General features: G+C 63.7%; 85 protein-coding genes, 1 tRNA gene, 3 pseudogenes and 1 riboswitch (1 of these 90 only partly in view). Of the genes and pseudogenes, 40 read left to right on the forward strand and 49 right to left on the reverse strand.

The window, feature by feature from the left end; genetic code table 11:
- A protein-coding gene (locus tag ACFDTG_RS00990) for a 3-hydroxyacyl-CoA dehydrogenase NAD-binding domain-containing protein (protein WP_375289212.1) crosses the window boundary here: on the reverse strand, positions 1–378 show its 5' end (the start). 1,659 nt of this gene lie to the left of the window's left edge; only the first 378 of its 2,037 coding nucleotides appear in the window; the start codon lies at positions 376–378; its stop codon lies off the left edge, out of view.
- A 396-nt stretch (positions 379–774) separates the two neighbouring features.
- Here ACFDTG_RS00990 and ACFDTG_RS00995 point away from each other — a divergent pair, with 396 nt between their 5' ends.
- From ACFDTG_RS00995 to ACFDTG_RS01005, 3 genes are read left to right on the forward strand one after another with little or no spacing between them, the layout of a single operon-like run.
- Positions 775–1,953, forward strand: coding sequence for an acetyl-CoA C-acyltransferase (locus ACFDTG_RS00995; RefSeq protein ID WP_375289298.1), 1,179 nt, complete (start codon positions 775–777; stop codon positions 1,951–1,953).
- Positions 1,953–3,704 carry a class I adenylate-forming enzyme family protein gene (locus ACFDTG_RS01000; RefSeq protein ID WP_375289213.1) on the forward strand — a complete coding sequence of 584 codons (1,752 nt, stop codon included), beginning with the start codon at positions 1,953–1,955 and terminating at the stop codon, positions 3,702–3,704. The genes ACFDTG_RS00995 and ACFDTG_RS01000 overlap by 1 nt, the downstream gene beginning before the upstream one ends.
- A 48-nt stretch (positions 3,705–3,752) precedes the next feature.
- Positions 3,753–5,000 (forward strand): TetR/AcrR family transcriptional regulator, encoded by a 1,248-nt coding sequence (locus ACFDTG_RS01005; RefSeq protein ID WP_375289214.1) that lies wholly within the window; start codon positions 3,753–3,755, stop codon positions 4,998–5,000.
- 3 nt (positions 5,001–5,003) lie between these two features.
- Here ACFDTG_RS01005 and ACFDTG_RS01010 read toward each other — a convergent pair whose 3' ends face one another.
- The 7 genes from ACFDTG_RS01010 to ACFDTG_RS01040 all read right to left on the reverse strand — a co-directional run bounded on the left by ACFDTG_RS01010 (position 5,004) and on the right by ACFDTG_RS01040 (position 14,944).
- On the reverse strand, positions 5,004–6,290 hold the full coding sequence (locus tag ACFDTG_RS01010; RefSeq protein ID WP_375289215.1) for an MFS transporter: 1,287 nt from the start codon (positions 6,288–6,290) through the stop codon (positions 5,004–5,006).
- Between the two features lie 31 nt (positions 6,291–6,321).
- Positions 6,322–7,392, reverse strand: a complete 1,071-nt coding sequence (locus tag ACFDTG_RS01015; protein ID WP_375289216.1) for an acyl-CoA dehydrogenase family protein — start codon at positions 7,390–7,392, stop codon at positions 6,322–6,324.
- Positions 7,393–7,411: 19 nt separating this feature from the next.
- Positions 7,412–8,617 (reverse strand): acyl-CoA dehydrogenase family protein, encoded by a 1,206-nt coding sequence (locus ACFDTG_RS01020; protein ID WP_375289299.1) that lies wholly within the window; start codon positions 8,615–8,617, stop codon positions 7,412–7,414.
- Between the two features lie 49 nt (positions 8,618–8,666).
- On the reverse strand, positions 8,667–10,142 hold the full coding sequence (locus ACFDTG_RS01025; RefSeq protein ID WP_375289217.1) for an MFS transporter: 1,476 nt from the start codon (positions 10,140–10,142) through the stop codon (positions 8,667–8,669).
- A 12-nt stretch (positions 10,143–10,154) separates the two neighbouring features.
- Positions 10,155–11,690, reverse strand: coding sequence for an MFS transporter (locus ACFDTG_RS01030; RefSeq protein ID WP_375289218.1), 1,536 nt, complete (start codon positions 11,688–11,690; stop codon positions 10,155–10,157).
- A gap of 4 nt (positions 11,691–11,694) precedes the next feature.
- The gene (locus tag ACFDTG_RS01035; protein ID WP_375289219.1) at positions 11,695–12,990 is read right to left on the reverse strand and encodes an acyl-CoA dehydrogenase family protein; all 1,296 of its coding nucleotides are present in this window, start codon (positions 12,988–12,990) and stop codon (positions 11,695–11,697) included.
- Between the two features lie 430 nt (positions 12,991–13,420).
- Complete coding sequence (locus tag ACFDTG_RS01040) at positions 13,421–14,944, reverse strand: alanine/glycine:cation symporter family protein (RefSeq protein WP_375289220.1); 1,524 nt, start codon at positions 14,942–14,944, stop codon at positions 13,421–13,423.
- 289 nt (positions 14,945–15,233) lie between these two features.
- Between ACFDTG_RS01040 and secE the strand changes: the two genes are divergently transcribed.
- Positions 15,234–15,440 (forward strand): preprotein translocase subunit SecE, encoded by a 207-nt coding sequence (gene secE, locus ACFDTG_RS01045; protein WP_375289221.1) that lies wholly within the window; start codon positions 15,234–15,236, stop codon positions 15,438–15,440.
- Positions 15,441–15,462: 22 nt separating this feature from the next.
- Positions 15,463–15,999 carry a transcription termination/antitermination protein NusG gene (gene nusG / locus ACFDTG_RS01050; RefSeq protein ID WP_375289222.1) on the forward strand — a complete coding sequence of 179 codons (537 nt, stop codon included), beginning with the start codon at positions 15,463–15,465 and terminating at the stop codon, positions 15,997–15,999.
- A 6-nt stretch (positions 16,000–16,005) separates the two neighbouring features.
- On the opposite strand, the gene ACFDTG_RS01055 is transcribed toward nusG, so the two are convergent.
- Positions 16,006–17,058: a retroviral-like aspartic protease family protein gene (locus ACFDTG_RS01055; protein ID WP_375289223.1), complete on the reverse strand. Its 1,053-nt coding sequence runs from the start codon at positions 17,056–17,058 to the stop codon at positions 16,006–16,008.
- A gap of 485 nt (positions 17,059–17,543) precedes the next feature.
- On the opposite strand from ACFDTG_RS01055, the gene rplK reads away from it, so the two are divergent.
- The 6 genes and pseudogenes from rplK to ACFDTG_RS01085 all read left to right on the forward strand — a co-directional run bounded on the left by rplK (position 17,544) and on the right by ACFDTG_RS01085 (position 22,663).
- Complete coding sequence (gene rplK / locus ACFDTG_RS01060) at positions 17,544–17,975, forward strand: 50S ribosomal protein L11 (RefSeq protein WP_375289224.1); 432 nt, start codon at positions 17,544–17,546, stop codon at positions 17,973–17,975.
- A gap of 4 nt (positions 17,976–17,979) precedes the next feature.
- On the forward strand, positions 17,980–18,672 hold the full coding sequence (gene rplA, locus ACFDTG_RS01065) for a 50S ribosomal protein L1 (protein WP_375289225.1): 693 nt from the start codon (positions 17,980–17,982) through the stop codon (positions 18,670–18,672).
- 252 nt (positions 18,673–18,924) lie between these two features.
- A pseudogene (locus ACFDTG_RS01070) lies at positions 18,925–19,959 on the forward strand (NF038122 family metalloprotease); the annotation flags it as partial.
- Positions 19,960–20,040: 81 nt separating this feature from the next.
- A pseudogene (locus ACFDTG_RS01075) lies at positions 20,041–20,145 on the forward strand (PEPxxWA-CTERM sorting domain-containing protein); the annotation flags it as partial.
- A 198-nt stretch (positions 20,146–20,343) separates the two neighbouring features.
- The gene (locus tag ACFDTG_RS01080) at positions 20,344–21,843 is read left to right on the forward strand and encodes a CoA-acylating methylmalonate-semialdehyde dehydrogenase (RefSeq protein ID WP_375289226.1); all 1,500 of its coding nucleotides are present in this window, start codon (positions 20,344–20,346) and stop codon (positions 21,841–21,843) included.
- A 10-nt stretch (positions 21,844–21,853) separates the two neighbouring features.
- The gene (locus ACFDTG_RS01085; protein ID WP_375289227.1) at positions 21,854–22,663 is read left to right on the forward strand and encodes a MaoC family dehydratase N-terminal domain-containing protein; all 810 of its coding nucleotides are present in this window, start codon (positions 21,854–21,856) and stop codon (positions 22,661–22,663) included.
- Between the two features lie 22 nt (positions 22,664–22,685).
- On the opposite strand, the gene ACFDTG_RS01090 is transcribed toward ACFDTG_RS01085, so the two are convergent.
- Complete coding sequence (locus tag ACFDTG_RS01090) at positions 22,686–23,558, reverse strand: crotonase/enoyl-CoA hydratase family protein (protein ID WP_375289228.1); 873 nt, start codon at positions 23,556–23,558, stop codon at positions 22,686–22,688.
- A gap of 220 nt (positions 23,559–23,778) precedes the next feature.
- On the opposite strand from ACFDTG_RS01090, the gene acs reads away from it, so the two are divergent.
- Positions 23,779–25,728 (forward strand): acetate--CoA ligase, encoded by a 1,950-nt coding sequence (gene acs / locus ACFDTG_RS01095; RefSeq protein WP_375289229.1) that lies wholly within the window; start codon positions 23,779–23,781, stop codon positions 25,726–25,728.
- 26 nt (positions 25,729–25,754) lie between these two features.
- Positions 25,755–26,579: an inositol monophosphatase family protein gene (locus ACFDTG_RS01100; RefSeq protein WP_375289230.1), complete on the forward strand. Its 825-nt coding sequence runs from the start codon at positions 25,755–25,757 to the stop codon at positions 26,577–26,579.
- 14 nt (positions 26,580–26,593) lie between these two features.
- Here the strand turns inward: ACFDTG_RS01100 and kdsA are convergent, their stop codons facing one another.
- From kdsA to ACFDTG_RS01120, 4 genes are read right to left on the reverse strand one after another with little or no spacing between them, the layout of a single operon-like run.
- On the reverse strand, positions 26,594–27,439 hold the full coding sequence (gene kdsA / locus ACFDTG_RS01105) for a 3-deoxy-8-phosphooctulonate synthase (protein WP_375289231.1): 846 nt from the start codon (positions 27,437–27,439) through the stop codon (positions 26,594–26,596).
- Positions 27,424–28,734, reverse strand: a complete 1,311-nt coding sequence (locus ACFDTG_RS01110; protein WP_375289232.1) for a cytidylyltransferase domain-containing protein — start codon at positions 28,732–28,734, stop codon at positions 27,424–27,426. The genes kdsA and ACFDTG_RS01110 overlap by 16 nt, the downstream gene beginning before the upstream one ends.
- Before the next feature lie 4 nt (positions 28,735–28,738).
- Complete coding sequence (locus ACFDTG_RS01115; protein WP_375289233.1) at positions 28,739–29,731, reverse strand: SIS domain-containing protein; 993 nt, start codon at positions 29,729–29,731, stop codon at positions 28,739–28,741.
- Entirely contained in the window at positions 29,728–30,903 is a 1,176-nt protein-coding gene (locus ACFDTG_RS01120; RefSeq protein ID WP_375289234.1) for a hypothetical protein, read from the reverse strand. Before ACFDTG_RS01120 ends, ACFDTG_RS01115 begins: the two co-directional genes overlap by 4 nt.
- Positions 30,904–31,141: 238 nt before the next feature.
- On the opposite strand from ACFDTG_RS01120, the gene ACFDTG_RS01125 reads away from it, so the two are divergent.
- The 3 genes from ACFDTG_RS01125 to msrB all read left to right on the forward strand — a co-directional run bounded on the left by ACFDTG_RS01125 (position 31,142) and on the right by msrB (position 33,814).
- The gene (locus ACFDTG_RS01125; RefSeq protein WP_375289235.1) at positions 31,142–31,810 is read left to right on the forward strand and encodes a TylF/MycF/NovP-related O-methyltransferase; all 669 of its coding nucleotides are present in this window, start codon (positions 31,142–31,144) and stop codon (positions 31,808–31,810) included.
- 87 nt (positions 31,811–31,897) lie between these two features.
- Positions 31,898–33,235 carry a cytochrome P450 gene (locus tag ACFDTG_RS01130; RefSeq protein WP_375289236.1) on the forward strand — a complete coding sequence of 446 codons (1,338 nt, stop codon included), beginning with the start codon at positions 31,898–31,900 and terminating at the stop codon, positions 33,233–33,235.
- An 84-nt stretch (positions 33,236–33,319) separates the two neighbouring features.
- Positions 33,320–33,814, forward strand: coding sequence for a peptide-methionine (R)-S-oxide reductase MsrB (msrB, locus tag ACFDTG_RS01135; RefSeq protein ID WP_375289237.1), 495 nt, complete (start codon positions 33,320–33,322; stop codon positions 33,812–33,814).
- A 10-nt stretch (positions 33,815–33,824) separates the two neighbouring features.
- Here msrB and ACFDTG_RS01140 read toward each other — a convergent pair whose 3' ends face one another.
- From ACFDTG_RS01140 to ACFDTG_RS01170, 7 genes are all read right to left on the reverse strand, one after another.
- Positions 33,825–35,609, reverse strand: a complete 1,785-nt coding sequence (locus tag ACFDTG_RS01140) for a hypothetical protein (RefSeq protein ID WP_375289238.1) — start codon at positions 35,607–35,609, stop codon at positions 33,825–33,827.
- Positions 35,610–36,023, reverse strand: a complete 414-nt coding sequence (locus ACFDTG_RS01145) for a GtrA family protein (RefSeq protein WP_375289239.1) — start codon at positions 36,021–36,023, stop codon at positions 35,610–35,612.
- A gap of 23 nt (positions 36,024–36,046) precedes the next feature.
- Complete coding sequence (locus tag ACFDTG_RS01150) at positions 36,047–37,621, reverse strand: NAD(P)/FAD-dependent oxidoreductase (RefSeq protein ID WP_375289240.1); 1,575 nt, start codon at positions 37,619–37,621, stop codon at positions 36,047–36,049.
- A 77-nt stretch (positions 37,622–37,698) separates the two neighbouring features.
- Entirely contained in the window at positions 37,699–38,337 is a 639-nt protein-coding gene (locus ACFDTG_RS01155; protein WP_375289241.1) for a PilZ domain-containing protein, read from the reverse strand.
- Between the two features lie 173 nt (positions 38,338–38,510).
- Positions 38,511–38,595, reverse strand: a tRNA-Leu gene (locus tag ACFDTG_RS01160).
- Positions 38,596–38,646: 51 nt separating this feature from the next.
- Complete coding sequence (locus ACFDTG_RS01165; protein ID WP_375289242.1) at positions 38,647–38,931, reverse strand: integration host factor subunit beta; 285 nt, start codon at positions 38,929–38,931, stop codon at positions 38,647–38,649.
- Between the two features lie 137 nt (positions 38,932–39,068).
- On the reverse strand, positions 39,069–39,410 hold the full coding sequence (locus ACFDTG_RS01170) for a GntR family transcriptional regulator (protein WP_375289244.1): 342 nt from the start codon (positions 39,408–39,410) through the stop codon (positions 39,069–39,071).
- Positions 39,411–39,615: 205 nt separating this feature from the next.
- Here ACFDTG_RS01170 and ACFDTG_RS01175 point away from each other — a divergent pair, with 205 nt between their 5' ends.
- The 5 genes from ACFDTG_RS01175 to ACFDTG_RS01195 all read left to right on the forward strand — a co-directional run bounded on the left by ACFDTG_RS01175 (position 39,616) and on the right by ACFDTG_RS01195 (position 45,313).
- Positions 39,616–41,202, forward strand: coding sequence for a peptide MFS transporter (locus ACFDTG_RS01175; RefSeq protein ID WP_375289245.1), 1,587 nt, complete (start codon positions 39,616–39,618; stop codon positions 41,200–41,202).
- Between the two features lie 19 nt (positions 41,203–41,221).
- Positions 41,222–42,592 carry an amidohydrolase family protein gene (locus ACFDTG_RS01180; RefSeq protein ID WP_375289246.1) on the forward strand — a complete coding sequence of 457 codons (1,371 nt, stop codon included), beginning with the start codon at positions 41,222–41,224 and terminating at the stop codon, positions 42,590–42,592.
- The gene (locus ACFDTG_RS01185; protein ID WP_375289247.1) at positions 42,589–43,980 is read left to right on the forward strand and encodes an amidohydrolase family protein; all 1,392 of its coding nucleotides are present in this window, start codon (positions 42,589–42,591) and stop codon (positions 43,978–43,980) included. The genes ACFDTG_RS01180 and ACFDTG_RS01185 overlap by 4 nt, the downstream gene beginning before the upstream one ends.
- Positions 43,977–44,471, forward strand: coding sequence for an FKBP-type peptidyl-prolyl cis-trans isomerase (locus tag ACFDTG_RS01190; RefSeq protein ID WP_375289248.1), 495 nt, complete (start codon positions 43,977–43,979; stop codon positions 44,469–44,471). Before ACFDTG_RS01185 ends, ACFDTG_RS01190 begins: the two co-directional genes overlap by 4 nt.
- Before the next feature lie 164 nt (positions 44,472–44,635).
- Positions 44,636–45,313 (forward strand): NnrU family protein, encoded by a 678-nt coding sequence (locus ACFDTG_RS01195; RefSeq protein ID WP_375289249.1) that lies wholly within the window; start codon positions 44,636–44,638, stop codon positions 45,311–45,313.
- Here the strand turns inward: ACFDTG_RS01195 and ACFDTG_RS01200 are convergent.
- The 4 genes from ACFDTG_RS01200 to ACFDTG_RS01215 all read right to left on the reverse strand — a co-directional run bounded on the left by ACFDTG_RS01200 (position 45,310) and on the right by ACFDTG_RS01215 (position 47,691).
- On the reverse strand, positions 45,310–45,630 hold the full coding sequence (locus tag ACFDTG_RS01200; protein WP_375289250.1) for a hypothetical protein: 321 nt from the start codon (positions 45,628–45,630) through the stop codon (positions 45,310–45,312). The genes ACFDTG_RS01195 and ACFDTG_RS01200 overlap by 4 nt on opposite strands.
- Positions 45,631–45,712: 82 nt before the next feature.
- Complete coding sequence (locus tag ACFDTG_RS01205) at positions 45,713–46,510, reverse strand: crotonase/enoyl-CoA hydratase family protein (protein ID WP_375289251.1); 798 nt, start codon at positions 46,508–46,510, stop codon at positions 45,713–45,715.
- 21 nt (positions 46,511–46,531) lie between these two features.
- Positions 46,532–46,729 carry a YdeI/OmpD-associated family protein gene (locus tag ACFDTG_RS01210; RefSeq protein ID WP_375289300.1) on the reverse strand — a complete coding sequence of 66 codons (198 nt, stop codon included), beginning with the start codon at positions 46,727–46,729 and terminating at the stop codon, positions 46,532–46,534.
- Between the two features lie 74 nt (positions 46,730–46,803).
- Positions 46,804–47,691 carry an SOS response-associated peptidase family protein gene (locus tag ACFDTG_RS01215; RefSeq protein WP_375289252.1) on the reverse strand — a complete coding sequence of 296 codons (888 nt, stop codon included), beginning with the start codon at positions 47,689–47,691 and terminating at the stop codon, positions 46,804–46,806.
- Here ACFDTG_RS01215 and ACFDTG_RS01220 point away from each other — a divergent pair.
- Positions 47,582–48,556, forward strand: a complete 975-nt coding sequence (locus ACFDTG_RS01220) for an endonuclease/exonuclease/phosphatase family protein (protein WP_375289253.1) — start codon at positions 47,582–47,584, stop codon at positions 48,554–48,556. The genes ACFDTG_RS01215 and ACFDTG_RS01220 overlap by 110 nt on opposite strands.
- A 33-nt stretch (positions 48,557–48,589) precedes the next feature.
- Here the strand turns inward: ACFDTG_RS01220 and phbB are convergent, their stop codons facing one another.
- Together phbB and ACFDTG_RS01230 are read right to left on the reverse strand one after the other, a co-directional pair.
- Positions 48,590–49,312, reverse strand: coding sequence for an acetoacetyl-CoA reductase (gene phbB, locus ACFDTG_RS01225; protein ID WP_375289254.1), 723 nt, complete (start codon positions 49,310–49,312; stop codon positions 48,590–48,592).
- 159 nt (positions 49,313–49,471) lie between these two features.
- Positions 49,472–50,248: a hypothetical protein gene (locus ACFDTG_RS01230; protein ID WP_375289255.1), complete on the reverse strand. Its 777-nt coding sequence runs from the start codon at positions 50,246–50,248 to the stop codon at positions 49,472–49,474.
- A gap of 324 nt (positions 50,249–50,572) precedes the next feature.
- On the opposite strand from ACFDTG_RS01230, the gene ACFDTG_RS01235 reads away from it, so the two are divergent.
- From ACFDTG_RS01235 to holA, 4 genes are all read left to right on the forward strand, one after another.
- Entirely contained in the window at positions 50,573–51,022 is a 450-nt protein-coding gene (locus tag ACFDTG_RS01235; RefSeq protein ID WP_375289256.1) for a DUF3576 domain-containing protein, read from the forward strand.
- A 61-nt stretch (positions 51,023–51,083) separates the two neighbouring features.
- The gene (gene leuS, locus ACFDTG_RS01240) at positions 51,084–53,603 is read left to right on the forward strand and encodes a leucine--tRNA ligase (RefSeq protein WP_375289257.1); all 2,520 of its coding nucleotides are present in this window, start codon (positions 51,084–51,086) and stop codon (positions 53,601–53,603) included.
- On the forward strand, positions 53,600–54,091 hold the full coding sequence (lptE, locus tag ACFDTG_RS01245) for an LPS assembly lipoprotein LptE (protein ID WP_375289258.1): 492 nt from the start codon (positions 53,600–53,602) through the stop codon (positions 54,089–54,091). The genes leuS and lptE overlap by 4 nt, the downstream gene beginning before the upstream one ends.
- Positions 54,088–55,110 (forward strand): DNA polymerase III subunit delta, encoded by a 1,023-nt coding sequence (gene holA, locus ACFDTG_RS01250; protein ID WP_375289259.1) that lies wholly within the window; start codon positions 54,088–54,090, stop codon positions 55,108–55,110. The genes lptE and holA overlap by 4 nt, the downstream gene beginning before the upstream one ends.
- Before the next feature lie 4 nt (positions 55,111–55,114).
- Here the strand turns inward: holA and ACFDTG_RS01255 are convergent, their stop codons facing one another.
- From ACFDTG_RS01255 to ACFDTG_RS01265, 3 genes are read right to left on the reverse strand one after another with little or no spacing between them, the layout of a single operon-like run.
- Entirely contained in the window at positions 55,115–55,669 is a 555-nt protein-coding gene (locus ACFDTG_RS01255) for an LptA/OstA family protein (protein ID WP_375289260.1), read from the reverse strand.
- On the reverse strand, positions 55,666–56,343 hold the full coding sequence (gene lptC / locus ACFDTG_RS01260) for an LPS export ABC transporter periplasmic protein LptC (protein WP_375289261.1): 678 nt from the start codon (positions 56,341–56,343) through the stop codon (positions 55,666–55,668). The genes ACFDTG_RS01255 and lptC overlap by 4 nt, the downstream gene beginning before the upstream one ends.
- An 18-nt stretch (positions 56,344–56,361) precedes the next feature.
- Positions 56,362–56,979 (reverse strand): ribonuclease D, encoded by a 618-nt coding sequence (locus ACFDTG_RS01265; RefSeq protein WP_375289262.1) that lies wholly within the window; start codon positions 56,977–56,979, stop codon positions 56,362–56,364.
- An 81-nt stretch (positions 56,980–57,060) separates the two neighbouring features.
- Here ACFDTG_RS01265 and ACFDTG_RS01270 point away from each other — a divergent pair, with 81 nt between their 5' ends.
- Positions 57,061–57,753: a uracil-DNA glycosylase gene (locus tag ACFDTG_RS01270; protein WP_375289263.1), complete on the forward strand. Its 693-nt coding sequence runs from the start codon at positions 57,061–57,063 to the stop codon at positions 57,751–57,753.
- A 182-nt stretch (positions 57,754–57,935) separates the two neighbouring features.
- Here the strand turns inward: ACFDTG_RS01270 and ACFDTG_RS01275 are convergent, their stop codons facing one another.
- From ACFDTG_RS01275 to ACFDTG_RS01285, 3 genes are all read right to left on the reverse strand, one after another.
- On the reverse strand, positions 57,936–59,372 hold the full coding sequence (locus ACFDTG_RS01275) for a glutamate synthase subunit beta (protein ID WP_375289264.1): 1,437 nt from the start codon (positions 59,370–59,372) through the stop codon (positions 57,936–57,938).
- A gap of 114 nt (positions 59,373–59,486) precedes the next feature.
- Positions 59,487–64,142, reverse strand: a complete 4,656-nt coding sequence (gltB, locus tag ACFDTG_RS01280; protein WP_375289265.1) for a glutamate synthase large subunit — start codon at positions 64,140–64,142, stop codon at positions 59,487–59,489.
- A gap of 187 nt (positions 64,143–64,329) precedes the next feature.
- Complete coding sequence (locus ACFDTG_RS01285) at positions 64,330–65,130, reverse strand: hypothetical protein (protein WP_375289266.1); 801 nt, start codon at positions 65,128–65,130, stop codon at positions 64,330–64,332.
- A gap of 283 nt (positions 65,131–65,413) precedes the next feature.
- Here ACFDTG_RS01285 and ACFDTG_RS01290 point away from each other — a divergent pair, with 283 nt between their 5' ends.
- Together ACFDTG_RS01290 and ACFDTG_RS01295 are read left to right on the forward strand one after the other, a co-directional pair.
- Positions 65,414–65,863 carry a MaoC family dehydratase gene (locus ACFDTG_RS01290; protein WP_375289267.1) on the forward strand — a complete coding sequence of 150 codons (450 nt, stop codon included), beginning with the start codon at positions 65,414–65,416 and terminating at the stop codon, positions 65,861–65,863.
- A 71-nt stretch (positions 65,864–65,934) separates the two neighbouring features.
- A complete protein-coding gene (locus ACFDTG_RS01295) occupies positions 65,935–67,113 on the forward strand; it encodes an acetyl-CoA C-acyltransferase (RefSeq protein WP_375289268.1) in 1,179 nt (392 codons plus the stop codon).
- Positions 67,114–67,215: 102 nt separating this feature from the next.
- Here ACFDTG_RS01295 and ACFDTG_RS01300 read toward each other — a convergent pair whose 3' ends face one another.
- Together ACFDTG_RS01300 and ACFDTG_RS01305 are read right to left on the reverse strand one after the other, a co-directional pair.
- Positions 67,216–67,773 carry a YbhB/YbcL family Raf kinase inhibitor-like protein gene (locus ACFDTG_RS01300; RefSeq protein ID WP_375289269.1) on the reverse strand — a complete coding sequence of 186 codons (558 nt, stop codon included), beginning with the start codon at positions 67,771–67,773 and terminating at the stop codon, positions 67,216–67,218.
- A 77-nt stretch (positions 67,774–67,850) separates the two neighbouring features.
- Positions 67,851–68,453, reverse strand: a complete 603-nt coding sequence (locus tag ACFDTG_RS01305; protein ID WP_375289270.1) for a hypothetical protein — start codon at positions 68,451–68,453, stop codon at positions 67,851–67,853.
- A 235-nt stretch (positions 68,454–68,688) separates the two neighbouring features.
- Between ACFDTG_RS01305 and ACFDTG_RS01310 the strand changes: the two genes are divergently transcribed.
- From ACFDTG_RS01310 to ACFDTG_RS01320, 3 genes are read left to right on the forward strand one after another with little or no spacing between them, the layout of a single operon-like run.
- On the forward strand, positions 68,689–69,201 hold the full coding sequence (locus ACFDTG_RS01310) for a response regulator transcription factor (RefSeq protein ID WP_375289272.1): 513 nt from the start codon (positions 68,689–68,691) through the stop codon (positions 69,199–69,201).
- Between the two features lie 59 nt (positions 69,202–69,260).
- Complete coding sequence (locus tag ACFDTG_RS01315) at positions 69,261–69,623, forward strand: hypothetical protein (protein WP_375289273.1); 363 nt, start codon at positions 69,261–69,263, stop codon at positions 69,621–69,623.
- Between the two features lie 6 nt (positions 69,624–69,629).
- Positions 69,630–70,064: a hypothetical protein gene (locus tag ACFDTG_RS01320; protein ID WP_375289274.1), complete on the forward strand. Its 435-nt coding sequence runs from the start codon at positions 69,630–69,632 to the stop codon at positions 70,062–70,064.
- Between the two features lie 22 nt (positions 70,065–70,086).
- On the opposite strand, the gene ACFDTG_RS01325 is transcribed toward ACFDTG_RS01320, so the two are convergent.
- Entirely contained in the window at positions 70,087–70,470 is a 384-nt protein-coding gene (locus ACFDTG_RS01325) for a hypothetical protein (RefSeq protein ID WP_375289275.1), read from the reverse strand.
- A 184-nt stretch (positions 70,471–70,654) separates the two neighbouring features.
- Here ACFDTG_RS01325 and ACFDTG_RS01330 point away from each other — a divergent pair, with 184 nt between their 5' ends.
- Both ACFDTG_RS01330 and ACFDTG_RS01335 read left to right on the forward strand, forming a co-directional pair.
- Entirely contained in the window at positions 70,655–70,942 is a 288-nt protein-coding gene (locus tag ACFDTG_RS01330; protein WP_375289276.1) for a DUF3175 domain-containing protein, read from the forward strand.
- A gap of 13 nt (positions 70,943–70,955) precedes the next feature.
- Positions 70,956–71,216 carry a hypothetical protein gene (locus ACFDTG_RS01335; RefSeq protein WP_375289277.1) on the forward strand — a complete coding sequence of 87 codons (261 nt, stop codon included), beginning with the start codon at positions 70,956–70,958 and terminating at the stop codon, positions 71,214–71,216.
- Positions 71,217–71,277: 61 nt separating this feature from the next.
- On the opposite strand, the gene ACFDTG_RS01340 is transcribed toward ACFDTG_RS01335, so the two are convergent.
- On the reverse strand, positions 71,278–71,487 hold the full coding sequence (locus ACFDTG_RS01340) for a hypothetical protein (protein ID WP_375289278.1): 210 nt from the start codon (positions 71,485–71,487) through the stop codon (positions 71,278–71,280).
- Positions 71,488–71,581: 94 nt separating this feature from the next.
- Complete coding sequence (locus ACFDTG_RS01345; RefSeq protein WP_375289279.1) at positions 71,582–71,791, reverse strand: cold-shock protein; 210 nt, start codon at positions 71,789–71,791, stop codon at positions 71,582–71,584.
- A 417-nt stretch (positions 71,792–72,208) separates the two neighbouring features.
- Here ACFDTG_RS01345 and ACFDTG_RS01350 point away from each other — a divergent pair, with 417 nt between their 5' ends.
- Both ACFDTG_RS01350 and ACFDTG_RS01355 read left to right on the forward strand, forming a co-directional pair.
- Positions 72,209–72,919: a PEPxxWA-CTERM sorting domain-containing protein gene (locus tag ACFDTG_RS01350; RefSeq protein WP_375289280.1), complete on the forward strand. Its 711-nt coding sequence runs from the start codon at positions 72,209–72,211 to the stop codon at positions 72,917–72,919.
- Positions 72,920–73,065: 146 nt separating this feature from the next.
- Positions 73,066–73,515, forward strand: coding sequence for a pyridoxamine 5'-phosphate oxidase family protein (locus ACFDTG_RS01355; RefSeq protein ID WP_375289281.1), 450 nt, complete (start codon positions 73,066–73,068; stop codon positions 73,513–73,515).
- A 3-nt stretch (positions 73,516–73,518) separates the two neighbouring features.
- Here ACFDTG_RS01355 and ACFDTG_RS01360 read toward each other — a convergent pair whose 3' ends face one another.
- The 5 genes from ACFDTG_RS01360 to ACFDTG_RS01380 all read right to left on the reverse strand — a co-directional run bounded on the left by ACFDTG_RS01360 (position 73,519) and on the right by ACFDTG_RS01380 (position 75,456).
- Positions 73,519–73,809, reverse strand: a complete 291-nt coding sequence (locus tag ACFDTG_RS01360) for a hypothetical protein (protein ID WP_375289282.1) — start codon at positions 73,807–73,809, stop codon at positions 73,519–73,521.
- A gap of 119 nt (positions 73,810–73,928) precedes the next feature.
- Positions 73,929–74,084 (reverse strand): hypothetical protein, encoded by a 156-nt coding sequence (locus tag ACFDTG_RS01365; RefSeq protein WP_375289283.1) that lies wholly within the window; start codon positions 74,082–74,084, stop codon positions 73,929–73,931.
- 60 nt (positions 74,085–74,144) lie between these two features.
- On the reverse strand, positions 74,145–74,351 hold the full coding sequence (locus ACFDTG_RS01370; protein ID WP_375289284.1) for a hypothetical protein: 207 nt from the start codon (positions 74,349–74,351) through the stop codon (positions 74,145–74,147).
- 58 nt (positions 74,352–74,409) lie between these two features.
- The gene (locus ACFDTG_RS01375) at positions 74,410–74,754 is read right to left on the reverse strand and encodes an HPF/RaiA family ribosome-associated protein (protein ID WP_375289285.1); all 345 of its coding nucleotides are present in this window, start codon (positions 74,752–74,754) and stop codon (positions 74,410–74,412) included.
- An 81-nt stretch (positions 74,755–74,835) separates the two neighbouring features.
- The gene (locus tag ACFDTG_RS01380) at positions 74,836–75,456 is read right to left on the reverse strand and encodes a hypothetical protein (RefSeq protein WP_375289286.1); all 621 of its coding nucleotides are present in this window, start codon (positions 75,454–75,456) and stop codon (positions 74,836–74,838) included.
- A gap of 165 nt (positions 75,457–75,621) precedes the next feature.
- Between ACFDTG_RS01380 and ACFDTG_RS01385 the strand changes: the two genes are divergently transcribed.
- Entirely contained in the window at positions 75,622–76,023 is a 402-nt protein-coding gene (locus tag ACFDTG_RS01385) for a DUF188 domain-containing protein (protein ID WP_375289287.1), read from the forward strand.
- Here ACFDTG_RS01385 and ACFDTG_RS01390 read toward each other — a convergent pair.
- From ACFDTG_RS01390 to ACFDTG_RS01415, 6 genes are all read right to left on the reverse strand, one after another.
- Complete coding sequence (locus ACFDTG_RS01390) at positions 76,020–76,403, reverse strand: type II toxin-antitoxin system death-on-curing family toxin (RefSeq protein ID WP_375289288.1); 384 nt, start codon at positions 76,401–76,403, stop codon at positions 76,020–76,022. The genes ACFDTG_RS01385 and ACFDTG_RS01390 overlap by 4 nt on opposite strands.
- A gap of 2 nt (positions 76,404–76,405) precedes the next feature.
- Complete coding sequence (locus ACFDTG_RS01395) at positions 76,406–76,633, reverse strand: AbrB/MazE/SpoVT family DNA-binding domain-containing protein (protein WP_375289289.1); 228 nt, start codon at positions 76,631–76,633, stop codon at positions 76,406–76,408.
- Positions 76,634–76,767: 134 nt separating this feature from the next.
- Complete coding sequence (locus ACFDTG_RS01400) at positions 76,768–77,688, reverse strand: GIY-YIG nuclease family protein (RefSeq protein ID WP_375289290.1); 921 nt, start codon at positions 77,686–77,688, stop codon at positions 76,768–76,770.
- A gap of 40 nt (positions 77,689–77,728) precedes the next feature.
- On the reverse strand, positions 77,729–79,615 hold the full coding sequence (gene thiC, locus ACFDTG_RS01405) for a phosphomethylpyrimidine synthase ThiC (protein WP_375289291.1): 1,887 nt from the start codon (positions 79,613–79,615) through the stop codon (positions 77,729–77,731).
- 46 nt (positions 79,616–79,661) lie between these two features.
- Positions 79,662–79,771, reverse strand: a riboswitch (TPP riboswitch).
- A gap of 90 nt (positions 79,772–79,861) precedes the next feature.
- Positions 79,862–81,106, reverse strand: coding sequence for a glycoside hydrolase family 130 protein (locus ACFDTG_RS01410; protein ID WP_375289292.1), 1,245 nt, complete (start codon positions 81,104–81,106; stop codon positions 79,862–79,864).
- A gap of 31 nt (positions 81,107–81,137) precedes the next feature.
- The gene (locus ACFDTG_RS01415) at positions 81,138–83,486 is read right to left on the reverse strand and encodes a glycosyltransferase family 4 protein (protein WP_375289294.1); all 2,349 of its coding nucleotides are present in this window, start codon (positions 83,484–83,486) and stop codon (positions 81,138–81,140) included.
- 429 nt (positions 83,487–83,915) lie between these two features.
- Here ACFDTG_RS01415 and ACFDTG_RS01420 point away from each other — a divergent pair, with 429 nt between their 5' ends.
- From ACFDTG_RS01420 to ACFDTG_RS01430, 3 genes and pseudogenes are all read left to right on the forward strand, one after another.
- Complete coding sequence (locus tag ACFDTG_RS01420) at positions 83,916–84,107, forward strand: hypothetical protein (protein ID WP_375289295.1); 192 nt, start codon at positions 83,916–83,918, stop codon at positions 84,105–84,107.
- Between the two features lie 82 nt (positions 84,108–84,189).
- A complete protein-coding gene (locus tag ACFDTG_RS01425) occupies positions 84,190–84,999 on the forward strand; it encodes a hypothetical protein (protein ID WP_375289296.1) in 810 nt (269 codons plus the stop codon).
- Positions 84,893–86,360 (forward strand): annotated as a pseudogene (locus ACFDTG_RS01430) (hypothetical protein); the annotation flags it as partial. The gene ACFDTG_RS01425 and the pseudogene ACFDTG_RS01430, both read left to right, overlap by 107 nt.

Raw genomic sequence — 86,360 nt, forward strand, 5'->3', positions numbered from 1 at the left:
CACTTCGGGCAGACCCATCTTCGCGCTCGGCACCGCGACGCGGTAGTGACACGCGAGCGCAACTTCGCACCCGCCGCCCAGCGCGGTCCCGTGGATCGCGGCGACCACTGGCTTGTCGCTCGCCTCCAGCTTGTCGATCGCTTCGGGCAAGCTCGGGCCTTGCGGGGCTTTTCCGAACTCGGTGATGTCCGCCCCAGCAAAGAACGTGCGCCCGTCGCAACGGATGACGACCGCTTCCACGCTGTCGTCGGACAGTGCCTCGGCAATGCCGTCGACCAGCCCGGCGCGCACCGCCTGGCCCAGCGCGTTGACGGGGGGATTGTCGGAAATGATCACCAGCACGTTGTCGTGGCGTTCGGTACGGATCGGCGATGTCATCGGTTACGATACTCCTTCAGGTGTTGGTTTGTGTCGGCGCGGCATATAGCAGCGTCTAGCGCTGTTGGCAGATGGATGGACGGAACGGCGGGGCAAATCATCAGGCGATTTCGCGGACGCTGCACCCGGGTTGAGTTCGCCCGGAAAGCGGTTGCGGTCTGTCATCGAACCCGAGCCTTTCGGGTCGGCAGGTATCAAGTCTCTCTCCCTCGTTCGCCTTCGGCCAATGCCGTACCTTATTTTTATCCGCGCTGGACTAGCGGATTTACTGGCGATGTGAAAGCTCATACCTTGCTTTCAGAAAAATACACGCCGCGCTTGCCTGAACACGCTCGGACTGGCTAGATTGCAGCCAAGCCGCACGAGTCGGCACGAGGGAAAGGAATGTCTGAAACCATGCGCGACGCAGTCATCGTGTCCACCGCCCGTACCCCGCTTGCGAAATCGATCCGCGGCGCGTTCAATGCCACCCATCCGGTGCAGTTGGGCGCCTGGTCTGTCGAGGCCGCGGTCGAGCGCGCCGGGCTTGACGGGGACGAGATAGAAGATGTGGTCTTCGGTGCCGCCAGTCAGGGCGGGGCGCAGGGGTTCAATATCGGACGCCAGATCGCGCTCAGGGCGGGGCTTCCCGTCGATGTCGCGGGCATGACGATCGACCGCCAATGCTCCAGCGGGCTGATGGCGATCGCGACTGCGGCCAAGCAGATCATTGTCGACCGCATGGACATCTGCGTTGCGGGCGGGGTGGAATCGATCACCGCGATCCGCAACAATGCGGGCAAGCCGCAGCGCGACGAAGAGCTGCTGAAGATGCATCCCGATATCTTCATGCCGATGATCGGCACCGCGGAAGTTGTCGCCAAGCGTTACGGCATCAGCCGCGAGGATCAGGACGCCTACTCGCTCCAGTCGCAGCAGCGCACCGCTGCCGCGCAGGAAAGCGGCAAGCTGGCGGACGAGATTATCGAAGTCACCACGGTGATGGACGTGAAAAACCGCGAAAGCGGAGAGGTCTCGAAGCAGGACGTCACCATTTCGATGGATGACTGCAACCGTCCGAACACCACGCTTGAAGGGCTGGCGAAGCTCGATCCGGTGATGGGCGAGGGCAACACGATCACGGCGGGCAATGCCAGCCAGCTGGCCGATGGTTCGGCGGCAAGCGTTCTGATGGAAGCCGAGATCGCCAAGGCGCGCGGGCTCACTCCGATGGGCCGCTATGTCGGCATGGCGGTCGCCGGCACCAAGCCCGATGAGATGGGCATCGGGCCGGTCTTCGCGATCCCCAAGCTGCTGAAGCGGTTCGACCTTTCGGTTGATGACATCGGCCTGTGGGAGCTGAACGAGGCCTTCGCGGTGCAGGTGCTCTACTGCCGCGACAAGCTGGGCATTCCGGACGACCGGCTCAACGTCAACGGCGGTTCGATCTCGATCGGGCATCCTTTCGGAATGACCGGCGCGCGCTGCGTCGGCCACGCGCTGATCGAAGGCAAGCGGCGCGGCGTCAAATATGTCGTCGTGACCATGTGCGTGGGCGGTGGCATGGGCGCGGCCGGCCTGTTCGAGGTATTGTGATGGCAAGCACGGCCAAACCAAAGGACCTTGCTTCGGCCATCGGCTGGACCCCGCCCGAAAACTGGCCTGCGCGCAGCCGCGCCGAGTGCAAGGCGATCCTGACCGCGCCAGGGATGCGGTTCGAGATGGAGGAAGTGGACATCCGCGGCGTCCCGACCCGCGTATGGAAGAATGCCCCGCCGAACCTGCGCGCGATCGCGCTGCTCGGCCAGTCGCACGGGGACCGGACCTTCGTCATCTACGAGGAGGAGTGCGTCACCTACGATGCGTGGTTCCGCGCGGTCGCCACGCTCGCACACGAATTCCAGGCGATGGGCATCGGCAAGGGCGACCGCGTCGCGCTGGCCATGCGCAACCTGCCCGAATGGCCGGTGGTGTTCTTCGCCGCCGTCACCATCGGCGCGATCTGCGTTCCGCTCAATGCGTGGTGGACCGGATCGGAGCTGGCCTATGGGCTCCACAATTCGGGCACGAAACTGCTGCTGTGCGACGAGGAGCGGTGGGAACGGATCGCGGCGCATCGCGAAGAGATGCCGCAGCTCGAACACGTGCTGGTCACCCGGCATGAGAGCGCACTCGAAGGCGCATCGCGGCTGGAAGACATTCTCGGCACGCCGAATACGTACAAGAATCTCGAGGCACGCTCGCTGCCCGAGGTTGACATCCTGCCCGAAGACGATGCGACGATCTTCTACACCAGCGGCACCACGGGAAAGCCCAAGGGCGCGCTGGGCACACATCGCAACCTTTGCACCAATATCCTGTCGAGCGGTTTCAGCGCCGCCTGCGCGGTTCTGCGCCGGGGCGAAGAGATACCCGCGCCCCAGCCCAGGACTACGTTGACGGTCATACCGCTGTTCCATGTCACCGCCTGTTCCGCGGGGCTGATGGGGGCGATCGCGGCGGGCAATACGATGATCTTCATGTATAAATGGGACCCGGTCGAAGCCTTCCAGATCATCGAGCGCGAGAAGGTGAATTCCACTGGCGGCGTGCCGACCATCGCATGGCAGCTGCTCGAACACCCCGAGCGCAAGAACTACGACCTCTCCAGCATCGAGGCGATTGCCTATGGCGGCGCGCCCGCGGCTCCCGAACTGGTGCGCAAGATCCGCGAGGAATTTGGCGCGCTGCCCGCCAATGGCTGGGGGATGACCGAGACGATGGCGACCGTCACCGGCCATTCGAGCGAGGATTACCTCAACCGGCCCGACAGCTGCGGGCCTCCGGTGGGCGTGGCCGACCTCAAGATCATGAGCGAAGACGGCACGCGTGAATTGCCGACAGGAGAGATCGGCGAATTGTGGGCGCGCGGGCCGATGATCGTGAAGGGCTATTGGGACAATCCCGAGGCCACCGCCGAGACCTTCGTCGAGGGCTGGGTGAAGACCGGCGACCTCGCCAGGCTGGACGAGGAAGGCTGGTGCTACATCGCCGACCGCGCAAAGGACATGATCATCCGCGGTGGCGAGAACATCTATTCGTCCGAGGTCGAGAATGTGCTCTACGATCATCCGGCGGTGACCGATGCCGCTCTGGTCGGAATCCCGCACCAGCAGTTGGGCGAGGAACCCGCCGCGGTGGTCCACCTTGCGCCCGGCACAAGCGCGAGCGAGGCCGAATTGCAGGACTGGGTTGCAACGCGGCTGGCCAAGTTCAAGGTGCCGGTGAAGATTGCGTTTTCGCAAGAAACCTTGCCTCGCAATGCCAATGGCAAGATCTTGAAGAAGGAGCTTTCGAGCTTCTTCTGAAGCCTGCTACGGCGCGCTCCAAGTGCGGGCGAAAAGAGGCAGGTAACGATGCTGGGGGAACGGATGGCGAAGAAGCCTGACGTCACGAAGAAGTTCGGCGAGAAGCGCAGCGCCATCGTGCACGCCGCTTCCGTGCTGATCAACGAAACCGGCGTTCAGGCCACCACCCTGACCAAGGTCGCGCGTGCGATCGGGCTGAACGCGACCAGCGTTACATATTACTTCCCCCGCAAGGACCAGCTGATCGTATCGGTCTATGCCGAGACGATAGCGCTGCTCAAGGAGATGGCCGGACAGGCGCTGGCCGAGGATACACTCGAAAAACGGATTGCCCGGTTCGTTCACCTGCACGTGGCCTTGCGCGAGCGGATCCGCAGGGGTGAACGCGGCCTCATGACCGCGTTGTCCGAGATCCGCTCGCTCGATCAGGAACAGCAGAACGAATTGCTCTTCGCCTATCGCGAAATGGTCAATGAGGTGCGCGCCTTCTTTGGCGATCCGACCGATGAACGCGAGCGGGCACTTTTCTCCGCTCGCGCGCACATCCTGATTGAAGCGATGCTGTGGTGGCCGGTATGGTCGCGGCGCTATTCGGTGCTCGACTTTCCTCGCGTCGAGGCGAAGATCGTCGATCTTCTATGTTTCGGTATCCCCACGCAACGCGGGCAGTGGGAACCGGAAAAGCTCGAGGATGGTGGCTGGCGCATCGACGAGAGCCGCACGCTGCAGCAAAACGACGAGTTTCTCCGCGCGGCGACGATCATGATCAACGAACGCGGTTATCGCGGAGCGTCGGTCAACCGGATTGCCGAGGCGCTGAACGTGACCAAGGGCAGCTTCTACCACCATCACGATGCGAAGGACGAACTGGTTCTGGAATGTTTCCAGCGCAGCTATGATCGCCTGTCGAAGGTGCAGATGGCGGGTTACGACCTCGAAGGATCGTACTGGACCCGCCTGACGAGCATTCTGAACGAGTTGCTGCACTTGCAGTTCTTCGATTCAATGCCGCTGCTGCGCACCACGGCCCTGCAGGCGCTCGACAACGAGCGAAAGGTCGACGTGGTGATGCGATCGAACCGGCTTGCGCGCCGGTTTGCCGGTTTCCTGATTGACGGGTTCGGTGACGGGTCCGTCCGCCCGATCGACCCGCTCGTGGCGAGCCAGATCATCATGTCCACTTTGAACGCAGCCTATGAGGCAAGGCGCTGGGCTGCGCGGTTCGACGATGAGGAGCAGGCAGTGGAAACCTACCTGTCGGTGCTCAGCGAAGGGATGCTTGCCGAGCGCAGTTGATCGTCAGAACAGGGGCGCGCGGTGGCGCGGCTCGCGGACCTTCACGATTAGCAGGCCGAGGGCCGCGATCTGCGCCGCAAGGACGATGATAAAAAGTGGTTGGAAGCCGCTGGCCGCCACCAGCACGCCCGCCAGCACCGGCCCCATGGCAGCGATCGCCCCTTCCAGCGTGGTGACGAAGGCGAGCCGCATCGGTGTGTCCTGAGGCTCCCCGAATTCGAGCACCATCGTGGTCGAAGCGAGCATCCAGCCCGATCCGCCGACGCCCAGCAGCACGAAGGCGGCGTAGATCGGCACCGCCGTGTTGCCCAGGATCAGCAGCGTCACGCCGCAGACCGAGCTGAACAGCGCCAGCACATAGATGATCTTGAAGCCGAAGCGGTCGCCCAGCGGGCCCCATAGCACATTGGACAGCGTGTCGGATCCCAGGAACACGAAACTCAGCCCGCCGATCAGCGCACCGTCGAGTCCCAGCTGCGTGCCCGCGTAGATGGTCCAGAACGGTGCGCCGACGCGGGCCATGGTCGAACAGCACTGCACGGCGAGAAACCATGCGAAGTCGCGATCCTGCAAAAGCTCGGGAAACTGGCGGATGCGCTGCATCATCGGCATCTGAGGGCGGCTGACGGGCGCGGCAGGCTCCCGGATCATGGTCTTGAGCACCACCAGCCCCGCGCTCGTGAGCAGGAAGGCGAACAGGAAGGTGGTGGCATAACCATTGCCCAGCCACTCGTCCGCGATAAGGTAATTGCCCGCCGCCCACGCGAGCAGTGCGGCGATCAGTCCGCCTGCGAAGTTGCGATAGCCCTGCAGCCGCCCGCGCTTACGGATCGGGATCAGCTTGCTCATCAACATCTGAAACGCGACCCGCTGCGCGCCGGTGAAAAAACCCAGCAACAGGAAGCAGGCAAAGGTCCCGAACAGCAGCGCGTGGCCGGTGAGGAAATAGCCCGTCAGCGCCAGGCCAAGGATCATCAGTCGCATCATCGAGCCTACGCGGATCGCGTAGGGGAGGATGTGGCTGCGATGTTCTATCCGCGATCCGCTGGCGATCGGGCTGATCGTGGCACCCAGTTGCAGCAGTGCCGCGCCCAGACCCACGGCCGCGGTGCTGCCGGTCAGCAGCAGGAGGTAGGCGGGGATGATGGTGGGCGCGTATATCAGCCGGAAGCCGGTCATCCCCAGCACGCCATGGATGAAATTGGCGCGGTAGTTGCGGCCCAGATTCTCGTCGACGAAGCGCGCGTGATCGGACAGCGCGCGTTGCCGCGCGTCAGCCGCACCATCCATCCCGTCCGGATCCTCTAGCGGATCCAAGGTTTCAGTAGCCGCTCAGCGTCGCGAATTTACCCTTGAGATATCGGGTACTTCCCCAAGAAGCTTCCAGCACTCGGGCGCGCTTGAGATACAGGCCTACGTCGTATTCGTCGGTCATCCCGATCCCGCCGTGCAGCTGGATGCCTTCGTTGCTGATGGTGTGCAGCACCCGGTTCGCTTCCGCCTTGGCGACGATCGCCGCACGTTCGGCGCCCACTCCGCTGTCGATCGCCTGCAGGCCCGCCTCGACCGCGGAGCGCATCTGCGCGAGATCGGCGAACAGATCCGCCATGCGGTGCTGCAATGCCTGGAACGAGCTGAGCACCTGGTTGAACTGCACGCGCTGTTTCAGATAATCGAGCGTAGTGTCGAACACGGTCTGCGCCATTCCGAGCATCTCGGCGGCGGTCAGCACGCGCGCCCGGTCCATCACCCTGTTGAGCAGATCGTCGCCACCAGTCGCCAGCTTGTCCGCCGCCGCGCCGTCGAATGCGATATCGGCATGGCTGCGCTGGTCGGTCAGGCGGCGGGCGGTGAGGCTTACGCCGTCACCCTTCTCGACGAGATAGAGTCCGTCCTTTGCGGCGACCACGAACAGGTCCGCGCCATGCGCTTCGGGCACGAAAGCCTTGGTGCCGGTCAGCTTGCCGCTCGAAACGCTCGTCTCGATAGTGTCGGGACAGTGATGCGGCCCCTCGTCCACGGCGAGCGTGGCGATAGCCTCGCCGCTGGCAATCTTGGGCAGCCACTTCGCTTTCTGCTCCTCGCTCCCGCCAAGGATGATCGCGCTCGCCGCCACCGTGCTGGGGACCAGCGGACTGGCGGTCAGCGTCTTGCCCAGTTCCTCGACCACCAGACCGGCGGAGAGGAATCCGAAATCGGACCCGCCATGCTCTTCGGGAATGATGATCCCGGCCCAGCCCATTCCTGCCATCGTGGCGTAGGCGGTTTGATCGAACGCCTTCGGATCGCCGCTTGCGCGGACCTTGCGAAATTCGGTGACCGGGCTTTCGTTGGTGGCCCATTCGCGCGCCATGTCGCGCAGCATTTCCTGCTCTTCGTTGAGAACTGCCATGTTCTATTGATCCTGTATGTTACTGGTGATCGAGCATGCCGAGCACGCGCTTGGCGATGACGTTGTTCTGAATTTCGGTCGATCCGCCGTAAATGGTGGTGGCCTTGCCGTAGAGCCACGCGCGTACGCCTGCGAGTTCGAGCGGGCTGAAGTTCTCACCCTCCCAGCCCAGGCCTTGCAGGCCCATGATCTCGATGGTCAGCTCGGCGCGTTCCTGCCCCAGCTTGGTGCCCAGCTTCTTTAAGGCCGAACTGATTTCGGAGACGCCACCCTGCGCCTTGCTCTCCTCTACCGCACGACGCGCGGTATGCATGAAGCTGGTCCAGCGGATTTCGAAATCGGCGATACGGTCGCGCAAAATCGGATCGGCCAGTGTGTCGTCGCTGTTCAGCGCGCCGTATTTCTTGGCGATGTCCGCCAGGCTCCCTCCCGCGCGACCGGGCGCCGCGCCGGAAATGTTCGTACGCTCGTGCTGAAGCAGGCGCTTGCCGATGGTCCAGCCCTGCCCTTCCTCGCCAACGAGGTTTTCCTTGGGCACCTTCACATCGGTAAAGAACGTCTCGCAGAACGGGCTGGTGCCGCTGATCATGGTGATCGGGCGGACTTCGACGCCGGGTGCGTCCATGTCGATCAGCATGAAGCTGATGCCCTTGTGCTTGTCGCTGCGGTCGGTGCGCACAATGGCGAAGCACTTGTCCGCCCATTGCCCGCCGCTGGTCCATGTCTTCTGCCCATTGACGAGATAATGGTCGCCCTTGTCTTCAGCCATGGTCTGTAAGTTGGCGAGGTCGGAGCCGGCATTGGGTTCGGAGTAGCCTTGGCACCAGCGGATCTCACCGCGGCAGATCGGGGGAATATGCTCGTTCTTCTGCGCCTCGCTGCCATATTCCAGCAAGGTGGGGCCGAACATCAACACGCCCATGCCGCCGATCGGGTTGTAAGCCCCCGCGCGGGCCAATTCTTCGTTGAGAATGCCCGCCTGCTTTCGCGACAGTCCGCCGCCGCCATATTCCTTGGGCCACGTCGGGGTGCCCCAGCCGCGTTCACCCATCGCCTCGCGCCATGCCTTCTGCGCAGGGCTTTCCTTGGTCGCCCCTTCGACCCCTCCTATCGAGAGGCTCTTGCCCTTGAGTTCCGCGGGGAAATTGTCGGCGATGAACTGCCGCACTTCCTCACGGAAGAGATCGGCGCTGTCGCGCGCCTCGGGTTCAAGCTGGGTGGCCATGATCTGCTCCTTGGTCGAAATGTTCTGGAAGTAGGAATTGGTGGGCGCGCTATTGTGCCGGTTCGGGAACCTCGTCGGCATTCAGGGCGCTTTCGCGGTCGCGCCGCGCCAGCTCGTCCACATTGGCTTCGTGGCTCGCGCGGTCGATGCGATAGGCGAACAGGAAGCCGGCGCCGCCCAGATAAAGGACGATCAGCGTGGGCACGTAGACCAGTGCCAGCATGCGCGGGATTTCCGGGTCGATCGTGCGCGGGTCGGTGCCGGGGACAATGCCGACGAACGCGACCAGCAGCCCGGCGGCGAACACGCCGAGGCCGGAGGTGGACTTCTGCATCAGCGTGTTCGCCGCGTAGAACAGCCCCTCCGACCGGCGACCGGTGCGCAGCTGGCTTTCTTCCACGATGTCGCCGATCATCGCGTGGGTCAGCACCGCTGAAGAAACTCCGCACAGCTGGAACAGCATCGAGAATACGAAGACGGCGCCGACCAACCTCGGATCGCCGTTTTCAGGCATCAGTCCGGCAAAGCGCAGCAGATAGGGCGCGCTTGCGAAGATGACGGCAACGATGGCGAGATAGAAGGCCGCATTGCGCTTCCCCAGTTTCTTCGAGACCAGCGGAGCGAGAAACAGCGCGAGAAACGCGCCCACGAGCGAATCCACGGTCAGGATCGCAAGCTGCGTCGAGTTGAAGGCCCAGAAATAGGTGCCGAAATAGATGCTTAGCGCCGAAGTCATCCCGACCGACATGTATTTGAGAACCCCGAAGGCGAGGATGGCCAGGAAGCCTCGGTTGGAAAATGTCCTGCCCATCTGGCCCAGCGTTTTCACTGCGCCGATCTTCTCGCGCGGCGGGGGCAGCTTGAAATACTTGATCCGGTTCAGCGTGCCGAAGCTCGACAGCAGGATCGCCGCGAACATCAGCCCGGCGCCGACGATCGCGAAGGTCTCGTATCCGGCGGGGTTGAGCTGGCCGACCGGGTATTCTTCGGTCGGGGCGAGGAATACCAGCAGGGTGAGGAAGGCCATCCCCACACCGCCAAGATAGGCGAAGAAGTAGCGATAGCTGGCGATGGACGTGCGCTCGTCGTAGTCGCTGGTCAGTTCGGGGGCGAGGGCGGAACTGGGAATCTCGAAGAAGGTGATGAAGGTGCGCACGCAGCAGCCCACCACGAGAATGTACCAGAAGATCTGGGTATCGCTCATGCCCGATGGGGGGAAGAACAACAGCAGCAGGCTGGCAGAGGCGGGCAGGGCGGATGCGAACATCAGCGGATGCCGCCGTCCCAGCCGCGTGCGGATCGAATCCGACCACTGGCCCACGATGGGGTCCGAGATCGCATCGACCACCAGTGCGACGAGGATCGCGAAGGACACCAGCTCTGCGCGGACCCCCACGACCTGGTTGTAATAGAGCAGGAGGAAGGACCGGAAGGCGACGTCCTTGATGCCGTAGCCGATCGAACCGGTACCGTAGAGGAACTTGGTGATGAAGCCGAGTTTCGGCGCTGCGGGATCTGTGACCATCGGGTGCGTCCCTTATCTTGCCGGTGAACCGAAGGACCCGTCGCGGATCTGCTGTTCCCGCGCCTGCGCCTCGCGCGCTTTCAGGCGCTCGACATTCTCGCGGTGGCCCTCTTCGGTGATGGGATAGAACAGGAGGAACAGCGCGCCGATCACCCACAGCCCCAGAGATGCGGGGACGTAATGCGCGATCAGGCTGTCCTCCATCGCGGGGGTTATCTGCGAGAGTTCCGCCTTGGCCGGGAAGTTCGACAGTTCGAGTACGATCCCGGCGACCATGATACCGAGCCCGGCCGAACATTGTTGCATGAAGCTGGACGCGGCGAAGAACACGCCCGCCGTATGCTGACCGGTGCGCACCGCATGGTCTTCCACCACGTCCGCCAGCATGGAGGAGGTGTTGATGAGCGAGATCGCGATCATCGCCCCATAGATCGCGCCGATCGTGAACAGCGTCGGCAGCAGGCGCGAGTCGCCGGGCAGGAAGAAGCTGTCGAGCAGCGTCAGCAGCAGCGGCGAAATGCCCAGCGCGATCCCTGCGATGGCCATGAACATCGACGTGTTGCGCTTGCCCAGCCAGCGCGAGAAGCGCGGCGCGAGCGGGGCAGCGAGCACCGCCGCGATCAGGCTGTCGAAGGTCAGGAGTGCGAGCTGGTCCGCCTTGAGCTTGAAGACATAGGTGCTGAAATAGACCGTCGTCGCGGCGTACAGCCCGATGGCGGTATATTTGAAAACGCCGAAGCCGAAGATGGCGAGGAAGCCGCGATTGCGGAACGCCTGCCACATCTCCTTGAAATGCGAGGCGGGGGTCGCGCCTTCGCCCGGCTCGTCACGCTGGCGCAGATAGGGCACGCGGCTCAGCGTTCCGAACCCGCAAACCAAAATCGCGATGAAGATCAGCGCCCCGCCGAGCCACGCGAACTTGACGTAGCCTTCGGGATTCAGCTGCCCGCGCGAAATCTCGGGCGTGGCGACGAAGAACACCGCGAGCGAAAAGGCGGCAAACCCGAAGGTGCCGAGATAACCAAAGAAATAGCGCAGGCCGAAAAGCCCCGTGCGTTCGGAATAATTGTCCGTCATTTCCGCCGCCATCGCGCTGGTCGGTATCTCGAACGCGCTGATCGACATGCGGGTGAGAGAAGCGAGCGCGAAGATCCAGATGCCCATCTGTATGTTGCTGAGCCCTGATGGCGGAAACCAGGAGAGGACGAAGAAGGCGGCGGTCGGCAACGCGGAGAAGAAAATGAAGGGATGACGGCGTCCGATCCGCGAACGGGTCATATCGGACCAGCGGCCGAGGAAGGGGTCGGCGAAGGCATCGACCAGCAGGGTCAGCGCGATGGCGCCCGAGACGATCGCGGCCGGTACGCCGAGTACCTGATTGTAGAACAGCAGCAGATAGGTGGAGAAAGCGGCATTCTTCACCCCATTGGCAACCGCGCCGAACCCGAAGCTGAGACGATGGGCCCGTGTGAGCGGCGGGGCGGATGCGAGGTCGCCGGGGGGTGCGGTGGAGGCCCTGGCCGTCCCGGGTACGGGGGTGCTGGCCATCGCGCTACTCCGCCGCCTCGGTAATTTCCTCGATCGGATCGTACATCTGCTCGGCGCGCGCGCGCCGTTCGATCAGCGAATAGTCGGGGAATATCGGGTCCTCGACATCGCGATAGGCACGCAGGTGCTGTTTCGCGACCGTCACCTTGTGCACTTCGGTGGGGCCATCGGCGATGCCCATCACCATCGACCCGATCAAATTGCCCACGAACGGAAGCTCGTTGGACACGCCCAGCGATCCATGGAGGTGGATGCAGCGCCGCGCGATGTCGTGATAGACCTTGGGCATCAGCGCCTTGATGGCCGCGATGTCCTTGCGCACCTTGCGATAATCGCGGTGCTTGTCGATCATCCACGCGGTCTTGAGGACGAACAGCTTGAACTGCTCCAGTTCGATATAGCTATCCGCGATCTGCATCTGCACGCTCTGGTAATCGGCGATCGTGCCCGTGCGCGTCTTGCGGCTGACCGCGCGGCGGCTCATCGCATCCAGCAACCGCTTGCAACTTCCGACCGTGCGCATGGCGTGGTGAACGCGGCCCCCGCCGAGCCGGGTCTGGGAGATCGCGAAGGCCCCCCCGCGCTCGCCCAACAAGTGATCTGATGGAACGCGCACGTCGGTGTAGCGGATGTAGCTCTCCGAGCCGTTCTCCTGCCCGTAAACGCCGACATTGCGCAGGATTTCGACGCCCGGCGTGTCGACCGGGACAATGAACATGCTCATGCGTTCGTGGCGCGCGGCATCGGGGTCGGTCACCGCCATCACGATCAGGAAATCGGCCCATTTTCCGTTTGTGGAGAACCATTTTTCCCCGTTGATCACCCAGCATTCGCCGTCGAACTCAGCCTTGGTGATGAAGCTGGTCGGATCCGATCCGCCTTGCGGTTCGGTCATCGAAAAGGCGGAAACGATCTCGTTCTGAAGCAGCGGTTCCAGATACCGCGTTTTCTGTTCTGGCGTCCCGTAATGAGCGATGATCTCCGCATTGCCGGTATCGGGTGCCTGGCAGCCGAACACGATCGGGGCGAAGCTGGCGCCGCCGAGAATCTCGTTCATCAGCCCAAGCTTGACTTGGCCATAGCCCTGTCCGCCCAGTTCCGGGCCGAGGTGGCAGGCCCACAGGCCCTGCTGCTTCACCTCATCCTGCAAAGGCCTGACAAGAGCGTTGCGGCGCGGGTTCTTCACGTCATACGGGTGTATGCCCAAGAGGCCGAGCGGTTCGACCTTCTCGCGCACGAATGCTTCCATCCAGTCCAGCTTCTGCTGGAATTCGGGATTGGTCTCGAAATCCCAGGCCATCGCAGTTTCTCCCGTTCGACGTGCTTATGCACGTTCACGAAAGCAACATACCTGTTTTTCAGATCGGAACAAGGCATCCCTTTCGCCAGTGCCGATGCTCGGGCAGGTGACATCAGGTGCAGCGCCGGCTCAATCCCATCGAAATCTCTTTAAAAATCCCCTTGGTCGAGGGGTCGCGGCAAAGAGCGCGCTGAACGACGCGCAGTCGGGTCTACAGCGGGCATGACGCAAAAGCTCCGGAAACCCGGCGGCTAAAAACCCATCGGAGATCGGGGCCAAGCTGAGCCCCTGCCGTAACGCAGCTGCGCAGCGGATCCGGGCCCAAAGACACAGGGCGATTCGTTTCGTTTCTACCGCGCTCGCTCGTCACGGCGCCGGCCAAATCCGACTGGCGACCAGATCAAGGCTCCCCGATTGCCGTCCGGTTCTCTCAGTATTCCTCCGGCTCTTCGGGTGTTTTGGAGGTATGGGTCTTGCCGGCGGTGCGATCGCCGCGTGCCAGCTTGAAGACCACGCCCGACAGCAGCGCCAGCGCCAGCAGGTTGGGCAGCGCCATGGTGGCGTTGGAGATATCGCCAAGGCGCCAGACCAGCTCGCTCGGCTGCGCTGCGCCAAGGAAAATCACGATGCACCACAGTACCTTCCAGGCGAAGTGCAGCTTCTTTTCGCCGCCGCGACTGGAGCCACTGACCCGGTCGTAGATGAAGGTGATCGCGCGTTCCCCGTAATAGCTCCAGGTGAGCAGGGTGGTGAACACGAACAGCAGCAGCGCGACCGACGCGACCAGCGTACCCAGGGGCACGGTGCCGATCAGGAAGGGAAAGGCCGCCGCGAACGCGGCACTGGTCATTCCGAACCCTTCCAGATCCGCCTGCCAAGCGTGCATCACAGGGGCCCCGTTGTGCACGAAATCGCCTTCCACCGTCAGGATGACCAGCGCGGTCATGGTGCAGATCACGATCGTGTCGATGAAGGTGCCCAGCATCGCCATGCGGCCCTGCTGTTCGGGATCGTCGGTCTGCGCCACGGCGTGGGCGATGGGGGTGGAGCCCTGTCCCGCCTCGTTGGAGAACAGGCCGCGCGCCACGCCGGCCCGGATCGCCATGATGATCGCAGCGCCGGTGAAACCGCCCACCGCGCTTTGCGGATTGAACGCGCCGCCGAAGATGCGGCCGAAGGTTTCGCCAAGGTCGCCGAAGTTCAGCACCAGAGCGATGAACGCCATCACGAAATAGGCCGCAGCCATGAACGGCACGACCTTTTCGGCGACCGTGCCAATGGATTTGATGCCACCGATGATCACCACGAACACCAGTGCGGCGGTCAGAAGGCCGCCCCAGACTTCCGGAATGCCGAACAGTTCGTTCAGCCCGTCCGCCATCGCATTGGCCTGGATCGAATTGCCCGTGACCAGAGCGCTGAACAGGGTGCCGATGCAGAACAGCACCGCCAGCCAGGTGAACTTCGGGCCGAGCCCCATCATGATGTAGGTCATCGGTCCGCCGCGGTAGACCCCGTCGCTGGTGGTCTCGCGGTAGCGGATGGCCAGCGCGCCTTCGGCAAAGGCGAGCGCCATGCCGAACAGCGCCGTGATCCACATCCAGAATATCGCGCCCGGCCCGCCCAGGGCGATGGCGGTGGCGACGCCGGCCAGATTGCCGGTGCCGACCTGGCCCGAAAGCGCGGTGGAAAGCGCCGCGAACGGAGATATCTCCCCCGCTCCCGAACCCTTTCGGCCCGCGAAGAGCGCGCGGACGGCGGCGACGAGCTTAGTGATCGGATAGAACCGCAAGCCGATCATGAACCACAGGCCCACACCCAGAAGGATGATGGCCAGCGGGGGGAAGGGGATCACCGCTTCGCCGTTCCAGGTCCCTCCCCAGATGAAGTCCGAAACATTGGTGACGGGCGCCACCAGACGTTCACCCAAGCTTTGCGGCACCTGTGCGGTCATATCTGCATTCCCCTTGCGCCCCCGTAAGGCTGTTGCCGCCCTTGCTATCGACACAGGACACCGCTGGCCAGTCCCGCCGGGCACAAGGCGCCGCTTCCGACCGGCTTTCGGGGCGGAGCGATGACGGCTTGCGTGGACACGGGCTTGCAAACGCGGGCGGCGCGGCCTATTAGCGCGCCGTCTTCCGACATCGGAAATCTACTATTCGCCCTCCCGGACTTGATCCGGGGCGGCGGCGAACCCATTCCCGGAGAAGACGCAACACGTTCAGCAAGGACACGCCGCCGACATGGCAGAAAAATCCCGCAAGACCTCACCCGCCGAATTCATCGGCCAGGTCCGTGCCGAGGGCCGCAAGATCGTCTGGCCGACGCGCGAGGAGACGGTCAAGACGGCGATTTTCGTGTTCATCATGATGCTGATCCTCTCGGTGTTCTTCCTCGGCATCGATTCGATTTTCAGTGCAATCGTCGGCTGGCTGCTCACGCTCGCCTGAGCCACTTCAAACAGGGTAATCCATGGCACGCTGGTACATCATCCACGCCTATTCCGGCTTCGAGAACAAGGTTCGCGATGCGATCATCGCCGAAGCGGACCGGCTGGGCCTGTCCGACGGGGTCGAGCAGGTCGAGGTCCCGACCGAGACGGTCACCGAGATCAAGCGCGGCAAGAAGGTGCAGACCGAACGCAAGTTCATGCCCGGCTATGTGCTGGCCAAGCTGAACATGACCGACGACGTCTATCACCTCGTCAAGAACACCCCCAAGGTCACCGGCTTCCTGGGCACCAACAGCAAGCCCCAGGCGATCAGCGAGAAAGAGGCCGCGCGCTATTTCGGCGGCGTGGAAGAGGCCAAGGCCGCGCCCAAGAAGCAGGTCAGCGTCGATTACGAGATCGGCGATCAGGTCAAGGTGCTGGACGGGCCCTTCGCCAGCTTCAACGGGCTGGTCGAGGAACTCGATTTCGACAAGCAGAAGGTCAAGGTCAGCGTTTCGATCTTCGGCCGCGCCACTCCGGTGGAGCTGGACTTCGAACAGGTCGAACTCGTCAAGTAATTCCGCTCAGCGCCGGCAGGCCGCCGGCGTCTCGCTCGATAACCGCAGGCCGGCCTGGCTCGCAGTCCGGGAGCTGAAGCCCTGCGGGCGGCAGCGCCTGAGCTGAAAGCGGACTCGCCGCTCGCGAAAATCGAGCGAGACTTTGCGGAAGGCCTCCATGACATCGGTGCCCAGCAGCATCGCCGGCTTCTTCGTCAGTCCGAATGCCTCGAACGGGGGAACATCCGCGAACGCGATCGGCACGTCGCGCAGGATGATACCGCCTATCCTGAGCTCGCGCACCCTCGCTACCTCCAGTTCGAACGTGGCGCCGGTAACCCCGGTGACGGCCACCTTCTCGAACTTGTCGGAATTGCGGCGACGAAGCTTCTCGCGCATCGCCATGTTTCCGATCGACAGTTCGGAGCCGGTGTCGATCACCACGTCCAGCCGACGCGAATCGGCATGCGCGTTGGTCAGGATGAGCTGACCCTTGCGCAGGCGCGCCGAAACCACGATTACATCGCCATCCATCGGCGCGACACTGCGACCGTCGTCTATGCTGATGACGCGCTTCTCGAAATCGAGCATCAGCCGCTGTTCCACCAGCGCATCCAGCCCCACAATGCCCTGTGCGCCGAGATGGCGTTCGTCGAGAACGGGAAGCTGAAGATCGAAGATGCGGGTCGGGCCGAGCGCCAGCTCGTCCACCAGCACGCGGTCGACATAGACCGGCTTGGCGATGGAATTGAGGATGGCCCGCTGGCCCGCCGCGAGCCCGAGCGTCGAGGCCAGACCGTACCCGACCACGGAGGAATCCGCTCCGCTGTCCACCACGAAGCGATAGGGCCCCTGTCCGTTGATCGTTACCGGCACGGTCATGCGGCTCCTGACCTTCGTACCTTCGATCTCGGTGCCGCCGATGGCCAGCGTGTCGTCAACCGATGCAGGGGGAAGCCAGGGCATGCGGGCGTCGGCCTTGTCCACGGCCGCATCAGGGCTGGCGGGTCCTGCCTCGGACGCAAGGGTCTGTCCTGCGCTCAGGGCCAAGGGCAGGGCCAGCGCCGCGATCGCTCGCATGCCGCCCCTGCAGGGCGATCTGTATCCTCTCATGGTTAGGCACCATACGCCAATTGCCGCGCGGCACCAAAACTCGCGGCGTGGCGTGCGACCCTATTTTCTGTCCTACATGGATAATTGCTGCCAGTTTCGGCTCCGCCAGGCGCTTGCGAATTCCCCGGCCCGGCTGGTGGAGCGCGGAGCGCAGTTTTGCTAAAGAGACAGTGCGGACTCGATTTTACTCGCTAAACCATAGGAACTAAAGCATAAAAGTGGTTACTCGAGTTTTGTAAAACGGGGCGGTCTGCGGTCCATGTCTCGCTTCCGCCTGGATCGCGAGGTCCCCGAATCGCTTGCATTTTTGCCGCGCGCCGCTATGTGCGCGCCTTCCCAAGCGACAGCATCGGGATTCATTGCGGGAGGCTGGCCCCCAGGCAAGCCGCTCGACCGCTTACCATGAGCCGTCGTCCGAAAGGGCGCGGCGACAGTGAGAAAGGAGGCCAGCCATGGCCAAGAAAGTAACCGGGCAGATCAAGCTGCAGGTGCCCGCCGGCACCGCCAATCCCAGCCCGCCGATCGGCCCCGCGCTGGGTCAGCGCGGCGTCAACATCATGGAATTCTGCAAGGCGTTCAACGCGGCGACCGACAGCCTGGAAAAGGGCATGCCGATCCCCACGATCATCACCGTCTATGCCGACCGTTCCTTCACCTTTACCACCAAGACCCCGCCCGCGACCTTCCTCATCAAGAAGGCCGCCAAGCTGAAGTCGGGTTCGAAGGAGCCGGGCAAGGTTTCCGCCGGATCGATCAAGCGCAGCCAGTTGAGCGAGATCGCCGAAATGAAGATGGCCGACCTCAACGCGAACGATATCGAACAGGCGACCAAGATCATCGAGGGCTCCGCGCGCTCGATGGGCCTCGAAGTGACGGAGGGCTGATCCGATGGCCAAGCAGACCAAGAAGCAGAAGGTCCTCGCAGACCTGGACCGCGAGAAGCTCTACACCGTCGAAGAGGCGCTGGGCGCCCTGCGCGAGCACAAGAGCAAGTTCGATGAGACGATCGAGGTCGCGATGAACCTCGGCGTCGATCCGCGTCACGCCGACCAGATGGTCCGCGGCATGGTGTCGCTGCCTTCGGGCACCGGCAAGGACGTGAAGGTCGCGGTCTTCGCGCGCGGCGACAATGCCGACAAGGCGCTGGCCGCGGGAGCCGACAAGGTCGGCGCCGAAGATCTCATGGAAGACATGCAGAACGGCAACCTCGACTATGACCGCGTGATCGCGACGCCCGACATGATGGGCGTCGTCGGCCGTCTGGGTAAGGTGCTGGGCCCCAAGGGCCTGATGCCGAACCCCAAGCTGGGCACCGTGACCCCGAACGTGGAACAGGCCGTGAAGGACGCCAAGGGCGGCCAGGTCGAATTCCGCGTGGAGAAGCAGGGCATCATCCATTCGGGCATCGGCAAGATGTCGTTTTCCGACGATGCGCTGAAGGCGAACTTCAAGGCGCTCACCGATGCGGTGGTGAAGTCTAAGCCCTCGGGCGCGAAGGGCAAGTATGTCCGCAAGGTGACTCTCACCAGCTCGATGGGCCCTGGGCTGAAGCTCGACCTTGCAGAGGTGGAAGGCGCCTAACGCCCCTTTCAGTCCTCAACGAGATCCCAAGGGGTCGGCGGGCACACCGCCGGCCCCTTTTTCTTAACTAACGGTAATATCATTAAGGTTTGAGAGCTCGATATTGTCCCGTATCGGGGCAAACATTTCGCCTATCGATCATTTCATTCGCTTGACCGTTGTTACAGTTTGCGACAATTGCATAAATGTCTGCGGACGGGATCGATTCGGCCCATTGGGGGCTATAATCGTTTAGGGGTTAACAACATGAAGATGGTCAAGGGTCTCGCAAGCGCGATTGCGCTCGCTTCGGGTGCGGTTGCCGTGCCTGCCAATGCACTTACGTTCGTTCTTACCGATACGGGTGGCACCGCTATCGGGACCCAGGCTCGCCAGGGGTTCGAAATTGCGGCTAGCTATTGGTCGAGGGTGTTTACCGACAATGTGACGGTGAACCTCAACATCGGTTTCAACACACTTGGTACTGGCATTCTCGGGTCGACCGGAAGCACCCGCTCGCTTCTGTCGATGAATCAGGGCTACGCCGCTCTTGCTGCCGATGCGACGAGCACATTCGACTTCTCCTCGGTCGCAAGTCTGCAGCCGCTTGGCGTTAGCAATGTGAGCCCCGCTTTCGGTGCGGTAACCTTCACAGCTAACGACCTCCGCCGCAACGGGACGGGCACTGTGATCGGCTACACCGACACCGCGACACGCATCGACAATGACGGAAGTGTCAACAACTCGACCCTCGCCATTACGAAAGCGAGTGCGAAGGCTCTCGGTCTCAGGACCGATGTCAACGGTAACACCATCGATTATGGTTCTTCGGACGGTTCGGTAACCTTCAGCGATGCATTCAGCTTCGACTTCGATCCGACCGACGGCATCGATGCCAATTCTTTCGACTTCATCGGTGTGGCCATTCACGAGATCGGTCACGCTCTCGGCTTCGTGAGCGGCGTCGATAGCTATGACTCGTACACGGCGCCTGGCGGTTCCAACACGCGCAGTGGCGCGCTGGAAGGCTTCGTGGTCAATAGCCAGCTGGACCTGTTCCGCTATGGCTCCGCGGGTCGACTCGACTGGTCCACGCAGAGCGACGTCTATTTTTCGGTAGACGGCGGAAGGAGCCAGGTATTCGGCGAATCCTGGATGTCCACCGGACGTTTCAATGGCGACGGCCGTCAGGCTTCGCACTTTCGTGACAGCCCAGCGGGGCAGGATCAGCTCGGCGTGATGGATCCCACCTCGGGTCGCGGCCAGATGCAGGAAATCACCGGGCTCGACCTCGCGGCTTTCGACGTGATCGGTTGGAACCTGCGCGGTGATACTGCCGGCATGGGAGGCTATCGCGTTACGACTGCTCAGGTCTACAGCTCGTACTTCGCAGCCGTGCCTGAACCTGCCGTGTGGGTGCAGCTCATCCTAGGCTTCGGCGTGATCGGCGGGTCGCTCCGCTATCGCCGCAGGCTGACGACCCGCTTCGCGTAAACTGCTCGCCGAAACGGCTTCGGCGGTTTCGGACAGACCATAGGACCCCCGGTGACGTGGCGCAGGCCCGTCACCGGGGGTTTCTGCTCAAGGCTTCCGGATTCTCGCGCCTGCTCCCTCACGGCATCGCATCGCCTGCGCGCCGCCCTTGCCTCAAATACGCTGAAGGCTAGAAGCGCGGTGAGGAGAGAGAACTTTATGCGTACCATCGATCATTTCATTGCCGGCGGCAGCGGGGGCGGGGCGGGTTTCCGCACGCACAAGATCTGGAATCCGTCCACCGGCGAAGTTCAGGCGGAGGTTGCACTAGGTGATGCCGCCTTGCTCGATCGCGCGGTCGCGGCGGCGAAGAAGGTCCAGCCCGAATGGGCCGTCACCAATCCGCAGCGGCGCGCGCGGGTGATGTTCGCGTTCAAGGAACTGGTCGAGAAGCACAAGCAGGAACTGGCCGAACTGCTTTCCAGCGAGCATGGCAAGGTGGTGGACGACGCGCATGGCGATGTTCAACGCGGGCTGGAAGTCATCGAATACGCCTGCGGCATACCTCAGGTTCTCAAGGGCGAATACACGCTCGGCGCGGGACCGGGGATCGACGTCTATTCGATGCGGCAGCCGATCGGAATCGGTGTAGGTATTACGCCGTTCAACTTTCCAGCGATGATCCCGATGTGGATGTTTGGGATGGCGATCGCGGCGGGCAATGCCTTCATCCTGAAGCCCAGCGAGCGCGATCCGTCCGTTCCGGTGCGCCTGGCCGAATTGTTCCTGGAAGCCGGCGCGCCCGAGGGGCTCCTTCAGGTGGTTCATGGCGACAAGCAGATGGTCGATGCCATCCTCGATCATCCCGATATCGCCGGCATCAGCTTCGTCGGATCGAGCGACATCGCGCATTACGTCTACAAACGCGGGGTCGAGAACGGCAAGCGTGTGCAGGCCATGGGCGGGGCGAAGAACCATGGCGTCGTGATGCCCGATGCCGATCTGGACCAGGTGGTGAACGATCTGGCGGGCGCCGCATTCGGTTCGGCCGGCGAACGCTGCATGGCTCTGCCGGTGGTGGTCCCGGTGGGTGAGGACACTGCAGATCGCCTGCGGGACAAGCTGATCCCCGCGATCAACGCGCTGCGCGTGGGTGTCTCGACGGACAAGGATGCGCACTACGGCCCGGTCGTCACGCCCGAGCACAAGGCGCGGATCGAACAATGGATCGACACGGCCGAAAGCGAGGGGGCCGAGGTCGTGGTGGATGGTCGCGGATTTACCCTCCAGGGGCACGAGAACGGCTTCTTCGTCGGACCGACTCTGCTCGATCGGGTCACCACGGACATGGAAAGCTACAAGGAAGAAATCTTCGGCCCCGTGCTTCAGATCGTACGCGCCAAGGATTTCGAGGAAGCAGTGCGCCTCCCGTCCGAGCACCAGTACGGCAACGGCGTGGCCATCTTCACCCGCAACGGCCATGCCGCGCGCGAATTCGCCAGCCGGGTGGAGGTAGGCATGGTCGGCGTGAACGTGCCGATCCCGGTGCCGGTCAGCTATCACAGCTTCGGCGGGTGGAAGCGCAGCGCCTTTGGCGACACCAACCAGTACGGCACCGAAGGGCTGAAGTTCTGGACCAAGGTGAAGACCGTCACCCAGCGCTGGCCCGATGGCGGTGGCGACGGCTCCAACGCCTTCGTCATCCCGACCATGGGATAGATCTAACCCGATGGTCGGCGTGTCCGAAGATCAGGTCGCAGAGTGGCAGGCGGCTGTGGGTCGCCAGTCTACTGAAGTGCAGCGCCTGGATGCGGCTGCATTGACACGCTACGCGCGGGCGGTGGGCGTCGATGACGATGCCATGGCGCCGCTCGCGCATTGGGCGTTTTTCCTGCCTTGTCCGCGAGACGGTGAGATCGGTGAAGACGGTCATCCGCGGCGCGGCGGTTTCCTGCCCGCGATCACCCTCCCGCGCCGTATGTTCGCCGCATCGACTGCGGAGTTCCTGCGGCCCCTGCTGGTTGGCGAGGAAGCGGAGCAGACCAGCACGATCTTGAGCGTAACCCACAAGTCGGGAAGCACGGGCGAGCTCGTTTTCGTCGAGGTCGAGCGGGTTATCGCGCAGTCCGGCGAGCCTCTGCTGCGGGAAACCCAGACCTATGTCTACCGGGAGGTCGGGTCGCCTCCGCCCATGCCGCAGCCTCTCGCCTCGCCGCCCGAGGGCGAGGCGTGGTGCCCGTCGGAGGTCAATCTGTTCAGATTTTCGGCGGCGACCTTCAACGGCCACCGCATCCATTACGACGCGCCTTACGCGCGCGACGTCGAAGGATATCCGGCCCTCGTCGTGCACGGCCCCTTCACCGCTGCCCGCCTCGCTTCGCTCGCTATGCGCGAAGGGCCTCTTAGGGGCTTCACGTTCCGCGCGCGCGCGCCCCTGTTTCTCGGCCAGACGATTTATTTTCGTGCGGGAGGGGAAGGCGTGTTCGAGGCTGTCCGCTGTGACGGGGCGGTCGCCATGACGGCGACCGCGACCCACTGAACACATCTCTGATTCCGGCAGGTCACGCGTAATCGGGTTCGTCCCACCACGGATAGAAATCCGGCATGTCCCCGCTCACGGTGTCGGGATAGTTCGGCGGACGTTTCTGGAGGAAGCTTTCTATACCCTCCTTCGCGTCGGCGCTCTTGCTGAGGCGGTAGATGGCCCTGCTGTCGATACGGTGCGCCATCATGGGGTGCTGCGTGGGAGAAAGGCGCCACAGCATGGCCCGGGTCATCGCCACCGAGACGGCCGAGGTGTTGTCCGCGATTTCCATCGCAATGTCACGCGCTGCGCCCAGCAGGTCCGCCTGGGGGTGAAGCGAGCGGATCAGCCCGCGATCGCGCGCTTCCGCCGCATCGAAGATCCGTCCGGTCATGCACCATTCCAGGGCCGTCTGCATGCCGACGAGGCGGGGCAGGAACCAGCTGGAGGCCGCCTCCGGCGCGATGCCCCGGCGTGCGAAGACGAAACCGAAACGCGCGCTATCGGCTGCCAGCCGGATATCGAATGGCAGCTGCATCGTGGCGCCCACGCCCACCGCCACGCCATTGCACGCGCCGATCAGCGGCTTGGTGGAATTGAACAGCCGCAGGGTCAGTCGCCCCCCGCTGTCCCGGACGATTTCCGATGACAATTCGGCGCCGCTTCCTTCGCTGGAGAACACCTGACCCCCGCCCTCCGGCGTCAGGTCGGCGCCGGCGCAAAAGGCGCGGTCTCCCGAACCCGTGACGATCACGGCCCGGACGCCGTCTTCGGCGTCGGTGATGTCCAGGGCTTCGATCATTTCCTGCATCATGACGCGGGTAAAGGCATTCATCTTCTCGGGACGGTTCAGCGTAATGGTGGCCACCGTCCCCGATATCTCGAGCGTGATCTGAGTGAAGTCTGGCATTGAATCATCTCCCGGGCAGTGTCTGGGGACCATGGAGTTTCACACTGGGCTTGACCACATCGAGAGGCCAGGCACTCCCCGGGATCGAGGTGGGGCTTGCCCTGGCTTTGGGGGGTTTTCAGTGAGCAGATTGCCTGTACGACGGGCCCAGGAGCGCGTCGTGCGGGCCGATGGCCCGGTGCGGAAAGGGGTGCGTGTTGTGGAGCAGGAGCAGACGACGATGAGCGATAGGGCAAACCAGACCGAATGGGTTCGCAAGCCCTCCGGCGCCGCCCATGGCAGCAATTGCAATGCGGCCGACTACGACCGGCTGTACGCGCAAAGCATCGGGGAGCCCGAAAGCTTCTGGGCCGATCAGGCGAAACGGCTCGACTGGATCGAGACCCCGACGAAAATCGCCGGTTGGAGCTTCGACCCGGTCGATATCCGGTGGTTCGAGGACGGCAAGCTCAACATATGCCACAACGCTGTCGACAGGCATGTAGAGGCTGGCAGGGGCCAGGATACTGCCCTGATCTTCGAACCCGACAGCCCGGATGGCGAAACCAGGCACATCACCTACGCCCAGCTCCAGGCGGAGGTCATCAGGATGGCCAATGTGCTCAAGAAGGTCGGCGTGGAGAAGGGCGATCGCGTAACGATCTATATGCCGATGATCCCCGAAGGCGCGTTCGCAATGTTGGCCTGCGCGCGGATCGGCGCGGTTCATTCCGTCATTTTCGGTGGGTTCTCTCCCGATGCGATCGCCGGCCGAGTGGCGGATTGCAAGAGCGACTGGATCGTCACCGCGGACGAGGGTCTGCGGGGTGCGAAGACCGTGCCGCTGAAGACAAACATCGACGAGGCGCTGCAAAAGGTTTCCGCCAAGGCGGTTGTCGTGGTGCGCCACACCGGTGGCGAAGTCCCCATGACCGAAGGGCGCGATCACTGGTATCACGAGCTTTGCAAGGACGTCGAGCCGACCTGTCCCTGCGAACCGATGCAAGCGGAAGACCCCTTGTTCATACTCTACACTTCCGGTTCCACGGGAAGTCCGAAGGGCGTGCTGCATACGACGGGCGGCTATGCCGTCTGGACGGAAACGACCTTTCGCTATGTGTTCGATTATCGGCCCGGCGAGGTGTACTGGTGCACCGCCGATATCGGCTGGGTCACCGGGCACAGTTACATCGTCTACGGACCGCTGCTGAACGGGGCGACTGCCCTGATGTTCGAAGGCGTTCCGAATTACCCCGACCATGATCGGTTCTGGGCGGTGTGCGAAAAGCACAAGGTCAATATCTTCTATACCGCACCAACGGCGATCCGCGCCCTGATGCGGGAGGGCGAGGGCCATGTCGCGAAGCACGATCTATCCTCGCTGCGCTTGCTTGGTTCGGTTGGCGAACCCATCAATCCCGAAGCCTGGCGCTGGTATCACGACCATGTCGGGGGCGGCACCGTCCCCATCGTCGATACCTGGTGGCAGACCGAAACGGGCGGGGTGATGATAACGACGCTGCCCGGTGCACACGACATGAAACCGGGAAGCGCGGGCCGGCCTTTTTTCGGCGTTTGCCCGCAACTGGTGGACAACGATGGCGCTGTTCTGGAAGGGGCGGCCGAAGGCAATCTGTGCATCACACGCAGCTGGCCGGGTCAGGCGCGCACGGTGTATGGTGACCATGACCGGTTCGTGCAGACCTATTTCAGCACCTATCCGGGCAAATACTTCACTGGTGACGGCTGTCGGCGCGATGCGGACGGCTATTACTGGATCACCGGGCGGGTCGATGACGTGATTAACGTATCCGGCCACCGGATGGGCACGGCGGAGGTGGAAAGCGCGCTGGTTCTGCATCCTGCAGTCAGCGAGGCCGCGGTGGTTGGCTATCCTCACGATATCAAGGGTCAGGGCATCTACTGCTATGTCACCCTCAAGGCTGAAAAGGAGCCGTCGGACGCGCTCGCAGCCGAGCTGAGGCAATGGGTCCGCAAGGAAATCGGCCCGATCGCCACGCCGGATCATCTGCACTTCACGCCGGTGCTGCCCAAGACCCGATCCGGAAAGATCATGCGCAGGATCTTGCGGAAGATCGCGGAGAATGATTTCGGTTCGCTCGGCGACACCTCCACGCTCGCGGACCCCGGAGTGGTGGACGCGCTGATAGAAGGGCGGCAGAATCGCTAGGATCGAGCGAATATTGCAGGCGGAAGATGGCAAGCATCCCTGAACATCCGGACTGCACGCTTTCAGAAGCGATGGCGGCCATCCTGCTGGAAGCGGCATCCGAGGCGGTCCTTCCGCGTTTTCAGCGTTTGACGGCGCGGGAGGTAGAGGAGAAATCGCCGGGAGAATTGGTTACGATCGCCGATCGGGAGGCCGAGCGAATCATCGCCCGCGGCCTCGCACCCCTTTACCCCGATGCGCGCTTCGTCGGTGAAGAGATCTGTGCGCAGGATCCGTCCCTTCTGGAAAATCTCGATGAAGGTGCAGTCTGGATCGTCGATCCGATTGACGGGACTGGCAATTACGCAGCCGGTCGAACGCCCTTCGCATTGATGGCCGCCTTGCTGGTGGACGGAGAGATCCTGGCTTCTGCCATTTTGGACCCCGTGGCAGGCCGGGTGGCACGTGCCGAACGGGTCGCCGGCGCCTTCCTGGATGGACAGCGGCTAACGGCAACGGTCACCGCGCCGGACATCGGTGCGTTGAAAGGTATCGTAAGCGGGTTCGCGCGTCCCCGGGACATGGAAGATCGCGTTACGGCGCTGACGGACCGCGTTGCGGAAGTGGCACCCACCAAGCGCTGCGCGGGGCATGAATATCCTCTCGTCGCCACGGGCGCTTTCGACTTCGCGCTATACTGGCGCACGCTTGTCTGGGATCACGCAGCCGGGGTACTGTTACTGAGGGAATCAGGCGGCGTCGCGGCGCATATCGACGGCACACCTTATCATCCGGGCCGCTCGGGCGGCGGCTTGCTGATTGCCCGCAATCAGGCGATCTGGAACGCGGTCGCCGCCGTACTGAGGCAGTGACTTTGCTTCGGCGACTACGCTTTGGCCAGTCGATCGAACGCCTGGAGTTTCGCCAGTAGCGTGGGCATTTCGTCGAGCGGGACCATATTGGGGCCATCGCTCGGCGCGCTATCCGGGTTCTCGTGCGTTTCGATGAACAGCGCGGCCACTCCGACCGCAATCGCTGCCCGCGCGAGTGCGGGTACGAACTCGCGCTGACCGCCCGAGCTTTCCCCCTGTCCACCGGGCTGCTGCACCGAGTGGGTAGCATCGAAGACCACCGGGCAACCCGTCTGTGCCATGATCGGCAGGGATCGCATATCGCTGACCAGCGTATTGTAGCCAAAGCTGGCACCCCGTTCGCACAGCAGCACCCGGTCGTTGCCGCTGTTCACGACCTTGGAGACGACGTTTTTCATGTCCCAGGGCGCGAGGAACTGTCCTTTCTTGATGTTGATCGCACAGCCTGTTTGGGCGGCCGCTACCAGAAGATCGGTCTGACGGCAGAGGAATGCCGGGATCTGCAATACGTCGACCGCCTCCGCTACCGGGGCGCATTGTCCGGCATCGTGAACGTCGGTGATGACCGGGCAGCCGAAACGCTCGCGCACCTCTGCAAATACGCCAAGAGCCTTGTCCATGCCGATGCCGCGAGAGGAGTCAATCGATGTCCGGTTTCCCTTGTCGAAGGACGACTTGTAGATGAACCCGACTCCCAGGGCCTCGCACATCTCGGTGAGCGCGCCGGCCATCTCCATGGCGTGATCGCGGCTTTCCATGGCGCAGGGCCCGGCGATCAGCACGAACGGCTTGTCGTTGGCGATTTCGAGCTTGCCTATGGAAACGGTATTCACTGCACCTGCCCTCAAAACGTGCCGCATTCGGCAAGGATTTCGCCGACGTCGCGACCCTGTGCCGCATACATGCGGATGCGAGCCTCGTTGCTCATGACCTCCCAGGCCGCCGCTTCGACCTCGGCCCAGCGTGCCCTGGGGACTACGATGACGCCATCCCCGTCGGCAAACACGATGTCGTCGTTGCAGACCGGCACTCCGCCCATCGTGACGGGCCGGTTCATCGAGCGCAGCGTGCCTTCGAACTTGATGTCGTTGCAATAGCTGCTGTGCGCATAGACGGGAAACCCCAAGGCGCGAACGTCGGCGGTATCGCGCGTTACGCCGTCGATGACCGCGCCGACAGCGCCCGCGCGAACCGCTAGATTGGCATTGAGATCGCCGAAATAGGCCCGACCGGGGACGTCGGTCGCCACCATGATCACGTCGCCCGGACGAATGAAGCGATAGGAATCCAGCGCGCCGTAAATCCCCTTCCATGCATCCGGCGGATCGCCCGGCCCGATGGCGGCGAGTTCGAGCGTCTTGGCCCGACCGAGAACCTTGCCGCCGGTGGTGGGACGAATATGGGCTGGCAGGACGGCGGGAATCTCCATCTCCTTGCAGATATCGGCAAGAACGGTGGAGGAAAGGTGCGGCGCCATCGCCCGCAAGCGCGTCACCTCGGCAGCACGCTGGCCCGCCGCGACGGTTTCGGCAAACGACAGGTCCGACGCACGATTGATGTCGATCTGCTCGATCGGATCGAGATCGAACAAGATCGGCCGGTTGCCGTACCGACGCACTGGCACCTCGCCCGATGCAGGCCGTCGCACGATGTACAGGCTCATCGCCTCGATCACGGTCGCAGGCAGGTCTACGCTGTTGGGAACGCGGCCCGTGCCATAGGAGGGCGTATCGCCATCCCAGCAATATTGCTTGGCCCTGCTCACACCCACCAGGCTATCGGCTTCGGGAGCGGCCAGGAGCGCTTCGATCGCACGCGTGATGGTCGCCGCGGAGATGAAGGGGGCCGTGCAGAGCAACTGGACCCACATATCCGCGTCGGGACGCTGGCTGCATTCCCATGCGAACATCTCGTGTCCGTCCGTCGCATTGCTGGCGAGCTCAGCCGGGCGCGCAAGACGCGACACGGGCAGATCGGTGGCCAGCTCGGCGATTTCGGCAGACTCAGTGTCCAGGCATACTTCCGTGATGGCCGGGCAATCGAGCGCCTGCCGCAGCTTGCGCTTGAACAAATGCTCTCCGTCCAGGATGGCGACGTTCTTGCCGGGAACCCGCTCGCTGTGCCCCTTGGCGGGTACGAAGGCTACGATGTTCATGGGCTCAGCCTTGCATCAGATCGTTGGTGTGGAGCATGCCGTGAAGGCGCCCGGTGTCGTCCACGACGGGGAGGACGAGCCAGCCGCTGGCAGCCTGGTTTTGCATCAGCATTGCATCGCCGAGGGTCGCCTGCAACGGCACCGTCTGCGGATCGGCCCGCATCAGCGCCCCCGCATTGGCGTGTGCGATGTCGCCGCCCGTTTGCAGATATCGCCTGACGTCGCCGTCGACCACGAGGCCCAAAAGCTGATCCTGTTGGTCGACCACGCAGGCTGCGCCCATGCGCTTTCTCGACATTGTCGTCAGAAGATCGACCAGCGAGGAAGCCGGCCCGACCTTGGGCAGATCCTCCCCCTGCCGCATCAGGGTGGCAACCGGGATGATCTGGCGTCCGAGCAGGCCTGCGGGATGATGCTTGAGGAAATCGTTGCGGGTGAAGCCGCGAGTGCGACTGACCGCCACTGCGAGCGCATCGCCGATGGCGAGGTGCAGCGTAGTGCTGGACGTCGGCGCCATGCCGATATGGTCGGCTTCCCTTTCGACTTCGGCATGGATCAGGTGATCGACCGCGCGAGCCAGTGGCGAATCCCCGCGTCCGATTATGCCTACGAGCGTGCATCCGCGAGCCTTCAGCAGAGGGAGGATGCGCAAGGTCTCCTCGGTCGATCCGCTGTTCGACAGCAGGACGACGGTGCTGCCCGGTTCGACGGCGCCGAGATCGCCGTGCGCGGCTTCGGCCGCGTTCAGGAACAGGGCGGCTGTGCCGAGGCTGGAAAACGTCGCGGCGAGCTTGGCGGCGATGTGCCCCGACTTGCCGACCCCAATCAGGACGATCGGTCGCTCCTGCCGCGCAAGCAACGCGACCGTCTCGGCGATCCCGGTGTGGTGCATGCTCAGGAGCCGGGACAGGGCATCACGCTCGGCAGCGATCACGTCGCAGAACCAGGCCGTGGCGCAATCCGATGCGGCGGCTTCTATGGTGGTGAAGGCGTTCACGCCGCCACCTGTGGGACAAGTGCGAGATAGTGGCCCAACGCGCGCTCCCATCGCCGGGGGTCGACGGGCTCGTCGAGGCGGGCGAGGATATCGGCCCCCTTCAGGTCAGGGTCATTCGGATCAACCACATCGTTCGCGAGGTGATAGGTGAGCCAGGTGCGCGCCCTGTCCGTGTTCGGCCTGCGTGCGTGCTTTTCAGCCACGGCGGGAAGAAATTCGTCGAAGCTCGAATACGCATTCAGCCAGTCCCCGGTCTCGAAGCGCGTCTGACGGACCATGGGAACGCCGAGATATCCGGCCAGCGCATAAATCTTGGAATCGAACAGGATCAGCCCATCGGCCTCCCGCATCAGCAGTGCCGAGGTTCCAGCGCCGCTGGGGTTCTGGCTGGGAAAAAGGCGCGCCCTGGGGCCGAGGGTCTCCACTGCCGCCTTCAGAGCGCGGTTATCGACGTGTTTCTCGTTCAGCGGGTGATTGGTAATCGCCAGAAAAAAGCTGTCATCCACCTCTGCCGCCAGTTCCTTGACCAGCTTCGCATTCGGCGTCGAACCGACCCGGTGCATCGAAAAGAAATTCTCCGGATGTTCGTATTCGAGCGGGAGGAGAAGGGTAGGCCGATCCTTCGGCAGGTCGGCCCAGCCACGAAACGCTTCTTTCTCCTGTTCAACCGCTGCGGTCGAGCGAGCAATCCAGTCCCACAGCGGCGCGCCGAGGCGATCGAGTTCGGCAAGCCGAGCGTCGTCTAGGTCTGGAAGCAGACCGTGGTCGAACGGGCTTTCCTTAAATGTGACCCAGTCATTCGGCAGACCGAGGGGATCGGCCCCGGCTTCCATGATATGGCGAACCACGCCGGGAAAGGCCGCAACCGTTTCGCAATCGGCAGAGCGACACAGGACATAGTCCGGCAATAGCGAGTTGACGAATTCGATAAGGCCGGCGCGATGCGTGGGATCAGTGCGCATGCTCGGATGCGACGGATCGTTCACGATATGCCAGTTCACCGGCAACCGGCCACACAACTGTTGTTCCGGCCTGCCTATCCCGGTGTTTCGCCAAGGTGCTGGAGCGAGCACATGAATCTCGTGCTCCGGCGCCAGCCGCGCGATCAGCGGCGTTACGATGGCTTCGAACCACCATGGCGTGACAACGGGCAGATAGAAGAGAATGCGCATGAATTGCCTCGAGTGAGCCGAGCAGTCCGCGCGCGAGGCGCGTCGGTTCGTTAAGGATCACCGGATAGGCAAAGATGGTTAGCAAAGCGTTAAATCGCATCGCCATCGGGCCAAGGCGAACCGGCCGTGGCCTCACCCGCATGCAGGCGATCCGCGCGCCAGCCGTTGCCAAGGCGCGGGCCGTCATGCCACAACCGCGGCGCTGGCCGACCTTGCCCTAGAAGGATGACACCCCGCCTTGGCCCACTACAGCCCCGATCCGGACCTCGACCCCTACGAGGCAGAAAACGCTTTCTATCTGCAAAGCCACCCCTCGCGTATCGCGAAGCTGCTGGCTCACTACGAACTCTACAGGAAAATCGTGGGACTGCCCGGCTCACTGATCGAGGCGGGTGTCTACAAGGGCGCATCGCTTATGCGGTTTGCAGCCTTTCGCGCCTTGTTGGAGAACGATTACAGTCGCCCCCTGGTGGGGTTCGATGCCTTCGGCAGCTTTCCGCGCACGGCGGTGAGCGGACAGGAAGACCGGACTTTCATCGACGAATTCGAAAGCAGGGGCGGGCCGGGGATCGCGAGGGACAGGCTGTCATCGCTGTTCGCGGAAAAAGGGTACGGAAACATCGCGCTTCATGAAGGCGACATTTTCGACACGCTCCCCGCTTACTTGCGGCAGAACCCCGCCGCCAAGGTGGCTTTCCTGCATCTCGACCTCGACGTGTACGAGCCGACGGCATTCGTCCTGAAGACGCTTGCGCCGCATATGGTGCGCGGGGGCCTCATCGTGTTTGACGATTACGGCCTGGTGAAAGGCGCGACCAGCGCAGCGGACGAGCTGTGTTCGGAACTAAACCTCGAAATCGGTAAGCTGTCGAACTACGAAATTCCCGCATTCATCGTCATGCCCTGACCCGCTATTGACACTTTTGTCAGTTAGTGGAGGATATCGGTAGTCAAGCGCGACCCGGCGTCCGGAGTCGCCGCGAGGGAGAGAGACATGGCGACGCTGGCCGAAAAGCCCGAATTCCGCACCGAACCCAAGGCCTATGACGCGCTCAAGGCGCGGCTGGCGGAACATCCCGAGGAAGCGTGGGAGCATCCCCATCCCTACGACGTCAGCCGGTCCGACATCTATGTCGAGGATCGCTGGCAGCCGATCTTCGCCGAAATGCGCGCCAAGGGACCGCTGCATTACGTCGACAAGGGCCCGGTGGGGCCATACTGGAACGTGGTAAGCCACAAGGCGATCAGCCATGTGGAGGCGCTGCCCGAACTGTTCTCCTCGAGCTGGGAATATGGCGGGATCACCATCCTCAACCGGCTGTCCGACGAACAGCTCGAGGAGATGGGGATCGAGGAGCGCTTCGAACTGCCGATGTTCATCGCCATGGACCGGCCCAAGCACACCGGCCAACGGCGCACCGTGGCGCCCAAGTTCACCCCGTCCGCCATGAAGGACATGGAGGACGAGATCCGCCGGCGCACCGGCGAACTGCTGGACTCGCTGCCACGCGGGAAGACCTTCGACTGGGTGGAGACCGTCTCGATCGAGCTGACCACGGGGATGCTCGCGATCCTGTTCGGCTTCCCCTGGAAGGACCGGCAATTGCTCACCTTCTGGAGCGACTGGGCCGGGGATACCGAACTTGCCATGGTCCGCGCGCTCGACGAGCAGCGGCGCGGCATCCTGCGCGAGATGGCTGCCTATTTCCAGATGCTGTGGATGGAGCGTGCGCAGGGGGACAGGCAGGGCGACGATCTGATCTCCATGATGATCAATTCCGAAGCCATGAACCAGATGGACCCGCAGGAATTCATGGGCAATCTGGTGCTGCTGATCGTGGGCGGGAACGACACGACCCGCAACACCATGAGCGGCATCATCCACGGGCTCGACAAGTTTCCCGATCAACGCAAGCTGTTCGAGGAGGACCCGTCGCTGATCCCCAACATGGTGCAGGAATGCATCCGTTATCAGACCCCGCTCGCGCACATGCGCCGCACCGCGACCGAGGATACCGAGCTGTTCGGGGAACAGATCAAGAAGGGCGACAAGCTGGTGCTGTGGTACCTTTCCGCCAATCGCGACGAGGAAGTGTTCGACAACCCGGACAAGCTCGACATCACGCGCGAGAATGCGCGGCGCCATCTCGCCTTCGGCTATGGCATCCACCGCTGCGTGGGCGCGCGGCTCGCCGAAATGCAATTGCGGGTGCTGCTGGAGGAAATGCACAAGCGCCGGCTGCGAGTGCATGTCGCAGGCGATGTGGAGCGGGTGCGCGCGAATTTCGTGCACGGATTCCGCAAGCTGGAGGTCGAAGTCACCGAGTTCTGAGACCCTGTCGGTTCCGGGCAGTGTTCGACAGGTTCGGCGCGCCCATTCGGGCACCGTTCAGCCGGTCGCTGGTAGATAGGGCTTATGGCCCGAACCAAACCAGACCGTCGCTCTTTCCTCTCCCTGCTGTGCCTGGGGGGTGCCGCCGGCGCGCTTGCCGCATGCAGTTCCTCCCCCGCGCAGGCACGCGACTTTCCCATCGAGCGGAGCGAAGCGGAGTGGCGCAAGCGCCTAAGCGCCCAGCAGTTCGCCGTGCTTCGCCAGGAGGCGACAGAGCGCCCCTATACCAGCCCGCTCAACAAGGAAAAACGCGAGGGCCTGTTCGCCTGCCAGGGCTGCGGGAACAAGGTCTACTCCTCGCGCACCAAATATGACAGCGGCACAGGCTGGCCCAGCTTCTGGGATGCAATCCCCGGATCAGTGGGCACCAAGACGGACAACAAGCTGTTGATGTCGCGCACGGAAGTCCATTGCGCGGATTGCGGCGGGCACCTGGGCCACATCTTCGACGATGGCCCCAAACCGACCGGGAAGCGTCACTGCATCAACGGCGTCGCGCTCAAGTTCATTCCGGCATAATTTCTTCTAATTACGGCAAATCCCGGATGCGCCAGATGTGGAAGGCCGCGCCTGCATCGGTGTCGATTTCCCGAAGCCATGCAGGCACCCGCCCGGCCATCAGCTGGGCGGCCAGGCCGCTGGGCGCTTCACGCCGGTAGATGTCAGGTTCGCCAAGATCATCGCACAAAATCAGGTATTTGGTGCCGCGCGCGGTTAGTACCCGATGCGCGTCTTGCGGGCTTGCCATGAAAGTCTCGATGACAGTCCGCATCGCCGGGCTGCCGCGATGGTGGCCGGTCGCCACGACCGAAAGATCACTTTCCATAAGAACCCAGGGGGATATGTCGAGCGGGGCCAGCGCTTCACCCTGTCCGAGCGCTTTCAGCGCAGGCGCGGCCGCTGCGTAATCGCATGATGTCGCAATGTTTTCGGCGACACCGGCGGCCCCCTTTTTCGGGGCCAGAGCAGCGGCAATCGTTACCGGAATCGAAGGGACGAGGAGGATTGCCAGCACCCAGGCCAGCGCAACAGTGTGGAGGGGCCGCCCTTTGGCCCGGATGCGCCCGTAAAGCTCCTTCACCAGCGCTGCGAGCGGCACCGCCCCGATCACCACCGCAACCGCCCCGGCGCGCATCACCAGCACTCCGATCGCCAGCGCGCCTGCGAGCAGGACCGCGTAATCCACCCAGTCTTCGCGATCCCATTGCCTTACCCGTGCCAGCCAGACCGCGGCGGCGAGCGCCGCCAAGCCGGGGACCAGAACATGCAGCATATCGGCCGGGCGCTGCCGCCAGATCGGCAGGCCTTCCGTGACGCTGTCATACCAGATGCGCTTCACGACCGGGTCCAGCCCCTCGAACCCGCCGCCCGCGCAGCTTGGATCGATCAGCAGCATCGCGGACCCCGACATTGCGCCCACTGCCGCGAGAAGCGCCGCATCGAGCGCGAAGTGCTTCGGCTCCAGCCGCGACAGGGCTGCGACCCCGAGTGCGCCCGCGCCGAACGCGAGCAGATGCGCGCCCTTCAGCGTGTCACAAAACACGGGCGAGGCAGCGCCTAGCCGCGTTGTTACGAAAAAGAATGCCGATCCCAGCGCCAGGCCCGCGCTGCCATGGAGCAGCCATGCACGCCCGTCGGGATCGCGCAACCAGCGCAGGGCGAACACGCCCATAACGACCGCCGCCATCGGCAGGCCTTCGAGAGAGATCGCCAGCCAGGCCGACAGCGCCAATCCGGCGGTCCAGGCGCCGCCCCGCGGATTGCGGGCGAACACGCCATTCGTCGCCAACAGGGCGAGAGCGATCTGCCAGCCGTGATGATCTATCCTGAGTGGCCGCGTCTGATGAAGCAGCGGGACCGTCATCGCCATGATCAGAAGCGCGAAGCCGACTGCTTCCGGCCCCAGCATGCGTTTGGTGAGGATCGCGCCTAGCAGTAAGATCGCGCCAAGAGTGAGGAGAGGAACCGCGACCACCGCAATGCTTTCCGCCGCGCCAGCGCCGAGTAGCGGCGTCAGAGCGGCGATCGCCAGCCCGAGCGGGAGATCGACAAGCCGCGACCAGTGCATGGCCACCCCGCCGCCGGCGCTATCGACCCGCCGCAGAGTCAGGTCGAACCAGCCTTGCCCGCCCAGCCAATCGCGCACCTGGACCAGCCGCAGCTCGTCATCCGGATCGGGAAACTGGCCCGCGACAATCGCCGGGTAGGTCGCGACCAAGAGAATGGCCGCAACCGCCAAGGTGGCGAAGGCGACCAGCCGAAGCAGGGCGCCATCGACCAGGCCACCGGGTACCGTGGGCTTCGCGTAGAGCATTCAATCGGCCTTCGGGCGGAACACGACCTTTTCGCGGAGCACCCAGGTCACGGCGAAACTGACGGCGATGGCGATGGCCTTGCCGATCCGTGGGTCCGCGCCGGCGCCGTGGAACCCGCCCACAATCGCGGTCGTCAGCGCAAGCCCGGCCAGCGCGGATCCCACGAAGAGCGATTTCTGTTTCAGGCGGCCTGCCCCCCGCGCCGCAACGGTGTCGACGAACACCGCACGGCTCGAAAGCAGCCAGTGCGCCGCGATGCCGATGGTGTAGCCGGTGGCCGAGGCCATGGCCGGATTCACCCCGCCGGTCATCAGGGCGAGGAAGCTGCCGGCATCGACCGCGAGCGCGCCGACGCTGGCAAAGATGTAGCGGATCAGGCGAACATCACCCAGTCTTGCGAGATGCGCCGCCATGCGAAATCCCGGTTCCGTTCGGATCAAGCCGCGCGGCGATCGGCTTTGGACGCCACGCGACCAGGAACTTCACGCAGGGAAGCAAGCGCTGCCGCCTGGTCCTCGGTTACCGTCCGGGACGCGATGGCCTTCTCGGCACCTTCGTCGCCCGCCTCGTGATATTCAGCGTCCTCGTTGACGCACCAGGTATCGTAGAGCCGCTCCCCGGCGAGGATATTCTCCACCGTCAGCATGGCGGTCATCATGGCATGATCCTGGTTGTTGTACCGGTGCATGCCGTTGCGTCCCACCAGATGCAGCGTCAGGTGCTTGCCTTCCAGTTCGCGGCGCATGGCATCGACGTTGGCGGCATAATACTCGTCGTAGACGGGATAGGCCTTCTCCTGGCGCACCACCGCGCCGCCCTTGACCTTGGCGGGATCGAGCAGGCCGAGGGTTTTCATCTCGCTGGTGGCGAGTTCGACCAGATCGTGGTCCGACATGGACCACAGCCCATCGCCTTCGAAGCAGAAATATTCGAGACCCACGCACGCCATGGCCTCGTCGGGCACCATTTCCGGCGACCAGCTGCGGAAGTTCTGCACCCGGCCGACCTTCACCTTGCTGTCGTGGATATAGATCCAGTTGTCGGGGAACAGATCCTCCCCTTCGACCATCAAGGCCACGGTCAGGAAATCCCGATATTTGAGGTCGTTAGCCTGCAAGGTGCTGGCCGGCAACGGGTGCAGGCGGCTGGACAGTTCGCGCATCGGGGCCGAGCTGATGGCGTGCGCCGCCTTGATCAAGATTTCCCCGTCCGGGCCGGTCGCCGACAGGCGCCAGCCCCCTTCGCCGTCCGCCGCCAGCTGCTTCATCGCGTGGCCCATGAACACATGACCCTTGCCGGTGGCCAGCATCTTGTCGCGGGCGGCATCCCACATCATGCCCGGGCCGAGACGCGGGTAGCGGAAGGTTTCAAGCAAGGTCTTCACCGCCTGCCCGTCATTGGGTTTTTTGTTGAGGCCCAGCGATCGCTTCAGCCCGTCGGTCACCGCGCCCCAAAGGGAGAGGCCCTTGATGCGCTGAGCGGCCCAGTCGGCGCTCATCTCGTTGCAGGGCATGCCCCACACCTTCTCCGTGTAGGTCTTGAAGAAGATCGAATAGAGCTTCTTGCCGAACTGGTTGCTGGTCCAGTCCTCGAAGCTTTTGACATCCTTCACCGGAAACAGCTTCGACCAACCATAGCTGACCATGCAGGACGTGGAGCGCAGGATGCCGAGATTGCCCAGCGCCTCGAACGCGCGCAGCGGATAGCTGTAGAACTTGCCTTCGTAATAGATGCGGCTCATCCGCGGCCGCTGGATGAAATCGTCGGGCAGAATCTCGTTCCACAGGTCCACGACCTGCTGGCTCTTCGAGAAGAAGCGGTGACCGCCGATGTCGAAGCGGTAGCCTTCGTGTTCGACCGTCCGGCTGATGCCCCCCACATAGGTGGCATCCTTCTCGATCACCGCCACGCTCTTGCCCTGCTTGGTCAGCAGATATCCGGCGGTCAAACCCGCCGGACCCGCGCCGATGATGGCAACGTCGACGGCAAGCTGCCTGGTCACTTCGGTCATGGTATTTGCAAGACCCCCACAATGGTTCGGGGTCGGGGATGAAGGAAACTGGTTAGCGTCCGGTTAAATTGGCGCAGTTAATTTCCCAGCGCGCCTGCCGTCACCAGCAGCGGGCACTGCAGCCGCGCTGTACGCACCGCGAAGTCCGCGAGCGTGAAGGTATCTTCGAAGACCAGCCCGCACGATCCCTCGCGCCGCCAGCGCACCTTGGCGCGGATTGCCGGCAGATGCGGCCCTTCGAGAGTGACCGACTGCGCCAGCGCCAGCTGCCCTTCGGGTTCGAGCCGGGCACCCTGCTGCGAAAGGTTCACGGTGATCGCCGGGATCACGCCGGTAAGCGTGCGCAGCTTGACCGGAATCGCCATCGCGATCCGTAACTGACGGCGGGGGAAGACGGAATTCGCGTGGATCAGGGTCTCGACGGGTACAGGGGTCAAGAAGGTATAGCTGGCTTCGAACCCGTCCTCGCGCACCTTGCGGATTTCGAACATTTCGCCGTTCTGAAGCTCGAGGCCCACGACATCGTCGGTAGGCTGGCGATGGAAGCACTTGAGGCGCACGCCGGTGCTGGAGACGTCTCGCAGCACGCAGACGAATTCACCCTGCGCGCTGACCAGCTTGGCCGCGCGGATCAAAGAGGTGAAGCGCGGTGCATTGCGCTTTTCGTGTTGGGGCCCGCCGCTATCGGCGGGCTCGAATTCGACTGCGACACCCATGCCGGATCAACCCTTGGCTTTGCTTGAAGACCCTCGCGGAGATGTCGGGACTAGCGAAATAAGCCTTATATCGGGCTTATCGGCGCCTATGGGTAAAGGCGTATCGGTAAGAAACCATGATTGCCGAATTCGTCTCCGGCAGTCGCAGCATCACAGCATGGCAGCATGGTCGGTGGTGCGGGTGGCGGGACTCGAACCCGCACGAGCAAAGCTCAGGGGATTTTAAGTCCCCGGCGTCTACCATTCCGCCACACCCGCCGCTCGCACCGTGCTTATTGCGCGCGGGCGCGGCGGGCAACAGCTGCGTGGTCAGCGCGGCTCGTTGAGCATCTTGCGCATGTCTTTTCCGGGCCGGAAATAGGGTACGCGCTTGGCTTCGACATGCACGGATTCGCCGGTGCGCGGATTGCGCCCCTGGCGCGCCTCGCGCTCGCGGGTGGAGAATGCGCCGAAGCCGCGCAGTTCCACGCGGCCGCCCTCGGCCAGCCGCTGCGAGATTTCGTCGAAGAAAATGGTCACCACCTGCTCGACATCCTCGGCACGCAGCTCGGGATTGTCCTTGGCAAGCTGAGACAGCAATTCGGATCGTATCATAATTACCTCCCGGCCCCGCAGGCGCCAGCTCGTCAAAGGTGCGACCCTCGATCAGGCCCTTGGGATAGCGGCCTGTTGCCATCCCTTCCTTGCCAGACACTTATCCGGCCCGCAAGCGGGCGCGGCGCCCATCGCCATCAAAGTTCGGCGAGAAGGTCCTCCGGTGCGATGCCCAGCCGCGTCATCCGGCTGCGCAGGGCCGGCCATTCTTCAGCCAGGAATGCATCGCGTTCCGCGCGGCGGAGCCGATCGGCCGCGCCCTGCGTCACATACATGCCCACGCCGCGTTGCACGGCGACCAGGCCATTGGTCTGAAACTGCTGATAGGCCTTGGCCACGGTAAGGGGGTTGGCGCCCTCCTGCGCTGCCAGCGCCCGTACCGAGGGAAGCATTTCGCCCTCGGGATATTCGCCGTCCATGATCGCCTCCGCGATCATGTCGCGAAGCTTGAGGTAGACGGGCCGCGGCGTGGTAGACATCGAACTTCCCCGGTAACAGTGCTTCAGTGCCATAATACAGCGGGGCGCGCAAGGTCATGGTGCCCCCCTACAACTACCCGCGCAAACGTCAGCTGGTGGCAAGCGTAACTAATGCTTCACATGGCGGATTTGGGCGTTAGGTTGCGGCGCAATCACGGGGAAAGTAGGCGTTTGAATCGCCGAAGACGAGAAGAGGTCAGCACACATGGCAACCACGCAGCCGGCAAACGGCGATTCAATGGGCACGATTCTGGGGCATCCGAAAGGCCTGTTCGTGCTCTTCTTCGCCGAGATGTGGGAGCGCTTCTCCTATTACGGCATGCGGGCCCTGCTCATCCTCTATCTGACAAAGCACTGGCTGTTTTCCGATGGCGAGGCAGGCGTCATCTATGGCGCCTACACCGCGCTGGTTTACATCACCCCGGTTCTTGGCGGCTATCTTGCCGACAAGTACATCGGGCAACGCAAGGCCGTGCTGTACGGTGCGGTGCTGCTGACGTTCGGCCACTTCCTCATGGGATTCGAAGGAACGGGCGGACAGGATCCGGCGGCGCTCAACATCTTCTGGCTGGCCCTGGCCTTCATCATCGTCGGCTCCGGCTTTCTCAAGGCCAATATCTCGGTCATCGTCGGGCAGCTTTACCCGCGCACGGACAAGCGTCGCGACCCGGCCTACACCATCTTCTACATGGGCATTAATCTGGGCGCATTCCTCGGCTCTCTGCTCTGCGGCTATATCGGCGAGACCTACGGTTGGTCATACGGTTTCGGGCTGGCAGGGTTCGGGATGCTGCTCGGCCTGATCGTCTTTGCCTGGGGCAAACCGCTTCTGGTGGGTCGCGGCGAAGCGCCGATCGCGCTCGGCAAGGCCCTGGAATGGGGCATCTATGTCGTCGGTTTGATCGCCGTCGTCGCCTGCTGGTGGATGGTTCAGAACCAGGGCGTGGTCGGCACGCTGCTGGGCGTGTTCGGGGCGATTCTGGTCGCTTATGTGCTCGGCACGGCGGTGGTAAAGCTGCCCGCGGAAGACCGTGACCGGATATTTGCCGCCATGTTCCTCATCCTCGTCTCGATCGTTTTCTGGGCGCTGTTCGAACAGGCGGGCAACTCGCTTAACCTGTTCACCGACCGTCACGTGGACCGTAATTTCTTCGGTTGGGAAATGCCGGCTTCGATGTTCCAGTCGCTCAACGCGGCCTACATCTTCCTGCTGGCGCCGGTCTTCGCTCTGGCATGGACCGCGCTCGGCAAAAGGAATGCGGAGCCATCGGCGCCGTTCAAGTTCGGCCTCGGCGTCATCCAGGTCGGCCTCGGCTTCCTGGTGCTGGTGTGGGGCGCGCAGAGCGCCGGCGTCGATGCCGCCGTGCCGGTCATCTTTATCTTCCTCATCTACCTGCTGCACACGACAGGCGAGCTGTGCCTGTCGCCGGTCGGCCTGTCGGCCATGAACCGCCTTGCGCCCGCGCATATGGCGTCGCTCATCATGGGGACGTGGTTCTTCGCTTCGGCCACCGGCAATTTCGCGGCAGGCCTCATTTCCGCTGCCGCCGGGGGCGAGGGGCTGGAGGGTGAAGAAGCCGGCAAGCAGGTGGTGCTGGACGTCTACTCGACCGTCGGCTGGTACGCGATCGCTATCGGCGTTGCCGTCCTGGTCATCGCTCCCTTGGTAAAGAAGCTGATGCATCTCGACACGCTTCGCGACGACACGGTGGGCGACGACCTGCTCGGTCAGGCGGAAGGCCCTGGCGAAGCACAGGGTGCCGGCATCCATCCCGAAACACGACCCAACTAATTCCATCAAAGGTGGCACAATGATCGCTCGCAGGCTCGTTTTCACGCTTGGGTTGGGGGCGCTCGCGCTTTCCGGCTGCGCTACCACCCCAGCCGGGGGCGGCACGGCGTCGGCCTCGGGAGCAGTGCAATCGCCTGCCGATCCCTATCCCAGCACCTACCGGGCCTATCCCGGACGCCCCGTCGCGCTGGTGGGCGCCACCGTGTTCGACGGGACCGGCAAACGGATCGACAACGGCACCGTGCTGTTGCGCGATGGCAAGGTCGCGGCCGTCGGCGATGCATCGCTCTCGACCGAGGGATTTGACCGGATCGATGCCAGCGGCAAGGTGGTGACGCCCGGCGTCATAGACATTCACTCGCACCTCGGCGTCTATCCCAGCCCCAGCGTGCAGGCACATTCCGACGGCAACGAGGCGACCAGCCCGACCACCCCGGAAGTCTGGGCTGAACATTCCGTCTGGCCGCAGGACCCCGGCTTTACCCGCGCCCTGACCAACGGGGGCGTCACCAGCCTGCAGATCCTGCCGGGCTCCGCCAATCTGATGGGCGGACGTTCGGTCACGCTCAAGAACGTGCCCGCGCGCACCGTTCAGGGCATGAAGTTTCCCGGTGCGCCTTATGGCATGAAGATGGCCTGCGGGGAGAACCCCAAGCGCGTCTACGGCAGCAAGGGCCGCATGCCTTCCACCCGGATGGGCAATATGGCGGTCAATCGTCAGACCTGGCTGGATGCCAAGGCCTATGACGGCAAGAAGCGCGATCTGGCCAAGGAAACCCTGAAGGGCGTGCTCGACGGCAACATTCTGGTTCACAACCACTGCTACCGCGCCGACGAGATGGCACAGGTCATCGATATGTCGAAGGAGATGGGCTATCGCGTCAGCGCGTTCCACCATGCGGTGGAAAGCTACAAGATCGGCGACCTTCTGCGCGAGAACGACATCTGTTCGGCCATCTGGGCAGACTGGTACGGCTTCAAGATGGAAAGCTATGACGGCATTCCGGAAAACGCCGCGCTGCTGTTCAACGAAGGGGCCTGCGTCGTCATCCACTCCGACGATGAATACGGCATTCAGCGGCTCAACCAGGAAGCCAGCAAGGCTGCGGCCGCCGGTCGCCGGATGGGTCTGGAGATTGCCGATGCCGATGTGATCCGCTGGATCACTCTCAACGCGGCCAAGGCCATGGGCATCGATTCGATGACCGGCAGCCTGGAAGCGGGCAAGATGGCGGACGTCGTGCTGTGGAACGGGGATCCTCTGTCCGTCTATTCCCGCCCGGAGAAGGTGTGGGTCGATGGCGCCCTGATGTATGATGCCAACGACCCCCGGAAGCGTCCGGTGACCGATTTCGAACTCGGCCAGATCGGCGCGGGAGAAGCCAAATGAAGCGCCTGACTTTCGCAGCATCGATTGCCTCAGGCGTTCTCGCCCTCGGCGCACTCGCCGCGCCTCTGGCGGCGCAGGACATCGCCATCACCAATGCGACGGTCGCGACTGGCGATGGGTCCGACCCGGTACCCGGGGCCACCGTGGTGATACGCGGTGGGAAGGTGGTCGCCGCCGGGCCCGGCGTGGCTGTTCCCGCCGGCATCCGCAGCGTGGACGGAACCGGCAAATGGGTCACACCCGGCTTCTTCGCCGCGATGAGCCAGCTTGGCCTCGCCGATGTGGATGGGGTGCAGGAATCCAATGACAGCGCCGCGCGCAACTCGCCTTTCGGCGCCGCGCTCGACGTGGTGCCGGCCCTCAATCCCTATTCGCAGGACGTGATGGTTGCGCGTGGACGCGGCATCACTCGCTCCAGCGTGTTCTCCGCGCCCAGCGCCTCCATCTTCGGGGGGCAGGGCGCGGTCGTGGATCTGGGGTCGGACCCGTCCATGGTCACCCGCCCGCGCGCCTTCCAGGTCGTGGCGCTGGGTGAGTACGGCGGTCGGCTGGCCGGGGGCAGCCGGACCAGCGCGCATGCCCTGCTGCGCAACGCCCTGCGCGAAGCGCGGCAGTACGGCAGCGATGCCAAGCTGACCGGGGGCGGCGATCGCGGCGTTCGCCCGCTGGGAGACGACATCCCGGTGGACACGCGGCTGATCGACAACGGCGCGGACCGCGAGGACGTACTGCTTACGCGCTTCGACGCCGCGGCGCTCGTGCCGGTGGTGAACGGGACGCAGCCGCTCTACATTGCCGTTGACCGGGAGGCGGATATCCGCGCCGCTCTGTCGCTGAAAAGTGAATTCCCGCGCTTGCGGATGGTTCTGGTCGGCGCTGCGGAGGGCTGGCGCGCCGCGCGCGAGATTGCCGCGGCCGGCGTCCCCGTGATCGCCGAAGGGATCACCGATCTGCCCTCCAGTTTCGAGCAGATCGCCGCAACCCAGAGCAATGTCGGCCGCATGGTGGCCGCCGGGATCCAGGTGGCCATCGGCGGTCTGATGGGTGGAACCGGCGAACAGCCCGGCAACCTGGGCCAGTACGCGGGCAATCTGGTGGCGCTGACCAAGATACCCGGCGCGACCGGGCTCAGCTGGGGACAGGCTTTCGCGGCCATCACCTCCGTCCCGGCCGCAATCAGCGGACTGTCGGGCCAGATGGGCGTGCTCGCGCCCGGCGCGGCGGGCGATCTGGTGATCTGGGACGGCGATCCGCTGGAAGTGACCAGCGCCCCGACGCAGGTGTTCATCGACGGGATCGAGCAGCCACGCGACGATCACCAGACCGAGCTGCGCGAGCGCTATCGCGATCTCGACACCAGCGACATGCCCAAGGCCTACGACTGGTGAGGCGCGTACTGGCGGCGGCTGTCGCGCTGGGGGCCGCGCTAAATCTGGCAGCCCCCGCCGCCGCGCAGGGGGCGCCGGTGGACCGCTCGCAGGACATGGCGTGGATGACCTCGCAGCAGGCCTATGTGGCGCGGCTGAGCGCGTCCGATGGCTGGCGCTACATCCCCGGCGGGCTCAAGTGGCGCCGGGTGGAAGGCGACGGAAGCGGCGCCCATCCGACGCTCGATGACGTGGTGACGGTGCATTACGCTGGCACGCTGATCGACGGGGAAACCTTCGATTCCAGCTTCGACAGGGGTGAACCGGCGACCTTCCCGCTGGGCCGGCTCATCAAGGCCTGGCAACTGGCCATTCCGGAGATGGGCGTGGGCGACACGATCGAGATCGCGGCGCCCGCGGACCTTGCCTATGGCCCCGTCGGCAAGGGTCCGATACCCGGCGGCGCGACGCTGCTTTTCACGGTCAAGCTGATCGGCATCGAAGGGCGATGAGCTAAGCGCGTCCCGCGTTCCGATCGGCGGATCGCTGCGCGGCCCGTCGAAGGGCAGGAGCGGCGCGCTGGTATGAAGCGGGCGCCTGCTGGAGGGCAAAGGGGATTTGCGTCCGCCCCGGCGCGTGATAGCTTGTCTGCGTCAGGTCTTGGGGAGGACCAAGGATGGACCCGCTCGTCTCGCTCATCGCCGCCAGCATCGCCTTTGTCGGCACGCATTTCGCCCTGTCGCATCCGCTCCGCGAACCCTTGGTCACGGCACTAGGCGATAAGGGCTTCATGCTGCTTTATACGCTCGTGGCGCTGGCAACCTTCTATTGGATGGTGAGTGCATTCGGGCAATCTCCGGCGGGCGACCTGGGCGGTGCGACGGGGGAGATCGGCTGGATCCTGGCGAGCGTGCTCACCCTGCCGGCACTGGTGCTGTTCATCGGCTCTCTATGGAAGAACCCCGCGCTTCCGGCTCCCGGCGCCGAGGTCGCTGCGTCCGCGCGTCCGGTGACCGGCGTCTTCGCGGTCACGCGTCATCCGATGATGTGGGGCTTCGCGCTGTGGGCCATCGCCCATATCGTGCTGTGGTGGGACTGGCGCACCGTGATCCTGGCGAGCGCGATCCTGTTCCTGGCGCTCGTGGGCGCGCATATGCAAGATCGCAAGAAGCGGGTGCTGATGGGTGACGCCTGGGCGAAATGGCAGGCCCGGACGAACTACTGGCCGCGCTGGGGCAAGCTACCGGGCGCGGGGCTGGTCCTGTGGGCGCTTGCCATCGTGCTGTGGCTGGTGCTGACCTACGGCCACATCCAGGCCGCGGGCATACCTGCGGGGATCTGGCGCTGGGTCTAGTCTTCCGGGTGTGCGACCTGTGGTAAATCCTTGAACTCGCTCGCCGAAAACCTGACGCGGCGAAGGGGAGGTATGAGTCGCGCCAGCAGCCCCCCGAGCATCACGATCATTGCCGTAACAACGGCAAATGCCGCCGCGGAAACCATGGCCAGTATCAGACCGGTGATGCCATAGACCGGTTGCCCATTCCAATAGATTCCGGGCCCGCCAGTCAGAGCGATAAGCCCAAAGAAAAGTCCAAAAACGCCCCAGAACATCGTGCCGGATACGAGGCCAAGCTTGAGCAAGCTTCCCGCCGACAAGTGTCCGATCTGCATGGAATCATGCTCCCAATTGTGACCTTAGTGCTTCTTAGGCTCTATCAGGACGGCGACAAGCACGCTCGCCGGCGGTCGTGCGCTAATCGCCAGAAAACCTGGGGCTTCTCTTTTCCAGCAGCGCATCGACGCCTTCCATGTGATCCGCAGTGGAATGCATCAGCGCCTGGGCGTTGGCAGCCATTTCCAGCGCCGCGTCGTAAGTGGTGGAGCGCCCCTGCCGCATCAGGTTCTTGGCCTGCCTCAGAGCGTGGGGAGGCATGGCGGCGACACGTTCGGCCAGCGCATTGGCCTCGATCATCAGCATTTCCGGCTCGACCACCCGACTGATCAGGCCCCATTCGAGTGCCGTTCGCGCATCGATCACGTCGCCGGTATAGAACAGCTCGGCCGCGCGCGCTTCGCCTATGATGCGCGGCAGGATCCAGGTACCGCCATCACCGGGAATGATGCCCAGCTTGAGGAAGGTGACGCCGAACTTCGCTTTCTGGCTGGCGATGCGCATGTCGGCCAGGCAGGCGAGATCGCAGCCAAGCCCGATCGCCGGGCCATTGACCGCCGCGATCAGGGGCACGCGCAGCGCATAGAGCGCGCGCAGGATCTTGTGGATGTTGTTGCGATAGCCATCGGCGATCTCGGGCGCGGAGCCGCCGAAATTGCCGCTCTTTTCCTTCATCGCCTTGACGTCGCCCCCAGCGCTGAACGCTCGCCCCGCGCCGGTCAGGATCACGCAGCGCACAGCCATGTCGGAGTTGATGGCATCGCAGGCTTCGACGAAGGCATCCCCGTCCCCCGCCGCGCCCAAGGGGTTCATGCTGGCGGGACGGTTCAGCGTCAGTGTGGCGACGTGATGCGAGGCTTCGATCTGAAGTAAGGTCATGCGTGAATCGATTAGCATCGCCTACTGCCATTTGCCGGGTTTTTTAATGGTGCGGTGCGTGCAGCCCGCCAAGCAGCAGGGCCGCCGCTTGCCCTCGCGCAGTTCCTCCAGCGCGCGCCCGATCCTTCGCTCGCGCGTCTTGGCCTGTTTGGCATTCTCCAGCGAGCAAATTAATTCGTTGCGCCCGAGCGGGGTCAGCGACAGCCACCGCGCCGCGATACCCGCATCGGCGCCCCAGCGCGGTCACCCGATCTGGCGGCTGGCGTGGACGGTGCTGGGAAGGAGCGGGTCGTTCACAGCAGCGTGGGCTCGGCGGGTGATAGCGCGGGGGCGGAACTGCGCTGGCCCCATTTGTCGTTCGTCCGGGTGAGCACCAGATCGCCGGGCCAGGGTCGGCACAGCGCCCGCGCGGCCTCCGCATCTTCGCCCAGCCATTCACCATGGGCCTCGGGCGCCAGCACCACCGGCATTCGGGCGTGGACCGCGCGCGCGTGCTCGTTCGCATCTGTCATCACCAGCGAATAAACATCGCCCCATTCGTCGGACCGCCGCCACACCCCCGCGCAAGCGAACAGATCGCCGTGTGGCAGGTTCAGCCAGGTGCAGGTCATGGCGCCCTTGGACCCTTCCGCCTCCGCCCAGGCGGTCATGGGGATGACAACAGCGCCGTTCTGTGAAACTGCTGCGCCAGAAGAAGCTGTCCAGCTTGTCGGTGCGGCAGCTGTTGACGGGCTTGGGCTTGAGCGGCTGCCCCTTCGCGCCCTTGCGTTGCAGCGGGAACCCCAGCTCATGCGGCGAGGGGCGCCGTCCGCCACCACCAGCCCGGGATAGCCGGGATAGACCTCGTCGCCCATGTTCGCGCCACCCGTGGCGTCCAGCGTTCCGAACCATTTCGCTACCTCGGGCACGGGCTTCGTCATGCGGTAGAGATTGCACATAGCAGGGCCTGTTAGCACCAGGATGCGGTCGGGCGCTACGCCAAGCCGCGCATGGTTCTCGAGTGGAGCCGTTCGGGGAAGGGCGGAACTTGCGCAGTTCCGGGCGGTATTTCCCTGTAGAGGGGAAATTATTATGAGAATGCTGGGTAGTTTGCTGCTGGTCGTGGCCTTTTTGCTGCTGGCCGCGGTGCTGGTTTCGCTCAGTTCCAGCGACATGTGGTTCATCCGGACCGTCGATCTCATCCGCGAGCCGATGGCCTATTGCGCGGCCGTGCTGCTGGTGGTCGCACTGTTTGCGAAAGGGGCGCGGCGTTGGCTTACGGTAGGCGCGCTGGCGCTGGTGATCGCGATCAACGTCGCGCGCATCTGGCCCTACAGCGCGCTGGCCGGCACCCAGCTGGCACTGGCCGAGCAACCCGCCGGGCCGCTTGGCGCGCGCTGCTTCACCGCGATGGCGGTCAACGTGAAGGTCAAGAACACCGGGTACGGCGACGTGGCGGCACAGGTTCGCCGCATCGATCCGGACGTTCTGTTCCTCATGGAAACCGACGCGAAATGGGTTGCGGAGATGGAACCCGTGCTGGCGAACTATCCCCAGGTCCACCGCCATCCGCAGCCCCACGCTTTCGGGCTGGTCTTCGCCACGCGTCTGCCCACCTCCAAGGTCAATATCGTCGAGAATACACACCGCGACACGCCAACACTCTATGCCACGCTGCAACTCGCAGGTGCCGCCCCGGTGGAATTCATCGGCCTGCATCCCAAGCCCCCGCTTCCGGACTGGAACACCGAGGAGCGCGATCAGAATATCGTGAACGCGGGGCGACAGACGCCGGACCGTCTGCCCAACGCCTTCGTCATGGGGGACTTCAACGACGTGCCCTGGTCGCGAACAACGACTAAGTTCAGGGAGACGGGCGCATGGCGCGACCCGCGCATCGGACGCGGCACCTACCCGACTTTCCCGTCGGATTACCGTGCCTTCGGCTGGCCGCTCGACCAGCTCATGCTGAAGGGAGACCTGGACCTGACGGGATTCGAAGTGCTGCCCGACAACGGTTCGGACCACCGCGCCATGCTGGCCCGGCTCTGCGCCCCTGCGGCGTGACGGTCAGCCGGCTGCGGGGGTACGCTCGCTCCATCAATACATGTGCTGGCCGCCGTTGATGCTCATGGTGGAGCCGGTGACGAAGGCGGCGCTGTCGCTGCACAGGAAGCTGACACCGCGTGCGATTTCCTTCGCCTGGCCGAGCCGACCGACGGGAATCTTGGCGACGATCTTTTCCAGCACCGGTTCGGGCACGGCGGCCACCATGTCGGTATCGATGTAGCCCGGTGCGATCGCGTTGACGGTGATGCCGAAGCGCGCGCCCTCCTGCGCCAGCGCCTTGGTGAAGCCGTGGATACCGCTCTTGGCGGCGGCATAGTTGACCTGGCCGTACTGCCCCGCCTGCCCATTGATCGAGCCGATGTTGACGAACCGGCCCCAGCCCCGATCCTTCATGCCGGCAAAGGCCGCCTTGGCCATGTTGAAGCAGCCGCCGAGGTTAATGCGCATCACCTCGTCCCAGTCGTCATAGGTCATTTTCAGAAGCGTACCGTCGCGGGTGATGCCGGCGTTGTTCACCACCACATCCACCGGGCCGACTTCGCTGGCCACGCGCTCGCAGCCTTCCTGGCAGGCTGCGTGATCGCCCACGTCCCATTTGTAGGATTTGATCCCGGTCGCATCGGTAAAGGCCTTAGCCTTGTCGTCGTTGCCCGCGTAATTGGCGACGACCGTAAAGCCGTCTTCCTGCAGCATTTCGCTGATGGCACGGCCGATGCCGCGTGTTCCCCCGGTGACGATGGCCACTTTACCCATGATGCGGATTTCTCCCAAGCTTGCCGTAGCGTTATTCCCTGATGCGTAAGGGGAAGTGCAGCGTATGGTAAAGGGAAAAATGGCCGGTCTTGCGCCCGCTGCCGCTTCGGAGCGGGGTCTGGTCGGAAGCAGGAGTGTGCCGGAGCGTTGCCTGGCAGCTCAGAAGCGGAACTGGGTTCCCACGTAGACGGCCTTGTCGTCGTCCACCCCGTCGGTCAGCGGAGCGATACGGTCGCGATCCTGCGAAACGCGTACGCCCGCCGTCACGTCGAGATTCTTCATGATGCGATAGGATCCGCCGACATCCACGCTCTGATCGCCGGCGCCTTCCAGAGTGCGCGGCGCGCGTCCGGCACTGGCCTGTTGTTCGAAGGCGATACGCGGCTGGAAACGCGACGGCTTACCCGCCTTTTCGTCCTTCTCGGCGCCATAGGAGGACAAGTCCGCCATTGAGATTTCGCGAATGCTGTCCGGTACGGCCAGCGCCTTGGGCGCAGGGGCCGCGAAGCTCTGGAAGCCGCGTGCCGAGCCCAAATTGTAGCGCGTGGTATCGAGCTGGGAGATCGCGGCGAGCGCCCCGCCCAGTTTCCCGGAGGTGGTCGCTTCCTTTGCGGTGCGGCGCACCGTGATGGCGCGCGCGGTGGCGCGATCGACCCGCACCGCCATGGTTACCATGCGTTCGGGACGCGGGGCCTTGGCAGCGGGCGTGAAGCGCAGCCCATCGGCGCCCAGCGTGGCGGCGACCTCGCGCGCCAGGGCCGGATCGGTGTTGGCCGGGGTGAACGGGACGAAGCCGATATCGAATGATTCAGCGGAACGGGTCAGCGTGCCGACGGCGGCACCGCCGGCGCCGGGAATGGCAAGGCCAACAGCGGCAAGCGCGCACAGCGCGGCAAATGCCCGCGTCCGGCCTTTCTTACCGCTGATAGGCGTCATACTGCGCACCCTGTTCATCGCACCCAAATCAGACCATCGACCGGCTGGATGGTTCCTGAACACCGTGTCGATAATCACACCGCGTCCAGAATCGCCGCCAGCGTTTTTCTATCGCGACTCGCAACCTAGGCCCGCGGCCTGCCATTGGCCAGCTTTTCCACAGGGCGCGGCGCAATCGAGGCGAAAGTGTTGCCTCCATGCACGCATGCATCCCCTTGAAACCGCGCGTTCATTCGCGGTCAAGCAGGCGCCGGGCACCCCCGTGCCGCTTGCCCGCCCCGCGCACCCGGCTATAGAGCGCGCATTCGACAGACAAGGACCGTTATGCGTTTCGCCCGATACCAGTTCCGCCCTGCCCATATCGCCGCCGCCATCGCGGCCACCGCTGTGCTGGCGGGGTGCGGGAGCAAGGAACGCCCGCGCGCTGACCTGGCCGCCGCGCAGGTCAACACCATCGGCGTCAATTCCTATCTCTGGCGCGCCGCGCTGGAGGCGGTAAGCTTCGCCCCGCTGCTCCAGGCGGACAGCGCCGGCGGCGTGATCGTGACCGACTGGTATGCCAATCCGCAGAACCAGGCCGAACGGGTGAAGGTGACGGTGACGATCCTCGATACCGATTTGCGTGCCGATGCGCTGCGCGTCGCGGCCAGCCGTCAGGTGACGCAAGGCGGCACCTGGGTGGATGCGCCGGTTCAGGCCGCCACGGTGCAGAAGCTGGAAGACATCATCCTGACCAAGGCGCGCGAACTGCGCCGCCAGGCCATCGCGAGCTGATTTTCCCTGCCGGGCGCGCGCGATGGCTTTCCATCCTGCGCGATTTCCGTAACAGGGCGGCATGACCGCAGAGCGTTTCGATCCCGCAACCGCCGATCCCCGCTGGCAGGCCGCCTGGGCCGATGCCCGCGTGTTCGAAGCGGACAGCAATTCTCCCAAGCCCAAGAGCTATGTGCTGGAGATGTTTCCCTACCCATCGGGGCGCATCCATATCGGCCATGTGCGCAACTATACGATGGGAGACGTGCTGGCCCGCTACAAGCGGATGACCGGGCACGAGGTGCTGCATCCGATGGGCTGGGACGCCTTCGGCATGCCCGCCGAAAACGCCGCCATGGAAAAGGGCGTGCATCCCGGCGGCTGGACGCGCGAGAACATCGCCAACATGAAGGCGCAGTTGAAGCGGCTGGGCTTCGCCTTCGACTGGGCCAGAGAATTCGCCACCTGCGATCCCGGATATTACGGGCACGAACAGGCGCTGTTCCTGGCGCTTTACGAAGCTGGGCTGGTCTATCGCAAGGAGAGCGAGGTCAACTGGGACCCGGTCGATATGACCGTGCTCGCCAACGAACAGGTGATCGACGGCAAGGGCTGGCGCAGCGGCGCGCCCGTGGAACGGCGCAAGCTGGCGCAGTGGTTCCTCAAGATCACCGACTTCGCGGAGGAGCTGCTGGAGGGGCTGGATAGCCTCGACACCTGGCCCGACAAGGTGCGGCTGATGCAGGGCAACTGGATCGGCAAAAGCCAGGGGCTGGAATTCAGCTTCGATTTGTCGAATGGCGACAAGCTGCCCGTCTACACCACGCGGCCCGACACGATCTTCGGCGCCAGCTTTGTGGCGGTGGCCGCTGATCATCCGATCGCGCAGGGCGTGGCGGAGACGTCTCCAGCGGCGCGCGACTTCATCGCCGAATGCAAGCGTGGCGGCACCACGGCGGCCGAGCTGGAAACCGCCGAGAAGCTGGGCTTCGACACCGGGCTCACCGCGAAGCACCCCTTCACCGGCGCGGACCTGCCCGTCTACATCGCGAACTTCGTGCTGATGGATTACGGCACCGGTGCCATCATGGCGGTGCCGGGGCACGACCAGCGCGACTTCGATTTCGCCACCAAATACGGCCTGCCGATACCCCGCGTGGTCGCGCCCAGCGCCGGGGAGGCCGACCAGCCCTTCGCCGGCGAGGCCGAGAGTGGCGAGGGCGTGATCGTCAATTCCGACTTCCTCGACGGGATGAGCGTCGATGACGCCAAGGCCGAGGTGATCCGCCGGATCGAGGCGCAGGGCAGGGGCGAGGGCAAGACCGTGTGGCGCCTGCGCGACTGGGGCGTTTCGCGCCAGCGGTACTGGGGGACGCCGATCCCCTTCATCCATTGCGACGACTGCGGCGTGGTGCCGGTGCCGACCGACCACCTCCCCGTCGTCCTGCCCGAGGACGTGGATTTCAAGACGCCGGGCAATCCGCTCGACCGCCATCCCACATGGAAGCACGTCGATTGCCCGTCCTGCGGAGGAAAGGGCCGGCGCGAGACCGATACGCTCGACACCTTTGTCGATTCGAGCTGGTATTTCCTGCGCTTCGCCAGCCAGCCGGCGGACAAGCCTTTCGATCCCGAAGAAGTGGCGAAATGGCTGCCGGTGGAACAGTATATCGGCGGGATCGAGCATGCGATCCTTCACCTGCTCTACGCCCGCTTCTGGACCCGCGCGCTCGCCCGCACCGGCATGATCGACGTGAAGGAGCCCTTCGCCTCGCTGTTTACACAGGGCATGGTGACGCACGAGACCTATTCGCGGCGCGAAGGGGAACGTGTCATCTACTTCGCGCCCGAGGAGATCAGCCGCAAGGCGGAACGCGCGCTGCTGACCGCCGATGGCGGCGAGGTCGAGATCGGGCGCGTGGTGAAGATGTCGAAGTCAAAGAAGAACGTCGTCGACCCCGATACCATCATCAAGCACTACGGTGCCGATGCGGTGCGGTGGTTCATGCTGTCCGATTCGCCCCCCGAACGCGACCTGCCGTGGTCCGAGGCTGGAATCGAGGGATGCTCGCGCTTCGTTAAGCGCCTCTGGCGGTTGTTCGGACAGTATGAGGCGGGTGTTCAGGGGGCCGATCAAGCGCTTGATCGACAGGTTCACAAGACGGTCGCCGCTGCCGCCGAGGACATTGAGGCGCTGGCTTTCAACAAGGCGGTGGCGCGGATTTACGAGCTGACCAGTGCCATCGAAAAGGCCAAACCGAGCGCCAGCCGGAGCGAGGCGATCCGCAAGCTGGCCGTGCTGGTCGCCCCGATGATGCCGCATCTGGCGGAGGAAGCCTGGGCGGCGATGGGTGGGAAGGGCCTTATTTCGCAGGCGGAATGGCCCGAGGTGGACTCCGCGCTGCTGGTCGACGACGAGGTGACGATCGCGCTCCAGCACATGGGCAAGCTGCGCGACACCGTCACTGCGCCCAAGGGGGCGAGCAAGGATGATCTCGAAGCACTTGCGCTGGGCAACGAGAAGATCCGGCGCTCGATGGACGGCGCACCGGTGAAGAAGGTCATCGTGGTGCCCGACCGGCTGGTGAACGTAGTCGCATGAAACCGCTGATGATTTCCCTCGCCGCGCTGGCTCTGTCGGGCTGCGGCCTCCAGCCGATGTATGCCGGCGGCGGCAATGGAGCCGTCGCGCAGGGCCTCGCCGCCGTAGAGGTGCCGCCCATCGAAGGCCGCGCTGGCTGGCTCGTTCGGAACGCCCTCAACGATCGACTGGGCGCCGCGGGCGAGGCGGGTACGCGCTATCGCCTCGACGTCCGGCTCGACGAGAACCTCGAAGGTCTGGGCGTGGTTGGCGATGATGCGGTGAGCCGCGAGCGCCTGATCCTGCGAGCCCGCTATCAGCTTGTCGATGCGGCGACGGACGACATTCTGCTGGATGCAAGCGACGCGGTCGATGCGGGTATCGACGTCGTGTCGAGCGAATACGCCGTCATCGCCGCCGAGCAGACCGCGCAGGAGCGGCTGGCCAACACGCTCGCCGATCGCATGATCGCGCGCGTTGCCCTGGCGTTGCGCAAGCGAGCGGAATGAAGCTCACCAATTCGACCTTCCCGGGCAAGGCGAAATCCGCCGCGCAGGATTGCTCGATCTTCTTCTTCTGCGGGCCCGACGAAGCCGGTGCGAGCGCGGCTGCGAATGATCTTGTCGCTTTGCTGGACGATCCCGGCGAGCGGGTGGAAATCGCCGGATCCGAACTGCGCGCCGATCCCGCCCGCCTTGGCGACGAGGCCCGTTCGCGCTCGCTCTTCGGAGAAGCGCGGCATTTATGGGTACGCGCCAACGGGGACGATGCCCACGCTGCGCTCGCGACGCTGATCGAAACCGCCGAGGCCGGAGCGGGCGAGGCGTGCCCGATTGTCGTCATCGCGACGGCCGCCACTGACAAGTCTCGCACTGCAAAGCTGCTCGAAAAGCGCAAGGATGCGCTGGTCGCGATGTTCTACGCGCCGGACCTGCGCGCCATGATCCCGACCGTGCGCGCCTTGGGCGATGCCGCCGGCGTCAGGCTGGATGCGGCCTTGGCGGAACGCGTTGCGAAGGCATCCGGACTGGACGTGCGGCTCGCGCGCTCGGAAGTCGAGAAGCTGGCGCTTTATCTCGATGCCACTCCACAGGCGCCGCGCGCAGCCGATGCAGAGGCACTCGATGCGGTGGGGGCGAGCAGCGAGGACGATGGTTTCGCCCCGCTCGTGGACGTGGTGCTGGGTGGAAACACCGCTCGCCTGGGAGACGAATTGCACCGCATGCGCGAGCTTTCGCTCAATCCGGTGGGCACGCTGCTCGCTTTCGAACGCAGGGCGGCGCTGCTCGCGCGCATCGCGGCCAGCGGCGGGAGGCCGGACAAGGACGGGCTGCGCAGGCTGGGCGTTTTCTGGCGGGAGGCGGACGCGGTGATGGTGCAGGCAGGCATCTGGCAGGGAAAGCGGCTGGCCCTGCTGACCCACCGGCTGGTGGAACTGCATCGCCAGCTTCTAACAGATAGCCAGGCGGCGGAAATGCTTCTGGCGCAGGCGCTTACCGGTATCGCCCGCAGCGCCGCACGCCGCTAACCCGTTAGTTTTCAGGAACGGAGAAGGTTCCGCTAACACGACCGCCCGAGCCGTTGCCGGTCGCCCCGGTAACGCCCGAAGAGCCGCTTGCGCTGCCATCCACGCTGGATACGCCGCTGCGCAGATCGATTACCAGGCGACCGCCGTTGAGCGTGTCGCCACCACGATTGAGCCGCACATCGCCCGCCATGGTAATGATCCGGCGATTGAAATCATACACCGCCACATTGCCCCGCGCCCGCTCGTTCCCGCGCGCCACGGTTACGCCACCGGTGGCGGTGATGCGCTGGATCTTGAGGCTGCCGGTATTGGTATAATCGACCAGCGTTCGCGCGGCATTGAGCGTCAGGCCGGCCTGATCGATCCGGACGTTGCCCGAAAGCACGACGCGGTTTGCCTTGTCCTGCAACTCGATCCGGTCGGCGGCATAGTTTACCGGCGCGTTGCTATTGTGGCCGGCCAGCGCCTGGGCATAGACATGCATTCCGCCCGCGCAGGCAAGCGTGAGCGCGAATCCCACGAAGGCCGAACGCGCGGCACGGACTGGAAGCGCAATCATTCGGGCATCCTCATCTGGTTGATCTTGCCGGGCTCCATCCTGAGCCGCGCGTTGCCGATCAGCGACAGCGTGCGAGCCTCCAGATCGACCTCCAGCCGATTGGCGGAGAAATTGCCAGCGGGAACGGTACCGGAAACGCCGCCGGCCCCGATCACGCGTTTCTCGGGCAGATCCACGGTCACCCCGTCGAGCTGCATGGTGTAGCCATCGGCAGCGGAAAACCGCACCGCGCCGGGAATTTCCACTTCGTCGCTGGAAATGTCGTATCGTCCGGATTGTGCGACGATCTGCGCCGGACCGTCGGTAAGCAGGATGCGTGCGGCAAGGTCCTTGAGGCGCACGATGCCTTCCACGCTGGAGCGTTGCACCGCTTCGCCCGCCACCAGCGAAAAGGGGCGGCCCTGATCGTCCTGCCCGCGATAAAGAGCGCTGTCGGCGCGCAGCCGGTCGTTCACGATATCCACCTTGGTGCGGTCGAGCAGAAAGCTGACCTCACCGCGCGGCGACAAGGGTGTTACCACCATCAATGCGGCGACCACGCCCACACCCATGGGCAACGCAACGCCAAGTATGCGCACAAGCCGATCGTGCGAACCGCCGGGCGTGGCGAAGTGCTGACGCTCGGTGCGCATCGCCTTCGCTTCCTGCGTCTCGATCCGACGTTGCTTGCCCATCGCGCAGGCTCAATCCTCTTATAGGTGTGCGAAAATATCGTGGTCGGGCCAGCCTTCCAGGTCGAGCCGGGCCCGCGCGGGAAGGAAATCGAAGCACGCCTGCGCCAGCTCGGTCCGGCCCTCGCGCGCCAGCCTGCGGTCGAGTTCTTCCTTCAGGCGATGCAGATAGCGCACGTCGGACGCCGCATATTCGCGTTGCGCATCGTTGATGTCGGGCCCGCCCCAGTCCGAACTCTGCTGAACCTTGGAAAGCTGCACGCCGAGCAACTCGTCGACCAGGTTCTTGAGGCCGTGCCGGTCGGTATAGGTGCGCACCAGCTTGCTGGCGATCTTGGTGCAATAGGCCGGCGTGGCGGTCACGCCGAGATAATATTCGATCGCCGCCAAATCGAACCGGGCAAAGTGAAACAGCTTGGTGCGCGTGGGATCAGCCAGAACCGCTTTTAGATTCGGCGCTTCGTAATCGCTGTCGGGGGCGAAGCGGACCAGATGTTCGTCGCCGCCGCCGTCGCTGATCTGCACGACGCACAGCCGGTCGCGCGGGGTGATGAGCCCCATCGTTTCGGTGTCGACGGCCACCGCACCGGGGGCGAGCACGTCTGCGGGAAGATCTTCTTCGTGAAAATGTACTGTCATAGGGGCGGGGCCTTAGGCGCAATGGGGAAAGGTGGGAAGGGTCGCTGGCCCATGCAAGCAACCGGGCGTAGCGAAACTGCGATGAGCGGCGAACCGATCCCCGAAAGCTGGCGTCCGGTCCTGGAACCGGTGCTGAACACCCCCGAGGCGCGCAGACTGGGGGGATGGCTGCGGGCCGAGGAAGAAGCGGGCAAGACGATCTATCCGCCGCGCGGCACCCGTCTGCGCGCTCTGGAATTGACCCCGCTCGAAACGGTGAAGGTCGTGATCCTGGGGCAGGACCCCTATCATGGTCCGGGGCAGGCTATGGGTCTGTCCTTCTCCGTGCCCGAGGGTGTAAAAACGCCGCCCAGCCTGTCGAATATCTACAAGGAGCTGGCCTCCGATTGCGGTGTCGCTCCGCCCGCCGGGGGCGACCTGAGCGGTTGGGCCCGCCAAGGGGTATTGCTGCTCAACAACGCACTGACGGTTGAGGGGGGGCAAGCCGGAAGCCACGCCGGTCGGGGCTGGGAAGCGGTCACGGATGCCTGCGTGGCGGCGGTGGTGGCGCGATCGGAGCCCAGCGTCTTCATTCTGTGGGGCAGCCACGCCCAGGCCAAGGCAAAGCGCGTTCCAGGCTTGGACGCCGGCCGCCATTGCGTAATTGCCAGCCCCCATCCCAGCCCGCTGTCCGCGCATCGTGGCTTCTTCGGAAGCAAGCCTTTCAGCCGCGCCAACGCCTTCCTCGAATCGCATGGCAGGGGCGCGATCGCATGGAGCCTGGACCGCGCATAGGGGGGTTTTACAAAACTCCGCCAGCTCCGCTTCGCCGGGGATTTCCGCCGGTTCGCGCCTGATTTGCAGGCGCGAACCGTCACTTTCCGTTTTTTCGCGCTTCCGCCGCCACCAGCTCATCCCGGCGACCATGCGCCATGTGACGCCATGTAGGACAGGAAAAAGTGGCGGCGTCGTTATGCTCAGCGGGGCAGGTTGGTAGCGCCCATCAGCCCCTCGTCAACTGCCCGTGCTGCCTGGCGCCCCTCGCGGATCGCCCAGACCACCAGACTCTGACCGCGCCGCATGTCACCGCAGGCGAAGACGCCCGGTTCGCTCGTGGCATAGCGGTCGGTATCGGCGGACACATTGCCGCGCTGGTCCAGCGCCACGCCGGCCCTGTCCAGCAGTCCCCGCCGCTTGGGGCCGGTAAAGCCCATCGCCAGCAGAACCAGATCGGCGGGAAGGGTGAATTCGCTACCCGCGATTTCCTTCATATCGCGACCTTCCCACTCCACACGTACGCATTCCAGCCCCGTGACCCGTCCGTTCTCGGACGCGACCTGCTTGGCCAGAACGGCCCAATCGCGATCTACGCCTTCGAGATGGCTGGAGGAGGTGCGCAGCTTCAGCGGCCAATCGGGCCAGGTCGTCGCCTTGTCCTCGCGCTCGGGCGGCTTGGGCATGATCTCGAGCTGGGTCACGCTCTTCGCGCCCTGCCGGTTGGATGTCCCCACGCAGTCGCTGCCGGTGTCGCCGCCGCCGATCACCACGACATGCTTGTCCTTGGCGCTCAGGGTGCCGCGCGGCGCGGCGCGCACTTCGTCATCGCCAGCATTGCGCTTGTTCTGCTGGGTCAGGAATTCCATCGCCAGCCTTACGCCGGGCAATTCCGCACCGGGAATTTCCAGGCGGCGCGCCTCTTCCGCGCCGCCGGCCAGAACCACCGCGTCGAAATTGTCCTTCAGCGCCTGAAAGCTGACCTCGACACCGACTTCGCTACTGGTACGGAACTGGACGCCTTCGGCCTCCATCTGCACCGCGCGGCGGTTGATCAGATGCTTCTCAAGCTTGAAATCGGGAATGCCGTAGCGCAGCAGACCGCCGATCCGGTCGTTCTTTTCGAACACGGTCACCGCGTGGCCCGCGCGGGCGAGTTGCTGGGCGCACGCGAGACCGGCAGGCCCGCTGCCCACCACCGCCACGGATTTGCCTGTCCGCTTCTCCGGCACTTCAGGTTCGATCCACCCTTCGCGCCAACCGCGGTCCACGATGGCGCATTCGATGCTTTTGATCGTGACCGGCGCATCCACGATGTTGAGCGTGCAGGCCGCCTCGCATGGCGCGGGGCAGATCCGGCCGGTGAATTCGGGAAAGTTGTTGGTGGAATGCAGAACCGTCAGCGCGCGTTTCCAGTCATCTTCGTAGACCAGGTGGTTCCAGTCCGGGATGATATTGTTGACCGGGCAGCCGGTGTGGCAGAACGGAATGCCGCAGTTCATGCACCGCGCCGCCTGCTGCTGCAGCTTGGACTGCGGCAGGGGAACGGTGAATTCCTTGTAATGCGTCACCCGCTCGGCCGCGTCGTCATAGGTGACGTCCTGCCGATCGTATTCGAGAAAACCCGTTTCCTTGCCCATTCTATCTAACCCAAACAAAAGTCGTCATCCCCGCGAAAGCGGGGACCCAGGGAGGTGCCACTGAGGTTTCAGATGGATTCCCGCCTGCGCGGGAATGACGAGGGAATTTTGCAATCATTCTGCCGCCTCCATCGCGGCTTCATTGCGTTCGGCCTCAAGCGCCTGCAGGGCGCGGCGATAATCGCGCGGCACGACCTTGCGGAAGCTGGCGAGTGCCGTGTCCCAATCGTCCAGCAGGGCTGCGGCGCGTTTCGATCCGGTGTGAAGCTGGTGGCGTTCCACCAGCACGCGCAGCCGTTCGGCATCGTGATACAGCGGATCGCCCATTCCCATATCGTGCACCGAGCGCGGCTTCTGCTGAGGGCGACCGGTGCCGTCCTCCGCGTCCCGCGCATCCGAGACGGTTTCGATATCGACCTGCGCCGTATTGCACAGCTTTTCGAAATCGCCATCGGGGTCGTAGACATAGGCGATGCCGCCGCTCATCCCGGCAGCGAAATTGCGGCCCGTGGGACCCAGCACGCAGACGACGCCGCCGGTCATGTATTCGCAGGCATGGTCCCCGGTGCCTTCCACCACGGCGACCGCGCCGGAATTTCGCACCGCGAAGCGCTCTCCGGAAACGCCGGCGAAATAGGCTTCACCGGCGATTGCGCCATAAAGCACGGTGTTGCCGACGACGATGTTCCGGCCCGCCTCGCGCGGGACATGCTGAGGCGGTTTCACCACGATACGGCCCCCGGAGAGCCCCTTGCCGACATAATCGTTGCCGTCGCCCGTGAGGTCGAGCGTGACACCGTGGGCGAGCCATGCACCGAAGCTTTGCCCCGCGGTGCCCGTGAAGTTCACGCGGATGGTTTCCGGCGGCAGCCCCTCGTGCCCGTATTTCTCCGCGATCCGACCGGATAGCATGGCCCCGGCCGTGCGGTTCACATTGCGGATCTTGCGGTCGATCACGACGGGGGTCCGGGTGTCGATGGCCTGGTCGCACGCCTCGATCAGCTCGTTGTCGAGCGCCGCGCCCAGCCCGTGGTCCTGTTCCATGGTGTGAAACAATGGCGAGCCGTTGCCGACAGGCACCGAATGGAGGATGCGCCCCAGGTCCACCCCGTCGGCCTTCCAGTTCCTGTGCACGCGCCGCATGTCGAGGCGGTCCACGCGGCCGACCATCTCCTCGACGGTGCGGAAGCCCATCTGCGCCATGATCGCCCGCAATTCCTCGGCCACGAAGAAGAAATAATTGATCACGTGCTCGGGCTGGCCGGTGAAGCGCTTGCGCAGCACCGGGTCCTGCGTGGCGACCCCCACCGGGCAGGTGTTGAGGTGGCACTTCCTCATCATGATGCAGCCTGCCGCGATCAGGGGCGCGGTTGCGAAGCCGAACTCGTCCGCGCCCAGCAGCGCACCGATGGCGACATCGCGCCCGGTGCGCAGACCGCCGTCGACCTGCACCGCGATGCGGCTGCGCAGATCGTTGAGCAGCAGCGTCTGCTGCGTTTCGGCGAGGCCGATCTCCCACGGGGAGCCGGCATGGGTGAGGCTGGTCAGCGGCGATGCGCCCGTGCCGCCGTCATAGCCCGCGATGGTGACGTGGTCCGCCTTGCACTTGGAGACGCCCGCCGCGACGGTGCCCACGCCCACCTCGCTCACCAGCTTCACCGAGATGCGCGCCTTGGGCTGCACGTTCTTGAGGTCGTGGATCAGCTGCGCCAGATCCTCGATCGAGTAGATGTCATGGTGTGGCGGCGGGCTGATGAGGCCAACGCCCGGCGTGGAGTGCCGCACGGCGGCAATCGCCTTGTCCACCTTGTGACCCGGCAATTGCCCCCCTTCGCCCGGCTTGGCGCCCTGCGCCATCTTGATCTGGATATCGTCCGAATTGACGAGATATTCGGTGGTTACCCCGAACCTGCCGGAGGCCACCTGCTTGATGCGGCTGCGCATGGTGTCGCCGTTGTCCAGCGGGGTGAAACGGTCCGTTTCCTCCCCACCCTCACCCGTGTTGGAGCGACCGCCGATGCGGTTCATGGCGATGGCCAGCGTCGTATGCGCCTCGCGGCTGATCGAGCCGAAGCTCATCGCGCCGGTGCTGAAGCGCTTCACGATCTCGGTCGCGGGTTCCACCTCCTCGATCGGGATGGCCTGATCGGCATGCCTGAATTCCATCAGGCCGCGGATCGTCAGCAGGCGTTCGGACTGTTCGTTGATCGCCCGTGCGAAGGCATCGTAATTGTCCTGTGCATTGCCGCGCACGGCATGCTGAAGATTGCTGATGGAGTCGCTGGTCCAGGCGTGATCCTCGCCCCGCAGGCGCACGGCGTAGATCCCGCCGACATCCAGCATGCCTTCGTAAAGCGGGCTGTCGCCATAGGCCTGGGCATGGCGCGCGACCGCCTCCTCTGCCACCTGACGAAGGCCCACGCCCTCGATCGTGGTCGCGGTGCCTGAGAAATAGGCATCCACGAATTCGCTCGACAGTCCCACGGCGTCGAAGATTTGCGCCCCGCAGTAGGACTGGTAGGTCGAAATGCCCATCTTGGACATCACCTTGAGGATGCCCTTGCCCACCGCCTTCACGTAATTGGTACGGACCTTTTCCGGAGCCAGATCGGGCAGCTTGGCGGCGCGAATGTCTTCCAGCGTTTCGAAAGCGACATAGGGGTTGATCGCCTCCGCCCCGTAGCCCGCCAGCGCGCAGAAGTGATGGACTTCGCGCGCTTCGCCGGTTTCCACCACCAGCCCGGTCTGCATGCGAAGACCCTGGCGCACCAGCTGGTGATGCACCGCCGCCGTCGCCAGCAGGGCCGGCATGGGGATGCGGTCAGGCCCCTGGTTGCGATCGGACAGGATCAGGATGTTGGCGTCGGCAAGCACGGCTTCGGTAGCCGCCCAGCCCATTTCCTTGAGCGCCATGGCGAGCCCGTCGGCCCCCGTCGATGCGTCCCAGGTGATATCGATGGTCGCGGTGCGGAATGCCCCATCCAGCGCCACTTCGACCGAGCGGATCTTGGCAAGGTCTTCGTTGGTCAGGATCGGCTGACTGACCTCCAGCCGCTTGTGCGTGCCCGCGTCACGGCCCAGCAGATTGGGTCGCGGACCGATCATGGACATCAGGCTCATCACCAGTTCCTCGCGGATCGGATCGATCGGCGGATTAGTGACCTGCGCGAAGTTCTGCTTGAAATAGTCGTAGAGCAGACGCGACCTGCTGGACAGCACCGCCAGCGGGGTGTCGGTGCCCATGGAGCCGATCGGATCGTCGCCCGATTGGGCCATCGGCTCGAGGAAGCGGGCGATGTCTTCCTGGGTGTAGCCGAAGGCCTGCTGGCGTTGCAGCAGGGTGGTCGTGGCCTGCGGCAGTTCGCTCAGCTCGGGCTCGATATGGTCGAGGTCTTCGAGCTTGTACTGCGCCTTGTCCAGCCATGCCTCGTACGGATGCGCATCGGCGAGCTGGGACTTCAGCTCGTCATCCTCGATGATGCGGCCTTCCTCAAGGTCGATCATCAGCATCTTGCCCGGTTGCAGGCGCCATTTGCGCACGATGTCTTCTTCCGGGATCGGTAGCACGCCGCTTTCGCTGGCGAGCACAACCAGATCGTCCTGGGTCACGCAGAAGCGCGCCGGGCGCAGGCCGTTGCGGTCCAGCGTGGCGCCGATCTGGCGGCCATCGGTAAAGCACACCGCCGCCGGCCCGTCCCAGGGTTCCATCAACGCGGCGTGGTATTCGTAGAACGCCCGGCGCGCGGGATCCATCAGCGGGTTCTTCGCCCAGGCTTCAGGGATCAGAACCATCATCGCATGCGCCAGGCTGTACCCGCCCGTCAGCAGGAGTTCGAGCGCATTGTCGAGACAGGCGGTGTCCGACTGACCGTGCGGGATCAGCGGCCACATCTTGTCCAGATCGATGCCCAGCAGTTCGGATTCCATCGTCCGCCGCCGCGCTTCCATCCAGTTCACATTGCCGCGAACGGTGTTGATCTCGCCATTATGGGCAGTGAAGCGATAAGGGTGCGCAAGCCGCCAGCTGGGGAACGTGTTGGTGGAGAAGCGCTGGTGCACCAGCCCCAGCGCGCTGATGCAGTCGGGATCGCGCAGATCGTCGTAGAAACTGCCGACCTGGTTCGCCAGAAGCAGGCCCTTGTACACGATGGTCCGGCTCGAAAAGCTCGGGATGTAGGCATCGGTGAGCTGCGGCATGCCGTGCTTTTGTGCCAGCTTCTTGAGGGGGTTCAGCGTCTGCTTGCGGATCACCACCAGCTTGCGCTCGAACGCGGACTGGTCCGCGCAGTCATCGCCGCGGGCAACAATGCATTGCCGCATGACCGGCATCGACGCGACCACCGCATCGCCCAGACCATCCTGCGTGGTGGGCACCTCGCGCCAGCCGAGTACCCGCTGGCCTTCCTTGACAACAAACTTCTCAAGCTGGTCTGCCACGAACTGCGCGGCTTCGGCATCCTGGGGCATGAAGCACTGCGCCACGGCATAGTCGCCCGCCGGCGGCAGTGCGAAGCCTTCGCCATCGGCCCACTTGCGGAACAGGGGGTCAGGGATCTGGATCAGAATGCCTGCGCCATCGCCCAGCAGCGGGTCCGCGCCGACCGCACCGCGGTGATCGAGGTTATGCAGAATCTCGAGTGCCCGCTCCACGATCACATGGCTTTTGGCGCCCTTGATATGCGCCACCATGCCGACGCCGCATGCGTCATGCTCATTGCGTGGATCGTAAAGTCCCCGCGCGGGCGGGAAGTCGGTCGAGTGCATAGCCATCCTGTCTGGTGCCGGAATCGGGGCAATTCTCATTACCACGAGCCCGACACATCAATCCGGCGCGTAGCGCCGTGAAAATGTCGCGAATATATACCATGACGGGGCGAAAGCTATTTTGCAACCGCGTAAACCGACATATTATTGCTCAAGCACCCAACTTTAGGTGCCCGACGACCAATCTGCGCGATCAATCCTTGCTTCTGGCACGCGCCAGCTTGTCCAAGGCCAGCCGCAGTTCCGCCTGATGGTCGAACGGCCATACGGGCTTGGCTGCGGGTTGGGCCGAAGTTCCCGCCTCCCGAGCCAGGAAGGTGCGCAAGGGGTCGTCCGCAACGCCCGGTTCGGGACGCGGCGGCGCGCTGCCGCCGTCACGGAAGCTGGCAAGGGCGCGGTCGAATTGGTCGAGCAGAACCGGAATGTCCGGCATGGGCCGCGACGGTTCATCGGGTCCGGCGATAAAATCCGATCGCTGCTCCAACGGTTCTTTGTCAGCCGGTTCCGAAGCGAGCTCGCCGCCATCCGCCAACACATCCTCGCTCTCGCTCTGGTCGGGCGTTTGCGGTCGAAACGCGCTCATCGCCGGCAGGACCTCGCTGCCCCCCATCTCCTCGGAAAGTTCCTCATGGATTCGCAACGGTCTGCGGACCGGCTCTGGCTCCTCGGCTTCGATAACGGGCGCGGCGGCCTCGTCCCCGGCGTAAATGGGCCGGGGATCATAACGATGCCGCCGCGCCGCAAGCCGAACCGCCAGCAGACCCAGCGCGCCGCCGATTATGGCCGCGAGCGCGCTGGCGGCAATCTTGACGGTGCTGGGATTGAGGCCGCGATCATCGACCAGATACGATAGGCCAATCGCCGAGATCGCGCGGGACAGAACTGCCTCCGGCAGGACGAACACGACCAGGCCGAACAGGGCGGCGGCCCACAGCGCCACGAAGACGCCGAAGACGCTATAGGTGCTGAGCGGGCGATGCCCGGGGCGTGCCATGTGGTTCTTGTATCCCATCCTGTGAATTGGCGCGGGGGGCGGCAGAATCTGAGCCTGACGCCCGCGATGCGCTTGCTCCCTTATGGCTGCGACAACTGGTCATCGCAACAGGCTGGGGGCAACAGCCTGGCCCGCCCGATTCGCACCGTCCGGTATCGGCGGCGCGAGCGACCGTCACTGCGACGGCGCGATGCCGTAGGGGCAGGGCGCTGGCGGTTGCACGGCCCCGACCCTTGCGCCATGAGGGCGGCGCAATCCGCCCATAAATCGAGAGGAGAGGCGCATGACTCCGCAGGAAGCGGCCACCAAGGTCGGCGAAACCATCGGCACCAGCGAATGGGTCGAGATGAGCCAGGACCGGATCAATAAATTCGCCGATGCCACGGGCGATCACCAGTTCATCCACATCGACGAGGAAAAGGCCAAGATGACGCCGTTCGGCGGCACGATCGCGCATGGTTTCCTGACCTTGTCGATGATCCCCTATCTGGGTGCCAAGTCCGACACGCCGAAGATCGATGGCGTGAAAATGGGCGTCAATTACGGCGGCAACAAAACGCGCTTCATCAGTCCGGTGCGCAGCGGAAAGCGCATTCGCGGACACTGGAAGTTGCTCGAAATGGTCGAAAAACGTCCCGGCCAGTGGCAGCAGACCTGCGAGATCACGATGGAGATCGAGGGCGAGGAAAAGCCTGCCCTGATCTGCGAGTGGATCACCCAGCTCTTCGTTTAACTCTCCACCGGCCCGCGCGGGCTCAATCGTACAAGACCTCAGCTTCGCTGGGATGACGAAAGGTTTTCAAAATGCGTGACGCAGTAATCGTCTCCACCGCCCGCACCGCCATCGGCCGTGCCTACAAGGGCGGGTTCAACGACACCAAAGGCCCGACGCTGGGCTCCTACTCGCTCAAGCCCGCGATAGAGCGCGCCGGCATCGAAGCCGGCGAGATCGACGATGTGCTGTGGGGCGCGGCCCTTCAGCAGGGCACGCAGGCCGGCAACCTGGCCCGCCAGGTTGCATTGCGCGCAGGCTGTCCGATCGGCGTTTCGGGCATGACGATGGATCGCCAGTGCTCGTCGGGCCTGATGTCCATCGCGACCGCGGCCAAGCAGATCATTACCGATCGTATGGATATCGTGGCCGCCGGTGGTCAGGAATCGATCAGCCTGGTGCAGACCAAGGAAATGCGCGTCATGCCCGATCCGGAGCTGATGGCGATGCACGGCGCCATCTACATGCCCATGCTCCAGACCGCAGAGACCGTGGCGCAGCGTTACGGCATCAGCCGCGAGGCGCAGGACGAGTACGCCCTTCAGTCGCAGCAGCGCACCGCCGCCGCGCAGGAAGCAGGCCGGTTCGATAACGAGATCGTACCTGTCACCACTACGCACAAGGTTGCCAACAAGGAGACCGGCGAGGTCTCGGACGTGGAAATCACCATCGCCAAGGACGAGGGCAACCGCCCCTCGACCACGCTGGAGGGGCTGTCCAGCCTGCAGCCGGTCATGGGCGGCGACACCACCATCACCGCCGGTAACGCCAGCCAGCTTTCGGATGGCTCATCCGCCAGCATCCTGATGGAGGCCAAGGTGGCCGAGCAGCGCGGGCTGCAGCCGCTGGGCCGCTATGTCGGCATGGCAGTGGCCGGCACCGAGCCCGACGAGATGGGCATCGGCCCGATCTTCGCAATTCCCAAGCTGCTCGAACGCTTCGACCTCAAGGTCGACGACATCGGTATCTGGGAACTGAACGAGGCCTTCGCGGTGCAGGTTCTCTACTGCCGCGACAAGCTCGGCATCGACAACGAAAAGCTGAACGTGAGCGGCGGCTCCATCTCGATCGGCCACCCCTACGGCATGACCGGCGCGCGCTGCACCGGCCATGTCCTGCTGGAAGGCAAGCGTCGCGGTGCCAAATATGGCGTGGTGACGATGTGCGTCGGCGGCGGCATGGGCGCTGCTGGCCTGTTCGAGATCTTCTGATCCTTCGCTACCGTGACGGGCCGGGGTCGCTTGCGATCCCGGCAGTCCGGCGATTTCAAGAAGAGCCGGTTCGGCAGGACGCCGAGCCGGCCCTCTTGGCGTTTAGCGGGAGTATGTTCCCGTCAGGACCGCGGCACCGAGCACATGGCCTTCTGCCGCATCGAGCACTTCGCCGCGGCCCGCACCGCTCTCCAGCTCCAGCGGACAATCTAGCGCGAACAGCTGAAACACGTAGTCGTGCTTGCCATGGCCGCTTGGCGGATCTGGCGCCAGCCATTCGGTCTTGAGCGCGCTGTTCTTTCCCAGGACCGGCGGCTCCTCGCCCTCGAACAGACGAGCCGCGCGCGGCTCCATACCCCATCCCAGCCAGTGGACGAAGGGTTCGGGCGCAGGCGCATCGGGATCTTCGACCACCAGCAGCAGCGACTGCGTTCCCGCGGGCGGTGCAGTCCATTCCAACGGCGGGGCGCAGGCGTCTTCCTCGTCGGCGGTGAACATCGGGTCCAGCGCCTCGCCATCGACGAAGGCCGCGCTCATCAGGCGGAAGCCGCCGCCGTGCATGGTCTCTTCGCCGCCCAGCCGCGCGACCGCCAGCTTGGCGTGTCCGGCGCGTGTATTGTTGAGGGCCTTCCCCAGCCATTCGGGCACATGTTCGAGCATGATCGTCTCTTTCCCATTCAAAAGATCTCTGCACCGCCCACCCGATTGGGCCGCGCGGGTCAACCCCTGCGGGGCGTTCAGGAACACCCCTCGACATAAGCCAACTGGGGCATCACCCCGACATGGATGGCCGCCACCCGCCCGTCCTCGCCGATCTCGAAGCGCAGGCGCGGGTCCTCGCCCGGTTGAGTGAGATAGGCGGCGGGCGACGGGGCGTATTTATGCGGGGTTTCGACGAAGCCGGGGAATGCAGCCTTCGCCTGCGCCGCCGTCGAACCGACCGAGATTTCTTCGTCGAGGGCCTGATTCGCGCCTTCGCTCCTCGTGATGCGCTTCACCGTGCCGCTTTCGACAAGCGCGGTGACGCCGGGCGCGGCGGGGGAGGTATATAGGCGACAGTCGCTGCCCGGGGCGGAGCCGCTGGACGTGAACCCGCTTGTGGAGGGAACTGGCTCGCCCACGGCAAGTCCCGCCGCTCCGGACAGCCGGATGAGGCTGTCGCCGCTGGACGCTGTCTTGGGAGGCGGCATGTCGGACGCAGGGCTGCGGTCGGTGGCCGCGACCTCGCGGCGCGCGTCATCGGCGGTTGCTTCCTGCGCTGCATCGGGGGCGTCGGACGAGCAACCGCTAAGCGCGACCAGCGCCAGCGGGGCTAGGAGCAGGGGAGTGGCAAATCTCATGGCAGGGGAGCGCGCCAAGGCGCCAGGCGTTCCAGACGCTTTGCCTTTTCGAAGGGAATTGCGATCGGGCCGCATGCGTGGCACATCTTCGTGTGTTTCGAGGAAGGGCGAACAGGTGGGCAAGAGCGGACCCAAGCGGGTTCTTGTGGATAGCGTTGCGCAAGGGCGCCCTTGCAATCGAACACCCTGTGGGGAATCCGATATCCTTATTGGTGAGCGCGTGTAGAAGGGAAGCATGTCCGTTTCGGATGAAAGCCTGGGTGGGGAGCCCGATCATGGACTTGGCGGGCTGAGCGAGCGTCAGCGAGCCTGCCTCGAAATGGTGGGCGAAGGCCGCACGTCCAAGGAGATCGCGCGCGAACTCGACCTTTCACCCCGCACCGTCGACCACCACATTTCCGCATGTATCCGGACGCTGGGCGTGCCCAACCGGGTGGCGGCGGTGTCCCGGCTGGAAGAGCTCAAGCGCGAAACGGGGCAGGACAGCGGTCCCGCGTTGCCAGAAGCCACGCCACCCGGTTTCATGTTCGGCCGGACCACCATCGCAATCGATTCCGCAATTATCGGGCCGTGGCGCGAACCCACGGTCAAGCGGATGCTGCCGCCGATCGGCGGACGGCCCAACATCGCCTCACGATCCGATCGCATTGGCTGGATGGTACGCATCTTCATCTTGGCGATGATGGCGGCTGCCGCGCTAACTCTCTCCATAATGGCGCTTTTTGCGCTTTCGGCGGGGCTGAAATGATGGCCCTTTGCGCCACCCGCCGCGCCCACTCCCGGGGGCGGCGAGCGAAGGAGACGCCGATGCATGCGATTGACCAGGCCGCCGGACAGGTGGTGGCCACCGACACCCAGAATTCCGTGGATGCGGTAGACAGGGCGGTAATGTCCTTTGCCCATCTGTGCGCCAGCATTGTGGAAGTCAGCAAGGCATCGCGCCTGCCCATCTCCACCGTGCAGGGTGCGCTTGCCAGCGCATCTTCGGGCCTGCACCGGTTAGTCGCGACCCGCCAGGACATGAGCGATGCGACCAGCCAGTTGGTGGCGATCCAGCGCGACTCCAGCCTGCGTACCGTGTCCTTCGGATGCCCCGACGGCTTTCCCGCTCCGCCAATGGCGCGCGAGATGCCGCAGACAGAACCGGCTGACGGCGAAGAGGCTGCCTGACGCATTATGGCGATCCTGGTCACCCTCGGTTTCTGGACTTTCCTTCTGGGCGCTTTTGCGATCGGGTGGCAGGCCGGGGACCGCCAGGATCGCATTATGATGGTCGTTATCGGCGCGGCCGCGGGCCTTACCGTGGCCGCGCATTCGATTCCCGGCGAATATGGCAGCCGGGCGGGCGTGCTGGCGGTGGACTGCGCTCTGCTGTTCGCAGTCGTGCGCTACGCTCTGGTGTCGCGTCGCCACTGGCCGATGTGGTTCGCCGGGATGCAGGCCGCGGCGATCGCCATCAGCATCGTTGCCTTTTTGCTCCCGCCCATGGCTGGCTGGGTGCTGGAGATGCTGAGCGCATTCTGGGCGCTACCGGCGCTTCTGGTAATGGTGTTGGGGCTGCTGAAAGATCAGCGCGGGGGCGTGGCAAACGCCCAGTCTCTACGCGGCTGAAGTCGCCGACTAACCCGCCGGATCACTCCCCCGGAGCGCGCCCTTGGTTCGAGTTTTCGCCAACCTCTACCAGCCGGCGGTGTTCATCGACCGATCGCTTCATCTCGGCAGCCTGCAGTTGCAGCGCCTTGCCGCTGAGGCGTATCTCGCGGCTCTGCTGCAGAAAACCCAGCACGATCCATAGGAATGCGAGCGGGCTGGAAACCCCGCCGAGGAAATCCCCCAACTCGTTGAGCCTTAGGTCGGCCGGGTTCTGCCCCTGCATCCATAAATAGGCAACCAGACCTACCAGATAGAGCGCGGTAAGCGCGAGCCCGATTTGCGGAAGCCGTTTGCGCGCACGCGCGTCTGCTTCGGAAACGGGTGGTTCCAGGGGGAGCGTCTGTTTGGCGCGGCTTTCTGGCATCGTGATCGTTCCTTCCAATCCGGCAAGCGGTGGACGCGGGCGCAGGTTCCGGCGATCGGAACAGAGTCGCCATGAAGTTTACACCCCATCTCCCGCGCCGGTGATTGTTTGCCGGTACGTGAGAGGCGGAACGATGCGCGCCGTCGCGGACTGACAGGACGGGACGCAATGAAAGGATGGACCGATGCCGGATGACAAATGGTCGCAGGATGTCACCGAAAATTCCGATGCGCTCGATCTGGAAGAGGGCGTCTTCACCAAGGACGATCCCGCCGAGATAGCAAGATCGCTCAAACGCTCCGCCGAAGAGAGCGGAAAGCGCAAATCCACCCCCTATAGCTCCGCCATGTCGATGCTAACTTTCTACATCAATCGGGCGGGCAAGGACTTGGATGCCGGCCAAAAGCAGGTGCTGGAAGATGCCAAGGACGAACTGAGGAAGCTTTACGGCCGCGAACCCAAGGACGATTGAGAGGGCTGGTGCGATGACAGGCAAGGTACCGCAGGGCGGGATGCCCGAGAAAGAGAACGAGAACGCACGCAAAAGCGGCGACGGCGAGGTGGACGGCATCATGCCGCGCGACAAGCGGGGTGCCGGGGGCGGGGGTCCCATCGGTCCCAAGGGGGCGGGCAAGCATCGCTGGCATGGCGGGCAGAGCAATGCCGCCTATCACGGCTCGGGCCAATTGGGAGAAGAAGATGTCGAAAGCCAGGGCAACGCCAACTCGCCCAGCGAAGACCCCTGATCGATAGCGGGCGGCGGCTCGGACCCAACACAAGACGGGCCCTTCCGGCCACGGGCGATCGCTAAGCCGCGGCGTCGGCTTCCCGCTGCGCGGCCTTGGTCGCTTCCGCCTTCTCGCGGTCCGTGCGGATCTTGTGGGCCTGTTCGGCAAGTGCGGTCCAGGTCTTGGCGGCGCGCAGATGCCGGTCGCGGACATTGTCCAGCGTGGCCGCTTCCGCTTCTCCGACAGCCTCGGCAGCGCGTTCGTGATAGAATTCGTAGCTCTGGCTCATCGTTTTGCTCCTGGGGCGATACAGGGGAAGGGTAGGTGGGAAATGTCGCGCGCCGCCACCGATGATCGACGGCAGCGCGCGATGTATTCACGGGTCAGGCGGCGGAAATGTTGACCGCGCTTTCCTTACCGTTGCGGCCCATCTCGACATCGTAATTGAGTCGCTGGTCGCTGGTCAGCGTGTCCATGCCGGCCGCGTTGACGGCCGTGATGTGGACGAAGCTGTCGGCGGATCCATCGTCGGGCTGGATGAAACCGTAACCCTTTTCGGTGTTGAAGAATTTGACTGTGCCGGTCTTGGCCATGAGATGTTCCTTTCGAGAACGTGCGCGCCGCTTGAAAAATGGGCGCGATGGGGTTTCCGCATCCGCGACATGCGGTGCGGTCGTGCTTCAGCGTCCGATGAAAGGAAGTCGTGGTCTGGTTTACGCCGGGGGTGCCAGGCACCAGGCGGCGGATGCAAAAAACGAAGTCCGTCGCAAATTTCGACGTCAGCGTGGCTGTTGTAACACAGCGAGACCGGATCACCTAACGATTGCTGGAAATGTAGCTTTACCGCAGGGCGGGACCTGGAATCCGCGACCGGATGCGATGTCGAAGGGACAGCGCAGCACGCCGTGCAGCCAACCCCCGCCGTTTCCCGGTTCGGGACAGATTCCATATTTTCGTTGTGATCAGTGCCACTATTGCTAAGCGGACTTCCGGACATAGGGGGAATCATTATGAAAGCACTTTATCTCGCTTGTGCGGCGGCAGTCGGCATGGCGGCTCCCGCGGCGCACGCCGCCACGATCGTATTCACCACCACCAGCCCGACGACGAGCACGCAGAGCCAGCAGGCCGTGTCTTCCGGCGGCGAAACGGCGATCTTCACGGGCGGCACCTACACCAGCTCGGTTGCGGCGATGAACGCTGCCTCGGCCAATGTTACGCTCACCGCTCGGTCCGTCGAGCGATCCTCGACGGGCCTTGGCGTCGCCGGCGATGGTGAAGCCAATCAGGTCGACAGCAACGGCGCGAACGAACTGCTTCAGCTCGTATTCGCATCGCCTACCCGCTACCGCATCGTTTCGGCCGTTCTCGGCCGCGTCGACAACAACGACACCTTTGCCCTGTTCGGCGGTAATGGTGGCGTTTACACGCGTCTCGGCTTCTCGGGCCCGATCGCGAATGGCATGACGGGCGGCGTCCCTGTCACCACCACCAGCCTGGGGGGTGGCAATTATCGCCTCGATTTCAATTTTGGCGGTGGTTACGACAGTTTCCGCTTCGGCACCAACGACGAAGAGGCGGACGGCTTCTCGCTTCGTTCGCTGTCCGTGGCGGCTGTACCCGAACCGTCGACTTGGGCCATGCTGATCCTCGGCTTTGGCCTCGTCGGCGGCGCCATGCGCCGCAAGGCTGCTCCGGCGATCAAGGCCGCTGTCGCCTAAGCCGACATCACTTCGAAAAAAAGGCCGGCCCGGAGCAATTCCGCGCCGGCCTTTTTTGTATAGAAGCCATTCCGCCGCCGCACCTTTCGGAACTGTCGAGCGCCCCGCGCGCTGGACCGATGGACGGGTCGCAGGAGATAACAGGAATGGCCGAAAAGAGCGCGAAGCAGCACCTTGCTCACATCGCGAAGGCGATGAAGGACATCGATTTCGTGATGCTCAACACGCATACCAAGGATGGTCAGATCGGGGCCCGCCCGATGAGCAACAACCGTCAGGTCGATTACGATGGCGACAGCTATTATTTCACCTGGGAAGATTGCCTGATGGTGGATGATATCAAGCGCGATCCCAAGGTTGGCCTGTCGCTGCAAAGCAAGCAGGGCGCAAAGGGCGCGCCGGGTATCTTCATCTCGATCGAGGGCAAGGCAGAAATCGTGCGCGACAAGGCGCAGTTCGAAAAGCACTGGGTGGACGAGCTGAACCACTGGTTCGAAGACGGCATCGAAACCGACGGCGTGGTGATGCTCCACGTCCATGCCACCCGCGCCGCCTATTGGGACGGCGAGGATGAAGGCGATTTCGATATCGAATGAGCGCTAGCGCGAAAGGCGCCGACGGTTGGCGCGCACGGGCTTGCCATAATGGCGCAAGGTGCGCGCCCCGATCTGTTCGGGCGACTGGACAAAGCCGCCTTCGGCCAAAGCTGGCCACAGCGAGGCATTTGTCACGAGCTTTTCCGTGACCATGCGCTGCATTTCGTTTTCGGCGACCTTCCCCCCGCTCATCACGCGAAGGCCGCGCAGCCACATGACCTGGGCCGCTTCCATGGAAAGAAACCAGCTATCGAAAGCGAGGCTGTACCAGGTTGGGGGATTCGAGGATGACATGGGGGGATAGATCCTTGCAGTGCCGCGCAATGCTGCACTGCAATATCGCCTAGGCGCTAACTATCGAACGCGCCAGCGGAATATCCCCTCGCTCGTAAAGCTCCCGCGTAACGGAACGGCTAGTCGGACCGTTTCGCCTTATGCGCCGCGATCGCCTCGTCGATCGCAACAATACGTTGCCGCTCGGGCGTGCCTTTCGCCAGCCCCTTGAGGCGGCAGGTGGCCCATAGCAAGCGGCGCTCGGATTCGAGGTTCTTAAGATAGAGATCGGCCATGCGCCGCTATGGCCGCGTTTAGGCCCGGTGGCCAGCGGGAAGGCGGCAGCGAAAGCGCGCTCAATCGTCGCCGCTGCGCCGCCCGTCCTTCTCCTTCGCCACGCCCTTGAACGGCTCGCCATCGGATTTGACGTCCATGAACTGCCCCGCCTCGGAAGAGCCTTCTTCGCGGTTGCGCTTGGTCCATTTGCCCGTCGCCGTGTTCTTCACCTGGCTGCGATCGTCGACCGAGCCGATGCGGTGGTCGTCACCTGTATTGCGTGCCATTGGCAATCTCCTTCAGGCGATCAACGGGCGAGGATTCCACGCTGTTCCGAAAAAGGGGTCAAAGCACCTTTTCGGGCCGCGGGTCATGGCCGTGGCGGTCGGACTTGCCGAAATGGCGCTCCAGCCGCTGGGCCAGCGTTTGCGCCGCCTTGCGCGCGGCATCGTCCACGGTGGAGGCGTGTTCGGTCACCCCGATCGCGCGGCCACCCGACGGACGCGCCTCGATCGTGCAGGCCTTGTCGTCCGCCCCGTGCTTGGGCCCGTTCTCATCGCGGACATGGATTTCCAGCCGGGTCAGCCGCTCGGTGAAGCGCGCGATCTTGGTGCGGACGGCGGCCTCGATGCGCTCGGCCACGTTCTCCGTGCCCATCACGCTGCTGTCGGAATTGAACTGGACCTGCACTCGATGTCTCCTTTTCGTTGTTCCTTCTTCAACGAACCGGGCGCGCTTCTGCTCCGCCGTTTTCACGCAAATGGGCCACGCCTAACCGCAGGTGCGACGATCGGTGCCGTGACCATTCTCGAGACATGGACCGCCTGGACCACGGTCCAGGGAAAGTTTTGTCTCCTTGCGCGGCGATGTGTCGCCTTGCCGGGTCGGCGTGTCACCTCGCGGCGCTGCGGTGTCACCTTGCGCGGCAACGGTGTCACCTTGCATGGCGGCCGCGTCGCCTTGTGGGGCGGCGCTGTCACCCGTGGCGGTCCGCTTCGTCGCAGGCTCTGGCCCCAGCCCCGCGCGCGTCCGTTCCCGCGCCACCAGCTCGGCCAGAACCGGCCCCTCCCACCGCGACGCCCCGGACGCCAGCCGCGCCCGGCTCGCCTCGGCGCGGGCCCTGATCCCGATGCGTCGCGCGTTCTCGAAATTGGCCGCGACCTGCGTCCCGCGAAATCGCGCCATCATGCGATAGGCGGACTGGCGGCTCATCCCCACGCTGCGCGCCGCCTCCGCGATCAGGCCGCATTGCGAAAGCACGGTCAGGAAGGCGATGATCTTGGGCTGCGTCCAGCGATAGTCGGCACTGCAGCGCGTGGGTTTGGGGCCAGGGCCAAGGCAAAGGCTGCGCGGCGGCGGGGCGGGGGCGTGGGCTGGCGGTGTCTGTTCCATCGACTAGTATAGGCCACAAGCGGCCCCATGTAGGAAAGCGTTTTCTTTCTGTTCCCAGTCGGCAGAAAAGCCCCCTCCTCTTCAGAGGAGGGGGTTGGGGGTGGTGTCGGGCGTAACATGCACGGGTTTGGCCAAAGCGCCCCTCGCACGCTAAGCACAGGCGGCATGCAAAGCGCCCACCCGTCCGAAGCCGATCCCGTCACGATCCTGGTCGATGCCGATGCCTGCCCGGTGAAGGAGGAAATCTACCGCGTGGCGGAGCGATACGGCGTGCATGTTCGCGTGGTCAGCAACAGCGCGTTCCGCGTGCCGGTGAGCGACCGGGTGAAACGCGTGGTGGTCTCGGACGGCTTCGACGCGGCGGACGACTGGATCGCGGAGCACGCAGGCCCGCACAGTGTGGTGGTAACCGCCGCCAGCATCGGCAGCGCGATCGCCACCCGCGCCATCATGGAAGACCTGCGCGCCGGAATGGACGGGGTTGGCGGCGGCCCACCGCCGTTCAGCAAGGCGGACCGGTCGCGGTTCTTGCAGGCGCTGGACCGGGTGCTCATGGGGATGCGCTAGGCGAGGTGCTGGCGGAACCAGTCGGCGAGTTCGTCCTCCGCCAGTTCGCCTGCGGCCAGGGCGACGAAGGCCACGACCAGTTCGGCATCGGTCGCCTGCAATGCGTGACCGTTGAGCATGACAAAAGTTTCGCTCACCACCGCTGCTGTGCGCTTGTTCCCATCGACGAACGGATGGTTACGCGCGATGCCGTAAGCGTAGGCCGCTGCAAGATCGGCCACATCGGGTTCGCAGTAATCGGCGAGGTTGCGCGGACGCGCCATCGCGCTGTCGAGCATGCCTTCGTCGCGAATGCCGTCGCCACCGCCATGCTCGGCCAGTTGCTCGGCATGCGCCGCCAGTGCCACCTCGGTGGCGATCCAGACCCATTTGCGGGTCAATGTTATTTCGCCAGTTCGCGCAGCGCGCGCTTGCGCTCGGCCATGACCTTGCGCGCCGCCGCCATCTGCTCCTCGAAATCCGGCTCCCCGCCGACAAGTTCGATGCCATTGGGCTTGAACACCAGCGTCAGCTCGTCCCCTACCTTCCGGTCGAGATGCGCCAGCACCTCCTTGGGCAGGACGATCCCGGCGGAATTGCCGATCTTGGTGATCTTGAGCGGCTTGTTCATACGGGCGTTATAACGGAGGCTGGGACACGCGACAAGGCTTCGTAATTAGCAACGCGTTCCCCAAAAATTAACCTCAGGCATTCTGTTTCAAAGTTTCAAAGAAGGCTGGGTTGTGAGCGTAGAAACCTACCCATTCAATCCTCTAGCACGATTGCTGGAACCAACGAGTCCTTCCATTCCTGATATGTCAGCTTTTGGTCTTTCACCTTCCACTCAGTTCGACCGTTGCTATTGCGATCGAGGACGACCGCCGCTGCTGCGGACGGACTGCTAAACGCGAATGGTTTTGCAAACCGATACATGGTTGTGGACGCGTCCTCTAAAATTCCTTTGGCAAGTAAAGACTGCTTTAGAGTTGCATAATTTTGACTGGAGTAGCCTGCGTCTTTGAGGGCTTGGGATCCTTCTAGAACCACAAACTCACCCTCTTCTTCAACAGCCTGCGCAACGACGCCTGATCTATGTCGGATTTCAAACATCGTTTCATTTTCAGTCCGATCCGAGATTGACTTTTCAGTGTTACTGGCAGCTCTCGGTTGTGGCTTAAGCAACTCCATGCCTACTACCGGTAGAATGGTTTGAATGTTCTGTAGAAACTGCTCCATATTAGCCCGATCGGCTTCCGGAAGCCGTCGTCGCTGACCGCTCGGCTGATTTCCGTTGTCTAGAAGGACGCGTTGCGCGTTGGATGCCATCTCGATTAGTCGAGCTTCCAAGTACTCGACATGGCCCTTGGATAGATCATCGTCACTTGTGGTTATGGCGATTGCAGTTTCCCAAAAAGCTCTTTGGGCAGCGCTTTGCTTTATCCGCTCAGCAACACTGTTGGCCGAGCCGATGTAAGCTCGCATCCCACCAAGTTGCATTGGGTCGGGGCCGTATAAGAGATAGATTCCGGTCCGATCTAATTCGGGCCTCGACGTCATCGCTGCGAATGTTGACGCGGTCGCAACAAATGTCAGCCCGGTCCATCCGTGAATAGTGGCCTTTCGCAAACCAGTTGGAGTTCCATCGACAAGGAACAACTGGATCGTCCTACCGAAAATATTCTCCATGTTTTAAACTACAGTTCCCCGCTGCTGCCTCAACCGCCCATCAATCATGCTCCCGTTCTCCCTGCCCCATGTACAGTTCGCGCCCGCTCTCCTCGTATACCCGGCTCATCTCCTCCATGCCCTTCTCCGCTTCCTCGGCCTCTTCGGCTGAGGTCTCGCGCTTGATGTTCTCGCTCGCGAGATAGCTGTCCGAGTTCTGCTTGGCGGCGAAGTCGCGCACTTCCTGCGTGATCTTCATCGAGCAGAACTTGGGCCCGCACATGGAGCAGAAATGCGCGGTCTTGGCGCCTTCCGCGGGAAGGGTCTGGTCGTGGTATTGCTCGGCCGTGTCGGGGTCGAGGCTGAGGTTGAACTGGTCGCGCCAGCGGAATTCGAAGCGGGCCTTGCTCAGCGCGTCGTCGCGGACCTGCGCGGCGGGGTGGCCCTTTGCAAGGTCGGCGGCGTGGGCGGCGAGCTTGTAGGTCACCACGCCCACCTTCACATCATCGCGATCGGGCAGGCCGAGGTGTTCCTTGGGCGTGACGTAGCAGAGCATGGCGGTGCCGTACCAGCCGATCTGCGCCGCGCCGATGCCGCTGGTGATGTGGTCGTAACCCGGCGCGATATCGGTGACGAGCGGGCCGAGCGTGTAGAAGGGCGCTTCGCCGCACGCCTCCAACTGCTTGTCCATGTTCTCCTTGATCTTGTGCATCGGCACGTGGCCGGGGCCTTCGATCATCACCTGCACGTCCTCGGCCCACGCCCGCTTGGTCAGCTCGCCCAGCGTGTAGAGCTCGGCGAACTGGGCTTCGTCATTGGCGTCGGCGATGGAGCCGGGGCGCAACCCGTCGCCCAGCGAATAGGCGATGTCGTAGGCCTTCATGATCTCGGTGATCTCGTCGAAGCGCTCGTAGAGGAAGCTCTCCTTGTGATGCGCGAGGCACCATTTCGCCATGATAGAGCCGCCGCGGCTGACGATACCGGTGACGCGTTTGGCGGTCATCGGAACGTAGGGCAGGCGCACGCCGGCGTGGATGGTGAAATAGTCGACACCCTGCTCGGCCTGTTCGATCAGCGTGTCGCGGAAGATTTCCCAGGTCAGGTCCTCGGCGATGCCGCCGACCTTTTCCAGCGCCTGGTAGATCGGCACGGTGCCGATGGGGACGGGGCTGTTGCGGATGATCCATTCGCGCGTGTCGTGGATGTTGCGACCCGTGCTGAGGTCCATCACCGTGTCCGCGCCCCAGCGGATCGACCAGACCATCTTGTCCACCTCGTTCGCGACATCGCTGGCGACGGCGGAATTGCCGATATTGGCGTTGATCTTGACCAGGAAGTTGCGCCCGATCGCCATCGGTTCGGCTTCCGGGTGATTGACGTTGCTGGGGATGATGGCGCGGCCGCGCGCCACTTCGTCGCGCACGAATTCGGGGGTGACGTATTCGGGGATGTCAGCGCCCCAGCTGTTGCCTTCGGGCTTGTCGCGCAGCCTCTCCCGGCCGAGATTCTCGCGCTCGGCGACATATTCCATCTCGGGCGTGATGATCCCCTGCCTGGCATAGTGCATCTGGCTGAGGTTCTTGCCCGGCTTCGCCCGAAGAACGCGCTTGGCCACGTTGGGGAACGCCGGAACGCCGCCGCTGCGGTCCGGGCCGAGCTGGCCGTTATCCTCCGGCTTGATCTCGCGCGCGTCGTATTCCTCCACATCGCCGCGATCGAGCTGCCAGTGGCGGCGCAACTGCGGCAGGCCGGCGCGGATATCGATCTGGGCATCGGGATCGGTATAGGGGCCGCTGGTGTCGTACACCCGGACGCTGGGTTCGCCGGAGGAAGGCTCGAGATCGATCTCGCGCATGGCGACACCCAGCGGGCCGACATGGATCTTGCGGCTGCCCCGGATGGGACCGGTGGTAACGCCGATGTCGAATTTGGAATTGATGTCGGCCATGCGCTTCTCTCCGCTGGAATTCTACAGGGGCGGAGAGCGGATTTCCGGCGTCAGCGCGGCCCACTCCCTCCGCCGATGCTAATCGGTTCAGGTTCGACGGGTCGGGCGTTGCTTACACGCCCCTCTCAGCCAGAGCAGGCTCCCCGGGGATGACCGTATTGTAGGGAAGGCGGCAGCCGCTGTCGAGGGCGCCCGCGCAGCGATCAGGATCCGCCGAACGCAGCCTGAGGATGCGCGATCGGGTCGCTACACCATCAGCGCCAACAAATCCTCCACGGTGATGGTAGCGAAGCCCACTGCGCTGTCCGAGATGCCGTAGGGCACCAGCAGTCGCCCGCGTTCCGCTGCACCCACTTTCAACGCGCCGCATGTGTAGACCACGTTCGGCACATAGCCGGCGCGATCCGCATCCACGGCGGTCAGCACGGGTTTGGCAACGCGCCCGATGACTTTCGAAGGATCATCGAGGTCGAGAAGTGCGCAGCCCAGCGCGTATTTGCGCATGGCGCCTACGCCATGGGTGAACAGCAGCCAGCCGGCTTCTGTCTTGATGGGGCTCCCGCAGTTGCCGATCTGGATGAATTCCCACGGAAATTCGGGTTCCATCAGCAGGCTGCCTTCCTCGTCCCAGCAATCGAGCCGATCGCTGGTGAGGAAATAGAGGTTCTTGCCGTCCTGCCGGCCGACCATGGCATATTTCCCGTCGACCTTCTCGGGGAACAGCGCCATGCCCTTGTTCCGCCCGGCGCGACCGTGAATGGGTTCGAGCTGGAACTGTCGGAAATCGCGGGTCCGCAGCAGTTCGGACCTGATCGAGCTGCCGGAATAGGCAGTGTAGGTCCCGATCCACTCGTAATCCTGCGGCCCGTGTTCGAACCGCACCAGCCGCAGATCCTCCAGGCCACCGGCCTGCTGCTCGGTAATCGGAAAGATCACCGTATTGCTCAGCGTGGAATCTGGGTGGCAATGCACCGTCACCGCATCGTCGGCATCATGAAGGCTGGCATCGTCTAGCTCGACCGAAGTGGCGAAGGCAGTCTGGGGCCAGAGCGAGAAGCTTCCGTCCGCATCCACGATCCCTTCGCGAAACACGATCGAACTGATGTGTCCTTCCCCCACTGCGCGCATGCTCATCACGAAGCGACAAGCCCCTTCGCCCAGGCCCGATTGATCGGGGTGGGGCACGATGGAAGGGTTCATCAGCGCCGCTGCGGCATAGGTGTATTCGTGACAGAAATACGCCCCGATCAAGAGCTTGCGCGTTTCGTCGAAGCTGTCGCGGTTCAGGTTCAGATCGTCTGCGACCTCTTCGAACCTTTCGCGGAACATGTTTTCGGTCTGCCAGTGGCGCGTTGCGAAATCGCTCTTAACCCGAGCGTATTCCTGCTCCGCCTCCTCCATGGAGAGGCGGGCAATGTCCTTCACCAGCTTGCCTGCACGGCTCCCCTCCGCGCCGCGTGCCTGCCATCCCAGATGGAACGGCCGCAGCACGACGCGCGCAGGATCGGCGTGAAGCCGTGTGTCAAAGATATGAAAGGGGGTTTGCCGGTTTCTGGATGCCAAGGCGCCGAGTCCGTCCAATGTCTGCTTCCGCCGAATCGTCGGCCGTATCGGCGTTGAGCGCTAGCATGGAATGGCGCGCAAGATGCAAGGCGAGGATGCTTTCTGCCCCGCAATTTTCATTGCGTCCCCTCGGGTTGATCCCGTCCCGGCACCGCCCGGACGGAAGATCGGCAAGCACCGCCCCGCGGTCGTTGGCCCCGAAAAACCACCGCCAGGCTGCTTGGGCCTGCACGATCCAGAACGGATCGCCATCGCAGGCAAAAGCGGCGCGAGCGACGTCGATGGCGGCATGCGCCTCCAGGGGTTGTTGATCGAACGGAAAAACTTCCCGGTCGCGCCCCAGGCTGTCCGACCCAACGGGGCGGAAGACGCCTTCGGCCGAGGACTGTATGGAGGCGAGCCAGCGCGCCGTTTCCAGCCCATCCTGTCGCCAGCCGGCATTGTCGAGCAACTGCCCCGCTTCGAGTAACGCCTGGCACAGACGAGGGTTATCGTAACCCAACCGCGTCTCGAACCAGGGCCAGTGGGGGGAGCGCGTTTCGGATAGACGAAAGGCGAGGAATTCGGCCCCTTCGGCCAGAATTTTGCGCGAAAGCGCGTGATCGGGTTCACGCTTGAGGCGCGCTGCGGCACCCAGCATCACGAACGTGCGGGCGCGTGGCGACGACATGGTGGCAAGCGCCTCCAGCGCGGTATCGTACCAACGCCGCGCCCAGGCGCGCAGGTCAGGCTCACGGCTGGTTTCCAGCGTTTGACCAAGCGCCCACAGGGTTCGGCCATTGGAATCCTCCGACCCTTCGTCCTCGCACCAGGTCCGATCGAAGCGCATGAAATTGCGAAACCGCCCGATATCGGGATTCCATGCGTGCTGGATGAAGCTGGCATAGGTCACGGCGCGGGCGCTGCGTTCGCCCGGCTCAAGCCCCGGGGCCACATTCATCAGCATCAGCGCGCGAACATTGTCGTCCAGGCAGTAACCGTGGCTCCGATCCGGCACGACGCCGATGGCGTGCTGGAGCATGCCCGTCGCATCGCTCATCGAGAAGACGGCATCGAGATGGGGCGTGACCGACAGGGGGGCCCGCGCCCGCGCAGTGGGAATGGCGGATCGAACGAGACGCGCGGCCGCATCGGCGAAGCGGGGCCAGATCGTGCTGCGACCGCGCTGCCACGCCTTTTTCTGCATCGCAGCAAGCCGGGGCCGATCGTCCAGAAGACCGATGATCGCCTCGGCGAGCGCGGTGGCGCTGTTGGGCGCGACGAGCACTCCCACACCATCCGCAAGCAATTCGCGCGCATGAATATAGGGGGTCGCCACCACCGCCTTGCCGAGCGCAACCGCATAGCTGAGCGTACCCGAAGTCGATTGCTGAAGGTTGGGGTACGGGGTGACGAAGATATCGCAGGCGGCGAGCCGGTCGAGCAGTTCGTCGGTATCGAGATACCGGTTCTCCCACTCGATCGCATGATCGACGCCCAAGTCACGCGCTCTGGCGACCAGCATCTCGCGATAGCTCTCCCCATCGTGAGCGGCCAGCGTCGGATGGGTCGCGCCGACGATCCGGTAAACGAATTCCGGGTGATGCATCAGGATGCCTGGAAGGGCATCGATCACATGCTCCAAACCCTTGCCGGGACCGAGCAGACCAAACGTCATCGCAACCGGACGATCTTCCAATCCGAGCGCGGATTTGGCGGCCACCGTACCGTCCCGCGGCCGATCGGGCGCGCCGTGTTCGATCACTTCGACCAGCTCGCCGGGGGCGCCGTAATCGGCGCAGAGCAGCGCCTTGGAATGACGGCTCATCACCATCACGCGACTCGCGCGGGCGAGCAGATGCTCTAAAATGGCGCGCTGCCGCTCTGATGGCTCGGTCAGGACCGTGTGCAGGGTAAGGACCAGGGGGGGCGCGAGGCGCTCCACGAAGTCGCACACCATTTCCCCGTCCGGACCGCCAAAAATGCCGTATTCATGGTGAAGCCAGACAACCTCGGTCCCGTTGGCATTAATGTCCTCTGCCGCCGCGCGATAGGCCGCAGGATCCGCGGCGCCTAGCGGGCGCACACCTTGGGGATAGTCATAGCCGGCTTCGCCATTGTCCAGCGCGAACACCGTAAAATCGATTTCCGGATGAAAGACCTGCGTCTGTTCGACAAGATCGCTGGCGAAGGTCGCGAGGCCGCACTGCCGCGGCGGAAACGTTGAAACAAGCGCGACTGAAACCGCTTCCGCAGGTCCAGTAATACGCTCGTGCGCTTCGCAGCTTTCGCTGGCATCAAAACTGGGGAAGGCGGAGTCGAAATCCATATGCAGCTAGCTCCCGCTTGCCGTGGCCTCTCTCCGAATGCCGGGATAGCATGAATCGTTCCGCTGCACCGCACAAATAATTGTTGTATGAGCAGGTGCAGCGGCGCCCTCACGCGATGTGCGTCCCAGAGGGGAACATTAGGACATACTTGCCCCATCCTCGGGTTGGGCGTGGCAGGGGATGCATGGGGTAATACCACGCCAGGGCGAAGCGGATCGGAACCGGCCGACGTCCTATACTGCGTAGGCTGTAAGCGCCTTGGTCTTGGGCCTGAGGGAGGACCTGGGGGATCACCGAAAAGCCGAGTGTCGGCCGCGCCGCGCCCGCGCGCTGGGTGCAGGAGGTGAGGCTGAACAGCAGAGGGCGACGGTCAGCTCCCGGACCGGATTGACAAGTATCCCGAACGATCGGCTTGTTCGGCTTCTTCATTGGACATCATCATCATCTGCATCCTGAATTCCCGGATCGTCGGTGATGCCGGCGGTCAGTGCAGCGGTATCGGCCCACGCTCCACCGGGCCTTGTGTCGACGCACTGGCCGGTATGTCGCTCGCTTTTGCAATTGGAGCTATCCCGCCAAGCAGCCAGTTGCGTGTTGTATCGGGGATAAAGGATAATTAGAAATTAACGATGCTACCTTAATTTAAAAGGCTATTCTTGTTGATATCGAATTGCAAACACGTCCGCTTATCGGCAAGTCGATATGAATACGTTGAGGCGTCTGAATATCATGAAAAGGTCTTTAAAGCGTAGTTCGATATGGCAGCTTCTCCTATCGACAGCGTTTATTTTGGAAGGCGCATTTTCGGCTGCACCCTTGCAAGCTCAGACTACACCACCTCCCAGCTTGGTCAACGCTTGCACTGGTATCAAGTTACCTAAATCTGCGATTACTTCGACCATGGACCCGGTCATTCGAGGAGTGGTCACTCCCCTTCAAACCAGTCTCAATACACTGTTCAATGTTCTGTCGCCCCTGCGTGTAAACATCAACGTGGATACACTGCTCGCAAATGCAGCGGCTGGTGATCCTATCAGCTTGCAGATGTTTACGACCGATGGTCGGCTCCTCACATCATCCGATGACTGCAACCTGCAGACTGACAGTTATTCCTTGGCTGAAAGCAGCGGCATTTCGATCGGCGGCAACAGCATAACCGGCCTTGGCGGGATTAACCGCGCGACGAGTGGCGAAATCAACTCTATTGCCTTCGGAAACGGATCGATCACGGCCGCCAACGCATTCGGCTCCCTCGCGTTGGGCACTAACGCGAAGGTGGGAGACGGAGCGGTCGGAGGCGTTGCCCTGGGACAGGGGGCTAGCGTATTCGCGGCCCATGGTGTCGCCATTGGCGACGGCGCGACCGTAACGCGCGGGCCTCTCGCCGGATACACCGACCGACGCGATCAATGGCGATCAGCTATTCCAGACCAACACCGCCGTCGCCCTCAATACGGGTGCCGTGGGAACGCTCCGCACGGATCTGGATGTGCAGATCGCAGCAATCGATGACGCATTCGACACTTTGGCGGTCCACGACACCAAGCTGGGCGAGTTTGGCTCGAGGTTCGACATGGTCGACACCCTATTATCGCGGCACGGCGTTACCCTAACAGAACAGGGCGATCTTCTTCGCGATCATTCCCTCCGAATCGACGCGGTCGCGAATAACCTAGCGATGACCAATGTCGGTCTGGCCGCTGCCGATCTGGCCATCGGAGCCCTACGTCTCGACATGGATCGTGGTTTTCTAGGCCCCGTTCGTTACGCGGATATAGCCAGACCGCTGGTTCCCAATGGGGGAAGCATCACAGACAACCTCGTTCTGGTGGGACTGAGCGGCGGCCCCGTCTCGCTGCGTAATCTGGCACCCGGTATCATCGGTAGCGATTCGCTCGATGCCATTAACGGCGCGCAGCTGTCTGCCTTCGGAAACTATTTTACTTCAGCGCTGGGTATCGGCGTCTACGATCCCGACAGCATCAATGCGAGCTTCGCATTCCGGGGGCAATCCTACGCAAGCATTCAGAACGTGTTCGATGCAATCGACACCTCGATGGCAGCAGCGCCAAACACAGGTGGGGGTACCTCGGTAAAGTACTTCAACACGAATTCCACGATGATCGACAGTGTCGCAAGCGGAAAGGATTCGATTGCAACCGGGCCGAGCGCGGTGGCTCTGGGCGACGCCTCCGTAGCCAGCGGGCGCAATGCCATGGCCGAGAGTGCAGGGGCGGTAGCAATCGGTAATGAAGCCATGGCGATGGGCGGCAAATCGGTGTCGATCGGCTCGGCCAACGTAGCATCTGGTGATGGCGCCGTGGCTATTGGCGACCCGAACTTCGCAACAGGGCTTGGAGCAGTCGCGTTGGGGCGCGACAATACGGCAACGGGCAATGGTGCAGTAGCCCTGGGTGATACGAACGTCATCGAAGGCGACGGTGCCATTGCGCTCGGCCTGCGCAACGTCGGCCATGGCGTGGGCACCACATTGCTTGGAAGCCTCAATACGACCGTTGGTCAAGGGATAGTTGCCGTGGGCGCGTCAAACAGTGTCACTGGCGAGAACTCGCTAGCCATCGGCGGCAATAACGTGGTGGTCGGCATCAGTTCGCTGGCCATCGGCAACAATATCCGGTCGTTGGAGAGTGATACTCTGGCTATCGGTTCAGCCGCCTTCGCCGGGGGGATCCATTCGGCTGCAATGGGCAACCGCGCTAGAGCCGCGGAAGAAAAAGCGCTGGCGGTTGGCAACGATGCCGTTGCTTCCGCTTTCAGCAGCTCGGCTTTCGGCAGTGAATCTCTCGCATCGGGTCTTGAGTCCACGGCTATGGGCGGCGGCGCTCTGGCCACCGGTCATTATTCTACAGCGG

The sequence above is a fragment of the Qipengyuania sp. genome, from assembly GCF_042095715.1.
GTDB lineage: Bacteria > Pseudomonadota > Alphaproteobacteria > Sphingomonadales > Sphingomonadaceae > Qipengyuania.

What these genes read in the sequence shown, in the direction of transcription:
- ACFDTG_RS01085 (WP_375289227.1), top strand. Translation starts at nt 21,854, where the DNA reads ATGGTCGGCGTGTCCGAAGATCAGGTCGCAGAGTGGCAGGCGGCTGTG.
- ACFDTG_RS01350 (WP_375289280.1), top strand. Translation starts at nt 72,209, where the DNA reads ATGAAAGCACTTTATCTCGCTTGTGCGGCGGCAGTCGGCATGGCGGCT.
- ACFDTG_RS01290 (WP_375289267.1), top strand. Translation starts at nt 65,414, where the DNA reads ATGACTCCGCAGGAAGCGGCCACCAAGGTCGGCGAAACCATCGGCACC.
- ACFDTG_RS01380 (WP_375289286.1), bottom strand. Translation starts at nt 75,456, where the DNA reads ATGGAACAGACACCGCCAGCCCACGCCCCCGCCCCGCCGCCGCGCAGC.
- ACFDTG_RS01180 (WP_375289246.1), top strand. Translation starts at nt 41,222, where the DNA reads ATGATCGCTCGCAGGCTCGTTTTCACGCTTGGGTTGGGGGCGCTCGCG.
- ACFDTG_RS01310 (WP_375289272.1), top strand. Translation starts at nt 68,689, where the DNA reads ATGTCCGTTTCGGATGAAAGCCTGGGTGGGGAGCCCGATCATGGACTT.
- ACFDTG_RS01030 (WP_375289218.1), bottom strand. Translation starts at nt 11,690, where the DNA reads ATGGCCAGCACCCCCGTACCCGGGACGGCCAGGGCCTCCACCGCACCC.
- ACFDTG_RS01090 (WP_375289228.1), bottom strand. Translation starts at nt 23,558, where the DNA reads ATGCCAGACTTCACTCAGATCACGCTCGAGATATCGGGGACGGTGGCC.
- ACFDTG_RS01320 (WP_375289274.1), top strand. Translation starts at nt 69,630, where the DNA reads ATGGCGATCCTGGTCACCCTCGGTTTCTGGACTTTCCTTCTGGGCGCT.
- acs (WP_375289229.1), top strand. Translation starts at nt 23,779, where the DNA reads ATGAGCGATAGGGCAAACCAGACCGAATGGGTTCGCAAGCCCTCCGGC.
- ACFDTG_RS01325 (WP_375289275.1), bottom strand. Translation starts at nt 70,470, where the DNA reads ATGCCAGAAAGCCGCGCCAAACAGACGCTCCCCCTGGAACCACCCGTT.
- gltB (WP_375289265.1), bottom strand. Translation starts at nt 64,142, where the DNA reads ATGGCTATGCACTCGACCGACTTCCCGCCCGCGCGGGGACTTTACGAT.
- ACFDTG_RS01345 (WP_375289279.1), bottom strand. Translation starts at nt 71,791, where the DNA reads ATGGCCAAGACCGGCACAGTCAAATTCTTCAACACCGAAAAGGGTTAC.
- rplK (WP_375289224.1), top strand. Translation starts at nt 17,544, where the DNA reads ATGGCCAAGAAAGTAACCGGGCAGATCAAGCTGCAGGTGCCCGCCGGC.
- ACFDTG_RS01270 (WP_375289263.1), top strand. Translation starts at nt 57,061, where the DNA reads ATGAGCGGCGAACCGATCCCCGAAAGCTGGCGTCCGGTCCTGGAACCG.
- ACFDTG_RS01165 (WP_375289242.1), bottom strand. Translation starts at nt 38,931, where the DNA reads ATGATACGATCCGAATTGCTGTCTCAGCTTGCCAAGGACAATCCCGAG.
- ACFDTG_RS01385 (WP_375289287.1), top strand. Translation starts at nt 75,622, where the DNA reads ATGCAAAGCGCCCACCCGTCCGAAGCCGATCCCGTCACGATCCTGGTC.
- ACFDTG_RS01220 (WP_375289253.1), top strand. Translation starts at nt 47,582, where the DNA reads ATGAGAATGCTGGGTAGTTTGCTGCTGGTCGTGGCCTTTTTGCTGCTG.
- ACFDTG_RS01015 (WP_375289216.1), bottom strand. Translation starts at nt 7,392, where the DNA reads ATGGCAGTTCTCAACGAAGAGCAGGAAATGCTGCGCGACATGGCGCGC.
- ACFDTG_RS01215 (WP_375289252.1), bottom strand. Translation starts at nt 47,691, where the DNA reads ATGAGATCGACGGTCCGGATGAACCACATGTCGCTGGAACTGAGCGAA.
- lptC (WP_375289261.1), bottom strand. Translation starts at nt 56,343, where the DNA reads ATGGGCAAGCAACGTCGGATCGAGACGCAGGAAGCGAAGGCGATGCGC.
- holA (WP_375289259.1), top strand. Translation starts at nt 54,088, where the DNA reads ATGAAGCTCACCAATTCGACCTTCCCGGGCAAGGCGAAATCCGCCGCG.
- ACFDTG_RS01285 (WP_375289266.1), bottom strand. Translation starts at nt 65,130, where the DNA reads ATGGCACGCCCCGGGCATCGCCCGCTCAGCACCTATAGCGTCTTCGGC.
- ACFDTG_RS01080 (WP_375289226.1), top strand. Translation starts at nt 20,344, where the DNA reads ATGCGTACCATCGATCATTTCATTGCCGGCGGCAGCGGGGGCGGGGCG.
- ACFDTG_RS01010 (WP_375289215.1), bottom strand. Translation starts at nt 6,290, where the DNA reads ATGGATGGTGCGGCTGACGCGCGGCAACGCGCGCTGTCCGATCACGCG.
- ACFDTG_RS01170 (WP_375289244.1), bottom strand. Translation starts at nt 39,410, where the DNA reads ATGTCTACCACGCCGCGGCCCGTCTACCTCAAGCTTCGCGACATGATC.
- ACFDTG_RS01415 (WP_375289294.1), bottom strand. Translation starts at nt 83,486, where the DNA reads ATGGATTTCGACTCCGCCTTCCCCAGTTTTGATGCCAGCGAAAGCTGC.
- ACFDTG_RS01195 (WP_375289249.1), top strand. Translation starts at nt 44,636, where the DNA reads ATGGACCCGCTCGTCTCGCTCATCGCCGCCAGCATCGCCTTTGTCGGC.
- rplA (WP_375289225.1), top strand. Translation starts at nt 17,980, where the DNA reads ATGGCCAAGCAGACCAAGAAGCAGAAGGTCCTCGCAGACCTGGACCGC.
- nusG (WP_375289222.1), top strand. Translation starts at nt 15,463, where the DNA reads ATGGCACGCTGGTACATCATCCACGCCTATTCCGGCTTCGAGAACAAG.
- ACFDTG_RS01400 (WP_375289290.1), bottom strand. Translation starts at nt 77,688, where the DNA reads ATGGAGAATATTTTCGGTAGGACGATCCAGTTGTTCCTTGTCGATGGA.
- leuS (WP_375289257.1), top strand. Translation starts at nt 51,084, where the DNA reads ATGACCGCAGAGCGTTTCGATCCCGCAACCGCCGATCCCCGCTGGCAG.
- ACFDTG_RS01000 (WP_375289213.1), top strand. Translation starts at nt 1,953, where the DNA reads ATGGCAAGCACGGCCAAACCAAAGGACCTTGCTTCGGCCATCGGCTGG.
- ACFDTG_RS01355 (WP_375289281.1), top strand. Translation starts at nt 73,066, where the DNA reads ATGGCCGAAAAGAGCGCGAAGCAGCACCTTGCTCACATCGCGAAGGCG.
- ACFDTG_RS01120 (WP_375289234.1), bottom strand. Translation starts at nt 30,903, where the DNA reads ATGCGCATTCTCTTCTATCTGCCCGTTGTCACGCCATGGTGGTTCGAA.
- ACFDTG_RS01175 (WP_375289245.1), top strand. Translation starts at nt 39,616, where the DNA reads ATGGCAACCACGCAGCCGGCAAACGGCGATTCAATGGGCACGATTCTG.
- ACFDTG_RS01020 (WP_375289299.1), bottom strand. Translation starts at nt 8,617, where the DNA reads ATGGCCACCCAGCTTGAACCCGAGGCGCGCGACAGCGCCGATCTCTTC.
- ACFDTG_RS01155 (WP_375289241.1), bottom strand. Translation starts at nt 38,337, where the DNA reads ATGGGTGTCGCAGTCGAATTCGAGCCCGCCGATAGCGGCGGGCCCCAA.
- ACFDTG_RS01340 (WP_375289278.1), bottom strand. Translation starts at nt 71,487, where the DNA reads ATGAGCCAGAGCTACGAATTCTATCACGAACGCGCTGCCGAGGCTGTC.
- thiC (WP_375289291.1), bottom strand. Translation starts at nt 79,615, where the DNA reads ATGGCCGACATCAATTCCAAATTCGACATCGGCGTTACCACCGGTCCC.
- ACFDTG_RS01200 (WP_375289250.1), bottom strand. Translation starts at nt 45,630, where the DNA reads ATGCAGATCGGACACTTGTCGGCGGGAAGCTTGCTCAAGCTTGGCCTC.
- ACFDTG_RS01140 (WP_375289238.1), bottom strand. Translation starts at nt 35,609, where the DNA reads ATGCTCTACGCGAAGCCCACGGTACCCGGTGGCCTGGTCGATGGCGCC.
- ACFDTG_RS01130 (WP_375289236.1), top strand. Translation starts at nt 31,898, where the DNA reads ATGGCGACGCTGGCCGAAAAGCCCGAATTCCGCACCGAACCCAAGGCC.
- ACFDTG_RS01295 (WP_375289268.1), top strand. Translation starts at nt 65,935, where the DNA reads ATGCGTGACGCAGTAATCGTCTCCACCGCCCGCACCGCCATCGGCCGT.
- ACFDTG_RS01265 (WP_375289262.1), bottom strand. Translation starts at nt 56,979, where the DNA reads ATGACAGTACATTTTCACGAAGAAGATCTTCCCGCAGACGTGCTCGCC.
- ACFDTG_RS01110 (WP_375289232.1), bottom strand. Translation starts at nt 28,734, where the DNA reads ATGAACATCGTAGCCTTCGTACCCGCCAAGGGGCACAGCGAGCGGGTT.
- lptE (WP_375289258.1), top strand. Translation starts at nt 53,600, where the DNA reads ATGAAACCGCTGATGATTTCCCTCGCCGCGCTGGCTCTGTCGGGCTGC.
- ACFDTG_RS01235 (WP_375289256.1), top strand. Translation starts at nt 50,573, where the DNA reads ATGCGTTTCGCCCGATACCAGTTCCGCCCTGCCCATATCGCCGCCGCC.
- ACFDTG_RS01185 (WP_375289247.1), top strand. Translation starts at nt 42,589, where the DNA reads ATGAAGCGCCTGACTTTCGCAGCATCGATTGCCTCAGGCGTTCTCGCC.
- ACFDTG_RS00995 (WP_375289298.1), top strand. Translation starts at nt 775, where the DNA reads ATGCGCGACGCAGTCATCGTGTCCACCGCCCGTACCCCGCTTGCGAAA.
- ACFDTG_RS01330 (WP_375289276.1), top strand. Translation starts at nt 70,655, where the DNA reads ATGCCGGATGACAAATGGTCGCAGGATGTCACCGAAAATTCCGATGCG.
- ACFDTG_RS01425 (WP_375289296.1), top strand. Translation starts at nt 84,190, where the DNA reads ATGAATACGTTGAGGCGTCTGAATATCATGAAAAGGTCTTTAAAGCGT.
- ACFDTG_RS01150 (WP_375289240.1), bottom strand. Translation starts at nt 37,621, where the DNA reads ATGACCGAAGTGACCAGGCAGCTTGCCGTCGACGTTGCCATCATCGGC.
- ACFDTG_RS01035 (WP_375289219.1), bottom strand. Translation starts at nt 12,990, where the DNA reads ATGGCCTGGGATTTCGAGACCAATCCCGAATTCCAGCAGAAGCTGGAC.
- ACFDTG_RS01360 (WP_375289282.1), bottom strand. Translation starts at nt 73,809, where the DNA reads ATGTCATCCTCGAATCCCCCAACCTGGTACAGCCTCGCTTTCGATAGC.
- kdsA (WP_375289231.1), bottom strand. Translation starts at nt 27,439, where the DNA reads ATGCGGCACGTTTTGAGGGCAGGTGCAGTGAATACCGTTTCCATAGGC.
- ACFDTG_RS01005 (WP_375289214.1), top strand. Translation starts at nt 3,753, where the DNA reads ATGCTGGGGGAACGGATGGCGAAGAAGCCTGACGTCACGAAGAAGTTC.
- secE (WP_375289221.1), top strand. Translation starts at nt 15,234, where the DNA reads ATGGCAGAAAAATCCCGCAAGACCTCACCCGCCGAATTCATCGGCCAG.
- ACFDTG_RS01025 (WP_375289217.1), bottom strand. Translation starts at nt 10,142, where the DNA reads ATGGTCACAGATCCCGCAGCGCCGAAACTCGGCTTCATCACCAAGTTC.
- ACFDTG_RS01040 (WP_375289220.1), bottom strand. Translation starts at nt 14,944, where the DNA reads ATGACCGCACAGGTGCCGCAAAGCTTGGGTGAACGTCTGGTGGCGCCC.
- phbB (WP_375289254.1), bottom strand. Translation starts at nt 49,312, where the DNA reads ATGGGTAAAGTGGCCATCGTCACCGGGGGAACACGCGGCATCGGCCGT.
- ACFDTG_RS01275 (WP_375289264.1), bottom strand. Translation starts at nt 59,372, where the DNA reads ATGGGCAAGGAAACGGGTTTTCTCGAATACGATCGGCAGGACGTCACC.
- ACFDTG_RS01230 (WP_375289255.1), bottom strand. Translation starts at nt 50,248, where the DNA reads ATGACGCCTATCAGCGGTAAGAAAGGCCGGACGCGGGCATTTGCCGCG.
- ACFDTG_RS01370 (WP_375289284.1), bottom strand. Translation starts at nt 74,351, where the DNA reads ATGGCACGCAATACAGGTGACGACCACCGCATCGGCTCGGTCGACGAT.
- ACFDTG_RS01055 (WP_375289223.1), bottom strand. Translation starts at nt 17,058, where the DNA reads ATGCGAGCGATCGCGGCGCTGGCCCTGCCCTTGGCCCTGAGCGCAGGA.
- ACFDTG_RS01255 (WP_375289260.1), bottom strand. Translation starts at nt 55,669, where the DNA reads ATGATTGCGCTTCCAGTCCGTGCCGCGCGTTCGGCCTTCGTGGGATTC.
- ACFDTG_RS01145 (WP_375289239.1), bottom strand. Translation starts at nt 36,023, where the DNA reads ATGGCGGCGCATCTCGCAAGACTGGGTGATGTTCGCCTGATCCGCTAC.
- ACFDTG_RS01315 (WP_375289273.1), top strand. Translation starts at nt 69,261, where the DNA reads ATGCATGCGATTGACCAGGCCGCCGGACAGGTGGTGGCCACCGACACC.
- ACFDTG_RS01335 (WP_375289277.1), top strand. Translation starts at nt 70,956, where the DNA reads ATGACAGGCAAGGTACCGCAGGGCGGGATGCCCGAGAAAGAGAACGAG.
- ACFDTG_RS01300 (WP_375289269.1), bottom strand. Translation starts at nt 67,773, where the DNA reads ATGCTCGAACATGTGCCCGAATGGCTGGGGAAGGCCCTCAACAATACA.
- ACFDTG_RS01395 (WP_375289289.1), bottom strand. Translation starts at nt 76,633, where the DNA reads ATGAACAAGCCGCTCAAGATCACCAAGATCGGCAATTCCGCCGGGATC.
- ACFDTG_RS01365 (WP_375289283.1), bottom strand. Translation starts at nt 74,084, where the DNA reads ATGGCCGATCTCTATCTTAAGAACCTCGAATCCGAGCGCCGCTTGCTA.
- ACFDTG_RS01305 (WP_375289270.1), bottom strand. Translation starts at nt 68,453, where the DNA reads ATGAGATTTGCCACTCCCCTGCTCCTAGCCCCGCTGGCGCTGGTCGCG.
- msrB (WP_375289237.1), top strand. Translation starts at nt 33,320, where the DNA reads ATGGCCCGAACCAAACCAGACCGTCGCTCTTTCCTCTCCCTGCTGTGC.
- ACFDTG_RS01205 (WP_375289251.1), bottom strand. Translation starts at nt 46,510, where the DNA reads ATGACCTTACTTCAGATCGAAGCCTCGCATCACGTCGCCACACTGACG.
- ACFDTG_RS01100 (WP_375289230.1), top strand. Translation starts at nt 25,755, where the DNA reads ATGGCAAGCATCCCTGAACATCCGGACTGCACGCTTTCAGAAGCGATG.